We start from the raw sequence: 115,343 nt of genomic DNA, 5'->3' as shown, positions 1-115,343 counted from the left end.
AGGCGAGGACTTGAGCATGGGATCCACCTCCGCCCACGACAACAGTGAGGGTTTCGGCCGCCGAGACCTGATCAAGCGGTCCGCCGCACTCGGCCTGATCGCCGTGCCGACGATGAGTTTCCTGTCCGCCTGCGCCAGCAGCAGCGGTGACGACCAGTCCAAGCAGAAGGGTGAGGTGACGAAGGACAACCCGTTCGGCGTTGCCAAGGGCGGCACTCTTGACGTCGTCATCTTCAAGGGCGGCTTCGGCGACCAGTACGCGATCGAGTGGGAGAAGAAGTACAAGACGGCCTGGGGCGGCAAGATCTCCCACCTGGGCACCCAGGAGATCACCGGCAAGCTCCAGCCCCGCTTCGTCGGCGGCAACCCCCCGGACGTCATCGACAACTCCGGCGCCCAGCAGATCAAGCTCGACACCCTCTACAAGGACGGCCAGCTCGCCAGCCTCGAGGAGCTGCTCGACGCCCCGTCCTTCGACGACCCGTCGAAGAAGGTCCGGGACATCCTCATCCCCGGCACCGCCGAAAAGGGCAACTTCGACGAGAAGATGTACTCGCTGAACTACATCTACACCGTCTGGGGTGTGTGGTACTCGGGCAAGCTCTTCAAGGACAAGGGCTGGGAGGTGCCGAAGACCTGGGACGCCTTCCTCACCATCATGAAGGAGGCCAAGAAGGACGGTGTCGGTGGCCTCGCCCACCAGGGCAAGCACCCGTACTACATCAACGTCATGATCATGGACCTGATCGCCAAGACCGGCGGTCTGGACGCGATGAAGGCGATCGACAACCTCGACCCGAAGGCCTTCGTGGGCAGCGACTCGGCGCAGGCTTCCATCGAGGCGATCTACGAGATCGTCGACAAGGGCCTGCTGCTCCCGGGCACCAACTCGCTCGACCACATCGAGTCGCAGACCGCCTGGAACAAGGGCAAGGCCGTCTTCATCCCCTCGGGCTCCTGGCTGGAGAACGAGCAGCTGAAGCAGACGCCCGCGGACTTCGACATGAAGTTCCTGCCGATGCCGCTGGTGCCCGACAGCAAGCTGCCCTTCGAGGCGATCCGGGCCGGCGCCGGTGAGCCGTTCATCGTCCCCGAGAAGGCGAAGAACAAGGCGGGCGGTCTCGAATTCCTCCGCCGGATGCTGTCCAAGGAGTGGTCGACGATCTTCGCCCAGCAGGCGAACTCGCTGACCATCGTCAAGGACGGCGTGGACACCTCGGTCCAGCTGCGGCCCGGTACCAAGTCCGCCGTCGACGCGGTCGCGGCGGCCGGTGAGAACACCTTCGACTACTACTACGTCAACTGGTACAGCGAGATGGACGAGACCATCCGCAACGCGTCCGCCGAGCTGATGGCCAAGCGCATCCAGCCGAAGGAATGGCTCAAGCGGGCCCAGGCGGCGGTCGACAAGGCCGCCAAGGACCCGGCCAGCAAGAACAACAAGCGTCCGTAGGCCCGTTCTCGCACTGACCAGGGGCAGAGTTTCATGCACAAGGGCAAGAACCGGTTCGTGGCCGGCTTCCTGATCGGTCCGCTCGGCCTGTATCTGATCTTCATGATCTGGCCGTACGTCCAGACGTTCGGATACTCCTTCACCAACTGGCGTGGCCAGTCCTCGCAGATGGAGTTCGTCGGTCTCGACAACTACGCGGAGCTGTTCTCCGACAGCGTCTTCCTCCAGGCACTGTGGAACAACTTCCTGATCCTGGTGAGCCTGCCCCTGGCCACCATCCTGCTCGCCCTCTTCTTCGCCTTCATGGTGAACGTGGGCGGGCGGGGTGGTGCGGCCGGTATCCGGGGCGTACGGGGCTCCGGCCTCTACAAGGTCGTCTTCTTCCTCCCGCACGTCCTGTCGGTGGTCATCCTGGCCATCCTGTGGCGGGCGGTCTACCGCGGCGATGTCGCCGGCCTCATCAACGGCACGCTGATCAAGCTCGGCATCTCCGACGCCGAGCACCCCGTCGAGTGGCTCAATTCCCCGAACCTGGTCCTGTGGTGCGTCGCCTTCGTGCTCCTGTGGTGGGGCGTGGGCTTCTACCTCGTCCTGTTCTCGGCCGCCATGCAGTCGATCCCGAAGGAGATCTACGAGGCGGCGCTGCTCGACGGCGCCGGCCGCTCGCAGACCTTCTTCAAGGTGACGCTGCCCCTGCTGTGGGACACGGTGCAGACCGCCTGGGTCTATCTCGCGATCCTGGCCATGGACTGCTTCGCGCTCATCTCGGTGATGACACCGGGCAGCAGCTACGGCGGCGGGCCCGACCACAGCAGTGAGGTGATGGCCACCTACCTCATGCGCAACTTCCTGGCGTTCGGCAAGAGCGGCTACGCCTGCGCCATGGGCGTGGTGATCCTTCTCCTCACGCTGATCCTGTCCGTCGTCACGCTGCGGATCAGCCGCCGCGAGCGTATCGAGTACTGAGCGGGGAAGCACGAGATGTCCACAACACCCACCATCGACGGCGTGACCAAGGACGCCGTGCCGGTCCAGCGCGGCTCAGGCAAGGAGGTCCGCGGCGCACGCAGCCGTGACAGTGAGGGCAGGGTCCTCAATGTCTTCTCGCACGGCTTCCTCATCCTGTGGGCCGTGATGATCATCCTGCCGCTGATCTGGATTCTGCTCGGCTCCTTCAAGACCGACGCGGAGATCGGCGCCAGCTCCTGGTCCTGGCCCTCCAACTGGAACTTCGACGCCTTCTCGCGGGCCTGGACCAAGGGCCACATCGGCTCGTACTTCCTCAACACCGTCATCGTGCTGGTCTTCTCCGTGCCGCTGACGATGCTCCTGGGCGCTATGGGTGCCTATGTGCTGGCCCGCTACCAGTTCTGGGGCAACCGCCTCATCTACTACTTCTTCATCGCCGGCGCGATGTTCCCGGTGTACCTCGGACTCATCCCGCTGTACTTCCTCATCAAACAGCTCGGCATGCTCAACACGTACCAGGGACTGATCCTGGTCTACGTCGCCTACTCCATGCCGTTCACGGTCTTCTTCATGCACGCGTTCTTCCGGACGCTGCCGACCGCGATCCACGAGGCGGCGGTGATCGACGGCGCCTCGCACACCCGGATCTTCTTCCAGGTGATGCTGCCGATGGCCAAGCCCGGTCTGATCAGCGTCGGCATCTTCAACCTGCTCGGCCAGTGGAACCAGTACATCCTGCCGCTGGTGCTCATGCAGCAGCAGAGCGGCTTCGACCCCGACCGCTCGATGCTGACGCAGGGCCTGGTACTGCTCAGCCAGCAGCAGGGCTATGCGGGTGACCTGCCCGTGATCTTCGCGGGCATGACCATCGCGATCCTTCCCGTGGTCGTCGTCTATCTCACCTTCCAGCGACAGGTCCAATCGGGTCTCACCGCGGGAACGCTCAAGTAACGATCACAGGCGCCCCAGACGCCGCACAGCCCCCGCCGGGCCCCGTTCGACGCATGTCGGGCGGGGTCCGGCCGTTGTGGTCGGGATGCTCAAGGTCTTGACGTGACAGGCCCCCAAGAGTTGAGCTAAGAGTTCACAAGTTGGAGAAACGTCGGGGTTCCGTTGTGGTGACCCCGACCGGGGGCGGTCGTCGTGCCGCCCACCGGGGGCAGGAGTGGATGAGTCGATGGAGACTCCGGGGTCGCAGACATCTCTGCACCGGGCCAACCTCGAGCGGGTCGTGCGCGCCGTGCGCCTGGCCGGCTCGCTCACGCAGGCCGAGATCGCGAGAAGCACCGGCCTCTCCGCGGCGACGGTCTCCAACATCGTTCGTGAGCTGAAGGATGGCGGCACGGTCGAGGTGACGCCGACCTCGGCGGGCGGCCGGCGGGCCCGCAGCGTCTCGCTCAGCGGTGACGCGGGCATCGTGATAGGGGTCGACTTCGGCCACACCCATCTTCGCGTCGCGATCGGCAACCTCGCCCACCAGGTGCTTGCCGAGGAATCCGAGCCGCTGGACGTGGACGCCTCGTCCGCCGAGGGCTTCGACCGGGCTGAAGCGCTCGTCAACCGGCTGATCGAGGCCACCGGGATCGGCCTGGACAAGGTGATCGGTGTGGGGCTCGGCGTACCGGGCCCCATCGACGTGGAGTCGGGCACGCTCGGGTCCACCGCGATCCTGCCGGGGTGGACCGGCATCAATCCGAGCGAGGAGCTGTCGGGCCGCCTGGGAGTGCCCGTGTACGTCGACAACGACGCCAACCTCGGCGCACTCGGCGAGCTGGTGTGGGGCAGCGGGCGGGGGGTCAAGGATCTCGCCTACATCAAGGTCGCCAGCGGCGTCGGCGCCGGTCTTGTCATCGACGGGCAGATCTACCGGGGACCGGGCGGCACGGCCGGCGAGATCGGCCATATCACCCTCGACGAGTCGGGTCCGGTCTGCCGCTGCGGCAACCGTGGCTGCCTGGAGACCTTCGCGGCCGCCCGGTACGTACTGCCGCTGCTGGAGTCCAGTCACGGGACCGAGCTGACCATGGAGCGCGTGGTGCAGCTGGCCCGCGAGGGCGACTTCGGCTGCCGCCGTGTGGTGGCCGACGTGGGCCGCCACATCGGCTCCGGCGTGGCGAACCTGTGCAACCTGCTCAACCCCAGCCGAGTGGTACTCGGGGGTGATCTGGCGGAAGCTGGAGAGTTGGTACTGGGGCCGATCCGGGAGTCGGTCTCCCGTTACGCCATCCCCAGCGCGGCGCGGCAGCTCTCGGTGGCTCCCGGGGCGCTCGGCGGACGGGCCGAGGTGCTGGGCGCCCTCGCCCTGGTGCTCAGTGAAATGGGCGATTCGACCCTTCTGGACAGCTCCCCTCCGGCCAGCGCGCCCGCCTTCACTTAGATAACGAATGGCACCGTTGTCATCTCGTTAAGGATTTACTGCTTGACGCTGACGACGGGGCCGAGTTGACTTCGAGCCACCTCGGCCGCAGCGACGCGGCCTCGTCAGGGAGGTTTCTCATCGTGAACGCACATCTGCGTCGTGCCGCTGTTGCTGTCGCCGCCTCTGCGATGGCCGTATCGCTGGCCGCCTGTGGCAGCGCCAAGGAGTCGGGCGACAAGACCGACGAGACTGCCGCGAAGAAGGGCGACGACATCACGATCGGCCTGCTTCTCCCGGAGAACCAGACCGCTCGTTACGAGAAGTTCGACAAGCCGCTCATCGAGGAGAAGATCAGCGAGCTCACGAACGGCAAGGCGAAGCTCGTCTACGCCAACGCCAAGCAGGACGCCACGCTGCAGACGCAGCAGGTCGACACCATGATCACCAACAAGGTCGACGCCCTGATCGTGGACGCCGTGGACTCCAAGGCGATCGCCGGCGCCGTCAAGAAGGCGAAGGAGGCCGACATCCCGGTCGTGGCCTTCGACCGCCTCGCGGAGGGCCCGATCGACGCCTACACCTCCTTCGACAACGAAGAGGTCGGCCACGTTCAGGGCAAGGCCTTGGTCGAGGCCCTGGGCGACAAGGCCAAGGACGGCCAGATCGTGATGATGAACGGCGCGATCACCGACCCGAACGCCGCTCTGTTCAAGAAGGGCGCGAAGGCCGAGCTCGACGGCAAGGTGACGGTCGGCAAGGAGTACGACACCAAGGAGTGGAAGCCGGAGAACGCCAACGCCAACATGGAGGCGGCGATCTCGGCCCTCGGCAAGGACAAGATCGTCGGCGTCTACTCCGCCAACGACGGCATGGCGGGCGGCATCATCACCGCCCTGAAGGCGGCCGGCTTCGACAAGCTCCCGCCGGTCACCGGCCAGGACGCCGAGCTCGCGGGTGTGCAGCGCATCGTCGCCGGTGAGCAGTTCATGAGTGTTTACAAGCCGTACGCGCCGGAGGCCGCCGCCGCCGCCGAGATGGCCGTGGCGCTCGCCAAGGGCGAGTCGCTCGACTCCATCGCCAAGCAGAAGGTCTCGAGCCCGACCACCAAGGACGTCCCCTCGGTTCTCGTCCCGGTCGTCTCGCTGACCAAGGACAACATCAACGACACTGTCGTCAAGGACGGCGTCTACACGGTTGCCGAGATCTGCACCCCGAAGTTCAAGGCCGCCTGTGACCAGCTCGGCCTGAAGTAGGGCCGCTCGCCGAGGCATCCGGGTCCCCCGGGTGCCGAGGCTCTGTCAGGGACCTCAGGGTTCCGCAGAAACCTTCCGGTGCTCCGTCCCTCCCTCTGTCCCCGCTGAGGGGCGGGGCACCGGAAGGCAACACTTGTTAGCTGCTCAGCCTCCGCGCCTTCCCCCGGCGCGGCATCCCCGCCGGTCAGGCGGCGAAGGAGATGGTTCACGTGTCCGCTACGCCCGTGTTGGCGTTGCGCGGGGTCTCCAAGCGGTTCGGTGCCGTCCAGGCGCTCACCGACGTAGAGCTTGAGGTCCACGCCGGTGAGGTGGTCGCCCTGGTCGGCGACAACGGCGCCGGAAAGTCCACGCTGGTCAAGACGATCGCCGGCGTGCATCCCATCGATGAGGGCGTCATCGAGTGGGAGGGCAGGTCCGTAACGATCAGCAGGCCGCACGACGCCCAGAACCTGGGCATCGCGACCGTCTACCAGGACCTCGCGCTGTGCGACAACATCGACGTCGTAGGCAATCTCTACCTGGGCCGGGAGCTCCGCAGCCGCGGGGTCCTGAACGAGGTCGAGATGGAGCGCCGCGCCCTTGAACTGCTCAAGACTCTGTCGATCCGGATCCCCAGCGTCCGTATTCCGATCGCCTCGCTCTCCGGCGGTCAGCGTCAGACCGTGGCCATCGCGCGTTCGATGCTCGGCGAGCCCCAGCTCGTCATCCTGGACGAGCCCACCGCCGCCCTCGGCGTCGAGCAGACCGCACAGGTGCTCGACCTCGTGGAGCGGCTCCGTGAGCGTGGCCACGCCGTCATCCTCATCAGCCACAACATGGCCGATGTGAAGGCCGTGGCGGACAAGGTGGCGGTGCTGCGGCTCGGCCGGAACAACGGCGTCTTCGACGTCAAGTCCACCTCGCAGGAAGAGATCATCTCCGCCATCACCGGTGCCACGGACAACGCCGTGACCCGTCGTGCGGCGCGCACCTCGGAGGTTCAGAAGTGAGCACCGAAAAGACCTCCGCCCCCGTCGACGCACCGGTCGTCAACCCCGAGGCCGCTCATGACGCGGTCACCGCGGTGGACCCCCGGCTCCTGGTGCGCGAGCAGGGCCTGGCCGGTTACCTTTCCGAGTTCAAGCGGAAGCTGCACGCCGGTGACCTCGGCTCGATCCCGGTCGTCATCGGCCTCATCATCATCGCCGCCATCTTCCAGAGCCTGAATTCGCAGTTCCTCTCCGCGCAGAATCTCAGCAATATCGCGGTCACGATGGTCGCCACCGGCATGATGGCCGTCGGCATCATCTTCGTGCTGCTGCTCGGCGAGATCGACCTGTCGGTCGGTTCGGTCAGTGGTGTCTCCGGCGCGATCGTGGCGGTCCTGAGCGTCACCCACGGGATGAACGAGTGGCTGGCGGTGCTGGTCGCCCTGGTGAGCGGCGCGGCCATCGGAGCCGTACACGGCTTCTTCTTCGCCAAGATCGGCGCTCCTGCGTTCGCCGTCACCCTGGCCGGTCTGCTGTTCTGGCTGGGCTTCATGCTCCAGCTCCTCGGTGAGAACGGCACCATCAACCTGGACAGCGAGGGCGTGGTCGGCCAGCTGACCACGTACTACTTCACGGACGTGGCGGCCGCCTACGGCCTCGCCGCGGTCGCCGTGGCCGGCTTCTTCCTCTCCTCCTACTTCGACAACCGCCGCCGTGCGGCCGCCGGCATCCCGTCCCGGCCGCTGTCCGACATCGTGCTGCGCACGGTCGTGCTCGGTGTGATCGCCTTCGCCGCGGCGGCCATGTTCAACCAGTACAAGGGTCTGCCGCTCGCCCTGGTGCTGTTCCTGGCGGTTCTGGTGATCACGGACTTCGTGCTCCGCCGCACTGCCTACGGCCGCAAGATCTTCGCGCTCGGCGGCAGTGTCGAGGCATCGCGCCGTGCCGGTATCAACGTCGCGGCGATCCGTATCTCCGTCTTCGCCCTGGCAGGGTTCTTCGCGGCGGCCGGCGGCCTGTTCTGGGCCTCCAAGATCGCGGCGGCCAACCAGAGCGCCGGCGCCGGTGACCTCCTCATGAACGTCATCGCCGCGGCCGTCATCGGCGGCACCAGCCTCTTCGGTGGCCGGGGCCGCACCTGGAACGCCCTGCTCGGCGTCATGGTGATCGTCTCGATCCAGTACGGCCTGGCGCTGGAGGGCATCGCGACCCCGATCCAGTACATGATCACCGGTGGTGTTCTGCTGGCGACGGTCGTGATCGACTCGGTCACCCGCAAGACGCAGAAGACCGCAGGTCGCGCCTGACACGACCGCTCAGTGCCCGGCACCGCATGTGCGGTGCCGGGCACTGCCGCGTTCCGTGCCACAGGCGTGACACAGAACGTGCCGCCCGATGACCAAGATCGTGACCGGAACATTAGACTCGGGCAATCGGCAAGCTCGATCAACTCGAATGCAGCTCGAAGCAAGGAGGCACGGGTGGCACTGCTTTCCCGTATGGAGGGACCGCGCGACCTGGACCGGCTCGGCCCGGAGCAGTTGGAGCAGCTGGCCGCAGAAATCCGCGCCTTCCTGGTGGACGCCGTCTCCAAGACCGGCGGCCACCTCGGCCCCAACCTCGGCGTGGTCGAGCTCACCATCGCCCTGCATCGTGTCTTCGACTCCCCGAAGGACAAGGTCCTGTGGGACACCGGCCACCAGAGCTATGTGCACAAGCTGCTCACAGGCCGTCAGGACTTCTCCAGGCTCAAGATGAAGGGCGGCCTCTCCGGCTACCCCTCGCAGGCCGAGTCCGAGCACGACATCATCGAGAACTCCCACGCCTCCACCGTGCTGGGCTGGGCCGACGGCCTCGCCAAGGCCAACGAGGTGCTGAAGAAGGACGACCATGTCGTCGCCGTCATCGGTGACGGTGCCCTCACCGGCGGTATGGCCTGGGAGGCGCTGAACAACATCGCGGCCGCCAAGGACCGCCCGCTGGTCATCGTCGTCAACGACAACGAGCGCTCCTACGCCCCGACGATCGGCGGCCTCGCCAACCACCTGGCCACCCTGCGCACCACCGACGGCTACGAGCGGTTCCTGGCCCGCGGCAAGGACATCCTGGAGCGCACCCCGGTCGTCGGGAGGCCGCTCTACGAGACCCTGCACGGCGCCAAGAAGGGTCTCAAGGACTTCATCGCCCCGCAGGGCATGTTCGAGGACCTCGGCCTGAAGTACGTCGGCCCCATCGACGGTCACGACATCGCCGCCCTCGAGTCCGCCCTCGCCCGCGCCAAGCGCTTCGGCGGGCCCGTGATCGTGCACTGCCTCACCGAGAAGGGCCGCGGCTACCAGCCCGCCCTCCAGGACGAGGCGGACCGCTTCCACGCCGTCGGCAAGATCCACCCGGACACCGGTCTGCCGATCGCGAGCTCCGGCCTCGACTGGACCTCGGTCTTCGGCGAGGAGATGGTCAAGCTCGGCCGGGAGCGCGAGGACATCGTCGCCATCACGGCCGCGATGCTCCAGCCGGTCGGCCTCGACAAGTTCGCCAAGGCCTTCCCCGACCGGGTGTACGACGTCGGCATCGCCGAGCAGCACGGCGCGGTCTCGGCCGCGGGCCTGGCGACCGGCGGTCTGCACCCCGTCTTCGCCGTGTACGCCACCTTCCTCAACCGCGCCTTCGACCAGGTCCTCATGGACGTGGCGCTGCACAAGTGCGGTGTCACGTTCGTCCTCGACCGGGCCGGTGTCACCGGTACCGACGGCGCCTCGCACAACGGCATGTGGGACATGTCGATCCTTCAGGTCGTCCCGGGCCTGCGCATCGCCGCCCCGCGCGACGCCGACCAGGTGCGCGCCCAGCTGCGCGAGGCCGTGGAGATCGACGACGCGCCGACCGTGGTGCGCTTCTCCAAGGGTGCGGTCGGCCCGGCCGTCAAGGCCGTGGGCAAGGCCGGCGGCATGGACGTCCTGCGCCGTCCGGACACGGACCGGCCGGACGTGCTGCTCGTCTCCGTCGGTGCCCTGGCCCCCATGTGCCTGGAGATCGCCGATCTGCTGGATGCCCAGGGCATCTCGGCGACCGTGGTCGACCCGCGCTGGGTCAAGCCGGTCGACGAGGCGCTCGCGCCGCTCGCCGAGCAGCACCGTGTGATCGTCACCGTCGAGGACAACAGCCGGGTCGGCGGTGTCGGCTCGGCGATCGCCCAGGCACTGCGCGACGCGGGCATCGACCTGCCGCTGCGCGACTTCGGCATTCCACCGCGCTTCCTGGACCACGCCTCGCGCAAGGAGGTCATGGCGGAGATCGGGCTGACCGCCCCGGACATCGCGCGCCAGGTCACCGGCCTGGTGGCCAGGATCGACGGGCGTCTCGAGAGCGAGGCCGTGGAGCCCGCCCGGGACTGACCTGCCCCATCCGGCGTACACATTGGGCCGGTCGGAGCACCCCTCGGGGTTTCCGACCGGCCCTTTCGTGTGAAACGCATCGGGAGGGCGCGCGAGGTCCGGCACCCCTCTCGATCATGGGTCTACGGCCATGGCTACGGAGGTACGCCGGTGAGCACAGACCAAAAGCCCCCCCAGAGCACCGGGGTGTTCCGCACCAAGACTGTGGAGCAGTCCATCCGCGACACGGAGGAGCCCGAGCACGCGCTGAGGAAGTCCCTGTCCGCATGGGATCTGACGGTCTTCGGCGTCGGCGTCATCATCGGTACCGGCATCTTCGTGCTCACCGGCATCGCGGCGCGGAACAACGCCGGACCCGCCACCGCCCTCTCCTTCGTGGCCGCGGGCATCGTCTGTGCCCTCGCGGCGCTCTGCTACGCCGAGTTCGCGTCCACGGTGCCGGTGGCCGGCTCGGCGTACACCTTCTCCTACGCCTCGATCGGGGAACTGCCCGCCTGGATCATCGGCTGGGACCTGGTCCTCGAATTCGCTCTCGGCACCGCCGTGGTGGCGGTCGGCTGGTCCGGGTACGTGCGCCACCTCATGAGCACCAACCTGGGCTGGGACATGCCCGTCGCGCTGTCCGGGCCCGACGAGGGAGGACACTTCGACCTGCTGGCATTCCTGCTCGTCCTGGTGCTGACGGCCATCCTGGTCGTCGGAACGAAGCTCTCGGCCCGGATCACCGCGATCGTGGTCGCCATCAAGGTCACCGTCGTGCTGATGGTCATCATCGCGGGCCTGTTCTTCATCAAGGCCGACAACTACTCCCCGTTCATTCCCCCGGCCGTGCCGCAGCCCGTCGGCAGTGGCCTCCACGCGCCGCTGGTCCAGGTGCTCTTCGGATTCGAGCCCACCAACTTCGGCGTCATGGGCATCTTCACCGCGGCCTCTCTCGTCTTCTTCGCCTTCATCGGCTTCGACGTCGTGGCCACCGCCGCCGAAGAGACCCGGAACCCTCAGCGGGACATGCCGCGCGGCATCCTCGGCTCGCTGCTCATCTGCACGGTGCTCTACGTGGCCGTGACGCTGGTGGTCACCGGTATGCAGTACTACAAGGAGATGTCGGCGACCGCCCCGCTCGCCGAAGCCTTCAAGTCCGTGGACCAGCCCTTCTTCGCGGGTGCCATCAGCCTCGGCGCGGCCGTCGGCCTCATCACCGTCTCCATGATCCTTCTGCTCGGCCAGACCCGGGTGTTCTTCGCGATGAGCCGTGACGGACTGCTGCCGCGCTTCTTCTCCATCACCCACCCGAAGTTCCGCACCCCCTACCGGGCGACCGTTGTGCTCGGCGTGGTGATCGCCATCATCGCGGGCTTCACCAGCCTCGAGAAGCTCGCGGAACTGGTGAACATCGGAACGCTCTTCGCCTTCGTCGTCGTGGCGCTCGGCGTCATCGTCCTCCGCCGCACCCGCCCCGACCTGCACCGCGCCTTCCGTACCCCCTGGGTGCCGGTGGTCCCGATCCTGTCGATCGCGGCGTCGCTCTGGCTCATGCTCAACCTGCCGACCGAGACCTGGCTCCGGTTCGGTGTCTGGATGCTGATCGGCGTCGTCGTGTACTTCCTCTACGGGCGCTCCCACAGCCGACTGGGCAAGGTGGGCAAGGACGCCATTTTCTAAGCTTGGCGTTTAACCTCGCAGGTCACCCGACCTGCTGATCTGCGGTTCTTTCCGGGACAGCGGAGGCGGCCGTTCTCCACGCTTCGAGATGTCGAGTCACGAAGTATGAGAGAACGGCCGCTGTGTATGAGTCTGTCTGTCGATGCGTCCGCAGGCGAGGCGTTGGACGTGTTGTCCCGCTTTCGGGTCGAGTTCTACGAGAGTCTCTACGCCCGCGCGGATGCGCTCTTCGAGCTCACGGAGGCGGTGTTGTGTGCGGACGGGCCGGTGAAGACCTTGGTCGAGCTGTCGTTGGCGGCCGAGCACCGGCGCGGGCACGGCGCGCTGTACGCCGCCCTGGACCGGGGCTGGGTTGAACAGGCGCGGTTGCGCCGCGCTCTGGCCGGCCTGCCGCTGCCGAGGGCGGCCGACGGGCGGATCGTGCTCGCTGTGGATGTGTCGCACTGGCTGCGGCCCGATGCACCGACCAGCGACGAGCGGTTGTTCTGCCACGTCTACGGACGCGGTGACCGCAGCTCGGACCAGTTCGTGCCCGGCTGGCCGTATTCCTTCGTCGCCGCCCTGGAGTCCGGCCGCACCTCCTGGGTCGCGTTGCTGGACGCGGTCCGCTTGGGCCCGGCCGACGATGCGACCATCGTCACCGCCACCCAACTCCGCGCTATCGTCCGGCGGTTGACGAGGGCCGGCCACTGGAGGCCGGGCGATCCGGACATCCTGATCGTCATGGACTCCGGCTACGATGTCGCCTACCTGACCCACGCTCTCGCCGACCTGCCCGTCGTGCTGGTCGGACGCCTGCGCTCGGACCGCGTCATGCTCCGCGACGCTGGTCCCGCCCGCTCCGGGCCGAAGGGTGGGCGGCCCCGCAGGCACGGCGGCGTCCTCACGTTCAAGAAGCCCGAGACCTGGCACGAGCCCGAAGTCACGACGGCCACGGACACCACCCGCTACGGCAAGGCCGAGGCGACAGCCTGGGACCGGATGCACCCCAGGCTCACCCACCGCGGCCCCTGGCTGGAGCACACGAACGAGGAACTACCCATCCTGCACGGCACGTTGACGCGGTTGAAGGTCGAGCACCTTCCGCGTCCGCTGTCATCACGCGCTCTCCGTGGCCGCGAGCGCGACTGCCTGGACTTCCAATCTACGGGCGAAACAGTGCTCGGGCTCGTTCGTTCGCGTTCATTCACCCGGCACCGACCGGGTCCCAGAAGCTACTGACCCGCAGCTGGAGCTCTGCCCGCCGACCACGCCCCGGCTCGTTCACGCAGCCGAGGGTGAGCCAGAGGGATGCGGGGTGGGCTGGAGGAGTTTCCGCCGGAGGCGTCGGCAAGCTTTCTGGAGCGAGGAGTTCTCGGCGCTGCCGGCATCGCAGAGAGATCGCCCGAAGCGGCCCAGGGCGACGGAACCGACCCTGCAACTCTCCGTTGACCACCTCCCGCCAGGCAATACGGGGCTGGGCGGAGTGAAGATGGAGGGGAACCGATCCACCCCTCTACCTGGAGGGTGAGGCGGCATGACATCCCCCTCCGAAACCCCAGCAGGCACCGGCACCATGCCCCCGCACGGCACCGCACCACAGGACCCTTGCTCGGCGGAAGCCTGGCTACCTTGGCGAACATGGGCTGGCAATTCCTTCTCACCGCCTGAACACCGAGAGTGGATGCGGTGATGGCCGGCGCTCGGACGCGTGCCCGGGTGGTGATCGTGATGAATCCACGCTCGGGCGGCGGCAAGACGGCTCGTTACGGCCTGGTACAGCGGGCCGAGGGCATGGGAGCCCAGGTCTGGACGACCAGCACGGAGAAGGACGCGGCGTCGCTCGCGAGGAACGCCGTGGTGGAGGGGGCGCAGGTGCTGGGGGTCGCGGGCGGTGACGGCACCGTGTCGGCGGTTGCCGCGGTGGCCGCCGATGCGGGCCGGTCGCTGGTCGTGGTCCCGGCGGGCACCCGCAACCACTTCGCCCGGGACCTGGGCCTTGATCTGAGCGATCCGGGGCGGGCACTGGACGCCCTGGTCGACGGTGAGCCCGCGCAGGTGGACCTGGGGGTGCTCGGCTCGCGTGTCTTCGTCAACAACGTCTCTTTCGGTGTGTACGCCGATGCCCTGCTGGAGCCCGGGTACCGGGAGGACAAGCCTCGCGCGTTTGCCGCAGTGGCACCCGACTATGCCAAGGGCAAGCAGTGGGTCGAGGCCCGCGTGGACACACCATGGGGGACCGTCGAGTTCCCGCAGGTTGTGCTGATTTCCAATAACCCTTACCACCTGGCCACACCGCGTTGGCTGGGGCGTCGCTTCTCCCTCAGCACGGGACAGCTGGGCGTCATCGTTCTCAAGCGCCGGGCGCAGGCTCCCCCGGATCTCCTGCGGCATCTGCGCGGCGAACTGCGACAGCACAAGCGCGGTGCCGGGTCTGCGGGGGATGGGGCCGTCATCTGGTCTGCTCCCGGCATCACGCTGCACGGTGAGGTGCGGCATCTTGACGCGGGCGTCGACGGCGAAGCGGTGCGGCTTCCTCTGCCCGTCGTGTGCGGTATCCGGCCGGGTGCCCTGCGTTTGCTGCTGCCGAAGGACCGGCCGGGGATGCCGCCGGAGCGCGCGATGCGCCACTGAGGGGACGTCCCTGAGTGCCAGACTCCCGTATCCCTTGCTCACCGGAGTCGGCCGAGCGTGACGTCCGCGCTGCACTCCGCTCGCCCCATCCGCCTGCGCGGAGCATCTGCTGGACATCCCGCTTCATGAAAGCGTGGGGCTGACGGGACCCTGACCGTGTGGTGCAGGCGCTGACCGAGGTGCCTGCCCGCTGCATGGAGTGCCGCTTCGCCGCTCGTCCGTGGCTGGCCGGTCCGGTCCCGGTGATCAGTGCTGGGGGTGCGGGCGGTGGAACAGGGGCCGCCGCTGTGTGGCAGTGCCACCCGGAGCGAGGCGACCGACTTCGACGCGCATTCTGATGGCCTGGAACACCTCGACCACCCCGAGGACCACGGCCATGACGCCCACCGCCAGGGTGAGTGCGGCGATCGAGGTGAACGGCGAGACGATCAGCACGATGCCCGCCAGAGTGCTGATGATCCCGTAGAACAGCTGCCAGCCGCGTGCCGGCGTGTCCTTGGCGGAGGCCGCTGCAGCCGTCACCATGATGCCGCGCAGCAGCCAGCTGAAGCCGATCCACAGAGCGAGCAGAAAGATCGACTGCAGGGTGCCCCGGAAGCAGATCAGCCCCAGCAGGACGGAGAGCCCACCCGTGAGGAAGTGCAGCACCCGAAGATGCCGGGCGACGTGCGTGCCGAAGGCGGCGGCCAGCTGGAAGACGCCGGTAGCCAGCAGGTAGATGCCGAAGAGTACGCCGATGACCCGCAGCGTCTCCTCCGGCCAGGCGAAGACCACGACGCCCAGGGCGATCGTGGCCAGGCCCGTGGTGAGCAGGATCTGCCAGCCCATGTTCGCCAAGGCGCCCAGGCCTTCGGTCAAGGGGGCGTCTTGTGGCTCGGTGCCGCGCGGAGGGCCGGTGCCCGAGGAATCGGAGGGATAAGTCATGCCGCTGCCTCCTCCTGGAAAAGCACGGTCGGCAAGTACACCTCCATCGTCACCCACCCGGCCCTGTTTCACCTGGGGGCGGCCTTGGCAAGCCCGGTCAGGAACGGCCGCGGTGGCGCAGTAGACCATGCAGCCGCGCGAGCAGCGACGGACCGTCCTTGCGCGGGTAACGCCGGCCGTCCTGTGCCTGCAGATCATCCGCGACGTCGTACCGCTTCACGTACGCACCGAGAAACGTCTGCATCGTGGCCACCACCGGAATGGCGATCAGCGTGCCGGCCACACCGAGCAGTGCGGTGCCCGCGATCACGGAGCCGAAGGCCACCGCCGGATGGATGTCCACGGTTTTGGACGTGAGTTTCGGCTGGATCAGGTTCTCGAACTGCTGGTAGACCACGACGAAGATCAGCACCCACACCGCGTACCAGGGGTCGACGGCGAACGCGGCCAGGATGGGCACGGCCCCGGCCAGATAGGTGCCGATGACCGGGATGAACTGCGACAGCACTCCCTGAGGACCACGGCGAGACACACCGGAAGAGCGGCCAGATCCCGATGTCCTCGGCGAACAGTCCCAAAGCCTCTTCGACGGTGAACAACTCCTCGCCGGGATCAGGCTGTGCGCCGCTTCGATCCCGCAGTGGCTCGATCTCCAGGGCGAGGTCTCCGATATTGAACTGGCACCGGGACTGCTGCGACACGAGCTGCCGGGCTCCGCGACGATCTCCTCGTAGCGGATCTGGCTGACCGACCCAACCTTGCTGGGCATGGCGATCACCACCCCTGCATGCCGGGGGCGGCCGATGCCGACGGTGACACCGGCATGCGAAGTGGCGCCAGTCTGGACCCGCGGATTCACGGTAAACAAGCCCTACCACACGGTAGTTGACGAAGGATCAGGAGATTCCTTCTGAGCCGTTGGCGCAGGCGTCACGGTCCGCCGGTCGCCGGGGATTCCTTTGCGGCGGCCGGAATGTCCGCGTCGTCGCGGACCGCCTGCCACAGCCGGCCGGCCTGCGGCTCGGCAGCCACGACACGGTTCGGGTCCGCCTTGTCGTACCTGACCGGCAGCATGATGGTCTCCATCGAAGCGGGGGCGACGCCCTGCATGCTGCGCGCGAACTCCGCGAGCTTGGTGAGCGAGTCCAGGCCGGAGTCGGTGGTCAAGGACTTGGTGAGCGAGTCCGCGATCGTGAACGACTTGGCGGGACTGCCCAGCAGGTCCTGCGATTTCACCTCGTTGAGCAGCGCCAGCATGAACTGCTGCTGCAGACCGATCCGGCCGAGGTCGCTGCCGTCGCCGATCCCGTGCCGCGTCCGGACGAAGGCCAGCGACTGGGCGCCGTTGAGCTTGTGGGCCCCGGCCGTGAGGTCGAGACCGGATTCCTTGTCCTGGATCGGCTGGTCCACCTCGACGGTCACGCCGCCGATCGCGTCGACCAGGTCCTTGAAGCCGGAGAAGTCGATCTCCATGTAGTGATCGATCCGGACCCCGGACATCTTCTCCACGGTCTTGATCACACAAGCCGGACCGGCGCTGGTGTAGACGGAGTTGAACATCACCCGCTCGGCGGAGGGGAGTGTGGAGCCGTTCTTCCCGGTGCACTCGGGCCGAGTCACCAGAGTGTCGCGCGGAATGCTGACGGCCACGGCCTTCTGGCGGCCCTCGGGTACGTGGACGACCAGGGCGGTGTCGGAACGCGCGGTGCCGCCCGCGTTGCCGCCGGCAAGGTCCTTGTTGTTCCCCGAGCGCGCGTCGGAGCCGAGCACGAGGATGTCCTTGGCTCCGGTGGCGAGCTTCTCGGGACGCTCGCCGTTGACGGCGTCGTCGATGTCGAACGACTCGATGTTGTCGTCGAGGCTGCTGCAGAGCCAGTAGCCGGTCCCAGCCGAGGCAAGGACGAGTACGAGCAGCGTTCCGAGAATGATCCGCAGAACGGGCCGCTTCGCGGAGCCGGTCCGCTCTCTGCGGCCGCCTTCGTCAGCCATGGTCCAACCTTCGTGCTGAGCCCGGTCGGGCAGGTGTCATCGCGTCGCCGTGAACCGCCATGGGTGTGGGGGCTGCTGCCACGCGGACGAACGGACGGGCCCGGTGGCACGGCCTTGTCCGGGCGTGCCTGTACCGAGCAGGGGAGCGACCGAGTGATCGTACGGGAACGTACTGTGACTCTCCAGCGATCAAGAGGTGAATGCAAAGCTACTTGATCCAACCTGCGAACGTCAGGAGAGGCGGTCCGTGAACACGGCGCGAGGCAGGCGAGATCGCAGCGGCCCTCTGGAACGAAGGCGAGCACGTCGTCGAGGTCCTCGAAGGGGACCGGGCCGGCCGAGAGTCCGAGCGGTCGTCCTCTGCGTGACGGGCGCCTTGCCGTACAGCTGCAGGACAGTTGCTTCAGCCGGTGCCGCGGACCGCGGCCGGCGGATCCGGTCGGCCCGCCGGGACGAAGGGGCGCGAAAGAGCACGGGCCGTACGGGAACTCCTCCCGTACGGCCCGTGCTTCGTGCTGTCGGCGTTACGCCGGGACGCTCGCGACGCCCTGAGCCAGGAACGGCTTGCCGTTCACGCGCTCCGAGACACCCTCACGGTCCAGGTACGGCGTGATGCCGCCCAGGTGGAAGGGCCAGCCGGCGCCCGTGATCAGGCAGAGGTCGATGTCCTGGGCCTCGGCCACGACACCCTCCTGGAGCATCAGACCGATCTCCTGCGCGACCGCGTCCAGGACGCGGGCGCGGACCTGCTCCTCCGTCAGGACGACATCGCCCTGCTTGAGGAGGGCGGCGACCTCCGGGTCCAGCTCGGGCTTGCCCGAGTCGTAGACGTAGAAGCCGCGCTTGCCGGCCTTGACGACCGCGGCCAGGTTCTCGGAGACCGTGAAGCGCTCCGGGAAGGAGCGGTTGAGGGTCTCGGAGACATGCAGACCGATGGCCGGGCCGACGAGCTCGAGCAGCACCAGCGGCGACATCGGCAGACCGAGCGGCTCGATGGCCTTCTCGGCGGTGGCCACCGGGGTGCCCTCGTCGATGACGTTCTGGATCTCGCCCATGAAGCGGGTCAGGATGCGGTTCACGACGAACGCCGGGGCGTCCTTGGTGAGGACCGCGGTCTTCTTCAGCTTCTTCGCGACACCGAAGGCGGTGGCGAGGGAGGCGTCGTCCGTCTTCTCACCGCGGACGATCTCCAGCAGCGGCAGGATCGCGACGGGGTTGAAGAAGTGGAAGCCGACCACGCGCTCCGGGTGCTGGAGCTTGGAGGCCATCTCGGTCACCGACAGCGAAGAGGTGTTGGTGGCGAGGATCGCGTGCGCCGGGGCGACGGCCTCGACCTCCGCGAACACCTTCTGCTTGACGGACATCTCCTCGAACACGGCCTCGATGATGAAGTCCGCGTCCGCGAAGCCCTCGGCCTTGTCGAGCACACCGGAGACCAGGGCCTTGAGGCGGTTGGCCTTGTCCTGGTTGATCCGGCCCTTGCCCAGCAGCTTCTCGATCTCGGCGTGGACGTAGCCCACACCCTTGTCGACGCGCTCCTGGTCGATGTCGGTCAGCACGACCGGCACCTCGAGGCGGCGCAGGAAGAGCAGGGCCAGCTGAGAGGCCATCAGACCGGCGCCGACGACGCCGACCTTGGTGACCGGGCGGGCCAGCGACTTGTCCGGGGCACCCGCGGGGCGCTTGCCGCGCTTCTGCACCAGGTTGAAGGCGTAGATGCCGGAGCGCAGTTCGCCGCCCATGATCAGGTCGGCGAGCGCCACGTCCTCGGCGTCGAAGCCCTTCTGCAGGTCTCCGTCCTTGGACGCCTCGATGATGTCGAGGGCGCGGTACGCGGCCGGGGCTGCGCCGTGCACCTTGGAGTCGGCGATGAACCGGCCGCGGGCCACGGCCTGGTCCCAGGCCTCACCACGGTCGATCTCGGCGCGCTCGACAGCGGTCTCGCCCTTGAGGACGGACGCCGTCCAGATCAGCGACTGCTCAAGGAAGTCCGCACCCTCGAAGATCGCGTCGGCGATCCCGAGGTCGAAGACCTGCCGGCCCTTGAGCTGCTTGTTCTGGTTGAGCGAGTTCTCGATGATCACCGAGACCGCGCGGTCCGCGCCGATCAGGTTCGGCAGGATCGTGCAGCCGCCCCAGCCCGGGACGAGACCCAGGAAGACCTCGGGCAGCGAGAAGGCCGGCAGGGCCTTCGAGACGGTCCGGTAGGTGCAGTGCAGACCGACCTCGACACCGCCGCCCATGGCCGCGCCGTTGTAGTACGCGAAGGTCGGGACGGCGAGGGACGCGAGGCGCTTGAAGACCTCGTGGCCGCCCTTGCCGATGGCCAGCGCGTCGGAGTGCTGCTTGAGCAGCTCCACGCCCTTGAGGTCGGCGCCGACCGCGAAGATGAACGGCTTTCCGGTGACACCGGCGCCGACGATCGCACCCTCGGCGGCCTCCTTCTCGACCTGGTCGATGGCGGCGTTCAGGTTCGCCAGCGACTGGGGGCCGAAGGTGGTCGGCTTGGTGTGGTCGAAGCCGTTGTCCAGGGTGATGAGGGCGAACGTGCCCGCGCCGCCGGGAAGGTCGAGGTGGCGCACGTGCGCCTGCGTGACGACCTCGTCCGGGAACAGCTCGGCCGCGCCCTTCAGGAGCTCAGCGGTGGTGCTCACTTGTTGCCTCCGTCGAAGTGCGGGTTCTCCCAGATCACGGTGGCGCCCATGCCGAAGCCGACGCACATCGTGGTGAGGCCGTAGCGGACCTCCGGCTGCTCCTCGAACTGGCGGGCCAGCTGCGTCATCAGACGCACACCCGAGGAGGCCAGCGGGTGGCCGTAGGCGATGGCGCCGCCGTACTGGTTGACGCGCGGGTCGTCGTCGGCGATGCCGTAGTGGTCGAGGAAGGCCAGCACCTGCACGGCGAAGGCCTCGTTGATCTCGAAGAGGTTGATGTCCTCGATCGTGAGGCCCGCCTGGGCGAGAGCCTTCTCGGTCGAGGGGATCGGGCCGTAGCCCATGACCTCGGGCTCGACGCCGGCGAAGGCGTACGAGACCAGGCGCATCTTGACCGGGAGGTTGTTCTCCCGGGCGAAGTCCTCGGAGGCGATGATCGACGCGGTGGCACCGTCGTTGAGACCGGCGGCGTTGCCCGCGGTGACGCGGCCGTGCACACGGAACGGCGTCTTCAGACCCGCGAGGGACTCCAGCGTGGTGCCCGGGCGCATCGGCTCGTCGGCGGTGACCAGGCCCCAGCCGGTCTCCCCGGCCTCGGGGTTGGTACGGCGGACGGAGACCGGCACCAGGTCCTGCTGGATCTTGCCGTCGGCGTACGCCTTGGCGGCCTTCTCCTGCGAGCGCACGGCGTACTCGTCGGTGCGCTGCTTGGTGATCTGCGGGTAACGGTCGTGCAGGTTCTCGGCGGTCATACCCATGAAGAGGGCGGACTCGTCGACGAGCTTCTCCGACACGAAGCGCGGGTTCGGGTCGACACCCTCACCCATGGGGTGACGGCCCATGTGCTCGACACCACCGGCGATCACGGCGTCGTACGCACCGAAGGCGATCGAACCGGCGACCGAGGTGACGGCGGTCAGGGCACCGGCGCACATGCGGTCGATGGAGTAGCCGGGAACGGACTGCGGCAGACCGGCGAGGATGCCCGCGGTGCGGCCGAGGGTCAGACCCTGGTCACCGATCTGGGTGGTCGCGGCGATGGCGACCTCGTCGATCTTGGCGGGGTCGAGACCCGGGTTGCGGCGCAGCAGCTCCCGGATCGCCTTCACGACGAGGTCGTCGGCGCGGGTCTCGTGGTAGATGCCCTTCGGGCCCGCCTTGCCGAACGGGGTGCGGACGCCGTCGACGAAGACGACGTCCCTGACGGTACGAGGCACGATGGCTCTCCTCCAGGGTGCGGGGTGGCACTGCTGCGTTGCACGCGGCTAAGCGCGCGCTTGCTGCCCTCATGCTACTTGTGGGTAACCAGGTTGCCCACCCCTCGTGGCGGGAGCGGCGAACGTCACACGGACGGGTGCGGGGAGACGGCCCGCCGCAGCGGGCCCGCCCCCCGGCCAGGCCGTGTCCGGCACATGGCGCCGTCCGCCCGCAGGGCGGGGTGCGCGGCGTCCGGTGCGTGCAGTCGCAGGGCGGTGGGGGTACCGCCCTGCCGGAGGCCGGGGGAGGTCATCCTCGTACTGGACGCACTTGGATGACTCCGACAACGCAATGGGTACCCCCAGGCGAAGCTCCGGGGGAGTGCGTGCCGGGCGTCGCGCGCCAGGCGGGACGTGTCACACACGGCTCAGGCCGGCTGCGCCGTCAGCGCGGTCGCCAGCAGAGGTGCCACCAGCCCGATCTGCCAGGGGCGGGCTCCGAGACCGGACAGCGTGTCCGACACCGCAGCGACCGAGGACTCCGCCGGCGGCTCCCAGCACACCCGGCGGACCGTGTCCGGAGTGATCAGGTTCTCCTGCGGCAGGTTCAGCTCCTCCGCGAGCGCCGAGACGGCTGCCCGCGCCGCCGACAGCCGTGCCGCGGCCGCCGGATCCTTGTCGGCCCAGGCGCGCGGCGGCGGCGGGCCGTTCAGCGGCTGGCCGGGCTGCGGCAGCTCCGACTCGGGCAGTTCCCTCGCCCGGTCGACCGCCGACTGCCACTGCTCCAGAGCGCGCCGGCCCATCCGGTGCCCGAATCCGGGCAGTGCGGTCAGTGCATGCACGTTCACAGGCACGGCGAGCGCGGCCTCCACGATCGCGGCGTCGCCGAGCACCTTGCCGGGTGACACGTCACGCCGCTGTGCGATCTTGTCGCGCGCTGTCCACAGCTCCCGTACGACGGCCATCTGACGGCGTCGGCGCACCTTGTGCATCCCGGACGTGCGGCGCCACGGGTCCTTGCGCGGGGGAGCGGGCGGGGCCGAGACGATCGCGTCGAACTCCTGGTGGGCCCATTCGAGCTTGCCCTGCCGGTCCAGCTCCTTCTCCAGCGCGTCCCGCAGATCGACCAGCAGTTCCACGTCGAGCGCGGCGTAGCGCAGCCAGGGCTCCGGCAGCGGGCGGGTGGACCAGTCGACCGCCGAGTGGCCCTTCTCCAGGGCGTAGCCGAGCACGCCCTCGACCATCGCGCCGAGTCCGACCCGGGGGAACCCCGCGAGCCGGCCCGCCAGCTCGGTGTCGAACAGGCTGGTGGGAAGCATGCCTATTTCACGCAGGCACGGCAGGTCCTGGGTGGCCGCGTGCAGGATCCACTCCGTACCGGCCAGCGCCTCGCCGAGCCCGGACAGGTCGGGACAGCCGACCGGGTCGATCAGCGCCGTACCCGCGCCCTCGCGGCGCAGCTGTACGAGGTAGGCCCGCTGGCCGTACCGGTAACCGGAGGCGCGCTCGGCGTCGACGGCGACGGGGCCGGTGCCCGCCGCGAAGGCGGCGATCACCTCGGCGAGGGCAAGGTCGTCCGCGACCACCGGCGGAATGCCTTCACGGGGCTCCAGCAAAGGGATCGGCGCCGGTTCGACGTCGTCCAGGGGAGCGCCCCCGGTGGTTCGCAGTGCTGTCTCTGCTGCGGTCTCTTGGGCGTCGGTCACGTGTCAAGGGTATCTGTGAACGGAACGCGCCCGTCGACGGAACGTTCCGTCGACGGGCGCGGAAGATCGGTACGGCGGTCAGTGGATGATGCCGGTGCGCAGTGCCACGGCGACCATTCCGGCGCGGTCGCCCGTGCCGAGTTTGCGTGCGATGCGGGCGAGGTGGCTCTTGACGGTCAGTGCGGACAGGCCCATCGAGACTCCGATCGCCTTGTTGGACTGGCCTTCGGCGACCAGGCGCAGCACCTCGACCTCCCGTCCGGACAGCTCGCGGTAGCCGCCCGGGTGGCTCGGGGCACCCGGGGGGCGGCGGTGCATACGCCCGGCCGCGGCGCCGAGGGGGGAGGCGCCGGGACGGGTGGGGTGTCCGATGTTGGTGCGAGTGCCGGTGACCACATAGCCCTTGACCCCGCCCGCGAGCGCGTTGCGCACGGCGCCGATGTCGTCGGCGGCGGAGAGCGCGAGGCCGTTGGGCCAGCCCGCGGCGCGGGTCTCGGACAGCAGGGTCAGCCCGGAACCGTCGGGCAGGTGGACGTCGGCAACGCAGATGTCACGCGGGTTGCCGACGCGGGGACGAGCCTCCGCGATGGACGACGCCTCGATCACGTCGCGGACCCCGAGTGCCCACAGGTGGCGGGTGACGGTGGAACGGACGCGCGGGTCGGCCACGACGACCATGGCCGTCGGCTTGTTCGGGCGGTAGGCGACCAGGCTTGCGGGCTGCTCGAGTAGAACGGACACCAGGCCTCCTGGAAAGGTGCGGGACGGAGCCGGCTCGGGGATGAAGCCGGGGCGAACCGTGCAGTTAGGTCATTGACCTCTTCGGCAGCAAACCTGCCCGCCTTTAGAGAATGATCACGATTTGGTGAGTAATAATCGGGGCAATTCGGACAGGCGATCGATCATCCTACGAGCGAACCGTTCATGTGCACGGCGTCCGGTCAGTGTCCCGGGGATCGAGCGGTGGCTCGTGCCGGATCAGCTCATGCCTGCTGCGGCCCGCGCCGCTGCGGAAGGGTCACCACACCCGTCGCCGTGTCCGCCGGACCGGCCGGCGACGGGGGCAGCCCGGCGACCTGACACAGCAGGTCGCACCAGGCGGCGAGGTGTGCGGCGGCGTCCGGGACACCCCCCTGGCCCTCCCGCGGAGTCCACGACGCGCGGATCTCGATCTGCGTCGCCGGACGGCGGTCCGAGAGTCCACCGAAGTAGTGAGAACCCGCACGGGTGACAGTTCCGCTCGGCTCCCCGTACGTCAGCCCGCGCGCCTCCAGCGCCCCCGTCAGCCACGACCAGCAGACCTCCGGAAGCAGCGGATCCGCCGCCATCTCCGGCTCCAGGTCGGCGCGCACCAGCGTCACCAGACGGAAGGTCCCCTGCCATGCCTCGTGCCCGGCCGGTTCGTGCAAGAGCACCAGGCGGCCGTCGGCCAGGTCCTCGTCGCCGTCGACGACCGCCGCCTCCAGGGCGTACGCGTGCGGGGCCAGCCGCTGAGGGGGCCGCGTCGGGTCCGCCTCGATCTCCGGCCGCAGCCGGGCCGCCCGCAGCGCGTCGACCGCCTGCAGGAACGCGCGTGGGACGGCGTTCCGCTCCGCGTTGTCCGAGGTGTCAGCACCGTTGGAATGATCGGAAGAATGTCCCTGAGCCGCAGCCATGCGGGGAAGAGTAGGCGGAACGGGAGCTTCGCGCAGGGAGGGACACCCGGGCCGGGGCAGCCACTTCTCGCGTACGTGCGAAGATTCTGGGCGTGAGCGCCAACGACCTTCCCCTGACCCGAGGCTCCGCCCGATCCGGGGACACCCCATCCCCGGGCCGGCAGACGAAGACCCACGACTCAGCGTTCCTCAAGGCATGCAGGCGTGAGCCCGTGCCGCACACGCCGGTCTGGTTCATGCGGCAGGCGGGGCGCTCACTGCCCGAGTACCTGAAGGTGCGTGAGGGCACCGCGATGCTCGAGTCGTGCATGCGGCCGGAGCTCGTCACCGAGATCACGCTGCAGCCGGTACGGCGCCACAAGGTCGACGCGGCGATCTACTTCAGCGACATCGTGGTGCCGCTGAAGGCCATCGGCGTCGACCTCGACATCAAGCCGGGCGTCGGCCCGGTCGTCGCGGAGCCCATCCGCACGCGGGCCGACCTGGCACGGCTGCGCGATCTGACGCCGGAGGACGTGCACTACGTCACCGAGGCGATCGGGATGCTCACCGAGGAGCTCGGGTCCACCCCGCTGATCGGGTTCGCGGGTGCGCCGTTCACTCTCGCGAGCTACCTCGTGGAGGGCGGGCCCTCGCGCAACCACGAGCACACCAAGGCGCTGATGTACGGCGACCCGCAGCTGTGGTCCGACCTGCTGGACCGGCTCGCGGAGATCACCTCGGCGTTCCTCAAGGTCCAGATCGAGGCGGGCGCTTCCGCCGTCCAGCTCTTCGACTCCTGGGTCGGCGCGCTCGCCCCCGCGGACTACCGCCGCTCGGTGATGCCCGCCTCGGCGAAGGTCTTCGACACGGTCGCCGCGTACGGCGTCCCGCGCATCCACTTCGGCGTCGGCACCGGCGAACTGCTCGGCCTGATGGGCGAGGCGGGGGCGGACGTGGTCGGCGTCGACTGGCGCGTCCCGCTGGACGAGGCGGCCCGCCGGGTGGGCCCGGGCAAGGCACTTCAGGGCAACCTCGACCCGGCGGTGCTGTTCTCCTCGGCGGAGGCGATCGAGACGAAGACCCGTGAGGTACTGGACGCGGCGAAGGACCTCGAGGGGCATGTGTTCAACCTGGGGCACGGGGTGCTGCCGACGACGGATCCGGACGCGTTGACGCGGCTGGTGGAGTACGTCCACGAGTCGACGACGCGGTAGGTCCCGGCGGGGGGCCTGTTCCCCACCCCGCCCCTTCCCGAACTGGGGCTCCGCCCCAGACCCCGCGCCTCAAACGCCGGCGAGGCTGATTGCCGCCGGCAAATCCAGCCTGTCCGGCGTTTGAGGACACTCCCCCTACGCCCTGCGGGCGTGGGAGGTACCCCCACCTCAGGCTGTGCGGGGGTCTGGGGGCTTGCCCCCAGTTACGGGACGGGGGTACCTCCCACGGCCGCCAGGCCGTAGGGGGAGGGTAGGGGAACAGGCCAGCCGCAGGCGCTACGTACCCGCCTTCCGGACCGCCGTCGTCGCCTTTCGTGCGGCGACCAGGACCGGGTCCCACACCGGGGAGAACGGCGGCGCGTAGCCGAGGTCCAGCGCCGTCATCTGCTCCACCGTCATGCCTGCCGTCAGTGCCACCGCCGCGATGTCCACCCGCTTTCCCGAGCCCTCGCGGCCCACGATCTGGACGCCCAGCAGACGGCCCGTGCGGCGTTCCGCGAGCATCTTGACCGTCATCAGGGCCGCGCCGGGGTAGTAGCCCGCGGTGCTCGTCGACTCGATCGTCGCCGTCACGTACTGGAGACCCACCTCGCGGGCGTCCTTCTCACGCAGGCCAGTGCGGGCGATCTCCAGTTCGCACACCTTGCTGACCGCCGTGCCCACCACACCAGGGAACGTCGCATAGCCGCCGCCCGCGTTCGAGCCGATGATCTGGCCGTGCTTGTTGGCGTGCGTGCCCAGGGGGACATGGCGTTCGCGGCCGGAGACCAGGTCGAGCACCTCCACACAGTCGCCGCCCGCCCAGACGTTCTCGTGGCCCCGCACGCGCATCGCGAGATCGGTGAGCAGGCCGTCGTACGCGCCCAGGGGGAGGCCCGCGGCACGGGCGAGCGTGGTCTCCGGCTCCACGCCGATGCCGAGGATCACCACGTCCGCCGGATACTCGGCCTCCTCCGTGACCACGGCGCAGGCACGGCCGGAGGCGTCCGTGCGGACGGCGGTGACGGCGGAGCCGGTCACGGTCCTGATGCCGAGGCCGTCCATCGCCTTGTGGACCAGACGGCCCATGTCGGGGTCGAGGGTCGCCATCGGCTGCTCGCCGCGGTTGACCACCGTCACCTCGTAGCCGCGGTTCAGCAGCGCCTCGGCCATCTCCACGCCGATGTAGCCCGCTCCCACCACGACCGCGCGCCGGCCCTCCGTACCGGCCAGCGTGTCCAGCAGTGCCTGGCCGTCGTCGAGGGTCTGCACACCGTGCACACCCGGCGCGTCGATCCCCGGCAGCCGGGGCCGCACCGGCCGCGCGCCGGTCGCGATCACCAGCTTGTCGTAACCCGTCCAGCCCTCCGTGCCCGTCTCCATGTCGCGCGAGCGCACCCTGCCGCCCGCGACGTCGATCTCCGTCACCTCCGTGCGCATCCGCAGATCGATGTCACGCGCGCGGTGCTCGGCCGGGGTGCGGGCGACGAGGTCGTCGCGCTCGGGCACCTGACCGCCCACCCAGTACGGAATCCCGCACGCCGAGTACGAGCTGAAGTGCCCGCGCTCGAAGGCGACGATCTCCAGCTCTTCCGCTCCCTTGAGCCTGCGTGCCTGCGATGCGGCGGACATGCCCGCCGCATCGCCCCCGATGACCACCAGTCGCTCCGTTGTCATGGGGAACACGCTACGGGGGAGCGGGTGTTCAGTCCTCGTCCGAACCACGTGCGGGCGCGGGCCCGGGGACCGGGCGCTTCGGGAGCCGGGGGCGCACCAGCCACCGCCACAGCGCGTACAGCACCGCCGCGACCGCGGCGAACGGAGCCACCGCACCTATCACCACGGTGGCCCACCGCAGCGTCGCCACCAGCGCGCCCCAGCCGCCCGAGAGCGCGTCGAGGAAGCCGGGTTCGTCCTCGTCCTTCTTGGCGTCCTTCTTCTCGGTCTCGGAGAGCGACAGGGTGATCGTCGCCAGCGTCGTACGGTCCTTCAGCGAGGCCTGCTGCGCCAGCAGCGACTCCAGGGCCGTCTGACGGCTGCTCAGCTCGCCCTCCAGCGTCACCACGTCCGACAGCTTGGTGGCCCGCTGCATCAGCGCCCGCACCCGCGCCACACTCGCCCGCTGTGTCGCGACCCGGCTGTCCACGTCCACGACCTGGTCCGTGACGTCCTTGGCGTCGGCCGTGCGGGACAGCAGCTTGCCCGCCCCGGCCAGCTCGGCCAGCACCGAGTCGTAGTGCTCCTGCGGCACGCGCAGCACGACGCGTGAGGACACATGGGTCTCGTCGATCCGCTCCGTGGTCTCGTTCTCGACCCGGCCGCCGACCCCATCGGCCGTCCTGCGCGCCGCGGCGAGCGCCTTCGCGGCGTCCTTCACCTCCACGGCGAGCTCGGCGGTCCGGATGATGTGGGCCGGCGCGGCCGACGGCTGCTTCGGCGAACCCTCCCGGCCCGCGCCGCCTTCCGCGGGCTTCTCCGCGGCCTGATCGCCCGCGAAACCGGGGGCGGCAGCCCCCGCCTTCTCCTTGGCCTGTGACTGTGCCGCGTCCCCGCCGGAATCGGCCCCGCCGCACCCGGCGAGGGTGAGTGAGGTGAGCAGTAGCAGTGCCGCGAACGCACGCGGTGCGCGCATGGTCGGCCCCCCTGGGCTATGGGTGATGAGTGTTGTTCCTTCGACGTTCGCGATCACGTCGCAGGTTGTCCGGTTCCGGTTCCGAACAGGTCACGTTCGGGACTCGGAACGGCGTTTGAGAGAGTTGGCCCATGCAGCGTTCTCCTCACCGCATGGACACAGCAGCGCCTCATGTCGTCGTGGTCGGCGGCGGCATCGCCGGTCTCGCCGCCGCGCACCGGCTGCTCGCCGCCGGCGCACGGGTGACCCTTCTCGAGGCCACCGGCCACCTCGGCGGCAAGCTGCAGGCAGGCGAGATCGAGGGCGCCCCGGTGGACCTGGGTGCCGAGTCGATGCTCGCGCGCCGTCCCGAGGGGGTCGAGCTGGCCCGTGCCGTCGGCCTCGGCGCCCGCCTGCAGCCGCCCGCCGTCGCAGCCGCCACGGTCTGGACGCGCGACGCACTGCACCCGATGCCCAAGGGCCATGTGATGGGTGTCCCCGGCACCCCCGAGGCACTCGCGGGACTGTTGTCGCCCGAGGGCATCGCCCGTATCGCGAAGGAACGCGACCTCGCCCCGGCCGAGCTCGGCGACGATGTGGCGATCGGCGCGTATGTCGCCGATCGCCTCGGCCGTGAGGTCGTCGACAGGCTCGTGGAGCCGCTGCTCGGGGGCGTGTACGCGGGCGACGCGTACCGCATCTCGATGCGCGCCGCCGTCCCCCAGCTGTTCGAGGCGGCCAGGACCCACGCCTCACTGCTCGACGGCGTACGCGACATCCAGGCCCGCGCGGCGGCCGGGGCGCAGGCCGACGGCCCCGTCTTCATGGGCATCGACGGCGGTATGGGCCGGCTGCCGGGCGCCGTCGCCGACGCCGTACGCGCTCAGGGCGGCGAGATCCGCACAGAGACACCCGTACTCGGCCTGACCCGTGGTGCCGACGGCCACGGCTGGCAGATCCGCACCGACCGCTCGCCGCTCACCGCCGACGCCGTCGTCCTCGCCACCCCCGCCTGGTCCGCGTCCGCGCTGCTCGCTGCCGAGTCCCCGGTGGCGGCCTTCGAGCTCGGCCAGGTCGAGTACGCCTCCATGGCGCTGGTCACCATGGCCTTCCGCCGCGCGGACCTGGCCGCGACGCCGCCCGGCAGCGGCTTCCTGGTCCCGCCCGTCGACGGCCGCGGCATCAAGGCCTCGACCTTCTCCAGCAACAAGTGGGGCTGGGTCGGCGAAGGCGCGGGCGATCTGTTCCTGCTGCGCACATCCCTCGGCCGCTACGGCGAAGAACGAATGCTCGAGCGCGAGGACGACGAGCTCGTGGACGTGTCGCTGAGCGATCTCGGCAAGGCGATCGGCCTGACCGCCCGGCCCGTGGCCACCGAGGTCACCCGCTGGACCGGCGGCCTGCCGCAGTACCCTGTCGGGCATCTGACCCGGGTCGCCCGCATCCGCGACGAGGTCGCCCGACTGCCCGGCCTGCGGGTGTGCGGCGCGGTGTACGACGGAGTCGGCATCCCCGCCTGCATCGCCAGTGGGCAGCGCGCGGCGGACGAGATTCTCGCCACGCCCACCCTGGCGCAGGGCACTGATCGCGGCGCGGGAGAATAGCTGTATGAGTGCGCCCGAAAAGATCCCGAACGCAGGCAAGAAGGCCAAGGACCTCAACGAGGTCATCCGGTACACGCTGTGGTCCGTCTTCAAGCTGCGCGATGTGCTCCCCGAGGACCGCTCCGGCTACGCGGACGAGGTCCAGGAGCTGTTCGACCAGCTCGCCGCCAAGGACGTCACCGTGCGCGGCACGTACGACGTGTCCGGGCTGCGTGCCGACGCCGACGTGATGATCTGGTGGCACGCCGAGACCGCGGACGAGCTCCAGGACGCGTACAACCGCTTCCGGCGCACCCGTCTGGGCCGCGCGCTCGAGCCGGTCTGGTCGAACATGGCGCTGCACCGCCCCGCGGAGTTCAACAAGTCGCACGTCCCGGCCTTCCTGGCCGACGAGACGCCGCGCAACTACGTCAGCGTCTACCCCTTCGTGCGCTCCTACGACTGGTACCTGCTGCCGGACGAGGACCGCCGCCGGATGCTCGCCGACCACGGCAAGATGGCCCGCGGCTACCCGGACGTGCGCGCCAACACGGTCGCCTCGTTCTCGCTCGGCGACTACGAGTGGCTGCTCGCCTTCGAGGCCGACGAGCTCTACCGGATCGTCGACCTGATGCGTCATCTGCGCGCCTCCGAGGCCCGGATGCACGTCCGCGAAGAGGTCCCGTTCTACACGGGCCGCCGCAAGAGCGTGGCGGACCTCGTGGCCGGCCTGGCCTGAGCCTCGACAGGACCTTGTGGCCGGGACCTCGGTCCCGGCCACAGCTCGGCCGGTCCCGTGGACCCCACGGGACCGTGGGGTCGGGTTGGATCAGCCCCGTGGAACCCACGGGACCGTGCGGTCGGGTTGGATCAGCCCCGTGGAACCCACCACTGGCAAGGGCCACCAACGGCCCCTGCCCTGGTCAGCGACGGGCTGGGCCGCGCAAGGCCCCTGCCTTGGTCAGCGACGGGCTGGGCCGCGCAAGGCCCCTGCCCTGGTGAGCCACCGGCTGGGCGAGGGCCGGCCCATGACCCGGAAGATCAGACGGCGTGCGGCAGCTTCTTCGGCTGTGCGGTCCGCCGGTCCAGCGACACCGGGTCCGGCTCCGGGTGCGGCGCGCATGCAGCGCGCCGCACCGGCGTCCTGCCCGTCAACAGATAGTCCTCCAGGTACGCGTTGACGCACTTGTTGCTGCCGCCGCCGATGCCGTGCGTACCCGCGTCCTCCTCCGTGATCAGTGCGGAGCCGGCGAGCCGCCGGTGAAGCTCCAGCGCGCCCGCGTAGGGCGTCGCCGCGTCCCGCTCCGCCGCAAGGATCAGTGTCGGCGGGAGCACGCCGTACCCGGTGCGCACGTCCAGCGGCTGCTGCCGCGGCATCACAGGCCAGAAGGCGCACGGCAGGTTCATCCAGGCGTTGTCCCACGTCTCGAACGGGGCGCGCCGCGCCAGCAGGCTGTTGTCGCGGTCCCAGGTCTTCCAGTCCGTCGGCCACGGGGCGTCGTTGCACTCGACGGCCGTGTACACGGCGGTGCCGTTCTCCTCGGACCGCGCGGACTCGGGCTTCGGCGCGGCCTGGCCGATCAGAGGTTTCGCGTTGCCCCGCAGATACTCCGAGAGCGCGCCCGCCCGCTTCGGCCAGGCGTCGTCGGAGTACGCGGTCGCGAGGAAGGCGGCGTGCAGCTGCCCGGGCCCGACCTTGCCGCCCGCCGGTTTGCGCGCGAGTTGGGCACGCACCTTCTCGTAGTGGTGCGCCACCGCTTCGGGCGTGGCGCCCAGCTTGTAGGTCTTGTCGTGCTTGGCGACCCAGGCGCGGAAGTCGGCCCAGCGGCCCTCGAAGGCGAGTGACTGGTCGAGGTTGCTGCGGTACCAGATCCGCTGCGGATCGGGGTTCACCGCGGAGTCGAAGACCATACGGCGCACATGGGTCGGGAACAGCGTCGCGTACAGCGTACCGAAGTAGGTGCCGTAGGAGGCGCCCATGAACGTCAGCCGTCTCTCGCCGAGCGCCGCTCGCAGCACTTCGAGGTCACGGGCGTTGTTGAGCGACGTGTAGTGGCGCAGCGCCGCACCTGCCCGTCGCGCACAGCCCCGCGCGTATGCCTTGGCCTGGGCGACGCGCTCCTTCTTGTACGAGGCGGAGGGGTGCGTCGGGGCCAGGGTCGGCGCCTTGACGAAGTCCGACGGGTCCTGGCACGACAGCGGGGCGGAACGGTCCACACCGCGCGGTGCGTAGCCCACGAAGTCGTACGCCCGCGCGATGCGCTTCCACTCCGACAGCTCGGCGGCCATCGGGAAGAACATGCTCGAGGCGCCCGGGCCGCCGGGGTTGTAGACAAGGGCGCCCTGCCGCTCCGTACCCTTGCCGCTCGCCTTGACCCGGCTGACGGTGAGCTTGATCTGACGGCCCGACGGGTTGGCATAGTCGAGCGGGACCTTCACGGTGCCGCACTCGACCGGCGCCGCAAGCTCCTCCACCTCGGGGCAGTTGCCGAAGGTGATCCCGGCCGCCGCCGCGCGCCCGGCGGCCAGTGCGGTGCCGTAGGACTCGAGGCCGTACGACTCGGGGCCGAGGGTGGCGCCGCCGGCCGGTGCGACGGTGAGAGCGCTGAGGACCAGACAGCCGAGGCCCGTTACGACGCCGTATTTCGCAACTGCTCGCATCGCGTTCCCTTCGTACGCACGACGGCGGCCCGCAGGCCACAGGACAGAGGGATCCTTCGCAGGGCAGTTGCGGGTTGTAAAGCACCGAAGTGGGGTGTCGGAGTCAAAGACCCCGATGCGCTGACGCCGATCCGCCGTCCGCCAGCGCCGCACGCAACTCCGGGTCCTCCAGGGCGCCCACGCCGAGGACCGCGACCGAGGCGAGCAGCGCGTGCTCGCCGCCCGCACCCGTTCGGTACTGAGTCACGAGCGAGCCGAGCAGGCGCCGGCCGTCCGGCGAGGCCCAGCGGGTGTAGGGGTGCACCTCGAACCGCGCGATCGCCAGGCACCCGACGATCAGCAGCAGGGGGAGCGTGAACCAGGCGAGCACCCGGCCTGTGTCGGCGCCGTCCAGGGGAGCCATCAGTACGGCCGCGGTCGCCAGCGCCGCGGTCGCCAGGCCGGCCGCCCGGACGCCGCGCACCGCGGACACCATCTGCCTTCTGGCGGAGTCGGGGACGGCGAGGCCGTCCCCGACGAGCCGGTCGGCCAGCACCCGTACCGCGTCGGCAGTGGACGCGGTGCTGCGCACCGCCGCTATCGGGGCCTGGCCCGCCGGGCCTATCGCGCCGATGACCGAGCGCTCCAGATCGTCCTCGCCCACCGGGTCGACGACCGTCGCCCAGCCGGTGTGCGCGAGCAGCAGCCTGCGTCTGCGGTGCATCGAGATCAGCGTGAGGTCGGTGACACGGTGCGGGCCGCCGGCCAGGAAGGCGGCCTCGTACAGGCTCAACTCCCGGTCGCTGCCCGTGCCCTCGGGCAGAGGCGCGGCTTCGGATGCGGCGACGCACAGACGTATGCAGTTGAGGCCCGTCACGGCCCAGGCAACCAGCAGGAACAGGACCCAGAACATGGCCGAGTTGTACGCGAGGAGGACGCGACCACGCCATGTGTTGTTCCCCACGCGAACGCAGAGTTATCGCTTCGTGACGGGCCTGCGGGGTGGTCAGGAGCTGCTGCTGCTGCAGCTGGAGGAGCTCGAGGAACCGCAGCTGGACGAGGAACTGCCACAGCTGGAACCGCTGCTGCCCGACCCGCAGCCGGAACCGCCGCTGCCCGACCCGCAGCCGGAGCTTCCGCAGCCGGAGGCCGAGCTCGAACCGGCGCACCACACAGGGGCGATGTACGGGGAGTCCGGGGTGGAGTGGTGGTACGACGCCTGGTTACGGCCGCGTTGGGGCATCGCCGCCGCATTCAGCTGACCCCTCAGATCCCGGTCGGGCAGACCGCGTACCCCGTGGAGTGCGACCAGTGCGGCCGGACCGTGGACCTGCCCGTGACCCGAGCGGTAGGCGTGCAGGGCGCTGCGCCCGGCCGGAGTGACGCGGCGTCCCGCCCGGTTGGCCATCAGGAAGCCGACCACGCAACCCGCCAGCAGCACCGGGAAGAGCAGAGTGGCGACCGGCGGGCCGTCGGACGCGAAGAGCTCGGCGAAGGTCAGCACGAAGGAGAACGGCACCGCGAGCATGCATATGACCCCTTGGGCCATGCCCCACGCCGCCGCGCCGGTGTTCCGGCCGGGCGGCAGCATCAGCCCCCGCGCCGCGAGGCCGTCACCGATTTCCTGCACGGCGGGGCTGCGCATGACCTCGCGCCGCAGCGTGTGCAGCGCGCCGTGCGGAGCGGCGGCGAGCACGTCGAAGACAGCGCGCTCCACGGGGTCGTGGGCGACGGGCCGCAGCACGCCGGCGATTCCGGGGCCGCCGATGACGATCCTTCCGTCCGTGTGCAGCGCGGCAAGGGCGGCATCCACGACCCTGCCGGGGCCGCCCGCGATGAAGGCGGCCTCGTACGCGTCGTGGATGCGGGCGCCGCCCGCGCCGCCCTGCTGGGCAGCGGACACCTTGACGATCAGCAGAGTGGAGGAGAGACCGATGGCGAGACAGACGAGGACGACCAGGACGGTCATGTCACTCACCTCCTGACGAGTGCGGCTCGGGCGGCGCGGACCAGGCGGGTGGCCCTGCGCGGCGGACGGACGGTGGCACGCTCCCGCCACCAGTGGGTCAGTGAGCGGCGGGCCTCGGCGTCTTCGGGGTGCCCGGAGACGAGCAGATGCTCGGCGAAGTCGAGCGCGTCGCGCCGGTAGCCGGCCTGCATGGGCCGCGCCTTGGCGTAGGCGAGGAACGCGGGCCGGTACCCGGTGCCCAGGATCTCCGGCAGCTCGGGTGCCACCTTGGCGACGACATCGGCACGCTTGGCGGCCAGGGCCCGGCTCTGCACGCGCAGCCGCCGGAGGTCGAACCCCTCGGGCGCGGGCGTCCCGGCGACAAGGGCGGACAGCAGGGCGGCCTGCGCGAGTGCGACCCGCTCCCGGGGAGCGTCGGCGCGCGCCGGCACCTCGTCGGGCCGGGTGGGCGCGGCAGGTGCCGATGCCTGCGGCGCGGCAACCGGCACCGCCGGGGTGGCAGCCGCGTCGGCGGCCCCGGCCCCTGCCACGAAGGGGTGTTGAGCGGTGGCCGGCTCGGTGGCGGCGCGGGATGCAGCCTCCGGCTGCCCGGCGGACCCCATTGCGGCCGCGGGTACCTCCGCCCCGGCCGGCCGGCGCGCGGCCCGACGAGCTGATGATGCCTCCCGCGTGGCGAAGGTCCTGGTGGCCGGCGCCGCGGTCGTCGCCCGCCCTGCGGGCATCCCGGCCGAAGCCTCCGCGCCCGCGGGCCGGGTGGCGACGGCGTCGTCCCGCTCTGTCGCCGTGTGCGCGACCGCCGCCGCGGAGGCGATCACGGCCTCCGGCGCGGCGGCCACGGCGGCGTCCCCGGCCGCCCGGGCAGAGGGGGCGGCAGCGTGCCGCACCGTCGTGAGCGGTCCGTGCGACGCATGGACCAGGTCGCGCGAGCGGTGCGCGCCCGCCGGCGGGGCAGCCGTCACCGACGACACCACCGTGCGGATGGTCGTCAGTTCCGCCTCGAGCTCCGCCTCGGACGGGAAGTCGTCGTCCCGCTCCAGCAGGACGCCCGGCGGGGCGACCCGGCTGCGCAGCTCCGCCAGGATGTCGAGGACCGGCTTGGTGACCGGGTGGGCGTGGGTGTCGTGCCACACGCCCTCGCGCTCGATGCCCCCCGCGACATGGACATAGGCGATCGCCTCGACCGGGAGCTCGTCGAGTGCCCGCGACGGGTCCTCGCCGCGGTTGACGTGGTTGGTGTGCAGATTGGCCACATCGATCAGCAGCCGTACGCCGGTCCGTTCGACCAGTTCGGCGAGGAACTGCCCCTCGGTGAGCTGCTCGTCCGGCCAGCAGATCAGCGCCGCGATGTTCTCCAGAGCCAGTGGCACCGGCAGCGAGTCCTGGGCGATGCGCACGTTCTCGCACAGCACCTTCAGGGCGTCCCAGGTGCGCGGCACGGGCAGCAGATGGCCCGCCTCCAGCACCGGCGAGGCCGTCAGCGCGCCGCCGGCCCGTACGAACGCGATGTGTTCGGTGACCAGCGGCGCGTCCAGCGCCTCCGCCCGCCCGGCCAGCTCGGCGAGCCGCTGCTCGGACGGCCGGTCCGCGCCGCCGAGACCCAGGGAGACGCCGTGCGGCACGATCCGGGTGCCGCGCGAGCGCAACCGGGTCAGCGAGGCGGGCAGGTGGCCGGCGCAGACGTTCTCCGCGACGACCTCGACCCAGTCGAGGCCCGGCAGCCGTTCCACCGCGTCCGCGATCTCCGGCCGCCAGCCGATTCCGATGCCGAGTTCCATGGGGTCCCCCTCCTCCGTACCCGACGTATGACGTGCGGTGCAGAGGTCATGGCCCCGCCGAACGGCGGTGAATCCAGAGGAGGGGACGTTCAGAGCTTCATTTGAGGTTCCAGGGGCCGGTCCGCCGCGCGGACCGGGTCTCAGCCGGCGGGTTCCGGAGCCTCCGGACGGTTCGTGTTGACGGTGCCCGGAGCCACGGGAGAGGGGCTGGACGTGAGCTGCTGGTTCCCCGAGGGCTCCGCGGGCTTCGGGGCCGGCGGCAGGCTGCCGTTCGGCGGCGGCGGACCCGTGGGGCTGGCCGTCGCACCGGTGGCCGCCTCGTTGGCTATGGCGTCGAAGTCCACCATCCCGGTGTTCTCCAGCATGGTGATGTGGTCCAGCACCGTCACGTTCGCGTCGCTCGCCAGCTGCCGTATCAGGGTGTTCCGGGTGGTGTGCCGGACCTGGGCGATCGCCGAGAAGACCTTGCCGTGCGCGTTGCGCAGCAGGTTGGCGAACTTGTACTCGTACTCCCGGCCGCTCGCCGCCGACAGCTCCCGCAGCCAGCCCTGCTGCTGCTCGGTGGGCTGGTTCGGCAGCTCCACACCGAGCTTCGCCGCCACGTCGCGCGCCCGCTTGTCGAGGTCGGCGTGACCGACGATCAGGTGGTCACCCGCGTCCCTGATCGCCTTGGTGGGCGCGCGCTCCATGGCCTGCTGTCCGGCGGGCAGCTCCCAGAGCCCGGCGAGCCGCACCTTCACCAGGAGGTCACGGTCCGTGGCCGACAGCGGCCCCCACTGGGTTGCCACACTTGACGCGTTGAGATTGTCCTGCCCGGTGCCGGAACGGTCGGCATAGGACCACACGGGGAAGGCGAGTGCCCCGACCGTGGCGACCAGGGCCGCGATGATGAGTGCTGTTCCGTTGATGCGCCGCAACAATGTTCCTCCCAGTGCCGATGTGATACCCGGCAGACCGACCGCCGACTGAAATCGCCGCTCAAACTACTTGGCGGTACGGAGAAGTACGTAACGCAGGGCCCTGTTGTTCAGGTGCGCAGCGACGGATGGTCGGCGACCACCGTGCAGGAGCCCGGAGCGATCTCGGTCGGGGCCAGACCTTGCATTGTGCTTCTCACCTGCTTTGACCCCCGGTCCGTCTGCTCCTGACTGCTGTGGACCCCACGGGTGGTGACGCCGTTGCCTCGGAGGGGTACGGACTCTGAACCCGAGATCCGCGAGCTCCTTGAGGCGCTGCCTCTCTTGTGTCACAGGCGAGCGGTCGCCCGCGCCACGGTCAAAAGAGCGTCCTGGTCTGGTGGAGCAGCGGGGGCACGCCCGTGGTGGGCACGGCAGAGACCCGACACGGTTGCGACTTTTCGAGCAGGCGGGCCATGTCGACCCGGGAGGGCTGGGCGATCCCGAAGGCCACGCTTCCCCGGGCACGGTCAGAGTGTTGTTCGTGGCTTTCCGTGGTGCGTGTCTGGCCGGGTGAGCATCGTCCTGACGGTCCCAGAGCATCCAGACTCTCGTCAGGGTCCGGGCGGCAAGACCACGCAGGCGCTGCGCGTGCTCCCGCACAACGTTACTGCGGCGGTTCAACCGCATCGGTTGGTAGCCCGTGATGTCGAAATCGAGCATTGCGTCATCTTGTCAGAGCCGCCTCAAGTCAGCTCGACGCAGGCCCACCGAGAGTCGACCAACCACTTCTCAAACACCCCTCCCGGGACAGAACATCCTTTAAGATCGAGCTCGAGTCGGCCCAGGAGCAGGATGCTGCCACCGCCGAAACGGTGCACTGAATCCATGAGGCAAGATCACTCCTCTGGGGTTGGTGCCAGCCGAACAAGCAGCGAGCCGTATCGCGGCTGTCCGCCCGAGGCACTAGGAAACCGTGCAGCTGCGCCACATCCATGCACCGCACTCGGCCGTACCCGAACTAAGAGGTCAGGCGTGCGGGACAGCGACGGCCGTGGCCACCAGCCCGTGCTGGATGGTCCAGCGGCCCTCGAAGCGGTCGAGGCGGCGGTCGCCCACGCGCGGGCCCGGTACAAGGAGCTTGGCGCGGAAGGTGCCGTTTGACGGGCCGCCGGGGTCCACGAAGATCTCGATTTCAGCTTCGTCGAAGTCGAGCCACTTGACTGTGAGGGGGGGACCATACCTTGTAGACGGATTCCTTGGCGCTGAACAGGAGCCGGTCCCAGTGGATCCCGGGCGCGTCTGCGGCGAGCCGGCGCAGCCGGTTGCGTTCTGCGGACAGGGACACCAGGGGCAGCACCCCGTCGGGCAGCGGCCCGTCGGGCTCGGCGTCGATACCGAGGGAGGCCATGTCAACGGTATGGGCCAGTGCGGCAGCGCAGTAGCCCTCGCAGTGGGTCATGCTGCCGACCAACCCGGCCTGCCAGCTCGGGGCACCATGCTCGCCAGGCAGTACCGGCTGCGGCGGCAGACCGAGCGCCGTCATGGCGCGGCGCGCGCAGGAACGTACGGCTGCGAACTCTCGGCGCCGCGTGTCGACCGACCGCGCCACGAGTGCCGCTTCCTCGGGGTACACCTGCGCGTCCGTGGTGCTGTGGTCGTAGGCCTCCACGACGACCACGGCCTCCGGAAGCAACTCTTCGATCACTGGGCACCGTCCTTTCCCGACATGGATGTGGCGCAGCTGCACGGTTTCCTACTTGCGCGCACCGATCACGCCTCTTGGTTCGGGAACGGCCGAGTGCGGGTGTGTGGCCAGGTAGGGGACACGCGGCTGCCACGGGGCACCGGCGTCCGGGTAGAGCGGCCCAAGCCCGGCCGCTTGGGCAGCGCGCATGGTCACCCGATGGGTGTGCACGTGTTCTGGGTGACCGGGCAGCCCGCGGTAGGCGTCATGGGTGGGCGCGTGTACCGCAGTCGGCCCCGGGCTGCTGCCTCGCAGGAGCCGGCCTCACCCTCCACCCCCGCATGACCCGACAACACGAGTTCAAGGTTCAGTAATGGAGCGAGCATGTCGCGCTGTGGGGCCGCGGACCCCGGTCGGCAAGCCGTGGCGTTCGGTGTTCGCTTCGGTGTTGCGCTCGGCTGCGGCGGCGATGTCGAGAGGATCCTTCGAGGGCACCACGGTCATACGATTCTGATGGCCGCTGTCGGGCACCGCTCGGCGGCCTCCTTCACCGCCGCCCGCTGCTCGGCGCGGGGGGTGGCGTCGGACCGCGCGGTCTGCAGGCCGGTGACCAGGTGGCCGACGTGCCCATCGGGGTACCGCAGCGGGGTCATTGGGCACTCCTTGCGCGCTTGTGTGAAGGGGACGGGCGGGTCGAAAGGACAATCTGAGGGGCGTGCCGTAGAGAAGGGCTGCGCTGAGTGATTCTCGGCTGCTTGCAAATGCACCATGAAAGACGGGGCCTCTTCATCAGAGGAAAATGGGGAAGGTTATACGAGCTGTAGTTCTCCCACAACTGCCCCTAGGGTTCTCCTTAGATTTACCCCGGCTGCCGGTGCTCGTCCCGTCGCCCATTGGGGATTCCCCTAGATCTGATCCGCTGCAGCCGCGGTATGCGGCCGCGGGCCCGAAACTAGGGTCACACTGCAACTTGTCGCCGCCCGGTCGAGCCGATCGCCCGTACCGAGGCCAGCACGGTGCGGTGCCTTTTCGTTCTCTGTGTGGGTGGTGGAGCGCAATATGGTCGAGTCCGAGCTCAACGGAACAGGGAATCGGGCCGGTTCGGCTTTGGCGGATTCGGCCGATGACATAGCCGTCATCGGCTTGGCATGCCGGCTGCCAGGGGCCGCCGACCCGGCAGCCTTTTGGCGGCTGCTCAGCGAGGGCACGGACGCGATCACCGACGTCCCCCCGGACCGGTGGGACGGGGCCGCGGTGGCCGACGCCGACCCGTCCGCGCCGGGCAGGACCGACATCCGCCGGGGCGGGTTCCTAGAACGCATCGGCCACTTCGACGCCGGGTTCTTCGGGATCTCCCCCAAGGAGGCCGCCGCCATGGACCCGCAGCAGCGGCTCGTACTGGAGCTGGCCTGGGAAGCGCTGGAGGACGCGCACGTGCGCGCCGGGACGCTGCGCTCCACCCGGACGGGGGTGTTCGTCGGCGCCATCTGGGACGACTACGCGACCCTGCACCACCGCTCCGGGCTCACCGCCATCTCCCCGCACACCGTCACCGGACTGCACCGCAGCATCATCGCCAACCGGGTCTCGTACTTCCTCGGCCTGAACGGCCCCAGCCTGACCGTGGACTCCGGCCAGTCCTCCTCCCTGGTCTCGGTCCACCTGGCCTGCGACAGCCTCCGCAAGGGCGAGTCGACGATCGCCCTCGCGGGCGGCGTGAACCTCAACATCGTCCCCGAGAGCACCCTGGGCGCCGCCAAGTTCGGCGGCCTCTCCCCGGACGGCCGCTGCTTCACCTTCGACGCCCGCGCGAACGGCTACGTCCGCGGCGAGGGCGGCGGCATCGTCGTCCTCAAGCCGCTGGCCCGGGCCGTCGCGGACGAAAACCCGGTCTACTGCGTGATCCGCGGCAGCGCGGTCAACAACGACGGCGGCGGCGACGGGCTGACCGTACCCCTGCAGTCCGGGCAGGAGCAGGTGCTCCGGCTCGCCTACGAACGGGCCGGAGTCGACCCCGCCCACGTCGGCTACGTGGAACTGCACGGCACCGGCACCAAGGTCGGCGACCCCATCGAGGCAGCCGCGCTCGGCGCGGTGCTCGGCACGGGGCGCGAGCCCGGCCGGCCGCTGCGGGTCGGCTCGGCCAAGACCAACGTCGGCCACCTGGAGGGCGCCGCCGGCATCACCGGCCTGCTCAAGGCCGCCCTGTCGCTCCGCCACCGCGAACTTCCCGCCAGCCTCAACTTCGACACCCCCCACCCGGCGATCCCGCTGACCCGGCTGAACCTCCAGGTGCAGACCGAGCACGCCGCGTGGGAGACCCAGGACCACCGCCCGCTGCTTGCCGGAGTCAGCTCGTTCGGCATGGGCGGCACCAACTGCCACATCGTGCTGGCGGAGCACCGTGCCACGGCGGACGGGCCCGAAGCCGGCGGGTCCGCGACGGGTGCGGATACGGATTCGGGCACGGGTACGCGTACGGACGTGGTGACGGTCACGGCACCGGCGCTGTGGCCGCTGTCCGCCAAGACCGCCTCCGGTCTGCGTGCCCAGGCCGCCGCCCTGCTCTCGCACACCGAGGCGCACCCCGGCCTCGCCCTGCCTGACGTCGGCTGGTCGCTCGCCACCGGCCGCACCGCCTTCGAGCACCGGGCCGTCGTCGTCGGCCACCGCGAGGACTTCCTGCGTGCCCTGCGCGAGCTGTCCACCGGCGGAATCGACGCCGCACTGACCACCGCCCGCACCGGCCCGCGCGGCAAGCTCGCCTTCCTCTTCTCGGGCCAGGGCAGCCAGCGAGCCGGCATGGGCCGCGAACTGACCGAGGCGTTCCCGGCGTTCGCCGCCGCGCTGGACGAGGTGTGCGCACAGCTCGACCCACTCCTGCCGCGGCCGCTGCGCGAGGTTATGTTCGCCCCCGAGAACTCCGTGGAAGCGGCCGAACTCGACCGGACCCTCTACACGCAGACCTCGCTGTTCGCCCTCGAGGTCGCCCTGTTCCGGCTGCTGGAGAGCTGGGGCCTCACCCCTGACCTGCTGATGGGCCACTCCATCGGCGAACTCGCCGCCGCGCACGTGGCCGGCGTCCTCTCGCTTGCCGACGCCTGCGCCCTGGTCGCCGCGCGCGGCCGCCTGATGCAGGAACTCCCCACCGGCGGGGCCATGATCGCGATCCAGGCCGCCGAGGACGAGGTCCGCGCCCGCATCGGCGACCGCACGGACCGTGTGAGCATCGCCGCGCTCAACGGCCCGGACTCCGTCGTCGTCTCCGGCGACGAGGACCTCGTCACCGAGATCGCCGAGGCCTTCGCGGCCCTGGGGCGCAAGACCAACCGGCTGCGGGTCAGCCACGCCTTCCACTCCCCGCACATGGAACCCATGCTGGCGGAGTTCCGTCGGGTGGCCGAAGGCCTTACTTTCCACGCCCCGCGCATCCCGATCGTGTCCAACGTGACGGGCGAGTTGTCCGAGGGGCCCGGGGAGTACGAAGGCGTAACCGCCGAGTACTGGGTCCGCCACGTCCGTGACGCGGTCCGGTTCGCCGACGGCGTCGCCCGCCTCGACGAGCAGGGCGCCCGCACGTACCTGGAGCTCGGCCCCGGCGGTGTGCTGACCTCCATGGCCCGTGCCGGCGCCGGCGCCGATGGCGAGGCCCTGTTCGTGCCCGCCCTGCGCGCCCGCCGCCCCGAGGCGCAGGCTCTGCTGGCGGCGGTCGCCTCGCTGCACGTCCACGGCGTGGAGCCGGACTGGACCGCCCTGTTCGACGGGCGAGGCGTACGTCGTAAGGTCGCGCTCCCCACCTACGCGTTCGAACGGCAGCGGTACTGGCTGGACGGCGCTGCCCCGGCCCCGGTCGCCACCCCCTGGGCGCCTGCCGTCCCGCAGCCGGAAGGGACCGCCGGGACTACCGAGACCGATGGGATTGATAGGACCGCCGGGACCGGGAGCGCGCCCGCGGCCGCCCTGGCACAGCGGCTGGCCGGCCTACCCGAGGCCGAACGCGACGAAGCCGTACTCGACCTGGTCCGCGCACACATCGCTGCCGTCCTGGGACACGCCGAAGCCCGCCAGGTCGAGACCGAGTGGACGTTCAAGGACCTCGGCTTCGACTCGCTCAGCTCGGTGGAACTGCGCAATCAGCTCGGCGAGGCCACCGGGTTGCGCCTGCCCAGCGGACTGCTGTTCGACCACCCGACCCCTGCCGCGCTCGCCCGCCACCTCGGCGCGGAATCCCTGGGCGAGGGCACGGCGGTCGTCTCGCCTGGGATGCCCGGGACGGTGGCCGACCCCGACGAGCCCATCGCCATCGTGGCCATGAGCTGCCGCCTCCCTGGCGGGGTGCGCTCACCGGAGGACTTGTGGCGGCTGGTCGCCTCCGGCGGCGACGCCATCTCCGGATTCCCGACGGATCGCGGCTGGGACGTCGAAGCGCTCTACGACCCGGAGCCCGGCACCGCCGGCAAGTCCTCGACCCGGCAGGGCGGCTTCCTCCACAAAGCAGCCGAGTTCGACGCCGGCTTCTTCGGCATCAGCCCCCGCGAGGCCGCCGCCATCGACCCGCAGCAGCGGCTGGTCCTGGAGACCGCCTGGGAGGCCTTCGAGCGCGCCGGCATCGACCCGGCCACGCTGCGCGGCTGCCGGGCGGGTGTGTTCATCGGCGCGACGGCACAGGACTACGGCCCCCGGCTGCATGAGCCGGTCGACGGCATCGAGGGCTACCTGCTGACCGGCACGACGACCAGCGTCGCATCGGGCCGCGTGGCCTACTCGTTCGGCCTCGAAGGCCCGGCCGTCACGGTCGACACCGCATGCTCGTCGTCCCTGGTCGCCCTGCACCTGGCCGTCCAGTCGCTGAGGAGCGGCGAGTGCACGATGGCCCTGGCCGGCGGCGTGACCGTGATGTCCACGCCCGGCATGTTCGTGGAGTTCAGCCGCCAGCGCGGTCTGTCGGCGGACGGCCGCTGCAAGGCGTTCGCAGCCGGCGCGGATGGCACAGGCTGGGCCGAAGGAGTCGGCATGCTGCTGGTGGAGCGGCTCAGCGACGCCGAGCGCAACGGACACCGGGTGCTGGCGATCGTGCGGGGCAGCGCGGTCAACCAGGACGGCGCCTCCAACGGCCTCACGGCGCCGAACGGCCCCTCGCAGCAGCGGGTCATCCGGCAGGCACTGGCCTCCGCCGGACTCACGCCCGCCGACGTCGATGCGGTGGAGGCGCACGGCACGGGAACGCGGCTCGGCGACCCGATCGAGGCAGAAGCCCTCATGGCTGCCTACGGCCAGGGGCGGGACAGCGACCGGCCGCTGTGGCTGGGCTCGCTGAAGTCCAACGTCGGTCACACGCAGGCCGCGGCGGGTGTGGCTGGCGTGATCAAGATGGTGATGGCGATGCAGCACGGCGTGCTGCCGCAGACCCTCCACGTGGACGAGCCGACGCCGCACGTGGACTGGTCGGCGAGCGGCTTACGGCTGCTGACCGAGGCAGTGGAGTGGCCTGACAGCGACCTGCCGCGCCGCGCGGCGGTGTCCTCGTTCGGCATCAGCGGCACCAACGCGCACGTCATCGTCGAACAGGTCCCGACGAACGAAGCACCCGCCCGTGAGGCGGCTGCTGTGGGACCGGTTCCGTGGGTGCTGTCGGGGAAGAGTGAGGCGGCGCTGCGGGACCAGGCGGGTCGGCTGCTGTCCTTCGTGGACGCGGAGGGTGCCGATGCTGGGCCGGCTGATGTGGGGTTCTCGCTGGCCACGTCGCGTGCGGTGCTGGAGCGCCGTGCGGTCGTCGTGGGTGAGGACGTTGCTGAGTTGCGGCGGGGGCTGGAGGCGATTGCTTCTGGTGCTGCTCCGGTGGGCGGTGCTACTGGGGGCAAGGTTGGTTTCTTGTTCTCGGGTCAGGGGTCGCAGCGGTTGGGGATGGGGCGTGAGCTGTACGCGTCCTACCCGGTGTTCGCCGATGCGTATGACGAGGTGTGTGCGCGTCTGGATGCGCCGGTCGACGTCGACTCGGAAGAACTGCACCGGACGGGCGCCGCCCAGCCCGCTCTCTTCGCTGTTGAGGTGGCGCTGTTCCGGCTGTTGGGGTCGTGGGGGGTGCGGCCGGATTACGTGGCGGGTCACTCGGTGGGCGAGATTGCGGCCGCGCATGTGGCGGGTGTGCTGTCGCTCGATGACGCGGCGAAGCTGGTGTCGGTGCGTGCTGCGCTGATGCAGGCGCTGCCTGCGGGCGGTGCGATGGTTGCTGTGCAGGCGACCGAGGACGAGGTCCTGCCGCATCTCACCGATCAGGTCGGTATCGCGGCGATCAACGGGCCTCAGTCCGTGGTGGTCTCCGGTGCGGAGGACGCGGTCACCGCGATCGGCGAGCTCTTCAAGCAACAGGGCCGTAAGACGTCCCGGTTGAAGGTCAGCCATGCCTTCCACTCGCCGTTGATGGACCCGATGCTGGACGATTTCGCCGAGGTCGTAGGCGGCTTGTCCTTCAGTGAGCCGCGGATTCCGGTGGTGTCCAACCTCACGGGCCGTCTCGCCGAGGCGTACACGCCGGAGTACTGGGTCCGCCATGTCCGTGAGGCGGTCCGTTTTGCGGATGGTGTGCAGACCCTGCACGACCTGGGCGTGACCACCTTCGTCGAGATCGGCCCCGGCGGCGTCCTCAGCGCCCTCACCCAGGGCTGCCTCGACGACGACGTCGTCACCGTCCCTGCACTCCGCGCCGACCGCCCCGAGCCGTACGCGATCGTCACCGCCATCGGTCAGCTCCATACCCACGGCATCTCCCCGGACTGGCAGGCGCTCTTCCCGGGCGCCCGGCGCGTCGACCTGCCCACGTACGCCTTCCAGCGCGAGCGCCACTGGCTCGATGCGCCTCAGGTGGCAGCCGCCGGCGCCCCGGAGGCGATGGACGCCGAGTTCTGGCACTCCGTCGAGAGCGAGGACCGCGCATCACTCGGTGCGCTCCTGGGGATGGAGCCCGCCGAACTGGACGTGGTCGCACCCAAGCTGTCCGCCTGGCGCCGGCAGCGGCGCGAGCAGTCCACCGCCGACGGCTGGCGTTACCGGATCACCTGGCAGCCGCTCGGCGACATCGGGGGCGCCGCTCCGTCGGAGACCTGGTTCTACGTGGTCCCCGAGGAGACCGCATGGACCGCGGCGATCCACGCCGGACTCACGGAACTCGGCGTCGAGCTCGTCCCGTTCGTCGTGGGCGAAGACACCGACCGCGATGCGCTGGCCCGGACCCTGGCCAACGCCGGGCACGGGCAGGTCGACGGCATCGTGTTCGCCGCGGCAGGGGCTGGGGCTGGGGCAGGAACGGACGCCCTCCAGCGGCTCGTCCTGCTCGTCCAGGCCCTCGGCGACACCGGGATAGAGGCCCCGCTGTGGTGCCTGACCACCGGCGCGGTGTCGACCGGCCCCTCCGACCCGCTCACCGACCCCGCCTCGGCCCAGATCTGGGGCCTGGGCCGGATCGTCGCCCTGGAACAGCCGCAGCGCTGGGGCGGGCTCGTCGACCTGCCCACCGAACTCGACTCCCGCTCGCTGGAGCGACTGGCCGGCCTGCTGGCCCAGGCCGACGAGGACCAGCTCGCCGTACGAGCCTCCGGCGTGTCCGGCCGCCGTCTCGTACGCGCGCCGCAGAGCGCGGCACCGGCGGACGCGCCCTGGTCGCCGCGCGGCACGGTGCTCGTGACCGGCGGTACGGGTGCGCTCGGCGGGCATGTGGCCCGCTGGCTCGCCACCGCCGGAGCCGAACACCTGCTGCTCACCAGCCGCCGGGGCCCCGACGCTCCGGGCGCCGCCGAACTCAGGGCGGAGCTGGAGGAGCTGGGCGCTCGGGTCACCGTCGCCGCGTGCGATGCGGCCGACCGGACCGCGCTCGCCGAGCTGTTCGAGCAACACACGGTGAACGCCGTGGTGCACACCGCAGGCGTGCTCGACGACGGCCTGGTCGAATCGCTCACGCCCGAGCGCCTGAACCACGTGCTGCGGCCCAAGGTGGACGCCGCGCTCCACTTGCACGAGCTAACCCGGGACCGCCAGGACCTCGACGCCTTCGTCCTCTTCTCGTCGATGACCGGTGTCTGGGGCAACGGCGGCCAGGGCGCCTACGGTGCCGCGAACGCCTTCCTCGACGCCCTCGCCGAGCAGCGCCGTGCCCAGGGCCTGCCCGCGCTGGCCGTCGCGTGGGGGTCGTGGGCGGACGGAGGCATGGCCGACGGCGCCGCCGGCGACCACCTGCGGCGGCGCGGCGTCCGGGCGATCGCGGCCCTTCCCGCGATCTCCGTGCTGCACGGTGCGCTGACCCACGGCGAGACGTCCGTGACCGTCGCGGATGTGGACTGGGACCGCTTTGTCCCGGCCTTCGCCGGCACGCGCCCCTGCCCGCTGCTGCACGGTGTGCCCGAGGCCCGTAAGGCCCTCGAAGCACGCGCCCAGGCGGCGCAGAGCGCCGAAGTGCCCGCGTCCGCGCTGGTCCAGCGCCTCCTGGGCGCCACGCGGGGGGAGCAGGACCGCATCCTGCTGGACCTGGTCCGTGAGCAGGCCGCCACGGTGCTCGGCCACACGGGCAAGGGCGCCTTCGAGGCCGACCGGACGTTCCGCGAGACCGGCTTCGACTCGCTCACCGCCGTCGAACTGCGCCACAGGCTCAATACGGCCACCGGCCTCAAGCTGCCCACGACCCTGGTCTTCGACCACCCGACCCCCACCGCGCTCGCCCGCCACCTGCGCGAAGAACTCCTCGGCCGGCACGGGCTGGAAGCGGAGGCCGCGCAGGCGACGGCCGCCGCCGCGACCGACGAGCCCCTCGCGATCGTCAGCATGAGCTGCCGCTTCCCGGGCGGCGTGCAGTCGCCGGAGGACCTGTGGGAGCTGCTGCGCTCCGGCCGGGACGCGGTGTCCGGCTTCCCCACCGACCGCGGCTGGGACATCGACTCGCTCTACGACCCCGACCCCGACCGGTCCGGCAGGACGTACGCGCGTGAGGGCGGCTTCATCCAGGGTGCCGACCGCTTCGACGCCGGCCTCTTCGGGATCTCGCCGCGCGAGGCGCTGGCCATGGATCCCCAGCAGCGCCTGCTGCTGGAGACCTCGTGGGAGGCCTTCGAGCGCGCTGGCATCGCCCCCGTATCCGTCCGCGCCAGCCGCACCGGTGTCTTCATCGGCACCAATGGCCAGGACTACGCCAACGGGCTGCGCAACGCTCCCGAGGAGATCGAGGGATACGCGCTGACGGGCAAGGCGGCGTCGGTCGTCTCCGGCCGCATCTCCTACACGTTCGGTCTTGAGGGTCCTGCGGTCACGGTCGACACGGCCTGCTCGTCCTCGCTCGTGGCCCTCCACCTAGCCGCACAGGCACTGCGGAGCGGCGAGTGCTCGATGGCCCTGGTCGGCGGCGTCACCGTCATGACCACGCCGGACCTGTTCGTGGAGTTCAGCCGTCAGCGCGGGCTGTCGCCGGACGGCCGCTGCAAGGCGTTCGCGGCCGGTGCCGACGGCACCGGCTGGGGTGAAGGCGTCGGCCTGCTGCTGGTGGAGCGGTTGTCCGACGCCCAGCGCCACGGGCATCAGGTGCTGGCAGTGGTGCGCGGCAGCGCGGTGAACCAGGACGGTGCGTCCAACGGTCTGACCGCCCCCAACGGTCCGTCGCAGCAGCGGGTCATCCGGCAGGCACTGGCCTCCGCCGGACTCACGCCCGCCGATGTGGACGCGGTCGAGGCCCACGGCACGGGCACCAAGCTGGGCGACCCGATCGAGGCGCAGGCGCTGCTGGCGACGTACGGCCAGGAGCACTCCGACGACCGGCCGGTGTGGCTGGGATCGGTCAAGTCCAACATCGGTCACACGCAGGCTGCGGCGGGTGTGGCCGGTGTGATCAAGATGGTGCTGGCCATGCAGCACGGTGTGCTGCCGCAGACGCTGCACGTGGACGAGCCGACCGGGCACGTCGACTGGTCGGCGGGCGCCGTACGGCTGCTGACCGAGCCGGTGGAATGGCCCGGGACCGCCGGGCCCCGCCGGGCCGCGGTGTCGTCCTTCGGCATCGGCGGCACCAACGCGCACACGATTATCGAGGAGGCGCCCGCCGCGGCCGAAGCCGAGCCGGCCGCGGTACACCGACCGGTGCCCGTGCCGTGGGTGCTGTCGGCGAAGAGCGAGGTGGCGCTGCGGGCGCAGGCCGAGCGTCTGCTGGCCTTCGCGGCCGGCGACGTCTCTCCGGTCGACGCCGGATTCTCGTCCGCCACGACGCGATCGGCGCTGGAGCACCGGGCTGCGGTGATCGGCACCGACGCAGCCGAACTGCGGGCGGGGCTGGAGGCCCTTGCCACAGGCGAACCGGCGGCGAACGTGACGCTGGGGCGCGCCCGATCCGGGGGCAAGGTCGGGTTCTTGTTCTCGGGTCAGGGTTCGCAGCGGTTGGGGATGGGGCGTGAGCTGTATGCGGCGTTCCCGGTGTTCGCCGATGCGTATGACGAGGTGTGTGCGCGTCTGGATGCGCCGGTCGACGTCGATTCGGAGGAGTTGAACCAGACCGGGTGCACTCAGCCTGCGTTGTTTGCGGTTGAGGTGGCGCTGTTCCGGCTGTTGGGGTCGTGGGGGGTGCGGCCGGATTACGTGGCGGGTCACTCGGTGGGCGAGATTGCGGCCGCGCATGTGGCGGGTGTGCTGTCGCTCGATGATGCGGCGAAGCTGGTGTCGGCGCGTGCTGCGCTGATGCAGGCGCTGCCGGCGGGCGGTGCGATGGTGGCGGTCCAGGCGACCGAGGACGAGGTCCTGCCGCACCTGACCGACGGTGTCGGTATCGCGGCGATCAATGGTCCGCACTCCGTCGTGGTCTCCGGTGCCGAGGATGCCGTGCTGGAGATCGCCGAGGTCTTCACGCAGCAGGGCCGCAAGACGTCCCGGCTGAAGGTCAGCCACGCCTTCCACTCGCCGTTGATGGACCCCATGCTGGAGGACTTCGCCGAGGTCGTCCGCGGTCTGACCTTCAGCGAGCCGCTGATTCCGGTGGTCTCCAACTTCACCGGCCGTCTTGCCGAGCCGTACACCCCCGAGTACTGGGTCCGGCACGTCCGTGAGGCGGTCCGTTTTGCGGATGGTGTGCAGACCCTGCACGACCTGGGCGTGAGCACCTTCGTGGAGATCGGCCCCGGCGGCGTGTTGAGCGCCCTCACTCAGGGCTGCCTGGACGACGACGTGGTCACCGTCCCCGTACTACGCGCCGACCGCCCCGAACCGCAGGCGATCACCACGGCGTACGCTCAGCTGCACGTCTGCGGCGTGGAAGTGGACTGGCACGCCTTCCTCCCCGGCGCCCGGCGCATCGACCTGCCCACGTACGCCTTCCAGCGCGAGCGCTACTGGCTCGACGCCCCCGCCTCCGCCGGTGACATGCGCGCGGTGGGCCAGGGCGAGGCCGGTCACCCGCTGCTCGGCGCCGCCGTGCCGCTGGCCGACGGCGACGGGCACCTGCTCACCGGGCGGCTCTCGGCGCACACGCATCCGTGGCTGGTGGATCACACCGTGAACGGGGTCGTCCTCCTGCCGGGAACCGCGTTCGTCGAGCTGGCGATCACCGCTGCCGACGCCGTGGGCTGCGACCTGCTGGAAGAACTGACGCTGGAGACACCGCTGTTCGTGCCCGGGCGCGGCGGCGTCGCACTGCAGGTGCGCGTCGGCGCCGACGACGGCTCCGGCCGCAGGCCGCTGACCGTGCACTCGCGGATCGACGACGGGGACACGCACGCCCACGAGGACGAGTCCGAGCGGACGTGGGTCCGGCACGCCTCCGGCTCGCTCGCCGTCGCCACGGACCCGGTGGACGGCTCGCTCGCCGCATGGCCGCCCGCGGCCGCGGAGCCGGTCGACGTCGACGGCTTCTACGACCGTCTCGCGGGAATGGCATTCGAGTACGGCCCGGTCTTCCAGGGGCTGCGTGCCGCGTGGCGGAGCGGGGACGACTTCTTCGCCGAGGTGGAACTGCCCGGCGCGGAGCGGACGGCCGCGGGTGCGTACGGTCTGCACCCCGCGCTGTTCGACGCGGCCCTGCACACCGTCTGGCTGGGTGCGGTCGAGCCCGAGGCCGGGACGGGGAACGGGCTGCTGCCGTTCGCCTGGAGCGGCGTGCGCCTGGCGGCCGCCGGAGCCTCCGTCCTGCGGGTGAAGGTCTCGCGCGCAGGCACCGGCACCTCCACGGTGTCGTTGGTTCTGGCCGACGGCACCGGCGAGCCGGTCGCGCGGATCGACTCCCTGACGCTGCGCCCGGTCCCCGCCGACCAGTTGCGCGCCGGTTCCGGCAGCGACGACTCGGTCTTCGGCCTGGAGTGGACACCGGTCAGCCTGCCGACCGCGCCGGACGGCATGAGGATCGAGACGTACGAGGACCTCGCCGCTCTGCAGGCCGCAGCCCCGCTGCCGGACGCCGGAGCCGAGGCCGTGGTCGTGCCGTGCCCGACCGGGGCCGGCACGGACCTCGCCACCCGGGTCCGCGAGGTCACCAATGCCGTGCTGGAACTGGTGCAGTGGTGGCTCGCCGAGGAACGCCCGTCGCGTCTGGTGCTGGTGATGCGTACGGGAGACCTGGTCCAGTCGGCGGTCCGCGGGCTGGTGCGCTCGGCGCAGAGCGAGAACCCCGACCGCATCGTGCTGGTCGAGACCGATGCCGATGCCGATGGCGACAGCGGTGACGATGCCGGTCTCGCCGGGCTGCTGCCCGGCCTGATCGCCTCCGGTGAGCCGCAGGGCGAGGTGCGCGCGGGCGAGGTCCGGGTGCCGAGGCTGGTCCGCATCGCCGCGCCGCACGCGGAGACGGAGCTCTCTGACCTCGGTTCCGGCACCGTCCTGCTGACCGGCGCGTCGGGCGGGCTGGGCGGACTGTTCGCTCGCCATCTGGTCGCCGAGCACGGTGTCCGCAGCCTGCTGCTCGTCAGCCGCCGCGGCGGGGACGCACCTGGTGCGGCCGAGCTCACCGCCGACCTGACCGCGCAGGGCGCCGATGTCACCTGGGCCGCCTGCGACGTGGCCGACCGCGATGCCGTGCGTGAACTCCTGACCGGGCGGAGCCTGTCCGCGATCATCCACACCGCCGGTGTCGTGGACGACGGCATCATCGGTTCGCTGACTCCCGAGCGGCTGGACGGCGTGTTCCGCCCCAAGGTCGACGCGGCGTTGAACCTGCACGACCTGTCCGGTGACCTGTCCGCGTTCGTGGTCTTCTCCTCCGTGGCGGGCACTCTCGGCACGCCAGGCCAGGGGAACTACGCCGCCGCCAACACCTTCCTCGACGCCCTCGCCGAGCACCGCCGTGCCCAGGGCCTGCCCGCCACCTCGCTGGCCTGGGGCCTGTGGGCGCAGGACAGCGAGAGCGCGATGACCGGCAGCCTCGATCACACCGATCTCACCCGCATCAAGCGCATGGGCCTCGCCGCGATCCCGTCGGCGGACGGGCTGCGGATGTTCGACGCGGCCCTGGCCACCGGGCGGGCGGCAGTCGTCCCGATCCGGCTCAACACCTCCGCCTTCCGCGACGGACAGGGACAGCAGGCCGTTCCGCCGGTGCTGCGCGGACTGGTCCGGGTCGCGCCGGTGCGGCGCGCGGCAGCGGCGGCGAAGGCGGCATCGTCTTCCCTGGGCCGGCGGCTGGCCGGGCTGCCGGAGGCCGAGCGAGAGCAGGCGGTGCTGGACCTGGTCCGTACCGAGGTCGCCGCCGTGCTCGGCCACGCCGGCGCACAGTCGGTCGGCGCGGACGACTCGTTCAAGGACATCGGGTTCGATTCGCTGACCGCCGTCGAACTGCGCAACCGGCTCAACTCGGCCGTTGGCATGCGCCTGCCCGCCACACTGATCTTCGACTACCCGAACCCGCTCACCCTCGCCCGCTTCCTGACCGCCGAAGCCGCGGGCTCCGGCGAGGCGGCGGCCGTGCCGGCGACCGTCTCCACGGCCACCGGCGCGGCGGACGAGCCGATCGCGATCGTGGGCATGGCCTGCCGCTACCCCGGCGGGGTGCAGTCGCCCGAAGACCTGTGGCAGCTGGTGTTCTCCGGCCGCGACGCGGTGTCGGGCTTCCCCGAGGACCGCGGGTGGGACGTCGAGAGGCTCTACGACCCGAACCCCGACCAGTGGGGGACCAGCTACACCCGTGAGGGCGGTTTCCTGCACGACGCGGCGGACTTCGACGCGGAGTTCTTCGGGATCTCGCCGCGTGAGGCGCTGGCGATGGACCCGCAGCAGCGGCTGCTGCTGGAGACGTCGTGGGAGGCGTTCGAGCGGGCTGGCATCGATCCGGCCTCGGTGCGAGGCAGCAGGACCGGTGTCTTTGCCGGCGTGATGTACCACGACTACGGCGGGCGCGTGCACACCTCGCCGGCAGGTCTTGAGGGCTACCTCGTCAATGGCAGTGCGGGCAGCGTCGCTTCGGGGCGCGTCTCGTACACCTTCGGTCTTGAGGGTCCTGCGGTCACGGTCGACACGGCGTGCTCGTCCTCGCTCGTGGCACTGCACCTGGCGACCCAGTCGCTGCGGAGCGGCGAGTGCTCGATGGCCCTGGTCGGCGGCGTCACGGTGATGGCGACTCCCTCGACGTTCGTGGAGTTCAGCCGTCAGCGGGGCTTGTCGGCGGACGGCCGGTGCAAGGCGTTCGCCGCTGGTGCGGACGGTACGGGGTGGGCCGAGGGCGCGGGCATGCTGCTCGTGGAGCGGCTGTCCGATGCCCGCCGGAATGGGCATCAGGTGCTGGCGGTCGTGCGCGGCACTGCGGTGAACCAGGACGGTGCGTCCAACGGCCTGACGGCTCCGAACGGTCCGTCGCAGCAGCGGGTGATCCGGCAGGCGCTGGCGAACGCCGGCCTGTCCTCGGACCAGGTCGAGGCGGTCGAAGCACACGGTACGGGCACGACGCTGGGTGACCCGATCGAGGCGCAGGCGCTGCTGGCGACGTACGGGCAGGAGCGCGCCGAGGACCGGCCGCTGTGGCTGGGCTCGCTGAAGTCCAACATCGGCCACTCGCAGGCCGCTGCCGGTGTCGGTGGTGTGATCAAGATGGTGATGGCGATGCGGCACGGTGTGCTGCCGCGGACGCTGCACATCGATGAGCCGACACCCCATGTGGACTGGTCGGAGGGCGCGGTGCGGCTGCTGACCGAGGCGGTGGAATGGCCCACGGGCGACGCGCCGCGCCGGGCCGCAGTGTCCTCGTTCGGCGTGAGCGGTACGAATGCGCACGTGATCGTCGAGCAGGCGCCTGTCGCGGCGGAGCCTGCTCCGGTCGCGGTCGCGGTCGCGGTCCCGGACTCGGGGTCAGTTGTGCCGTGGGTGCTGTCGGGGAAGAGTGAGGCGGCGCTGCGGGACCAGGCGGGTCGGCTGTTGTCCTTCGTGGATGCGGAGGGTGCGGAGGTTCGGCCGCTTGATGTGGGGTTCTCGCTGGCCACGTCGCGTGCGGTGCTGGAGCGCCGTGCGGTGGTTGTGGGCGGGGATCTTGCTGAGTTCCGGCGGGGGCTCGAGGCGGTCGCTTCTGGTGCTGCTCCGGTGGGCGGTGCCATTGGGGGCAAGGTTGGTTTCTTGTTCTCGGGTCAGGGGTCGCAGCGGTTGGGGATGGGGCGTGAGCTGTACGCGGCGTACCCCGTCTTTGCCGCGGCTTACGACGAGGTGTGTGCGCGTCTGGATGCGCCGGTCGACGTCGACTCGGAAGAACTGCACCGGACGGGCTCCACGCAGCCTGCGTTGTTCGCTGTTGAGGTGGCGCTGTTCCGGCTGTTGGGGTCGTGGGGGGTGCGGCCGGATTACGTGGCGGGTCACTCGGTGGGCGAGATTGCGGCCGCGCATGTGGCGGGTGTGCTGTCGCTCGATGACGCGGCGAAGCTGGTGTCGGTGCGTGCTGCGCTGATGCAGGCGCTGCCTGCGGGCGGTGCGATGGTTGCTGTGCAGGCGACCGAGGACGAGGTCCTGCCGCATCTCACCGATCAGGTCGGTATCGCGGCGATCAACGGGCCTCAGTCCGTGGTGATTTCCGGTGCGGAGGACGCGGTCACCGCGATCGGCGAGCTCTTCAAGCAACAGGGCCGTAAGACGTCCCGGTTGAAGGTCAGCCATGCCTTCCACTCGCCGTTGATGGACCCGATGCTGGACGATTTCGCCGAGGTCGTAGGCGGCTTGTCCTTCAGTGAGCCGCGGATTCCGGTGGTGTCCAACCTCACGGGCCGTCTCGCCGAGGCGTACACGCCGGAGTACTGGGTCCGCCATGTCCGTGAGGCGGTCCGTTTTGCGGATGGTGTGCAGACCCTGCACGACCTGGGCGTGACCACCTTCGTCGAGATCGGCCCCGGCGGCGTCCTCAGCGCCCTCACCCAGGGCTGCCTCGACGACGACGTCGTCACCGTCCCTGCACTCCGCGCCGACCGCCCCGAGCCGTACGCGATCGTCACCGCCATCGGTCAGCTCCATACCCACGGCATCTCCCCGGACTGGCAGGCGCTCTTCCCGGGCGCCCGGCGCGTCGACCTGCCCACGTACGCCTTCCAGCGCGAGCGCCACTGGCTCGACGTACCCCAGACACCCGGTGACGTCCGGGCTGCCGGTCTGGGGGCGGCGGACCACCCGCTGCTCGGTGCCGCGATCGCGACCGCCGACAGCGACGGGGTCCTGCTCACCGGGCTACTCTCCCTCGAAACCCACCCGTGGCTCTCCGACCACGCCGTGAACGGGACCGTTCTGCTGCCCGGCACCGCGTTCGTCGAGCTGGCGGTCCGGGCGGGTGACGAGGCCGGCTGCGGATGGATCGAAGACCTCACCCTGGAACTTCCCCTGGTCGTGCCCGAGCGCGGCGGCGTCACCCTTCAGGTGGCGGTCGGCCCGGAGGACGAGTCCGGCCGGCGGCAGCTGAGCGTGCACTCGCGCGTCGAAGACGGTTCCTGGCTGCGGCACGCGACGGGCGTGCTGTCCTCGGCAGAGGCGCCGCCCGCTGCGGATATCGGCGCATGGCCGCCCGCCCGCGCGGAGGCCGTTGATCTGACGCCGTTCTACGAGGACATGGCTGCGGCCGGCCTGGACTACGGTCCGGTCTTCCGGGGCCTGCGGTCGGTGTGGCGCAGCGGGGACGACGTCTTCGCCGAGGTCGAACTGCCGGAGGACTCGGGCGCCGACGCGGCTGCGTTCGCCCTGCACCCGGCGCTGCTGGACGCTGCTCTGCACGCCCTGGCCGCGGGCGGGCTGGTGTCACTGGACGACGGCCCGGTCCTGCCGTTCGCGTGGTCCGGTGTCGCTCTTCAGGCGGCCGGTGCATCCATGGTGCGGGTGAAGCTGTCGCGGACGGGCACCGGTTCGGTGACGCTGGCCGTGGCCGACGGCGCCGGTGATCCGGTGGCCTCGGTCGAGTCGCTGTCGCTGCGTGCCGTATCTGCGGAGCAACTGCGCGGTGCCGGTGACGGCGACCCGCTGTTCGGGCTGGAGTGGACGCCGTTCACGCTGCCCCCCGCCTCCGAGGCGCTGGTGATCGAGGCCGTCGCGGACTTCGTCGCACTGCGGGAGTCGGAAGGGACCCCGGACGTCGTTGTCGTTCCGTGCCCGACAGGTTCCACCACGGACACGGACACGGCCACCCAAGTCCGTGAAGTCACCAATGCCGTGCTGGCGTTGGTGCAGTGGTGGCTGGCGGAGGATCGTCCGGTGCGTCTGGCGTTGGTGACGCGTCCCGGCGATCTGGCTCATGCTGCGGTGTGGGGGCTCGTGCGGTCCGCGCAGTCGGAGAACCCGGACCGGATCGTGCTGGTGGAGGCCGAAGACACCGATGAAGCCGTCCGCGTGCTGCCCGCCGCGATCGCTTCCGGTGAACCGCAGTTCGCGGTGCGAGGCCATGACGTGCTCGTACCGCGCCTGGCAAAGGCCACCGGGGCCGCCGCCGGCACGCCGGACTTCGGCGTTGGCCCGGTCCTGCTGACCGGTGCGTCCGGGTCGCTGGGCGGGCTCGTCGCCCGGCACCTGGTCGCCGTTCACGGCGTGCGCAGCCTGCTGCTGCTCAGCCGGCGCGGTGCAAAGGCCCCCGGCGCGGCCGAGCTGGAGGCCGAGCTGGCCGCGTGGGGCGCCGAGGTCACCTGGGCGGCCTGCGACGCGGCCGACCGGGACGCCCTTGCCGCGGCGCTGGCCAGGACGCAGGTGACGGCCGTCGTGCACACCGCCGGCGTCCTCGACGACGGCGTGATCGCCGCGCTGAACCCGGAGCGCATGGACGCGGTGCTGCGGCCGAAGGTCGACGCCGTGCTGAACCTCCACGAGCTGACGAGCGACCTGTCGGCGTTCGTGGTCTTCTCGTCGGTGTCCGGAATCCTGGGCAGCGCCGGGCAGGGCAACTACGCCGCAGCGAACACCTTCCTCGACGCCTTCGCCGAAGCCCGCCGCGCCCAGGGCCTCCCCGCGACCTCCCTGGCGTGGGGCCTGTGGGAGCAGGGCAGCGGCATGGCCGACCGGCTCGACCAGGCGGACCTCACCCGGCTCAAGCGGGTGGGTCTGGCCCCGATAGCCGTTGACGAGGGACTGCGGCTGTTCGACGCGGCGCTGGCCTTGGACCGGTCCACTGTCGCTCCGCTGCGGCTGGACCTCGGCGGCACGCAGGGCACGGTGCCTCCGGTGCTGCGAGGGCTGCGCGGCCCCGTACGGGGCACCGCGCGGCGCACGGCGCAGACCGCGCCGAAGGGATCGCTGGGCCGGCGGCTGGCCGGGCTGCCGGAGGCCGAGCGCGAGCAGGCGGTGCTGGACCTGGTCCGTACCGAGGTCGCCGCTGTGCTCGGGTACGCCTCGGTCCGGGCCGTCCAGCCGGAACACGCCTTCCAGGACGCCGGTTTCGACTCGCTCACCTCGGTGGAACTGCGCAACCGCCTGAACACAGCGACCGGGCTGCGGCTCCCCGCGACCATGGTCTTCGACCACCCGACGCCCGCCGCGCTCTCCCGCTTCCTGCTGGCCGAGACGCTGGGCGTGCAGGAGCAGTCCGAGGCCGCGGTCGCCGCGGTCGCCGGCACGGACGAGCCGATCGCGATCGTGGGCATGGCCTGCCGGTTCCCCGGTGATGTGCGGTCGCCCGAAGACCTGTGGCGCCTCGTCGCGTCCGGCGGCGACGCGATCTCCGGATTCCCCGAGGACCGCGGCTGGGACGTCGAGAACCTCTACGACCCCGACCCCGACCGCTCCGGCAAGTCCTACGTGCGCCACGGCGGCTTCCTCCACGAGGCGGCCGAGTTCGATCCTGCCTTCTTCGGGATCTCGCCGCGTGAGGCGCTGGCAATGGACCCGCAGCAGCGGCTGCTGCTGGAGACGTCGTGGGAGGCGTTCGAGCGGGCTGGCATCGATCCGGCCTCGGTGCGAGGCAGCAGGACCGGTGTCTTCGCCGGCGTGATGTACCACGACTACGGCGGGCGGGTGAAGACGGCCCGGGAGGGCATGGACGCCTACCTGGGCAGCGGCAGTGCGGGCAGCGTCGCTTCGGGGCGCGTCTCGTACACCTTCGGTCTTGAGGGTCCTGCGGTCACGGTCGACACGGCGTGCTCGTCCTCGCTCGTGGCACTGCACCTGGCGACCCAGTCGCTGCGGAGCGGCGAGTGCTCGATGGCCCTGGTCGGCGGCGTCACGGTGATGGCGACTCCCTCGACGTTCGTGGAGTTCAGCCGTCAGCGGGGCTTGTCGGCGGACGGCCGGTGCAAGGCGTTCGCCGCTGGTGCGGACGGTACGGGGTGGGCCGAGGGCGCGGGCATGCTGCTCGTGGAGCGGCTGTCCGATGCCCGCCGGAATGGGCATCAGGTGCTGGCGGTCGTGCGCGGCACTGCGGTGAACCAGGACGGTGCGTCCAACGGCCTGACGGCTCCGAACGGTCCGTCGCAGCAGCGGGTGATCCGGCAGGCGCTGGCGAACGCCGGCCTGTCCTCGGACCAGGTCGAGGCGGTCGAAGCACACGGTACGGGCACGACGCTGGGTGACCCGATCGAGGCGCAGGCGCTGCTGGCGACGTACGGGCAGGAGCGCGCCGAGGACCGGCCGCTGTGGCTGGGCTCGCTGAAGTCCAACATCGGCCACTCGCAGGCCGCTGCCGGTGTCGGTGGTGTGATCAAGATGGTGATGGCGATGCGGCACGGTGTGCTGCCGCAGACGCTGCACATCGATGAGCCGACACCCCATGTGGACTGGTCGGAGGGCGCGGTGCGGCTGCTGACCGAGGCGGTGGAATGGCCCACGGGCGACGCGCCGCGCCGGGCCGCAGTGTCCTCGTTCGGCGTGAGCGGTACGAATGCGCACGTGATCGTCGAGCACGCTTCCGCTTCGGTGGATCTGCCCCCCGCGCCCGACTCCGGCGCGGCCGTGCCGTGGGTGCTGTCGGGCAGGACCGAGGCGGTGCTGCAGGCACAGGCAGAACGCCTGCTGTCCCTCTCCTCGGACACGGATCTGCTGCCGGTTGACATCGGCTTCTCGCTCGCCTCCACACGCTCGTCGATGGAGGCCCGGGCTGCCGTGGTGGGGGAGAGCCGGGACGAACTCCTGGAAGGACTCCGTGCGCTGGCCGCAGGGTCCCCGTCCGGACGGGTCGTCGTGGGTGAACCGGGCGCCGGGGGCAAGGTTGGTTTCTTGTTCTCGGGTCAGGGGTCGCAGCGGTTGGGGATGGGGCGTGAGCTGTACGCGGCGTACCCCGTCTTTGCCGCGGCTTACGACGAGGTGTGTGCGCGTCTGGATGCGCCGGTCGACGTCGACTCGGAAGAACTGCACCGGACGGGCGCCGCCCAGCCCGCCCTCTTCGCTGTTGAGGTGGCGCTGTTCCGGCTGTTGGGGTCGTGGGGGGTGCGGCCGGATTACGTGGCGGGTCACTCGGTCGGCGAGATTGCGGCCGCGCATGTGGCGGGTGTGCTGTCGCTCGATGACGCGGCGAAGCTGGTGTCGGTGCGTGCTGCGCTGATGCAGGCGCTGCCTGCGGGCGGTGCGATGGTTGCTGTGCAGGCGACCGAGGACGAGGTCCTGCCGCATCTCACCGATCAGGTCGGTATCGCGGCGATCAACGGGCCTCAGTCCGTGGTGATTTCCGGTGCGGAGGACGCGGTCACCGCGATCGGCGAGCTCTTCAAGCAACAGGGCCGTAAGACGTCCCGGTTGAAGGTCAGCCATGCCTTCCACTCGCCGTTGATGGACCCGATGCTGGACGATTTCGCCGAGGTCGTAGGCGGCTTGTCCTTCAGTGAGCCGCGGATTCCGGTGGTGTCCAACCTCACGGGCCGTCTCGCCGAGGCGTACACGCCGGAGTACTGGGTCCGCCATGTCCGTGAGGCGGTCCGTTTTGCGGATGGTGTGCAGACCCTGCACGACCTGGGCGTGACCACCTTCGTCGAGATCGGCCCCGGCGGCGTCCTCAGCGCCCTCACCCAGGGCTGCCTCGACGACGACGTCGTCACCGTCCCTGCACTCCGCGCCGACCGCCCCGAACCGCAGGCCGTCGTCACCGCGCTCGCCGAACTGCATGTGCACGGCGTCTCCCCGGACTGGCAGGCGCTCTTCCCGGGCGCCCGCCGCGTCGACCTGCCCACCTACGCCTTCCAGTACGAGCGCTTCTGGCTGGAAGCGCCCGAGGAGTTCACCGGCAGTGCCGCTGCCACCGGACTCGGGCTGGGTGCGGCCGAGCACCCGTTGGCGGGTGCGGCGGTCGCGCTGCCGGGCACCGGCGGATTCCTGGTCACCGGGCGGCTCTCGCTCAAAACCCACCCCTGGCTCGGCGACCACACAGTCATGGGCAGCGTGCTGCTGCCGGGCACCGCGCTCGTGGAGCTGGCGGTGCGTGCGGGCGACGAGGCCGGTTGCGCGCAGATCGAGGACCTGACGCTGGAAGCGCCGCTGATCGTCCCGGAGCGCGGCGGTGTGGCCGTGCAGGTGTGGGTCGGCGCCGAGGAAGAGGAGCCGGGCCGGCGTGCGCTGAGCGTGCACTCGCGGCTGGACGACGCTCCGGACGACGCGCCGTGGGTACGGCACGCGATCGGCTTCCTGACGGACGTGCTGCCGGAGCCGCCGCACGGTGCGGACGTCGGGGCGTGGCCGCCGGCGGGCGCGGAGGCCGTCGATGTGACGGCGTTCTACGACGGCCTGGCCGAACTCGGCCTGGGATACGGCCCGGTCTTCCGGGGCCTGCGGTCGGTGTGGCGCAGCGGGGACGACGTCCTCGCCGAGGTCGCCCTGCCCGAGGGCACGGAGGCAGGCGCGTTCGCCCTGCATCCGGCGCTGCTGGACGCGGCGCTTCATGCGATCGGCGCGGGGGGGCTCGTCCCCGTCGATGACGGGCCGCTGCTGCCCTTCGCCTGGTCCGAGGTGAGTGTGCGGGCCGCCGGGGCGACGGCGCTGCGGGTCAAGGTCTCGCGGACGGGCACCGACGCCGTGTCGCTGACCGTGGCCGATGCCGCCGGTGGCCTGGTGGCCACGGCCGGCTCGCTGTCGCTGCGCCCGGTGTCGCAGGAGCAGCTGCTGAAGGCGGGCGGCTCCGGCGGGCGTGCCGAGAACTCGCTGTTCGGCCTCGCATGGCAGCCGGTGGCCCTCACCGAGGCCGCCGTCGGTACCGAGGTCCGGAGTTACGCGGACCTGGCCGCTCTGGTCGCCGGACCGGACCTGCCCGATGTCGCGGTCGTGCCGTGCCCGGTGGGATCCGGTGAGGACATCGCCGAGCGGGTGCACGCCGTAGCGAGCGAGGTTCTGGCGTTGGTGCAGTGGTGGCTGGCGGAGGATCGTCCGGTGCGTCTGGCGTTGGTGACGCGTCCCGGCGATCTGGCTCATGCTGCGGTGTGGGGGCTCGTGCGGTCCGCGCAGTCGGAGAACCCGGACCGGATCGTGCTGGTGGAGGCCGAAGACACCGATGAAGCCGTCCGCGTGCTGCCCGCCGCGATCGCTTCCGGTGAACCGCAGTTCGCGGTGCGCGGCCATGACGTGCTCGTACCGCGCCTGGCAAAGGCCACCGGGGCCGCCGCCGGCACGCCGGACTTCGGCGTTGGCCCGGTCCTGCTGACCGGTGCGTCCGGGTCGCTGGGCGGGCTCGTCGCCCGGCACCTGGTCGCCGTTCACGGCGTGCGCAGCCTGCTGCTGCTCAGCCGGCGCGGTGCAAAGGCCCCCGGCGCGGCCGAGCTGGAGGCCGAGCTGGCCGCGTGGGGCGCCGAGGTCACCTGGGCGGCCTGCGACGCGGCCGACCGGGACGCCCTTGCCGCGGCGCTGGCCAGGACGCAGGTGACGGCCGTCGTGCACACCGCCGGCGTCCTCGACGACGGCGTGATCGCCTCGATCACACCGGAAGGGATGAGGGAGGTCTTCCGGCCCAAGGTGGACGCCGTGCTGAATCTGCACGACTGCACCCGGGAAATGGACCTGGCCGCCTTCGTCGTCTTCTCGTCCATCGCCGGAATGGTCGGCAGTGCCGGTCAGGCGAGCTACGCGGCGGCGAATTCCTTCCTCGACGCCTTCTCGTCGTACCGCCGCCGTGCGGGTCTGCCCGCCACGTCGCTGGCCTGGGGTGTGTGGGAGCAGTCCGGCGCGATGACGGTCGGCCTCGCCGAGGCCGACCGGGCGCGGATGGCGCGCAGTGGCGTGCTGCCGCTGCCGCCGGAGGAGGGGCTGCGACTCTTCGACGCGGCACTGGCCTCGGACGAGGAGGTGCTCGCCCCGGCCCGCCTCGGCACCGGTGCGCTGCGCGCCGGTGAAGCGCCGGCGGTGCTGCGCGACCTTGTGCCGGCTGCGGCCCGCAGGACGGCACAGGCAGCTGCCGTGCCCTCCGTGTCCTCGCTGGCCGACCGCCTGGAGGGGCTGCCGGAAGCCGAGCGGGACAAGGCTGTCCTGGACCTGGTCCGGGCCGAGGTGGCCGCGGTCCTGGGCCACGCGTCGGACCGTACGGTCCGACCGGAACACGCCTTCCAGGACCTGGGATTCGACTCGCTGACGGCCGTCGAATTGCGCAACCGGCTGAACAAGGCCACCGGGTTGCGGCTCCCCGCGACGCTGGTGTTCGACTACCCGACACCCGCTCTCCTCGCCCGTCATGTGCTCACGGAGACGGTGGGGGCGGCGGAACCAGCTCTAGTGGATTCCCTACTTGCTGACCTGGACAGGGTCGAACAAGAATTGGTCACGAAGTTGGCAGAGAGTGAAGCTCGCGACCGGATCCTGTCAAAGCTCCAGGCTGTGTTGGCGATTGCCGACGAATCCGGCAAGGCGCCGGCGCCAGAAGGCTCTGGAACGCGCAGCGATCTGGAATCGGCCACGGACGACGAAGTATTTGATCTGCTCGGCAAGGAATTCGGGATCTCCTGACCGTTCCCGTGCGTCCCGGTGACCTCCTTTGTCGAATTCCGGTAAGTCTTCGCAGGGGTGAGGGACGATTTCGGTGGCGAACGAGGACAAGCTCCGCTATTTCCTGAAGCGAGTCACCGCAGATCTCCAGGAGACCCGGCGGCGCCTTCGTGACTACGAGGACGCCGCCGGGGAGCCGGTGGCCATCATCGGGATGAGCTGCCGCTACCCGGGAGGCGTCAACTCGCCCGAGGATCTGTGGGAGCTGGTCGCCGGGGGCCGGGACACCGTCTCGGAGTTCCCCGCCGACCGCGGCTGGGACCTGGACGCGCTCTACGACCCGGACCCGGAGAACCGCGGGACCAGTTACGCCCGCCAGGGCGCGTTCCTGCGCGACGTGGCGCAGTTCGACGCCGGCCTCTTCGGGATCTCGCCCCGTGAGGCGCTCGCCATGGACCCCCAGCAGCGGCTGCTGCTGGAGACGTCCTGGGAGCTCTTCGAGCGGGCCGGCATCGACGCCGCCTCTCTGGCGGGAAGCAGGACCGGCGTGTTCGCCGGAGTGATGAACCACGAGTTCCTCGCCACCCTGCAGAACTCCCCGGAAGACCTGGAGGGCTATCTGGGCACGGGCACTTCGGGCAGCGTCGCCTCCGGCCGGGTTGCCTACACCTTCGGCCTCGAAGGGCCGGCCGTCACGGTCGACACGGCGTGCTCGTCGTCCCTGGTCGCCCTGCACCTGGCCATCCAGGCGCTGCGCAACGGCGAGTGCTCACTAGCCGTTGCGGGCGGTGTCACCGCGATGGCCGGCCCCGCCACCTTCGTCGGCTTCAGCCGCCAGCGCGGACTGGCACCCGACGGCCGCTGCAAGGCGTTCGCCGCCGGTGCCGACGGCACCGGCTGGGGCGAGGGCGCCGGCCTGCTGCTGGTGGAACGTCTCTCGGACGCCCGCCGCAACGGGCACGAGGTGCTCGCGGTCGTGCGGGGTTCCGCCGTCAACCAGGATGGCGCCTCCAACGGCCTGACCGCCCCCAACGGCCCCTCGCAGCAGCGGGTGATCCGCCAGGCCCTGGCCGCTGCGCAGCTGACTACCGCGCAGGTCGACGCGGTGGAGGCGCACGGCACGGGCACGCGGCTCGGCGACCCGATCGAGGCACAGGCACTGCTCGCCACGTACGGGCAGGGCCGTTCCGACGACAAGCCGCTGTGGCTGGGCTCCATCAAGTCCAACATCGGCCACACCCAGGCCGCGGCCGGTGTGGCGGGCATCATCAAAATGGTCATGGCCATGCGCCATGACGAACTGCCGCGCACGCTGCACGTCGACGCGCCGTCCCCGCACGTCGACTGGTCGGCGGGCGCCGTACGGCTGCTGACCGAGCCCACGCCCTGGCCGGCTTCGGACCAGCCGCGGCGGGCCGGCATCTCCTCCTTCGGGATCAGCGGCACCAACGCGCACACGATCATCGAGGAGGCCCCCTCGGCCGAAGCGTTCACGCAGGACGCAGAGGCCCCGGAGGCCCCAGAAGAAGGCGCGGAGAACACCGAAGCCGCCGCCGTCGAGGCCGCACTTCCGGCCGAGGGCGGGCCGGTGCCGTGGGTGATCTCCGGCAAGAGCGAAGCGGCGCTGCGCGCCCAGGCCGAACGCCTGCTGTCCCGTACGGACACCGATGTCTCACCGCTGGACGTGGCGTTCTCGCTTGCCACCACGCGCACGGCCCTGGAGCACCGCGCGGTGGTGCAGGGCAAGACGTCGGCGGAGCTCGCCGAGGGGCTGCGGGCAGTGTCCTCCGGCTCCCCGGCCCCGGGCGTGGTGCGCGGCCACTTCGGCGCCGGCGGGCGCGTCGGGTTCCTCTTCTCCGGTCAGGGTTCGCAGCGGTTGGGGATGGGGCGTGAGCTGTATGCGGCGTTCCCGGTGTTCGCCGATGCGTATGACGAGGTGTGTGCGCGTCTGGATGCGCCGGTCGACGTCGATTCGGAGGAGTTGAACCAGACCGGGTGCACTCAGCCTGCGTTGTTTGCGGTTGAGGTGGCGCTGTTCCGGCTGTTGGGGTCGTGGGGGGTGCGGCCGGATTACGTGGCGGGTCACTCGGTGGGCGAGATTGCGGCCGCGCATGTGGCGGGTGTGCTGTCGCTCGATGATGCGGCGAAGCTGGTGTCGGCGCGTGCTGCGCTGATGCAGGCGCTGCCGGCGGGCGGTGCGATGGTGGCGGTCCAGGCGACCGAGGACGAGGTCCTGCCGCATCTCACCGATCAGGTCGGTATCGCGGCGATCAACGGGCCTCAGTCCGTGGTGGTCTCCGGTGCGGAGAACGCGGTCACCGCGATTGCCGAGGTCTTCACGCAGCAGGGTCGTAAGACGTCCCGGTTGAAGGTCAGCCATGCCTTCCACTCGCCGTTGATGGACCCGATGCTGGAGGACTTCGCGCAGGTCGTCCGCGGGCTGACCTTCGAGAAGCCGCAGCTCTCCGTCGTCTCCAACGTCACGGGCCGGCTCATCGACGCGTACACCGCCGACTACTGGGTCCGCCACGTCCGCGAGGCCGTGCGCTTCGCCGACGGTGTGCAGACCCTCGGCGACCTGGGCGTGACCACCTTCGTGGAGATCGGCCCCGGCGGCGTCCTCAGCGCGCTCACTCAGGGCTGCCTGGACGGCGACGTCGTCAGCGTGCCCGCCCTGCGCGCCGACCGCCCCGAGCGGGCCGCACTCGTCGCCGCGGTTTCCGAACTGCACGCGCACGGCGTCTCCCCGGACTGGCACGCCTTCTTCCCCGGCGCCCGGCGTGTGGAACTGCCCACCTACGCCTTCCAGTACGAGCGCTACTGGCTCGACGCCTCACCGGCTGCGCCCGGCGACGTCCGCGCCGCCGGCTTGGACTGCGCCGACCACCCGCTGCTGGGCGCCGCCGTCTCTCTCGCCGGTGGTGACGAGCGGCTGCTGACCGGCCGGCTGTCCCTGCGCACGCACCCCTGGCTCGCCGACCACACGGTCATGGGCAGCGTGCTGCTGCCGGGCACCGCGTTCGTCGAACTGGCCGTGCGCGCCGCCGACGAAGCCGGCTGCGAACTGCTGGAGGACCTCACCCTCGAAGCGCCCCTGGTGGTGCCCGAGCGGGGCGGCGTCGCGGTGCAGGTGTGGGTCGGCGCGGCTGACGGGTCCGGTCGCAGGCCGCTGACCGTGCACTCGCGCCCCGAGGACGACACCGACCTGCCGTGGGTGCGGCACGCGACTGGCTTCGTCACCGATGAGGCGAGCGCCCCGGCAGCCGGTCAGGCGCTCACGGCGTGGCCGCCGGCGGGCACCGAGCCGGTCGACCTCGACGGCTTCTACGACCGGCTGGCCGGCCTCGGCCTGGACTACGGCCCGGCGTTCCGCGGACTGCGGAGCGCCTGGCGCGCGGGCGACGAGGTCTTCGCCGAGGTCACTCTCCCGGACGGCACGGACACCGGCTCCTTCCTCCTGCACCCGGCGCTGCTGGACGCGGCGCTGCACGCGATCGGCGCGGGCGGTGCGGACGGTTCCCTGGTGGCCGAAGCGGACGGGCCGCTCCTGCCGTTCGCCTGGTCCGGGGTGTCCGTGCGCGCCACGGGCGCGTCCACCGTACGGGTGCGGCTGTCGCCGGCCGGTACGGACACGGTGTCCCTGCTCGTGGCCGACGACGCCGGCGAGCCCGTGGCGTCGGTGGAGTCGCTGACGCTGCGCGCGGTGTCCGCCGAGCAGCTTCGCAAGCGCTCCGGCGACGCGATGTTCGCGATCGAGTGGGTGCCGCTGCCCCTGCCGTCCGACGACGCGGACGGGACGACGGTCGCGTACGTCCCGGACACTGCCGCACTGGCCGGCGTCGACGGGCCGTCGCAGCCGGACGTGGTCGTGGTCCCATGCCCAAACGGCCCGGAAGGGCCCCCCGAGGCCGAGCGGGTCCGCGCGGTCACCGCCGAGGTGCTCCAGCTGCTCCAGCGGTGGTTCGCCGAGGACCGGACGCCGTGCCTCGTGCTGGTGGCGCGCTGCGACGACCTCGCCCACGCCGCTGCGGGCGGACTGGTGCGCTCGGCCCAGGCGGAGAATCCCGGCCGGATCGTGCTGATCGAAACCGACCGCCCGGCCGACGCGGCCGAGCTGGTGCCCGGCATCGTGCGCTCCGGCGAACCCCACGTCGTCGTCCGTGAAGGGGAGATCCGCGCACCGCGTCTGGCCCGTGCCACCTCCCCGGCGACGGAGGACGCCGCCTCAAGCCCCGCCGAGGACGCTGCCTCCGACCTTACCGAGGGCAGTGCCTCCGGCCTGGGTACCGTGCTGCTCACCGGCGCCTCGGGCGCGCTGGGCGGAACCCTCGCCCGGCACCTCGTGACCGACCACGGCGTGCGTCGGCTGCTGTTGGTCAGCCGGCGCGGTGCGGACGCCCCGGGCGCCGCGGCCTTGGAGGCCGAACTCACCGCGCTCGGCTCCGAGGCGACGTGGGCCGCCTGCGACATCGCCGACCGCGACGCACTCGCCCGGCTGCTCGCCGGGACTCCGGTCGATTCCGTCGTGCACACCGCCGGCGTGCTCGACGATGGCGTGATCGCCGCCCTGACCCCGGAGCGCATGGACGCCGTCCTGAAGCCCAAGGTCGACGCCGTGCTCAACCTGCACGAGCTCGCCGGTGAGGGCACGACGTTCGTGCTGTTCTCCTCCGCCGCGGGCGTCTTCGGCAACTCCGGCCAAGGCAACTACGCCGCGGCCAACGCCTTCCTCGACGCCTTCGCCCGGCACCGCCGCGCCCAGGGCCGGCCCACGATCTCACTGGCGTGGGGCCTGTGGGGGCAGGAAGGCGCCATGGCCGACGCCCTCGACGAGGTGGGCAGGTCGCGGATGGCACGCTCGGGCGTACTGCCGCTCGCCACCGAGGACGGCCTGCGGCTGTTTGACGCGGCGCTCACCTCGGACGAGCCCGTGCTGGTACCGGTCCGCCTCGACACCCCTGCCCTGCGGAACCAGGCGGCCGGAACCGTACCAGCACTGCTGCGCGGGCTCGTACGCGTCACCACGCGTGGCACCGCCCAGCGCGCCACCACCGGATCACTGGCCGCCCGGCTCACCGGGCTGACCCGGGACGAGCGCGACGAGGCCGTCCTGGACCTGATCCGGTCCGAGGTCGCCGCCGTGCTCGGGCACTCCTCGCCCCGAGCCGTCCAGCCCGCGCACGCCTTCCAGGATCTGGGCTTCGACTCCCTGACGGCCGTGGAACTGCGCAACCGGCTGTCCACCGCCACCGGTCTGCGCCTGCCCGCCACCCTCGTCTTCGACCACCCCACGCCCGCCGCCCTGGCCCGGCACATTGGCACCGAACTGCTCGGCGACGTCGCGGCGGCCACGTCCACGGCGCGGCAGTCCGCCGTCGCAGCCGACGAGCCGATCGCCATCGTCGGCATGAGCTGCCGCCTCCCGGGCGGGGTGCGCTCGCCGGAGGACCTGTGGCGGCTGGTGGCCTCCGGCCGGGACGGCACCTCCCGGTTCCCGGACAACCGCGGCTGGGACGTCGACTCGCTCTACGACCCCGACCCCGAGTGCCTCGGCAAGACCTACGCGCGCGACGGCGGCTTCCTGCACGAGGCAGCCGACTTCGACGCCGGCTTCTTCGGCATCAGCCCCCGCGAGGCCCTGGCGATGGACCCGCAGCAGCGGCTGCTGCTGGAGGCGTCCTGGGAGGCCTTCGAACGCGCCGGGATCGACCCGGCGACGGTCCGGGGCAGCAGGACCGGGGTCTTCACCGGCCTGATGTACCACGACTACGGCCAGGGCCCGCGCGAACTGCCCGAGGGCGTCGAGGGCCTGCTCACCACCGGAGGCTCCGGCAGCGTCGCCTCCGGCCGGGTGGCCTACACATTCGGCCTCGAAGGCCCGGCCGTCACGATCGACACGGCGTGCTCGTCGTCGCTGGTCGCCCTCCACCTGGCCATCCAGTCGCTGCGGAGCGGCGAGTGCACCATGGCCCTGGCCGGCGGCGTCACCGTCATGGCGAGCCCGACGGTCTTCGTGGAGTTCAGCCGGCAGCGCGGGCTGTCGCCCGACGGCCGCTGCAAGGCGTTCGGCGCGGATGCGGACGGTACCGGCTGGGCGGAGGGCGTGGGCGTGGTGCTCGTGGAGCGCCTCTCCGACGCCGTGCGCAACGGTCACGAGGTCCTGGCGGTGGTGCGCGGCAGCGCCGTGAACCAGGACGGCGCGTCCAACGGCCTGACCGCCCCGAACGGCCCGGCGCAGCAGCGCGTGATCCGGCAGGCGCTGGCCTCCGCCGGACTCGTCCCGGGCGATGTCGACGTCGTGGAGGCGCACGGCACGGGTACGACGCTGGGTGACCCGATCGAGGCGCAGGCGCTCATCGCCACGTACGGGCAGGAGCGCGCGGAGGACCGGCCGCTGTGGCTGGGCTCGCTGAAGTCCAACATCGGCCACACGCAGGCCGCCGCGGGTGTGGCCGGCGTGATCAAGATGGTGATGGCGATGCGGCACGGTGTGCTGCCGCGGACGCTGCACGCGGGCGAGCCGACGCCGCACGTGGACTGGTCGGCGGGTGAGGTGCGGCTGCTGACCGAGGCCGTGGAGTGGCCCGGGTCGGACCGCCCGCGCCGCGCCGCGATCTCGTCCTTCGGCGTCAGCGGCACCAACGCCCACACCATCATCGAACAGGCACCCGCTTCGGCGGAGCTGCCGCCCACGCCCGACTCCGGCGCAGTCGTGCCGTGGGTGCTCTCCGGCAGGACCGAAGCAGCACTGCGGGCGCAAGCCACCCGCCTCGCGTCCTTCCTGGAGGACAGCGACGGCGACACCGCGGTCCCGGCGGCCGATGCGGCTTACTCGCTGGCCACGACCAGGGCGGCCTTCGAACAGCGCGCCGTGGTGGTCGCGGACACCCTTGAGGAGCTCCGTCAGGGGCTGGCCGCCGTCGCGGACGGCTCCACGCCGCCCGGCGTGGTGACGGGCACCGCACGCGCCGGCGGCAAGACCGTCTTCGTCTTCCCCGGGCAGGGGGCGCAGTGGGTGGGCATGGCCGCCGACCTGCTGGAGACCTCGCCGGTCTTCCGTGACCGGATCGACGCCTGCGAGCGCGCCCTCGCGCCGCACGTGGACTGGTCGCTGACCGCTGTGCTGCGCGGGGCGTCCGATGTGGAGCAGGATCGGGTCGACGTCCTGCAGCCTGTGCTGTGGGCGATGACGGTCGCGCTGGCCGAGGTATGGCGTTCCTTCGGGGTGACCCCCGACGCGGTCGTCGGACACTCCCAGGGCGAGGTCTCCGCGGCGGTGATCGCCGGAGCGATCTCCCTGGAGGACGCGGCGCGCATCGTGGCGCAGCGCAGCCTCGCGGTGCGCGAACTCCAGGGTCGCGGCGGCATGGCCTCGGTGACGCTCCCGGACGAGGAAGCACAGGAACTGATCGGCCGGTGGGCCGGCCGCCTCGGCATCGGCGCCGTTAACGGGCCCGGAACCGTCGTGGTCTCCGGAGACACCGACGCCTTGGACGAACTGCTCGCGCACTGCGAGAAGGAGGGCATCCAGGCCCGCAAGGTCGCCGTCGACTACGCCGCGCACTCGCCGCAGATCAAGCAGGTCGAAACGCAGGCCGGCGAGGGATTCGCCGGCATCAGCCCCCTCCCCGGCGCCGTGCCCTTCTACTCCACGGTGACGGGCGGGCGGTTGGACGCGGGCGAGCTCGGCTCCGGCTACTGGTACCGCAACATGCGGCAGACCGTGCGGTTCTACGACGCGATCCGGTTCGCCCTGGCCGACGGGCACGACGTGTTCGTCGAAGTCAGCCCGCACCCTGTGCAGCTGGCGGGCATCCAGGACGCCATCGAGGCCGCCGAGGCCGAGGCCGTGGTCATCCCGACGCTGCGCCGTGGCGACGGCGGCCGGCACCGGCTGCTGCTGTCGCTGGCACAGGCCCACGTGCACGGCGTCGCCATCGACTGGAACGCCGTCCTGCCCGGTGCCCGCCGCGTCGACCTCCCGACCTACGCGTTCCAGCACGAGCGCTACTGGCTGGAAGCGGGCGCGCCGGGCGGCGACGTACGGGCGGCCGGACTGGACTCCGCCGACCACCCGTTCCTGGGCGCGGCGGTGGAACTGCCCGACGCCGGCGGTCACCTGCTGACCGGTCTGCTGTCGCTGAAGGCCCAGCCCTGGCTGGCCGACCACGCGGTGCTGGGCACGGTGCTGCTGCCCGGCACGGCCTTCGTCGAGCTGGCCGCCCACGCCGCGGCCGAGACCGGCTGCGACGTGGTCGAGGAGCTCACCCTGCAGGCACCGCTGCTGCTGCCCGAGCACGGCGGCGTTCAGATCCAGGTCCTCGTGGGCGCCCAGGACGACTCCGGCCGCCGCCCGCTGAGCGTGCACTCGCGCGCCGGGGAAGGCCCCTGGATCCGCAACGCCACCGGCGCCCTCGCCACCGGCGGGGCCCCTTCCGGCACCGACCTGAGCAGCTGGCCACCGGCCGACGCGCAGCCGGTGGACCTGGACGGCTTCTACGACCGGCTGGCGGACCTCGGCCTGAGCTACGGCCCGCTCTTCCAGGGGCTGCGCGCCGCCTGGCGCGGCAACGACGCGGTCTACGCCGAACTGGCCGTCCCCGACGAAGCACACGCCGACGCGGACGCGTTCGGTGTGCACCCGGCCCTGCTCGACTCCGCCCTGCATGCTCTGGGGGCGGGCGGGCTCGTACCGGCAGCCGACGGGCCCCTGCTGCCCTTCGCGTGGTCCCGCGTCACGGTCCACGGAACCGGAGCGGCCGCCCTGCGGGTACGGCTCTCGCAGGCCGGCGGCGACGCGGTACGGCTGGAGGTCGCCGACGGCACGGGTCGGCCCGTCGTCTCGGTGGAATCGCTGACGCTGCGCCCGGTGTCGGCCGACCAGCTCCGTACGCGCTCCCGGGACTCCCTGTTCACCGTTGAGTGGGCGCCGCTCGCTGCGCTGTCTGAGGCGAACGGCCCGGCCTTACGCGTCTACGACGACATCGCCTCCCTCCTCTGCGCCCCGGAGACGGAGACCGGGGCGGAGGCGGACGTCGACGCCGTCGTCGTGCCCTGCCCGGCCGGGTCGGGCACCGACGCCGAGCGGGTCCGGGAAGTCCTGGCCGAGGTGCTCGGGCTGGTGCAGGCGTGGCTGGGCGAGGACCGGGCCGCCCGCCTGGTGCTGGTGACCCGGGGCGCGGTCGCCGCCGGCGACGACCCGGCACAGGCCGATCCTGCACAGGCCGCCGTGTGGGGCCTGGTGCGGTCGGCGCAGTCCGAGAACCCGGACCGCATCGTCCTCCTCGACACCGACAAGAACACCGACTGGCAGCACACCGTGGCGACGGCCGTACCCCGGCTCGTCGCCTCCGAGGAGCCGCAGGCGGCGCTGCGCGGCGACACGCTCCTGCTGCCCCGGCTCGCCAGGGCCGCCGCCGACGCCCCGCAGGGCGCCCCGGACTTCGGAACCGGAACGGTGCTCCTGACCGGCGCGTCCGGCGCCCTGGGCGGACTCGTTGCCCGGCACCTGGTCGCCGAGCACGGCGTGCGCAGCCTGCTGCTGATGAGCCGGCGCGGCGCGGATGCCGAGGGCGCGGCGGAGCTCCAGGCGGAGCTCACCGCCTCGGGCGCCGAAGTGCACTGGGCCGCCTGCGACGTGGCCGACCGCGACGCCCTCGCTGGGGCACTCGCCGGGACGCCGGTGACGGCCGTGGTCCACACGGCCGGTGTCCTCGACGACGGCGTGATCGGTTCGCTCACCCCGGAGCGCCTGGACGCGGTGCTGCGCCCCAAGGTCGACGCCGTGCTGAACCTGCACGAGCTGACGGGCGAGGTGTCGGCGTTCGTCGTCTTCTCCTCGCTCGCGGGCACGCTCGGCACCCCCGGCCAGGCGAACTACGCAGCCGCCAACGCCTTCCTGGACGCCTTCGCCGGGCGCCGCCATGCGCAGGGGCTCCCCGCGGTGTCGCTGCCGTGGGGCCTGTGGCAGCGGACCGGCACCATGACCGAGGACCTCGGCGGAGCGGACCGGACCCGGCTCGCCCGCGGCGGCGTCGTGCCGCTGTCCGATCAGGACGGCCTGGAACTCCTCGACGCCGCGCTCGCGCTGGAGGAGCCCCTCGTGGTGGCGGCACGGCTGGACATCGCCGCCCTGCGGAACGCGGCCGCCCCGGTGCCGCCGCTGCTCAGGACGCTGGTCGGCGGCCGGCCGCGGCGTACGGACCGGGCAGTCGCCGTACCGCTGGCGCAGCGGGTCGCGGACCTGCCGGAGAGCGAGCGCGAAGAGGTGGTGCTGGACCTGGTCCGGTCCGAGGTCGCCGCCGTCCTCGGGCACAGCTCGGCCAAGTCCGTCCAGCCCGACCAGGCCTTCGGCGACCTGGGCTTCGACTCGCTGACCGCAGTGGAGCTCCGCAACCGGATGAACAAGGCCACCGGGCTGCGACTGCCCGCAACGCTGGTCTTCGACTACCCGACGCCGACGGTGCTCGCTCAGCGGGTGCTGAAGGACCTCCCCGGCGGCACGGGCGGGACGGTGTCGGTGTTCGACGGGATCGACCGCCTCGCCGCCGCCCTCGAAGGCGCCGGAGCGGACAGCGTCGACAACATCACCCGAACCAAGATCAACATGCGTCTCCAGGCGCTGCTCGCCCGCTGGAACGGGAACGAGCCGGCCGATCCGGGAGGCGCCGGCGGAGCCGAGGACGAGGACGACCTCAGCTCGGCGAGCGACGAGGAGCTGTACGAGCTCCTCGACGACGAACTCGGCATCTCCTGAACTGCGCAGGCCGAAAAGGGGCGGGCAACACCGATGATGAACGAAGACAAGCTCCGGGACTACCTCAAGCGGGCCACCACCGACCTGCGCCAGGCCCGGCGGCGCGTGCGCGAACTGGAGGCCCGGGACCAGGAGCCGATCGCCATCGTGGGCATGAGCTGCCGGTTCCCCGGCGGCATCGGCTCCCCCGAGGCGCTGTGGCGGCTGCTGGCCGAGGGCGGCGACGCGATCTCGCAGTTTCCCGAGGACCGCGGCTGGGACGTCGACTCGCTCTACGACCCCGACCCCGAGCAGCCGGGCAAGGTCTACACCCGGCAAGGCGGATTCCTCCACGACGCGGCGGACTTCGACGCGGACTTCTTCGGGATCAGCCCGCGCGAGGCCCTGGCGATGGACCCTCAGCAGCGGCTGCTGCTGGAGACCGCATGGGAAGTCTTCGAGCACGCGGGCATCGACCTCGCCCCCCTCAAGGGCAGTCGCACCGGCGTCTTTGCCGGCCTGATGTACCACGACTACGGCTTCACGCCCGGCGTCCTCCCCGACGGCGTCGAAGGGCTGCTCAGCACCGGCAACTCCGGCAGCGTCGCCTCCGGGCGCATCGCCTACACCTTCGGCTTCGAGGGCCCCGCGGTCACCATCGACACCGCCTGCTCGTCCTCGCTCGTCGCCCTGCACCTCGCCGTGCAGGCACTGCGCAACGGCGAGTGCTCCATGGCGCTCGCCGGCGGTGTGACGGTCATGGCGGGCCCGAGCGCGTTCGTCGAGTTCAGCCGCCAGCGCGGCCTCGCCCCCGACGGCCGCTGCAAGTCCTTCGCGGCGGCCGCGGACGGCGCGTCATGGTCCGAAGGCGCTGGCCTGCTGCTGGTCGAGAGCCTGCGGGACGCCCGCCGGCTCGGCCACCAGGTGCTCGCTGTCGTCCGGGGCAGCGCGGTGAACCAGGACGGCGCGTCCAACGGCCTGACCGCGCCGAACGGTCCTTCGCAGCAGCGCGTGATCCTCGAGGCGCTGGCCAGCGGTGGGCTGTCCGCCGAGGAGATCGACGCCGTCGAAGCACATGGCACGGGCACGAACCTCGGCGACCCGATCGAGGCGCAGGCGCTGCTGGCGACCTACGGACAGGACCGCGAACGGCCGCTCCTGCTCGGCTCGCTGAAGTCGAACATCGGCCACACGCAGGCTGCGGCGGGTGTCGCCGGCGTGATCAAGATGGTGCTGGCGATGCAGCACGGAGTGCTGCCGCAGACGCTGCACGTCGACCGGCCGACCCCGCAGGTCGACTGGTCGGCCGGCTCGGTCGAGCTGCTGACCGAGGCGGTCGTGTGGCCGGAGTCGGACCACCCGCGCCGGGCCGGGATCTCCTCGTTCGGGATCAGCGGCACCAACGCGCACGTCATCCTTGAGCAGGCGACCGAACCGGCGGCGGAGGAACCGGCCGACGACACGGCCGGGGGTGAAGGTGCGGCGGTCGACGAGCCGCTTCGGCCGCGGACCTCGGTGGTCCCGTGGGTGCTCTCCGGAAAGACCGGGGAGGCGCTGCGGGAGCAGGCGCAGCGGCTGCTGTCGTCCGTGGACCTCGCGGCCGCGTCGCCGGCCGACGTGGGGTTCTCGCTGGCGGCCACCCGGTCGGCGCTGGAGCACCGGGCTGCGGTGGTCGGTGCCGACGCCGACGAGTTGCGCGCAGGGCTGACCGCACTCGCAGCAGGCAAGCCCGCGGCACACGTGGTGACGGGGCGCGCCGATGCCGCCCGGGGCAAGGTCGGGTTCTTGTTCTCGGGGCAGGGTTCGCAGCGGCTGGGGATGGGGCGCGAGCTGTACGAGGCGTACCCCGCGTTTGCTGCGGCTTATGACGAGGTGTGTGCGCGGCTGGATGCGCCGGTCGATGTCGATGCTGAAACGCTTCACCAGACCGGGTGCACCCAGCCCGCGTTGTTCGCGGTCGAGGTGGCGCTGTTCCGGCTCCTGGAATCCTGGGGCATCCGGCCCGACTACGTGGCCGGTCACTCCGTGGGCGAGATTGCAGCCGCGCATGTGGCGGGCGTGCTGTCGCTCGATGACGCGGCGAAGTTGGTGTTGGCGCGTGCTGCGTTGATGCAGGCGCTGCCTGCGGACGGTGCGATGGTGGCGGTCCAGGCGACCGAGGACGAGGTGCTGCCGCACCTCACCGAGCAGGTGGGTATCGCGGCGATCAACGGGCCTCAGTCCGTGGTGATTTCCGGTGCCGAGGATGCCGTGCTGGAGATCGCCGAGGTCTTCACGCAGCAGGGTCGTAAGACGTCGCGGCTGAAGGTCAGTCACGCCTTCCACTCGCCGCTGATGGACCCGATGCTGGAGGACTTCGCCGACGTCGTACGCGCTCTGTCCTTCAGCGAGCCGCAGATTCCGGTGGTCTCCAACCTCACGGGCGGCGTGTCCGAGGCATACACCCCCGAGTATTGGGTCCGCCACGTTCGCGAGGCCGTCCGCTTTGCCGACGGTGTGCAGACCCTGCACGACCTGGGCGTGAGCACCTTCGTCGAGATCGGCCCCGGCGGCGTCCTCAGCGCGCTCGCCCAGGGCTGCCTCGACGGCGACGTCGTCACCGTCCCTGCCCTGCGCACCGACCGCCCCGAACCGCAGGCGATCACTCTCGCTGTCGGCCGGCTGCACACCCACGGCGTCTCCCCGGACTGGCAGGCGCTGTTCCCCGCAGCTGGCCGCGTCGGCCTGCCCACCTATGCCTTCCAGCGCGAGCGCTACTGGCTCGAAGGCACGGCCGCGCTCGACGTCTCCTCGGCGGGCCTGGACTCCTCCGGTCACCCCCTGCTCGGCGCGGTGGTGGAGACTGCCGGGGGACAGGACGTGCTGTTCACCGGCCGTCTGTCCCTGGCCGACACGCCCTGGATCGCGGAACACACGGTCGGCGGGGTGCCGGTGCTCCCGGTCGCTGCGTTCGTGGAGCTCGCACTGGGCGCGGGCCGGCAGGCCGGGTTCCCGCATCTGGAACAGCTGGACGTGGACGCCCCGCTGGTCCTGGCAGAACAGGGCGCCGTCCGCATCCAGGTGCAGGTCGGCGCGGGCGACGACACCGACCGGCGGTCGGTGCGGGTCTTCAGCCGGGCCGCCGCCGGCGGCGCCGACGAGCCGTGGGTCTGCCACGTCACCGGAGAACTCACCCGCAGTGCTCCGGCGGCGGAGTTCGACATGGTGATCTGGCCGCCGGCGGGCGCCGAGCCGGTGGACGTCGAGGACCATCCGAGCCTGCGCGCCGCCTGGCGCGCCGGGGACGAGCTGTACGCCGAGGCCGCGCTGCCTCTCGCGGAGCGGGACCGGGCGGACCGCTACGGCCTTCACCCCGTACTGCTGGACGCCGTCCTGGACACCCTGGCGCTCGACCGTGCCGGCGATCCCGGCCAGGTGCTCATGCCCTACGCCTGGAGCGGCACGTCCGTGCACGCCCCGGGAGCAGGGACCGTGCGCCTACGGGTCCGGCCCGCTGCCGACGGCGACGCGGTGGCGATCGAACTGGCCGACGCCGACGGTGCTCCCGTCGCCTCGGTGGCGTCCCTGCGGACGCAGACGGTGTCTCCACAGCAGGTGCTGGCATCGCGCGTGGCGCACCAGGACTGGATGTTCGAGGTCGACTGGGTCGAGCACACCGCCCCGGCTGCTTCCGCTCCCGAGGCCGAGTGGGCGGTCCTTGGCGGCGACGGCCGCTACGCCGACATCGACGCGCTCCGTAAGGCGGTCGACGACGGTGCGGCCCCGCCCGCCCACGTGCTCCTGCCCTGCGCCCCGAGCGAGGGCGGTGCCGCCTCGGCGACACGCGAGTTACTGGCCGGTGTGCTGTCGGCCGTCCAGAAGTGGGTCGCCGACGAGCAGTTCTCCGATGCGCGGCTCGTGGTGATGACGCGCGGAGCCGTCGACCTGGACGGAGCGGCGCCGGACCTCGCACACGTCGCGGTGGTCGGCCTGGTGAAGTCGGCCCAGTCCGAGCACCCGGACCGGCTCCTGCTCATCGACGCGGACGACTCCGTCGCGGACGGGGGTGTTGACCCCGCGCTGGTGGCGGCGCTCGCCGCCCTCGACGAGCCGCAGGCCGCAGTGCGCGGCGGCAAGCTGTTCGTACCGCGCCTCGCCCGGATCGCCCCGTCCGAGGAGCCCACCGATCACGCGTGGGACCCCGAAGGGACCGTGCTGCTCACCGGCGCGACCGGTGGCCTCGGACTGTCGTTCGCGCGGCACCTCGTCGCCGAACGCGGCGCACGGAGGCTGCTCCTGGTCAGCCGCCGCGGCCCCGCCGCCGAAGGCATCGGCGAAGTCGTCGCCGCCCTGTCCGAGCTTGGCGCGCACGTCGACGTGGCCGCCTGCGACATCGCGGACCGGGACGCCCTCGCGGAGCTCCTGGCCTCGGTCCCGGCCGAGCAACCGCTCGTGGCCGTGGTGCACGCGGCGGCCGCTCTGGACGACGGCGTGATCACCGCACTGACCCCGGAGCGCCTGGACACCGTGCTGCGGCCGAAGGCCGACGGGGCGCTGCACCTGCACGAGCTGACCAAGGACCTGGACCTCTCCGCGTTCGTGCTCTTCTCCTCCCTCGCCGGAGTCCTGGGCAGCGCCGGCGCGGCGAGCTACGCGGCGGCCAACGCCTTCCTGGACGGGCTGGCGCGGCAGCGCCGGGCCGCGGGCCTGCCCGGTACCTCGCTGGCGTGGGGCCTGTGGACGGACAACGGCGGCATGGGCGACCGGATCACCGACGCCGATCGCAACCGGATGGGCCAGGCCGGGGTCGTGCCGTTCACCTCCGCGGAGGGGCTGGCACTGTTCGACGCCGCCCTCACCGTTGACCGGCCGGTGATCGTGCCGGTCCGGCTGGACGTCGCGGGGCTGCGCTCCATGGCCCGCGCCGGCATGCTGCCCGCGGTCTTCCGCGGCCTCGTCGGCGACACCGGCGGCACGGCCGAGGAGGCCGCGGCCGCCAGCACCCCCGCCCTGGCCCGGCGCCTCGCCGGGATGCCAGAGGCAGACCGGGAGAAGGTGCTGCTGGACCTGGTCCGCAAGCAGGCGGCCGCGGCCCTGGGCCACGCCACTGCGGACCGGATCGAGCCCACCACGGCCTTCCGGGATATCGGCTTCGACTCCCTGACCAGCGTGGAGCTCCGCAACCGGCTCAAGGCCGCGACCGGGCTCCGGCTCAAGCCCACCCTCGTCTTCGACCACCCCAACCCGGTCGCAATCGCCCGGCTCCTGCACAAGGACCTGGTCCTCGACCTCGGCGCCGAAACCTCGCCGGTGCTCGACGAACTGGACCGGCTGGAAGCCCAGCTCGCCGCGCTCGACCCGCAGGACGCGGTACGGGACAAGGTCACCGCCCGGCTCAAGGCGCTGCTCTGGAAGTGGACCGACACCCAGCAGGACACCGCGGCGAACACCGCCGACGCCGGCCCCGGCACCGACCGCGACTTCGACCTCGACCGGATCGACGCCGCCACCGACGACGAGATGTTCGACCTCATCGACCAAGAGCTCGGGTCTGCCTGAATCTTCTCACGCACTGCTATCGAGGACGTAAAACATGTCGAACGACGACAAGCTCAGGGATTACCTCAAGCGCGTGATGGTGGACCTGCGCCACACCCGCAGGCAGCTGGGTGAGCTGGAGGCGAAGGACACCGAGCCCATCGTCATCGTCGGGATGGCCTGCCGCTACCCGGGCGGCGTCGGCTCGCCCGAGGACCTGTGGCACCTGGTCTCCTCGGGCGGCGACGCCGTGACCGAGTTCCCCGCCGACCGCGGCTGGGACCTGGACGCGATCTACGACCCCGACCCCGAGCGGACGGGCCGGACGTACGTGCGCGAGGGCGGCTTCCTCCACGACGCCGCCGACTTCGACCCCGCGTTCTTCGGGATCTCCCCCCGCGAGGCCCTGGTCATGGACCCTCAGCAGCGGCTGCTCCTGCAGACCTCCTGGGAGGCCTTCGAACGCGCGGGCATCGACCCCGCCACCGCGCGGGGCACCCGGGCCGGAGTGTTCGTCGGCACCAACGGCCAGGACCACGCCTACCTCCAGCGGCAGGGCGACAGCGACATCGAGGCCCACCTCGTCACCGCGAACACCGCGGCCGTGGTCTCCGGCCGCATCTCGTACGCCCTCGGCCTCGAAGGCCCGGCCGTCACCGTCGACACGGCTTGCTCGTCCTCGCTGGTGGCGCTCCACCTGGCCACCCAGGCGCTGCGCCGCGGCGAGTGCTCGCTCGCCCTCGCCGGCGGCGTGACCGTGATGGCCACGCCGAACACGTTCATCGCGTTCAGCGCGCAGCGCGGCCTGTCGCCCGACGGCCGCTGCCGCGCGTTCTCCTCGACCGCCGACGGCACGGGCATGGCCGAAGGCGTCGGCGTGCTCCTGCTGGAGCGGCTGTCCGACGCCCGCCGGCTCGGCCACGACGTGCTCGCCGTCATCCGCGGCAGCGCCGTGAACCAGGACGGCGCGTCCAACGGCCTGACCGCCCCGAACGGCCCGTCGCAGGTGCGCGTGATCCAGCAGGCGCTGGAGAACGCGCGGCTGACCGCCTCCCAGGTCGATGCGGTGGAGGCGCACGGCACGGCCACCACCCTCGGCGACCCGATCGAGACCGACGCGCTGCTCGCCACGTACGGACAGGAGCACTCGGGTGACCAGCCGCTGTGGCTGGGGTCCATCAAGTCCAACATCGGTCACACGCAGGCGGCTTCCGGTGTCGCCGGTGTGATCAAGATGGTGATGGCCATCCGCAACGGCGTGCTGCCGCAGACGCTGCACGTCGACGAGCCGACCACCCAGGTCGACTGGACGGCCGGCGGCGTCAGGCTGCTGACCGAGGCCGTCCAGTGGCCCGAGTCGGACCACCCCCGCCGTGCCGCCGTCTCCTCCTTCGGCGTCAGCGGCACCAACGCCCACACGATCATCGAGCAGGCCCCTGCCCTCGACGAGGAGACCATCGAGGCCCCCGCGGGCGCGCTGCCGTGGGTGCTCTCGGCCAAGAGCGACGTGGCGCTGCGGGCCCAGGCCGAGCGCCTGCTCGCCTTCCTGGAGAGCGGCCCCGGCCGGTCGCCGGCCGACATCGGCTTCTCCCTCGCCACGACGCGAGCCGCCTGGGACCGGCGGGCGGCCGTCGTCGGCGAGAGCCTGGAGGAACTCACCGAAGGCGTACGGGCACTGGCGTCGGGCACCCCGTCCGCGGCCGTGGTCCAGAGTACGGGCCGCCTCGGGGACAAGACCGGGTTCCTGTTCTCCGGCCAGGGCTCGCAGCGGGCCGGCATGGGACGCGAACTCTACGACGCCTTCCCGGCCTTCGCCGCGGCCCACGACGAGGTCCGTGCCCACCTCGATGTCACGCTCGACGCCGACGCGGAGCAGCTCAACCAGACCGGGTGCACCCAGCCTGCCCTCTTCGCGGTCGAGGTGGCGCTGTTCCGCCTCCTGGAGTCCTGGGGCATCCGGCCCGACTACGTGGCCGGTCACTCGGTCGGCGAGATCGCGGCCGCGCACGTGGCGGGCGTGCTGTCGCTTGAGGATGCGGCGAAGCTGGTGTCCGCCCGCGCTGCACTGATGCAGGCGCTGCCCGCCGGCGGTGCGATGGTTGCCGTGCAGGCGACCGAGGACGAGGTGCTGCCGCACCTGACCGAGCAGGTCGGCATTGCGGCGATCAACGGCCCGCGGTCCGTGGTGATTTCTGGTGCGGAGGATGCGGTCACCGCGATTGCCGAGATCTTTGCCGGTCAGGGTTGTAAGACCTCCCGGTTGAAGGTCAGCCACGCGTTCCACTCGCCGCTGATGGACCCGATGCTGGAGGACTTCGCCGAGGTCGTCCGCGGCCTGACCTTCAGCGAGCCGCGGATTCCGGTGGTGTCCAACCTCACGGGCCGTCTCGCCGAGGCGTACACGCCGGAGTACTGGGTCCGCCACGTCCGTGAGGCGGTGCGCTTCGCCGACGGTGTGCAGGCCCTGCACGACCTGGGCGTGAGCACCTTTGTCGAGATCGGCCCCGGCGGCGTCCTCAGCGCCCTGGCGCAGGCCTGCGCGGACGACGTCGTCACCGTGCCCGTCCTGCGTGCCGACCGCCCGGAGCAGCAGGCCGTCACCGCCGCGCTTGCCGAACTGCACGTGCACGGCGTCTCCCCGGACTGGCAGGCGCTCCTCCCTGGTGCACGGAAGACCGACTTGCCCACCTACGCCTTCCAGCAGCAGCGCTACTGGCTGGATGCCCCGGAGGCCGAGGCGGCCCTCGTGGACGCGGTCGACGCCGAGTTCTGGGCGAGCGTCGAGCGCGAGGACGCCCAGTCGCTCGCCGCCACGCTGGGGCTGAGCGCCGAAGAACTGGACGTCGTGGTCCCGAAGCTGTCCGCCTGGCGGCGGCAGCGGCGCGAGCAGTCCGTCGTGGACGGCTGGCGCTACCAGCTGACCTGGCAGCCGCTGAACGGCCTGCCCGCAGGCGACCTCTCCGGCAGCACCTGGCTGTTCGCCGCGTCCGAGGGCGACGAGTGGGCCGGGACGGTCCGCGCGGCCCTCGCCGGACGCGGCGCGCGCCTGATCCCGCTGACGGTCGGCGCGGACGCCGACCGCGAGTCCCTGGCCGGCGAGCTGACCCGGGCCGCAGCCGAAGCCGAATCACTTGCCGGCATCCTGTCGCTGCTCGCGATCGACGAGACCGCCTCGCCCGAGCACCCCGCGCTCTCCCACGGCCTCGCGCAGACCGTGGCACTGGCCCAGGCGCTCGGCGATGCGGGCATCGACGCGCCGCTGTGGTGCGCCACCCGGGGCGCGGCGGCCACCGGCCGCTCGGACGACGCACCGCTCAGCGCGGTGCAGAACCAGGTGTGGGGCTTCGGCCGCGCCCTCGCCCTGGAGCACGCCCGGCGCTGGGGCGGCCTGATCGACCTGCCCACGGCGGTCGACGAGCGCGTCGCCAGCCGTATCGCCGCCGTACTCAACCAGGGCACCAGCACCGCGGAGGACCAGGTCGCTGTCCGTGCCTTCGGCGTGTTCACCGCCCGGCTCACCCACGCCCGCAGCGGCGCCGGCCGGCCCTGGTCGGCGCGCGGCACGGTCCTGATCACCGGTGGTACGGGTGCGCTGGGCGGGCACGTCGCCCGCTGGCTCGCCGGTGCCGGCGCCGAGCACCTCGTGCTCACCAGCCGCCGCGGCGCCGACGCCCCCGGCGCGGCCGGACTCAAGGCCGAACTGGAGGAGCTGGGAGCACGCGTCAGCCTCGCCGCGTGCGACGTCGCCGACCGCGATGCCGTGGCGGCGCTGCTCGCCGAGCACACCTTCACCTCCGTGTTCCACGCCGCGGGCGTGGAACAGTTCGCCCCCTTCGACGAGCTGACCCCGGCCGACTTCGCCCGCACGATCGCGGCGAAGGCCGGCGGTGCCGCACACCTGGACGAACTGCTGGGCGACCGGGAGCTGGACGCCTTCGTCCTCTTCTCCTCGATCGCCGGCGTGTGGGGCAGCGGACTGCAGACCGCCTACGCGGCCGCCAACGCCTTCCTCGACGGGCTCGCCGCCCGGCGGAGGGCCGAGGGCCTGACCGCCACCGCGATCGCCTGGGGCCCCTGGGCCGACGGCGGCATGGTCACCGACGCCGACGAGGAGCACCTGCGCCGCCGCGGCGTCATCTCCCTGCCCGCCGCGCTCGCCGTGACCGCGGTCCAGCGCGCCCTGGACTGCGACGACACCGTGGCCGTTGTGGCCGACATCGACTGGGAACGGTTCATCGGACCGTTCACCCTCGGCCGCCCCAGCGCACTGCTGTCCGAGCTGCCCGAGATGCGCCGCGCCGAGTCCGCCGACGCCGCCGCGGGCACCGCGCCCCTGGCGGCCCAGCTCGCCGGACTGCCGGAGGCCAAGCGCACCGAGACCCTGATCGACCTGGTCCGCGCACACGTCGCGGCCGTCCTGGGCCACGCCTCGGCGGCAGACGTCGAGCCCGACCGGGCGTTCAAGGACCTCGGCTTCGACTCCCTGACCGCCGTCGAACTCCGCAACAAGGTCAACACGGCGACCGGCCTCGCGCTGCCGCCCACAGTGGTCTTCGACTACCCCAACGCCACGGCGCTCGCCCGTTTCCTGCAGAGCGAGCTGATCGGATCGCAGGCCGCCGCGCTGCAGGAGCAGCACACGGCCGTCGCGGCCGACGATCCGATCGCCATCGTGGCGATGAGCTGCCACCTCCCGGGCGGCGTCCACTCGCCCGAGGCCCTGTGGGACCTGGTGGCGTCCGGCGGTGACGCCATCTCGGCATTCCCGTCCAACCGTGGCTGGGACGTCGACTCGCTCTACGACCCCGACCCCGAGTACCTCGGCAAGACCTACGCGCGCGACGGCGGTTTCCTCTACGACGCCACCGACTTCGACGCCTCCTTCTTCGGCATCAGCCCCCGCGAGGCCCTGGCGATGGACCCGCAGCAGCGGCTGCTGCTGGAGACCTCCTGGGAGGTCTTCGAACGCGCCGGGATCACCCCCGGACAGCTGCGCGGCAGCCGGACCGGCGTCTTCGTCGGCATGGCCTACCAGGGCTATGGAGCCGACGTGCGGCGGACGCCGGAAGGCGTCGAAGGACACCGGTTGGTCGGCGGCGCGTCCAGCGTCGTCTCCGGCCGGGTGGCCTACACGTTCGGCCTCGAAGGCCCGGCCGTCACGATCGACACGGCGTGCTCGTCGTCGCTGGTCGCCCTCCACCTGGCCATCCAGTCGCTGCGGAGCGGCGAGTGCACCATGGCCCTGGCCGGCGGCGTCACCGTCATGGCGAGCCCGACGGTCTTCGTGGAGTTCAGCCGGCAGCGCGGGCTGTCGCCCGACGGCCGCTGCAAGGCGTTCGGCGCGGATGCGGACGGTACCGGCTGGGCGGAGGGCGTGGGCGTGGTGCTCGTGGAGCGCCTCTCCGACGCCGTGCGCAACGGTCACGAGGTCCTGGCGGTGGTGCGCGGCAGCGCCGTGAACCAGGACGGCGCGTCCAACGGCCTGACCGCCCCGAACGGCCCGGCGCAGCAGCGCGTGATCCGGCAGGCGCTGGCCTCCGCCGGACTCGTCCCGGGCGATGTCGACGTCGTGGAGGCGCACGGCACGGGTACGACGCTGGGTGACCCGATCGAGGCGCAGGCGCTCATCGCCACGTACGGGCAGGAGCGCGCGGAGGACCGGCCGCTGTGGCTGGGCTCGCTGAAGTCCAACATCGGCCACACGCAGGCCGCCGCGGGTGTGGCCGGCGTGATCAAGATGGTGATGGCGATGCGGCACGGTGTGCTGCCGCGGACGCTGCACGCGGGCGAGCCGACGCCGCACGTGGACTGGTCGGCGGGTGAGGTGCGGCTGCTGACCGAGGCCGTGGAGTGGCCCGGGTCGGACCGCCCGCGCCGCGCCGCGATCTCGTCCTTCGGCGTCAGCGGCACCAACGCCCACACCATCATCGAACAGGCACCCGCTTCGGCGGAGCTGCCGCCCACGCCCGACTCCGGCGCAGTCGTGCCGTGGGTGCTGTCGGGTAAGGGCGAGGCGGCGCTGCGCGCGCAGGCTGCCCGGCTGGCCGGCCACCTCGATGCGACGGACGGTAGGACGGCTTCCGACGTCGGCCTCACCCTGGCCTCCCGCGAGACGTTCGAGGACCGCGCGGTGCTCTTGGCGCAGGGCCCGGACGAGTTCCGGCAGGCCCTCGCCGCGCTCGCGGCCGGTGAGTCGGCGGCGAACGTGACGCTGGGGCGCGCCCGCACCGAGAGCAAGACCGGTTTCCTGTTCTCCGGTCAGGGTTCGCAGCGCATCGGCATGGGGCGCGAGCTGTACGAGGCGTATCCCGTCTTCGCCGAAGCGTATGACGAGGTGTGCGCGCGTCTGGACGCGCCGGTCGACGTCGACTCCGAGGAGCTGAACCAGACGGGGTCTACTCAGCCCGCCCTCTTTGCGATCGAGGTGGCGCTGTTCCGGCTCCTCGAATCCTGGGGCATCCGGCCCGACTACGTGGCCGGTCACTCGGTCGGCGAGATCGCGGCCGCGCACGTGGCGGGCGTGCTGTCGCTTGAGGATGCGGCGAAGCTGGTGTCCGCCCGCGCTGCACTGATGCAGGCGCTGCCCGCCGGCGGTGCGATGGTTGCCGTGCAGGCGACCGAGGACGAGGTGCTGCCGCACCTGACCGAGCAGGTCGGCATTGCGGCGATCAACGGCCCGCGGTCCGTGGTGATTTCTGGTGCGGAGGATGCGGTCACCGCGATTGCCGAGATCTTTGCCGGTCAGGGTCGTAAGACCTCACGGTTGAAGGTCAGCCACGCGTTCCACTCGCCGCTGATGGACCCGATGCTGGAGGACTTCGCCGAGGTCGTCCGCGGCCTGACCTTCAGCGAGCCGCGGATTCCGGTGGTGTCCAACCTCACGGGCCGTCTCGCCGAGGCGTACACGCCGGAGTACTGGGTCCGCCACGTCCGTGAGGCGGTGCGCTTCGCCGACGGTGTGCAGGCCCTGCACGACCTGGGCGTGAGCACCTTCGTCGAGATCGGCCCCGGCGGCGTCCTCAGCGCCCTGGCGCAGGCCTGCGCGGACGACGTCGTCACCGTGCCCGTCCTGCGTGCCGACCGCCCGGAGCAGCAGGCCGTCACCGCCGCGCTCGCCGAACTGCACGTGCACGGCGTCTCCCCGGACTGGCAGGCGCTCTTCCCCGGCGCTCACCGCGTCGTCCTGCCCACCTACGCCTTCCAGCGCGAGCGGTTCTGGCTGGAAGGGGACGAGGACCTGGCCGCCGCCACCGGCGCTCCGGCCGACGCGGCGGACTCCGGATTCTGGGACACCGTGGAGCGGGAGGACGTGGAGTCCCTCGCCGCAACCCTGGGCGTCGGCGCCGACGCATCGCTCAGCGCGATCCTGCCCCGGCTGTCCGCGTGGCGCCGTCAGCGCCGCGAGCAGTCCGTGGTCGACGGCTGGCGCTACCGCGTCACATGGAAGCCGCTCGGCGCGCTCCCGGAGGCCGGCGCGACCGGGACCTGGCTGCTCGTGACGGCCGGGGAGAGCGAGTGGGCCGCCTCGGTCCGCACCGCGCTCGGCGAGCGCGGCCTGGAACTGGTGACGCTCGTCGCCGGGCCCGGCACCGACCGCGGGACGTTGGCCCGCGAGCTTGCCGGCGTTGGTTCGGTGGCCGGCGTGCTGTCGCTGCTCGCCGAGGACGAGAGCGCCTCGGTCGGCCACCCCGGCCTGTCGCACGGCCTCGCCTCCACCCTCTGCCTGGTGCAGGCACTCGGCGACGCGGGCATCGACGCGCCGCTGTGGTGCGCCACTCGCGGCGCGGTGGCCACCGGCCGCTCCGACCGCGTGGACCGGCCGCTGCAGGCGCAGGTGTGGGGCTTCGGCCGGGCGGCGGCGCTGGAGTACCCGCAGCGCTGGGGCGGTCTGCTCGACCTCCCCCAGTTGCTCGACGCCCGTACTGCGGACCGCGTGGCCGCCGTCCTCGGACAGGCGGCCGAGGACCAGGTGGCGGTCCGCGCCTCGGGCGTCTTCGGACGACGGCTCGTCCGGGCCAACCGCGCCACCGCCCCCGCCCAGGCGTGGTCGCCGCGCGGCACGGTCCTGATCACCGGAGGTACGGGTGCGCTGGGCGGGCACGTCGCCCGCTGGCTCGCCGGTTCCGGTGCCGAGCACCTGTTGCTCACCAGCCGCCGCGGCCCCGCAGCGCCCGGCGCCGCCGAACTCGTCGCGGAGCTGGAGGAACTCGGCGCGACCGCGACCGTCGTGGCCTGTGACGCGGCCGACCGGGACGCCCTGCGGGCGCTGCTGGCCGAACACCCCGTCAACGCCGTCGTCCACGCCGCAGGCGTCGGCGACCACGTCATGATCGAGGACTCCGACCCGGCCGGGTTCGCCGGCACGGTGACGGCGAAGGCGGCGGGTGCGACGCACCTGGACGACCTGCTGGCCGGTCAGGAGCTCGACGCGTTCGTCATGTTCTCCTCGGGCGCCGGCATCTGGGGCGGCGCCAGCCAGGGCGCCTACTCGGCGGCCAACGCCTACCTGGACGCCCTCGCCGAGCACCGGCGGGCGCGCGGGCGCACCGCGCTCGCCGTCTCCTGGGGCGGCTGGGCCGAGGGCGGCATGGCCGGCGTCGGCGACGGCGAGGAGATGCTGCGCCGCCGCGGACTGCCGCCCATGCAGCCCGCCCTCGCGATCTCCGCGCTGCAGCAGGCGCTGGCAGACGGCGAGACCACCCTGACCGTGGTGGACTTCGCCTGGGAGCGGTTCATCGGCCCGTTCACCGTCACCCGCCCCAGCGCCCTGCTGTCCGACGTGCCCGAGGCGCGCCGCGCCCTGGAGGCCCCGGCCCCTCGCGGCGCCGAGGCCGGCAACTCGCTCGCCGCGAAACTGGCCGGGCTGCCGGCGGGCGAGCAGAACCGCACGCTGGTGGACCTCGTCCGTACCCACGCGGCCGCGGTGCTCGGCCATGACGGCGCTACGGCCGTGGAGCCCGGCCGGGCGTTCAACGACCTCGGCCTCGACTCGCTCACCGCCGTCGAACTGCGCAACAAGCTCACGGCCGACACCGGCCTGAAGCTGCCCACCACGTTGGTCTTCGACTACCCGAACGCCACGGCCCTGGCCCGGTTCCTGCGCGCCGAACTGCTCGGTTCACAGACCGCCGCGCTGCAGGAGCGGAGCACTGCCGCGGACGACAACGAGCCGATCGCTATCGTGGCGATGAGCTGCCGCCTCCCCGGCGGCGTCGGCTCGCCCGAGGACCTGTGGCAGCTCGTGATGTCCGGCGGCGACGCCATCGCGGGCTTTCCCGAGGACCGCGGCTGGGACATCGAAGGCCTCTACGACCCTGACCCGGGCACCCCGGGCAAGACGTACGCACGCGACGGCGGCTTCCTCTACGACGCGGGCGACTTCGACGCCGCACTGTTCGGGATCTCGCCGCGCGAGGCGCTCGCGATGGACCCGCAGCAGCGCCTGCTGCTGGAGGCCTCGTGGGAGGCCTTCGAGCGGGCGGGCATCGACCCGGCCTCGCTGAAGGGCAGCCGCACCGGCGTGTTCGTCGGCATGTCCTTCCAGGGCTACGGCGCCGGCCTCCCGCAGGTCCCCGAGGGCGTCGAGGGCCACCTCCTCACCGGCAGCGCCGCGAGCGTCGTCTCCGGGCGCGTGGCCTACTCGTTCGGTCTGGAGGGCCCGGCGGTCACCGTCGACACGGCCTGCTCGTCGTCGCTTGTCGCGCTGCACCTGGCCATCCAGTCGCTGCGCAACGGCGAGAGCACGATGGCCGTCGCGGGCGGTGTCAACGTCATGGCCGTACCGGCCGCGTTCGTGGAGTTCAGCCGACAGCGCGGGCTGTCCGCCGACGGTCGCTGCAAGGCGTTCGGCGCCGGCGCGGACGGCACCGGCTGGGCGGAGGGCGTGGGCGTGGTGCTCGTCGAGCGCCTCAGCGACGCCGTGCGCAACGGCCACGACGTCCTCGCGGTCGTGCGGGGCAGCGCGGTCAACCAGGACGGCGCGTCCAACGGCCTGACCGCGCCCAACGGCCCGGCGCAGCAGCGCGTGATCCGGCAGGCCCTCGCCTCCGCCGGCCTCACCGAGGCCGATGTCGACGTGGTGGAGGCGCACGGCACGGGCACCGCGCTCGGTGACCCCATCGAAGCGCAGGCCCTGCTGGCGACGTACGGCCAGGACCGCTCCGAGGGCGAGCCGCTGTGGCTGGGCTCGCTGAAGTCCAACATCGGTCACGCCCAGGCGGCGTCCGGCGTCGCCGGCGTGATCAAGATGGTGATGGCGATGCGGCACGGCGTGCTGCCGCGGACGCTGCACGCGGACGAGCCGACGCCGCACGTGGACTGGTCGGTGGGCACGGTGCGGCTGCTGACCGACGCCGTCGAGTGGCCGGAGTCGGACCGCCCGCGCCGCGCGGGCATCTCCTCCTTCGGCGTCAGCGGCACCAACGCGCACACGATCATCGAGCAGGCCCCGGCGGCGGAGCCGGCCGCCGTCGCCCCGGTCGAGGTCGCCTCGGCGACCGTGCCATGGGTGCTGTCCGGCAAGTCTGAGGCCGCGTTGCGGGCCCAGGCCGAGCGCCTGCTGTCCCTCACGGCGGAAGGCGCCGAGCCGTCCCTCACCGACGTCGGCTTCTCGCTGGCCACCACCCGGGCCGCCCTGGAGTACCGCGCCGCCGTGGGCGGTGCCGACCGCGGCCGGATCGCCGAGGGCCTGCGGGCTCTGGCGTCGGGGGCGCCCGCTCCAGGCGTCGTCCTCGGCCGCGCCGACGCCGGCCAGGTCGGGTTCCTCTTCTCCGGGCAGGGCTCGCAGCGGCCCGGCATGGGGCGGGAACTGTACGAGGCGTTCCCGGTCTTCGCGGAGGCGTACGACCAGGTGTGCGCGCACCTCGACCGGCACCTCGACCGGCCGCTGCGGGACGTGGCCTTCGGCGCGGACGGTCACGGGGACGGCGACGAGCTGAACCGCACCGCCTTCACCCAGCCCGCGCTGTTCGCGCACGAGGTCGCGGTCCACCGCCTGCTGGAGTCGTGGGGCGTACGGCCGGACTATCTGGCCGGGCACTCCGTCGGCGAGATCGCGGCCGCCCATGTGGCCGGGGTCCTGTCGCTGGAGGACGCGGCCACGCTGGTGACGGCCCGCGCCCGGCTGATGCAGGCGCTGCCCGCCGGCGGGGCGATGGTCGCCCTCCAGGCCATCGAGGACGAGGTGCTGCCGCACCTCACCGACCTGGTGAGCATCGCCGCGGTCAACGGGCCGCGGTCCGTAGTGATCTCCGGCGACGAGGACGCCGTGGCGGCCATTGCGGAGGACTTCGCCCGGCAGGGCCGCAAGACCTCCCGGCTCACGGTGAGCCACGCGTTCCATTCGCCGCTGATGGACCCCGTGCTGGACGACTTCGCCCGCGTCGTCGGCGGGCTGCGCTTCGAGCAGCCGAAGGTCCCGGTCGTCTCCAACGTGACCGGTGAGCTCATCGCCGTGTACACGGCGGACTACTGGGTCCGGCACGTCCGCGAGGCCGTGCGCTTCGCCGACGGCGTCCGCACCCTGGGCGACCTGGGCGTCACCACGTTCGTGGAGGTCGGCCCCGGCGGAGTGCTGAGCGGCATGGTCCAGGGCTGCCTGGACGGCGCGGTCACCGTTCCCGCCGTACGGTCCGGCAGCCCCGAGCCCGAGGCGCTCACCGGCGCCGTCGCGCAGCTCCACGTGCACGGCGTACCCGTCGACTGGCGCGCGTTCTTCGCCGGCCGCGGTGCCCGGCGCGCGGACCTGCCGACGTACGCCTTCCAGCACCAGCGGTACTGGCTGGAGACCACCGCGCCCACCGCCACCGCCGCGGGGACCGACGCCGTGGAGGCGGGGTTCTGGGAGACGGTGGAGCGCGAGGACGCCCAGTCCCTCGCCGCCACCCTCGATCTGCCCGCCGAGCAGCTGGACGCGGTGCTGCCCCGGCTGTCCGCGTGGCGGCAGCAGCAGCGCCGGGAGTCCGCGGTGGAAGGCTGGTCCTACCGCGCGGGCTGGAAGCCGCTGAGCGGTCTCCGGACCCACGAACTGCCGGGCGACTGGCTGTTCCTGGTCACCGAGGAGACCGAGTGGACCGCCGCCGTCGCCGACGGGCTCACGGCCCGCGGCGCCCGGCTGATCGCCGTCGTGGCCGACCCGGCCACCGACCGCGGCACGCTGCTGCGGCAGCTCGGCGACGCCGTCCGGGAAACCCCGGTCGAAGGTGTGATCTCCCTGCTCGGCACCGACGAGCGGCCCCACCCCGAGCACCCGGCTCTCTCCGTCGGCACCGCGCTGTCCCTCGCCCTGGTCCAGGCGCTGGGCGACGCCGGCATCGACGCCCCACTGTGGGCTCTGACCAGGTCGGCGATGTCCACCGGCCGTTCGGACGCGGTGCCGAGCGCCGCCCAGAACGCCGTCTGGGGCCTCGGCCGGGTCGCCGCGCTGGAGCACGCGCAGCGCTGGGGCGGTCTGGTCGACCTCCCGGAGACCATCGACGACCGGATCGCCGGCCGCCTCGCCGCGGTGCTCGGCCAGTCGACCGAGGACCAGGTCGCGATCCGCGCCCGCGGAGTGTTCGGCCGCAGGCTGACCCACACCGCCGCCCGCCGCAACGGCCGGGCCGGACACCGGTGGTCGCCGCGCGGCACCGTGCTCATCACCGGTGGTACGGGTGCGCTGGGCGGGCACGTCGCCCGCTGGCTCGCCGGTGCCGGCGCCGAGCACCTGGTGCTCACCAGCCGCCGCGGCCTCGACGCCCCCGGCGCGGGCGCCCTCAAGACCGAACTGGAGGCCGCGGGCGCCCGCGTCACCGTCGCCGCCTGCGACGTCGCCGACCGCGAGGCACTAGCCGCACTGCTCGCCCAGCACCCGGTGAACGCCGTCGTCCACACGGCGGGCGTGGACCACCTGGAGCCGCTGGACGGCATGACGCCGGGCTCCTTCGCCGACGTGCTGTCCGCGAAGGCCGCCGGCGCCCTGCACCTCGATGCACTGCTCGCCTGCCAGGAGCTGGACGCCTTCGTCCTGTTCTCCTCCGTCGCCGGCGTGTGGGGCAGCGGCTACCAGGCCGCCTACGCAGCAGCCAACGCCCTGCTCGACGGGCTCGCCGAACGACGGCGCGCACAGGGCCTGACCGCGACCGCCGTGGCCTGGGGCCCGTGGGCCGGCGGCGGCATGGCCGAGAGCGACGGCGCGGACGAACGACTGCGCCGCCGCGGCCTGATCCCGATACCCGCCGCGCTCGCCGTGGCCGGCCTCCGGCAGGCGCTGGACTCCGGCGAGACGACCGCCACCGTGGCCGACATCGACTGGGAGCGGTTCCTCCCGCCGTTCACCGTGGGCCGCCCGAGCGCCCTGCTCGGCGACCTCCCGGAGACCGAGCGGATCCTGACCGCCGGCAGCCGCACCGACGAGACCGGCACGGCTGCCGCCTCGCCGCTGGCCGCCCGCCTCGCCGGGATGCCCGGGACCGAGCAGCACACACTGCTGGTCGAGCTCGTGCGCACGCACGCCGCGGCCGTCCTCGGGCACAGCGGCGTCGGCGAGGTCGAGGCCGACCGGGCCTTCAAGGACCTGGGCCTCGACTCCCTGACCGCCGTCGAACTGCGCAACAAGCTCAACGCCGAGACCGGCCTCGCACTGCCCCCCACACTGGTCTTCGACTACCCCAACGCCCACGCCCTCGCCCGGCAGTTGCACACCGAGATCACCGGCCGCACCGCCGCCGCCGCACCGGAGACGGCCATCGCACCGGCCGAGGACGACGACCCCATCGCGATCGTCGGCATGGCATGCCGCTACCCGGGTGGTGTGCGCTCGCCCGAGGACCTGTGGCAGCTGGTGGTCTCCGGTGGTGACGCGGTCGGGGAGTTCCCGGCGGACCGCGGCTGGGACGTGGAGGGCATCTACGACCCGGACCCGGACGCGCCGGGGAAGACGTACACGCGCCGCGGTGGATTCCTCTACGAGGCGGGGGAGTTCGACCCCGGGTTCTTCGGGATCAGCCCGCGTGAGGCCGTCGCGATGGACCCGCAGCAGCGGCTGCTGCTGGAGACCACCTGGGAGACGTTCGAGCGGGCCGGCATCGACGCGGAGTCGGTGCGGGGGAGCCGCACCGGAGTCTTCGTCGGCTCCGGCTACCAGGACTACGCCGCCCAGGCGTTCAACGCGATCGACGACTCCGAGGGCTTCTTCGGCACGGGCAACTCCGCGAGCATCATGTCCGGCCGCATCGCCTACACCCTCGGCCTGGAAGGACCGGCCGTCACCGTCGACACGGCGTGCTCGTCGTCGCTCGTGGCCCTGCACTGGGCGGTCCAGGCCCTGCGCAACGGCGAGTGCTCCATGGCCCTGGCCGGCGGCGTCATGGTGATGTCCACCCCGCGGGCCTTCGTGGAGTTCAGCCGCCAGCGGGGCCTGGCCGCCGACGGCCGCTGCAAGGCGTTCGGCGCCGGGGCCGACGGCACCGGCTGGGCTGAAGGCGTCGGCATGCTCCTGGTGGAGCGGCTCTCCGACGCCCGCCGCAACGGGCACCAGGTGCTGGCCGTCGTCCGTGGAAGCGCCATCAACCAGGACGGCGCCTCCAACGGCCTGACCGCGCCCAATGGCCCCGCGCAGCAGCGGGTCATCCGCCAGGCCCTGGCATCGGCCGGCCTGTCCCCCGCCCAGGTCGACGTGGTGGAGGCGCACGGCACGGGCACGCGGCTCGGCGACCCCATTGAGGCGCAGGCGCTGTTGGCGACGTACGGCCGGGAGCGGCCGGAGGGACGGCCGCTGTGGCTGGGCTCGCTGAAGTCCAACATCGGCCACGCCCAGGCCGCCGCCGGCGTCGGCGGCATCATCAAGATGGTCATGGCGATGCGCCACGGCGTCATCCCGCAGACCCTGCACGTCGAGGAGCCCACACCGCACGTGGACTGGTCGGCCGGTGAGGTCCGGCTGCTGACCGAGGCCATGGAGTGGCCGGAGACGGACCATCCGCGCCGTGCCGCAGTGTCGTCCTTCGGCGTCAGCGGCACCAACGCCCACACCATCATCGAACAGGCCCCGGCCCACGACGAGGAGGCCACCACCCCGCTGGCCCCGGCCCTGCTGCCGTGGGTGCTCTCCGCCAAGAGCAGCGCAGCACTGCGCGATCAGGCGCGACGGCTGCTGTCCTTCGTGGAGGAAGGTATGTCACCTGCCGATGTCGGCTTCTCGCTGGCCACCACCCGCAGCACACTGCGCCACAGGGCAGCGGTCATCGGCGAGAGCTGTGACGACTTCCGCCGCGGACTGGGCTACCTGGCCGCCGGAATGCCGTCGCCCGGTATCGTCCAGGGTCGGCCGGGAGGCAAGGCCGGGTTCCTGTTCTCGGGGCAGGGTTCGCAGCGCCTGGGCATGGGGCGCGAGCTGTACGAGGCGTTCCCGGTCTTCGCCGAGGCCTACGACGAGGTGTGCGCGCGTCTGGATGCGCCGGTCGACGTCGATGCTGAAACGCTTCACCAGACCGGGTGCACCCAGCCCGCGCTGTTCGCCGTCGAGGTGGCGCTGTTCCGGCTCTTCGAATCCTGGGGCGTGCGGCCGGACTACGTGACCGGTCACTCCGTAGGCGAGATCGCGGCCGCGCATGTGGCGGGTGTGCTGTCGCTCGACGACGCGGCGAAGCTGGTCTCCGCTCGTGCTGCGCTGATGCAGGCGCTGCCTGCGGACGGTGCGATGGTGGCGGTCCAGGCGACCGAGGACGAGGTGCTGCCGCACCTCACCGAGCAGGTGGGTATCGCGGCGATCAATGGACCTCAGTCCGTGGTGATTTCCGGTGCCGAGGATGCCGTGCTGGAGATCGCCGAGGTCTTCACGCAGCAGGGTCGTAAGACGTCCCGGTTGAAGGTCAGCCACGCCTTCCACTCGCCGCTCATGGACCCGATGCTGGAGGACTTCACCGAGGTCGTCCGCGGCCTGACCTTCAGCGAGCCGCAGATTCCGGTGGTCTCCAACCTCACCGGCCGCCTGGCCGAGCCGTACACCCCCGAGTACTGGGTCCGCCACGTCCGTGAAGCGGTCCGCTTCGCCGACGGTGTGCAGACCCTGCACGACCTGGGCGTGAGCACCTTCGTCGAGATCGGCCCCGGCGGCGTCCTCAGCGGAATGGCGCAGGGCTGCCTGGACGAGGCTGTCACTGTGCCCGTCCTACGCGCCGACCGCCCCGAGCGGCAGGCCCTCGTCACGGCACTGGCACACCTGCACACGCACGGCGTCCCCGTGGACTGGAGCGCCTTCTTCTCCGGTGCCCGCAAGGTCGACCTGCCGACGTACGCCTTCCAGCACGAGCGGTACTGGGTGGACGTGCCGCAAACCACTGCCGCCGCCGCGGTGGCGGACCCGGTCGATGCGGAGTTCTGGGAGACCGTGGAGCGCGAGGACCTGCAGGCCCTCGCCGGCACCCTCGACATCCGCGCCGAGGACGCGTTCAGCGACGTCCTGCCGAGGCTGTCGTCGTGGCGGCGGCAGCGCAAGGAGCAGTCCACCGTGGACGGCTGGCGCTACGGCATCACCTGGAAAGGGATCCCCGTCCCCGAGGGCCCGGCCCGGAACGGTGTATGGCTGGTTCCGGTCAGCGCTGCGCAACTCGGCGACGACTGGGTCACCGCGTGCCTGCGCGGGCTGACCGACCGCGGTCTGGCTCCGCTGCCGGTCCCGGTCGAGCCGGCCACCGGCCGCAAGGACCTGGCCGCGCAGCTCGCCGAGGCGGCCGGTGACCACACCGTGGCGGGCGTCCTGTCACTGCTCGCCATCGACGGCAAGCCCGCCCCGGCGGCCGCCGCACTGACCACCGGCGTTGCGCTGTCCGTCCTGCTCGTCCAGGCACTGGGCGACGCGGGCGTCGATGCCCCGCTGTGGTGCGCGACCCGGAACGCGATGGGCGTGAGTCCCGCCGACGAGGTGGCGGACCCCTTCCAGTCCCAGGTCTGGGGCCTGGGACGCGTAGCGGCGCTGGAGCACGCGCAGCGCTGGGGCGGTCTGGTCGACCTGCCCGGGACGATCGACGACCGCATCGCCGGTCGTCTCGCTGCGGTGCTCGGCCAGTCGGCCGAGGACCAGGTCGCGATCCGCGACCGCGGTGTGTTCGGGCGGCGCTTGTCCCGTCTGCCTGCAGGCCGGAACGGCCGTTCGTGGTCGCCGCGCGGCACGGTGCTGATCACGGGTGGTACGGGTGCGCTGGGCGGCCATGTCGCCCGCTGGCTGGCGGGTGCGGGCGCCGAACATCTGGTGCTGACCAGCCGGCGCGGCATCGATGCTCCCGGCGCCGGTGAGCTGACGTCTGCGCTGGAGGCGCTGGGCGCTCGTGTGACGGTCGCGGCCTGTGACGTGGCAGACCGCGAGGCGCTGGCCGCGCTGCTCGCCGAACACCCCGTGAACGCCGTCATCCACACGGCCGGCACCGCCGAGGCCGGCATGCTCGCCGAGACGAGTCTCGACGACTTCGCGGCTACGGTCGCCGCGAAGGCCCTCGGAGCCGTACACCTCCACGAATTGCTCGGCGATCAGGAGCTGGACGCCTTCGTCGTCTTCTCCTCCATCTCCGGTGTGTGGGGAGGCGGCGGGCAGGCCGCGTACTCGGCCGCGAACGCCTTCCTCGACGGCCTGGCGCAGCACCGGCGGGCCCGGGGCCTCGCCGCGACCGCGATCGCCTGGGGCCCGTGGGGCGAGGGCGGCATGGTCGCCGACGCCGGGGACGAGGAGCGGCTGCGGCAGCGCGGCCTGACGGTGCTGAGGCCGAACCGGGCGATCTCCGCGCTGCACGGTGCGCTGAGCGACGGGGACGGTGTGGTCACCGTGGTGGACGTGGACTGGGAGCGGTTCGCCGTCCCGTTCACCGTCAGCAGGCCGAGCGTGCTGCTGAGCGACCTGCCCGAGGTCAGGGACGCCCTGGCCGAGGAGCCCGCCGAGCAGGCCGCGGAACCGTCGGCGCTGAAGGCGAAGCTGTCCGGGCTGTCCGAGGGCGAACAGCAACGCCTGCTCGTGGACACGGTGTGCGCGCTTTCGGCGGCCGTCCTCGGCCACAGCGGCTCCGCGGCGGTGGAACCGGACCTGGCGTTCCGGGACCTCGGCTTCGACTCCCTCACAGCGGTCGAGCTGCGCAACCTGCTCACCGCCGACACCGGCCTGACCCTGCCCGCGACGCTGGTCTTCGACCACCCGACGCCCGATGCGATCGCCCGGTACCTGCGGAGCGAACTCGCCGACGAGGCCGGCCCGGCCGAGGTGTCGGTCTTCAGCGAGCTGGACCGGCTGGAGTCGGTGATCTCGAGGGCCGCCTCGGCGGAGGAGACGGTCCGGTCAGGCGTGCGGAGGCGGCTGCAGGAGCTGCTGTCCCTGGTGAACTCCGCCGGAGAGCAAGGCGCGGAATCCGCTGACGCGCAGCGGCAGCTGCAGGACGCGACGATCGACGACATCTTCGATCTGATCGATCAAGATCTAGAAATTTCCTAGTTCTTGGCGCTCTACCTTTAACGACAGCTGAGGACGGATGGGGCGGATGAGCAGCAACGAAGACAGGCTTCTCGAGTATCTCAAGCGTGTCACCGGGGACCTTCGCCAGGTCCGGGAGCGCCTTCGCGAGGTCGAGGAGAAGGACCAGGAACCCATCGCGATCGTCGGCATGGCATGCCGCTACCCGGGTGGTGTGCGCTCGCCCGAGGACCTGTGGCAGCTGGTGGTCTCCGGTGGTGACGCGGTCGGGGAGTTCCCGGCGGACCGCGGCTGGGACGTGGAGGGCATCTACGACCCGGACCCGGACGCGCCGGGGAAGACGTACACGCGCCGCGGTGGATTCCTCTACGAGGCGGGGGAGTTCGACCCCGGGTTCTTCGGGATCAGCCCGCGTGAGGCCGTCGCGATGGACCCGCAGCAGCGGCTGCTGCTGGAGACCACCTGGGAGACGTTCGAGCGGGCCGGCATCGACGCGGAGTCGGTGCGGGGGAGCCGCACCGGAGTCTTCGTCGGCTCCGGCTACCAGGACTACGCCGCCCAGGCGTTCAACGCGATCGACGACTCCGAGGGCTTCTTCGGCACGGGCAACTCCGCGAGCATCATGTCCGGCCGCATCGCCTACACCCTCGGCCTGGAAGGACCGGCCGTCACCGTCGACACGGCGTGCTCGTCGTCGCTCGTGGCCCTGCACTGGGCGGTCCAGGCCCTGCGCAACGGCGAGTGCTCCATGGCCCTGGCCGGCGGCGTCATGGTGATGTCCACCCCGCGGGCCTTCGTGGAGTTCAGCCGCCAGCGGGGCCTGGCCGCCGACGGCCGCTGCAAGGCGTTCGGCGCCGGGGCCGACGGCACCGGCTGGGCTGAAGGCGTCGGCATGCTCCTGGTGGAGCGGCTCTCCGACGCCCGCCGCAACGGGCACCAGGTGCTGGCCGTCGTCCGTGGAAGCGCCATCAACCAGGACGGCGCCTCCAACGGCCTGACCGCGCCCAATGGCCCCGCGCAGCAGCGGGTCATCCGCCAGGCCCTGGCATCGGCCGGCCTGTCCCCCGCCCAGGTCGACGTGGTGGAGGCGCACGGCACGGGCACGCGGCTCGGCGACCCCATTGAGGCGCAGGCGCTGTTGGCGACGTACGGCCGGGAGCGGCCGGAGGGACGGCCGCTGTGGCTGGGCTCGCTGAAGTCCAACATCGGCCACGCCCAGGCCGCCGCCGGCGTCGGCGGCATCATCAAGATGGTCATGGCGATGCGCCACGGCGTCATCCCGCAGACCCTGCACGTCGAGGAGCCCACACCGCACGTGGACTGGTCGGCCGGTGAGGTCCGGCTGCTGACCGAGGCCATGGAGTGGCCGGAGACGGACCATCCGCGCCGTGCCGCAGTGTCGTCCTTCGGCGTCAGCGGCACCAACGCCCACACCATCATCGAACAGGCCCCGGCCCACGACGAGGAGACCGCAGCCGAGGAGTCTGCAGGGGCTCCTCCCGCCGCCGACCCGCCGGCCTGGGTGCTCTCCGCCAAGAGTGACGCGGCGCTGCAGGCCCAGGCGGCCCGGCTGCTGCCCTTCGCACAGGGCGAGGCCCGGCCCGAGGACGTCGGGCTGTCCCTGGCCACGACCCGGGCGGCGCTGCGCCACAGGGCCGCGGTCGTGGGGGAGAGCCACGAGGAACTGCTTCTCGGGCTCAAGGACCTGGCCGCAGGGACCCCCTCGTCCCGTGTGCTGCTGGGACGCCCGGCCGGCGGCAAGACCGGCTTCCTCTTCTCAGGCCAGGGCTCGCAGCGCATCGGCATGGGCCGTGAGCTGTACGCGGCGTTCCCCGTCTTCGCCGAGGCCTACGACGAGGTGTGCGCGCGTCTGGATGCGCCGGTCGACGTCGATGCTGAAACGCTTCACCAGACCGGGTGCACCCAGCCCGCGCTGTTCGCCGTCGAGGTGGCGCTGTTCCGGCTCCTCGAATCCTGGGGCGTGCGACCGGACTTCGTCGTGGGCCACTCCGTGGGCGAGATCGCGGCCGCGCACGTGGCCGGCGCACTGTCGCTCGACGACGCGGCGAAGCTGGTGTCCGCCCGCGCCCGGCTGATGCAGGCGCTGCCGGCCGGCGGCGTGATGGTCGCCGTGCAGGCCACCGAAGAGGAGGTCTTGCCGCACCTCACCGACGGGGTGGCCATCGCCGCGGTCAACGGCCCCTCGTCGGTGGTGATCTCCGGTGACGAGACGGCAGCCCTGGCGATTGCCGCGGCCATCGCCGAGCAGGGCCGCAAGACGTCCCGGCTGAAGGTCAGCCACGCGTTCCACTCCCCGCTCATGGACCCCATGCTGGAGGAGTTCGCGCAGGTCGTGCGCGGTCTGACCTTCGAGGAGTCGCAGCTCCCCGTCGTCTCCAACGTCACGGGTGAGCTCGTCGAGGCGTACACGGCCGAGTACTGGGTCCGGCACGTCCGCGAGGCAGTCCGCTTCGCCGACGGCGTGCAGACCCTGCACGACCTGGGCGTGACGACCTTCGTCGAGATCGGCCCCGGCGGCGTCCTGAGCGGGATGGCGCAGGGCTGCGTGGACGGTGCCGTCACGGTGCCGCTGCTGCGTGCGGACCGTCCCGAGCGGCAGGCGCTCGTCACGGCACTCGCGCAGCTGCACACCCACGGTGTCGCGGTGGACTGGAGCGTCCTCTTCTCGGGTGCGCGGAAGGTCGACCTGCCGACGTACGCGTTCCAGCACGAGCGGTACTGGGTGGAGACGCAGCATGCTGCCCCCGCGGCGGTGGATCCGGTGGACGCGGAGTTCTGGGAGACCGTGGAGCGCGAGGACCTGCAGGCCCTCGCCGAGACCCTGGACATCGCTGCCGAGGACGCGTTCAGCGACGTGCTGCCCAGGCTGTCGTCGTGGCGGCGGCAGCGCAAGGAGCAGTCCGCCGTCGACGACTGGCGCTACCGCGAGTCGTGGACCCTCCTGGGCGGGATCGCTCCGGCCGGCATCGGCGGCACCTGGCTGCTGGCCGTGCCGGAGGAGGAGAACGAGCAGATTGCCGCGGTCCGCACCGCGCTGACTGCCCGTGACGTCGACCTGAAGACCCTGGTCGTCGGTGCGGAGAGTGACCGCGCCGGGCTGGCCGGGGAACTGGCCGGGCTCGGGCCGGTCGACGGCGTGCTGTCCCTGCTCGTCAGCGACGACCCCGTGCTGCCTACCCTGCTGCTCGTCCAGGCCCTGGGCGACGCGGGCGTCGACGCCCCGCTGTGGTGCCTCACCTCGGGCGCGGTGGCCGTGAGCGGCTCCGACTCCTTACGCAACGCACGGCACACCCAGGTCTGGGGCCTGGGCCGGACCGTCGCCCTGGAACTGCCCCGGCGCTGGGGCGGCCTGATCGACCTGCCGGAGACCGTCGACGACCAGGCCGCCGCACGTCTCGCCGGGGTGCTGGGAAGGGCGCAGACGGGCCGGTGGGAGGAGGACCAGCTCGCCGTCCGCGCCTCCGGCGTCTTCGCCCGGCGGCTCGCCCACGCACCGGCCCGCCCGGCCACCGGCCGCTGGCAGCCCGGGGGCACCGTCCTGATCACCGGCGGCACGGGTGCGCTGGGCGGCCACGTCGCCCGCTGGCTGGCACGCAACGGCGCCGAGCACCTCGTCCTCACCAGCCGCCGGGGCGCGGACGCCCCGGGCGCCGCCGCACTGCGGGCCGAACTGGAGACCTTCGGCGCCCGCGTGACCGTCGCCGCGTGCGACGTGGCCGACCGCGACGCCGTGGCGGCCCTGCTCGCCGAGCACACCTTCGCCGCCGTCGTGCACACCGCCGGAGTCGCTGACGCCGGCATGGTGGACGACAGCACCCCGGCCGCCTTCGCCGCCGCGCTCGCCGCGAAGGCCGGCGGCGCGGCACACCTGGACGAGCTGCTGGGCGATCAGGAGCTCGACGCCTTTGTCCTCTTCTCCTCCATCTCCGGCGTCTGGGGCAGCGGCGGCCAGGCCGCCTATGCGGCGGGCAACGCCTTCCTGGACGGGCTCGCGCGGCAGCGCCGCGACCGCGGCCTCACCGCGACCGCCGTCTCCTGGGGCCCGTGGGCCGACGGAGGCATGGTCGAGGACGGGGACGACGAGGAGCGGCTGCGCAGCCGCGGGCTCCGCGCGATGACCCCCGCATCGGCGATCACCGCCCTGCAGCGTGCACTCGACCGCGACGAGACCCTGCTGACCGTGGCCGACGTGGACTGGTCGCGCTTCATCGTGCCGTTCACCCTCGGCCGCCCCAGCCCGCTGCTCGGCGACCTCCCCGAGGTGCGCGCGACACTCGCGGAGGACGCCCCCGAGGCGGGCCGCGGTTCCAGGGCGCTCGCCGAGAGTCTGGCCGGGTTGTCGCACGACGACCGGGAACGCGCCCTCGTGGACCTCGTGCGCACGCACGCCGCCGCCGTCCTCGGCCACCGCGGAGCGGGCGCGATCGAGGCCGACCGGTCCTTCCGGGACCTCGGCTTCGACTCCCTGACCGCGGTGGAACTCCGCAACCGGATCAACGAGGTGACCGGTCTGGCCCTGCCGATGACCCTGGTCTTCGACCACCCCACGGCCGCGGACCTCGCCGCTCACCTGCTTGCTGAAGTCACCGATGGGGAGGACCCGGAGGCCACGGCCTCGGCGGCCGCCGCAGTGCTGGACGAGCCGATCGCCATCGTCGGGATGGCCTGCCGCTACCCCGGCGGCGTGCGCTCGCCCGAGGACCTGTGGGAGCTGGTCGCCTCCGGCCGCGACGCGATCTCCCGGTTCCCCGGCAACCGCGGCTGGGACGTCGAGGCGCTCTACCACCCGGACCCCGACCACCCCGGCACCACGTACACCACCCACGGCGGTTTCCTGCACGACGCGGACGAGTTCGACCCCGCCGTCTTCGGGATCAGCCCGCGCGAGGCCATCGCCATGGACCCGCAGCAGCGCCTGCTGCTGGAGACCACGTGGGAGGCCTTCGAACGCGCTGGGATCGCCCCCCACACGGTGCGCTCCACCGGCACCGGCGTGTTCATCGGCTCCGGCTACCAGGACTACGCCGCCCGCCCGCTCAAGGTGCCCGACGGCGTCGAGGGCTACCTCTCCAGCGGCAACTCGGCCAGCGTGATCGCCGGCCGCCTCTCCTACGCCTTCGGCCTGCAGGGGCCGTCGGTCACCGTGGACACCGCGTGCTCGTCCTCGCTGACTGCCCTCCACCTGGCCGTGCAGGCGCTGCGCAACGGCGAGTGCTCGATGGCGCTGGCCGGCGGCGTGATGGTGATGGCCGGCCCGTCCGCGTTCACGATGTCGAGCAGGCAGCGCGCGCTGTCCGCCGACGGCCGCTGCAAGGCGTTCTCCTCGTCCGCTGACGGCACCGGCTTCGCCGAGGGCGTGGGCCTGGTCCTGGTCGAGCGCCTGTCCGACGCGCGCCGTAACGGGCACGAGGTCCTGGCCGTCGTGCGGGGCAGCGCGGTCAACCAGGACGGCGCCTCCAACGGCCTGACCGCTCCCAGCGGCAAGGCCCAGCAGCAGGTGATCCGGCAGGCACTGGCCAACGCCCGGCTCGCCCCGGGCCAGGTGGACGCCGTGGAGGCCCACGGCACCGGCACCAGGCTCGGTGACCCCATCGAGGCACAGGCACTGCTGGCCACGTACGGCAAGGAGCGCTCGCAGGACCGGCCGCTGTGGCTCGGCTCGCTGAAGTCCAACATCGGCCACTCCCAGGCGGCCGCGGGCGTCGGCGGCGTCATCAAGATGGTGATGGCCATCCGCAACGGCGTCCTGCCGCAGACGCTGCACGTCGACGAGCCGACCCCGGACGTCGACTGGTCCAGCGGGAACGTACGCCTGCTGACCGAGCAGACCGCCTGGCCCGGCCAGGGCAGCCCCCGCCGCGCAGCCGTCTCCTCGTTCGGGATGAGCGGCACCAACGTGCACACCATCATCGAGCAGGCCCCGGAGACCGGGCCCGCCGCCGAGGACGAGCAGGCCCCCGAAACCCCGGACGGTACCCCCGCCGCCCAGGCCGTGGACGTGTTCCCGTGGGCGCTGTCCGCCAAGTCCGTGCGCTCCCTGCGCGAGCAGGCGCGTCGGCTGCTGAACCACCTCGACCGCACCGAAGGGCTCTCCCTGCCCGACGTCGGCCGCGCCCTCGTCACCACGCGGACGCAGCTGGAGCAGCGGGCCGTGATTGTCGGCCGCGACCGGCACGAGCTGCGGGCCGGGCTCGCGGCGCTCGCCGACGGCGAACCCGCGGACACCGTGGTCCAGGGCACCACAACAGCCTCCGGCAAGGTCGTCCTCGTCTTCCCCGGCCATGGCTCGCAGTGGACGGAGATGGCCAGGGAACTGTTGGACATCTCCCCGGTCTTCGCCGAGCAGGCGAAGGCCTGCGCCGAGGCGTTCGCCCCCTACATCGACTGGCCGCTGCTCGACGTCCTGCGCGCCGAGCCGGGCGCGCCGGGCATGGCCGAGGTGGAGGTCGCCCAGCCTGCGCTGTTCACGGTGATGGTGTCGCTGGCCGCCCTGTGGCACTCCTACGGTGTGACGCCTGCCGCCGTCGTCGGCCACTCGCAGGGCGAGATCGCCGCCGCGTACGTCGCGGGGGCGCTGACGCTGGACGACGCGGCCCGGATCGTAGCCCTGCGCAGCCGCGCGCTGACCAAGCTGATGGGCAAGGGCGCGATGCTGGCGGTCGCGATGCCCGCTGACCGGGCCCGCGCGAGGCTGGAGAAGTACGGGGACCGGTTGTCGGTCGCCGCCGTCAACGGGCCCGCCGCCCTGACCGTCTCCGGAGCGCCCGGTGCTGTCGACGAGCTGCTGGCGGAGCTCGAAGGTGAAGGCGTACGCGTGCGCAAGGTCCGCGGCGCCACCGGCGCCGGGCATTCCGCCCAGGTCGAGAGCCTGCGCATGGAGCTGCTGGAGTTGCTGGCCCCGGTCGCGCCGCGCGCGGCGGAGATCCCCTTCTACTCCACGGTGACCGGTACGGTGCTGGACACCACTGCCCTGGACGCCGAGTACTGGTACCGCAACGCCCGCCGCACGGTGGAGTTCGAGCAGACCGTGCGGACGCTGCTGGAGGACGGGCACGGGGTGTTCGTCGAGTGCAGCCCGCACCCGCTGCTGACCGGCGCCGTGCAGGAGATCGCAGAGGAGGCCGGTGCCGACGCCGTAACCGGTGCCTCGTTGCGCAGGGACAAGGGCGGCATGGACCGCTTCCTGCGCTCCGTGTCCGAACTGCACGTGAACGGCGTGCACGTGGACTGGACGGTCCCTTTCGCCGGGCATCCCGAACGGCGCGTGGACCTGCCGACGTACGCGTTCCAGCGGCAGAGCTACTGGCTGGAGGGCCTCGCCCCGGTGCCCGTGGGCGCCGATCCGGTCGAGGCCCGGTTCTGGGAGATGGTGGAGAACACGGACCTGCCCGGGCTCGCCGGTGAGCTCGGGGCGGACGACGCCCTCATCGGCCCGGCGCTGCCGGTGCTGTCCGCCTGGCGCCGGCGAAGCCGCGAGAAGTCCATGGTGGACAGCTGGCGCTACCGCGTCTCCTTCCGGCAGCTGACCGACCACCCCGCACCGGACCTGGGCGGCCTGTGGCTCGCCGTCCTCCCCGCCGGCCTGGCGGACGAGGAGTGGGCGCCGTGCGTCGTCGGGGTGCTCGGCGCCCACGGCGCCAAGGTGCGGGTCGTCGAACTCCCCGTCGACTGTGACCGCGCGGACGCAGCGAACCGACTTGCCGAGGAACTCGGCGCCGAACAGCCCGCCGGAGTCCTCTCGATGCTGGGCCTCGCACCCGGCCGCCACCCGGCCCACCCGACGCTGTCCGCGAGCCTCGCCGCGACCGTGACCCTGATGCAGGCGCTGGGCGACCTGGACGTCCAGGCACCGCTGTGGTGCGCGACCCGAGGCGCCGTGTCCACCGGAGCCACCGACCCGCTGCGCGACGCCGACCAGGCACAGCTGTGGGGCCTGGGCATCGTGGCCGCGCTGGAACAGCCCCGGCGTTGGGGCGGTCTGGTCGACCTGCCCGAGGCGCTGGACGAGCACGCACTGCGCCGCCTGGCCGGAGTGCTGGCCCAGCACGACGAGGACCAGCTCGCCGTACGCACCGACGGCGTCTTCGGTCGGCGCCTGGTCCGTGCGCGGGCCGCCGATGCGGAGCCCGCCATGCCGTGGCAGCCTCGCGGCACCGTCCTGGTCACCGGCGGAACCGGCGGCGTGGGACGGCACCTCGCCCGCTGGCTGGCCGGCGCGGGCGCGCAGCACCTGGTGCTGACCAGCAGAAGCGGGCCCAACGCCCCCGGCGCGCAGGAACTGCACGCGGAGCTGACCGCACTGGGCACCGAAGTCACCATTGCCGCCTGCGACATCGCCGACCGCGACGCGGTCGCGCGGCTGCTCGCCGGTATCGAGACCAGGCACCCGCTCACCGCGGTGCTGCACGCCGCCGGCACGGCACGGTCGTCCATGCTGGCCGACGCCGGCCTCGACGAGTTCGCCGAAGCCGCAGCCTCCAAGGTCACCGGTGCCGTCCACCTGGACGAGCTGCTCGACGGCCGTGAGCTGGACGCGTTCGTCTTCTTCGCCTCCGGCGCCGGCGTCTGGGGCAGCGGCGGGCAGGCCTCCTACGCCTGTGCCAACGCCTTCCTCGACGCCCTGGCACTGCGGCGGCGGGCCCGCGGCCTGACCGCGACCTCGGTCGCCTGGGGCGGCTGGGCCGGCGGCGGCATGGTCGACGAGGCGGTCCAGGAGCGCGGCGAGAAGCGGGGCCTGGGCTTCATGGCCCCCGAGCTGGCCATCTCCGCACTGCACCAGGCCGTCGAGCACGACGAGGCGGCCCTGACCGTCGCCCCGATCGACTGGGAGCGGTTCCTGCCCGCCTTCACCGTGGGACGGCCCAGCCCGTTGCTGGCCGATCTGCCGGACGTACAGCGGCTCCTGGAGGCCGAGCAGGCCGCCGACGAGGAGACCGGCGCCGAAGCGGGATTGGCTACCGAACTCGCCGGACTCGCCCCGGCAGAGCAGGAGGAGCGCCTGCTCGAGCACATCCGCTCCCAGAGCGCCGTGGTGCTCGGCCACGTGTCGGCCGAGGACGTGCCGCCCACCGCGCAGTTCCTGGAGCTGGGCTTCGACTCGCTCACCGCGATCGACTTGCGCCGGCGCCTGTCGGCGGCGACCGGTCTCAAGTTGCCCGCCGGACTGGCCTTCGACCACCCCACGCCCGCCAGGCTCGCCAAGCACCTGCTGACGCAGCTCTCAGGCGCGGGCCGCGGAGCCGCGGAGGAACGGCCGGCCGACATGCTGGTCCAGCTCTACCAGCATGCGAGCGAGAACGGGACGGCCGCCGAGGCCATGGGGATGCTGATGGAGGCGGCCCGCTTCCGGCCCTCCTTCGAGCGGCCCGAGGAACTGGCCGAACGGCCCGCTCCGGTGCGGTTCTCGCAGGGCGACCGGCACCTCGCGCTGATGTGTTTCTCGCCGTACGTCGTACCGGCCGGGGCGCACCAGTACGCGCGGTTCGCCGCACCCTTCCGCGACCGGCTGGACATGTGGGCGCTGACCCACCCGGGCTACGAGAAGGGCGAGCCGGTCCCGTCCGATGTGGAGGCCGTGCTGCGCCTGCACGCGCAGACGGTACGGGAACGCGCGGGCGGCAAGCCCGTCGTCCTGCTCGGCTACTCCTCTGGCGGCTGGATCGCCCACGGCGTGGCGGCGCGCCTGGAGGCCATGGGCGAGAAGCCTGCGGCCGTGGTGATGGTCGACAGCTTCAGCCGCGAGATCCCCTTCGACCACCAGGTGCTCAACGCCATGGCCCAAGCGCAGTCGCAGCGCCTGGACTTCATGAGGTCCGGCGGCGAACAGCTCACCGCGATGGGCCGCTACATGCACCTGTTCGACGACTGGGCCGCGCCGGAGATCGCCGCGCCGACCCTGCTCGTACGGGCGAGCGAGCCCATGCTGGTCGGCGCCGCGGACGGCGATGGACGCGCGGCACCGCCCGAGCACGTGGACACGATCGTCGAAGTGGCCGGAAACCACTACTCGATGATGGAGGACCACGCCGGCACCACTGCGGCGGCGGTGGGGTCCTGGCTGGCGGACATTGTCACGGATCCGTCCGGCCCCGCCGCCCCTCTCGACGAAACGACCGCTTGACCGGCCCGCGACCACCGCGAGCACTCCGGACCAGACAGAGCAGAGGTGGGAGAGAGACATGACGAAGCCGCTCTACGAGGTCGGCGAGACGCCGCCGCTCGGTGAGGTCCCGCGGCAGATGTACGCCTCGGTGATCCGTCAGAACCGTTTGGGTCCGCCGAAGCAGGCGTTCCGGACCGAGGTCGTCGACACCCCCGCCATGGGCCGGGGCCAGGTGCTGGTCTACGTGATGGCCGCCGGCATCAACTACAACAACGTGTGGTCCTCGCTGGGCAAGCCCGTCGACGTCATCGGCATGCGGCAGCGCCAGGGCCAGACCGAGGACTTCCACATCGGCGGCTCGGAGGCCTCCGGCGTGGTGTGGGCCGTCGGCGAAGGCGTCCGCAACGTCAAGGTGGGCGACCACGTGCTGCTCACCAGCGGCCAGTGGGACGAGACCGCCGAGGACATCCGGATGGGCACGGACCCGCTGGTCTCCGAGAGCATCAAGGCCTGGGGCTACGAGACCAACTATGGTTCCTTCGCCCAGTTCTGCCGCGTCGACGAGTACCAGTGCCACCCCAAGCCCGCCCACCTGTCGTGGGAGGAGTCGGCGGCCTTCCTGCTCACCGGACCCACTGCCTACCGGCAGCTGTTCGGCTGGCAGGGCAACACCGTCCGCCCCGGCGACCCCGTCTTCATCTGGGGCGGCGCGGGCGGCCTCGGCTCGATGGCCATCCAGCTCGTCAAACTGGCCGGCGGCATCCCGATCGCCGTGGTCTCCGACGAGGACCGCGCCGCGTACTGCCGCCGCCTCGGCGCGGCGGGCACCGTCAACCGCCGCGACTTCGACCACTGGGGCCGGCTGCCCGACACCGGGGACGCCGAGGCGTCGGCGCGGTTCCTGCGCGGTGCCCGCGGGGTGGGCAAGAAGATCTGGGAGATCCTCGGCGAGCGCAAGTCCCCGCGGATCGTGCTGGAGCACAGCGGCCAGGACACCCTGCCGACCTCGATGTACCTGTGCGACAACGCCGGCATGGTGGTGATCTGCGGCGGCACCTCCGGCTACAACGGCGACGTCGACCTGCGCCACCTGTGGATGCGCTCCAAGCGCCTCCAGGGCTCGCACTACGCCGACACGCGCCAGTGCCGCGAGGTCATCAACCTCGTCGGCGCGGGCATGCTCGACCCCTGCCTGTCCGCCTGCGAAGGCTTCGAGGACATCGGGCGCATGCACCAGATGATGCACGACAACGTGCGCCCCTCCGGGAACATGGCCGTCCTCGTGAACGCGTCCCGGCGCGGCGAGACGACGCTCGAACTCCCCGCCGCCTGAACCGCCCCCGCCGTACGAACCTCACCGTACGAGCCCGCACCGCACGAACCGTCCCTCCTCCCACCAGCAAGCGCAAGGAGAGTCATGTCCCAGCCCACCGCCGGCGTGCCCGCCGTCCCCAAGGCCCGCAGCTGCCCGTTCCTGCCGCCGGACGGCATCGCTGGCATCCGGGAGGCCTCCCCGGTGACCCGGGCCACCTTCACCAGCGGCCACGAGGCCTGGCTGGTGACCGGCTACGAGCAGGTGCGCGCCCTGCTGCGTGACCCGTCGTTCAGCGTCAAGGTGCCTCACGCGCTGCACACCCAGGACGGCGTCGTCACCCAGAAGCCCGGCCGCGGCAGCCTGCTGTGGCAGGACGCCCCGGAGCACACCGACGACCGCAAGCTGCTCGCCAAAGAGTTCACCGTCCGGCGTATGCAGGCGCTCCGGCCGAACATCCAGCGCATCGTCGACGAACACCTCGACGCCATCGATGCCCAGGGCGGCCCGGTCGACCTGGTGAAAACCTTCGCCAACCAGGTGCCGTCCATGGTGATCTCCGACCTGTTCGGCGTCCCGGCCGAACGGCGGGCGGAGTTCCAGGAGATCGCCGAGGCGATGATGCGGGTCGACCAGGACGCCGCCGCCACGGAGGCCGCCGGCCTGCGCCTCGGCGGACTGCTCTACCAGCTCGTCCAGGAGCGCCGGGCCAACCCCGGCGACGACCTGATCTCGGCGCTGATCACCACCGAGGACCCCGACGGCGTCATCGACGACATGTTCCTCATGAACGCGGCCGGTACCCTGCTGATCGCAGCCCACGACACCACCGCCTGCATGATCGGCCTCGGTACGGCGCTGTTGCTCGACCGCCCCCACCAGCTGGCCCTGCTCCGCAAGGACCCGTCACTGATCGGCAACGCCGTCGAGGAGCTGCTGCGCTACCTCACCATCGGCCAGTTCGGCGCCGAGCGCGTCGCCACCCAGGACGTGGAGATCGGCGGCGTGCGCATCGCCAAGGGCGAGCAGGTCGTCGCGCACGTCCTGGCCGCTGACTTCGACCCCTCCTTCGTGGAGGAGCCGGAGCGCTTCGACATCACCCGCCGCCCCGCCCCGCACGTGGCCTTCGGCTTCGGCGCCCACCAGTGCATAGGCCAGCAGCTCGCCCGGATCGAGTTGCAGATCGTCTTCGAGACCCTGTTCCGGCGCTTCCCGACCCTGCGCCTGGCCAAGCCCGTCGAGGAGCTCCGCTTCCGCACCGACATGGTCTTCTACGGCGCGCACGAGCTGCCCGTCACCTGGTGACCTCCGCGCCACGGCCCACCCCACAGGTGAGCAGCGCCCGCGAACCGCGGGCGCTGCTCACCGCGCTCCAGCGCGCCGCGTCGCGCCGGAGACGGCCGGGGCAGCCCTGAACTCTAGGGGTTGCCCTACCGCAGGGCGCAGAGCCTCCGGACATGGCCGAGCGGGCGCTGACCGGACTGCGCACAGCCCTGCCGACGGACCGGATTCTGCACACCCTGCTGACGGACCGAATTCCTTTTCCCGCGACCATTCCGCAGCCATTTCCACGGCCGTTCCCGTATCCATTCCCGTATCGACGGACGACGGCACTGCCGATCGTTTGAAAGGCATGACATGACCGAGACCGAAATCCGCCCCACCGGATCGCCGGCCCCGTCCTTCCCCGTGGACCGGACCTGCCCGTACCAGCCGCCGCAGGCCTACGCGGATTGGCGGGGCGAGAGCCCGCTGAGCCGGGTCACGCTCGTCGACGGCCGGGAGGCGTGGCTGGTGACCGGGCACGCCGAGGGACGGGCGCTGCTCGCCGACCCCCGGCTGTCCTCCGACTGGGGCCACCCGGCCTTCCCCGTCGTCGTCCAGCGCACCGAGGACCGCGGCGGGCTCGCGTTCCCCCTGATCGGCGTCGACGACCCGCTGCACGCCCGGCAGCGGCGCATGCTGATCCCCAGCTTCGGCGTCAAGCGCATGAACGCCATCCGCCCGATGATCCAGGACCTCGTGGACCGGCTCCTGGACGACATGCTGGCCAAGGGGCCGGTCGCGGACCTGGTGTCGGCCTTCGCCCTGCCTGTGCCCTCGATGGCGATCTGCGAGCTGCTCGGCGTCCCGTACGGCGACCACGACTTCTTCGAGGAGCGCTCCCGCGACTTCGTGGGCGCCGCGACGTCGGAGGAGGCCGACGCGGCCTTCGCCGCGCTGTACGGCTACCTGCACGAGCTGGTGGCTAAGAAGCAGGCCGACCCCGGTGACGGCCTGCTGGACGAGCTGATCGCGCGCCAGCTGGAGGAGGGCGCGCTGGACCACGACGAGGTGGTCATGATCGCGCTGGTCCTGCTGGTGGCCGGCCACGAGACCAGCGTCAACGCGATCGCCCTCGGCGCCCTCACGCTCCTGCAGCACCCCGAGCAGCTCGACGCGCTGCGGCGCGATCCCGGGGCGATCACCGGAGCGGTCGAGGAGCTGCTGCGCTTCACCTCCGTCTCGGACTTCATGGTCCGGATGGTCGAGGAGGGCATCGAGGTCGGCGGCGAGACCCTCAAGGCCGGGGACGCGGTGGTCGTCTCCATTTCGCTGATGAACCGTGACGCCAAGGCGTACGAGGACCCCGACACCTTCGACATCCGGCGGAACGCCAAGCACCACGTCGGCTTCGGCCACGGCATCCACCAGTGCCTCGGGCAGAACCTCGCCCGCGCCGAGATCGAGATCGCCCTCGGCACGCTCTTCGCCCGCATTCCGGACCTGCGGCTGGCCGTCCCCCTCGACGAGGTGCCCATCAAGGCGGGTCACGACGCCCAGGGCCCGATCGAGCTCCCCGTCACCGTCACCTGGTGAGGACCCGGACGGAGAGAACGGAAGCGACGGCAGGAACGGAGAAGGAGCGCGCCATGCGCATCATCATCGACCGCGATCGGTGCATCGGCGCCGGCCAGTGCGTACTCACCGCGCCCGGCGCCTTCACCCAGGACGACGACGGGCTGGTCACCCTGCTCCCCGGGCACGAGGACGGGACAGGCGACCCGAACGTACGCTACGTCCCGGGGGCCTGTCCGGTCCAGGCAGTCACGGTATCCGACGACTGAACCGCGTCTGCCGAGAATTGATCCAGCCCGTCCCATGACTCACGACAAGCCGCTCGGTCGGGGAACGCACGCTGACGTGCACCAAGGGCTGAAGACGTTGCCCACCACGGACAGTTGGCTGAGTCCATTGCCCGTCCGGCTGCTGTCGAGTCAGCAGGGTGTTCGCCGGTGCGGAAGACCGGTCGAAGCCGACCCTCCGCGTCCCTGCGGGTGCTCACCTCTCGGTGAGCACCCGCGGCCGCGGACGTGGCCCGAGTCGTCCGTGCCGGTCTCTGACGGTCGTGCCGCGGCCGGGGCAGCAGGGCGGGAAGGAGTGGGGCATACGGTGCGCTTTGTGCGGCGGTGGTACTCCTCGTTCACTGAGCGGAGGTTGGCCGTCAGACCGCGGCCCTGCGGTGCTGATGGATTCCAGGCGGAACTGCACACCCCACGGCGGCAGCGCGCGGTGGCGCACGGGCACGACGACCCGCGGGGGGCCCAGGCCGTGGCCTCCAGCGGGTAGTCGACCCTGGCAGCGTTCTCGAAGCAGAACCCGAAGTCGGCCGGGCGGTGCGGGGGGCTGGGACTGGGCGAGAGGACGACGTTGAAGGCACTTTCGCGTTTCCGCTCAGGATCCGGACGCCGCCGCAGGTGAAACGCGGAGGCTAGGACGCTGCCTTGACGTCCTCCGCGATGATTCGCTCGATGTTCCGCTCGGCCAGCGCCGTGATCGTCACAAAGGGGTTGACTCCGATGGACCCCGGTATGAGCGCGCCGTCCGTGACGTAGAGGTTGCGGTAGCCCGCGACCCGGCCGTACACGTCGGTGGCCTTGCCCAGGACGCAGCCGCCGAGCGGGTGGTAGCTGAAGTCGTCGGAGAAGTTCTTCAGATGCGGCCCGAACAAGTCGTAGCGGTACGTCGTCGTGTTGGCCTCGTTGATCCGGTCGAAGAGCGACTTCGCGGCGTCGACCGCGGGCGTGTTCTGGTCCCGGGTCCAGCGCAGCACGGCCCGGTCGGTGGCCTTGTCGTAGACGAAGGTGCCGCGCTCGGGGTTCTTGGTGATCGCCAGATAGAGGCTGATCCAGGTCTCCAGACCGGCCGGCATCGGCGCGATCTCCGCGAAGACCGGGGCGGCGGGGTTGTCCCAGTCGTCGATGCCCAGGGCGGGGATCGACGACTGGTGGGCTCCTGTGGGGCTCCAGACATGGTTGGCCCGGCCGGTCATGATGTTGCCGTTGGGGCCCCAGCCCGCGCCGACTTCGGCGTTTAGGTCGGGCAGCGCGCCGGTGTCCCGGGCGCGCACGAGCAGCTCGGTGGAGCCGAGGCTGCCGGCGCCGAGGAACAGATGGCGGCAGGCGATCTCCTTGTGGACGACGGCCGTGCCGTCGGCGTCGATCTGGTCCACGGACAGCACATAGCTGCCGTCCGGCTGTTGATGGATCGCCTTGACCTGATGCAGGGTCTCGATGGTGACCTTGCCGGTGCCGAGCGCCGCGGCCAAGTAGGTCTTGTCCAGGCTCTGTTTGCCGTGGTTGTTGCCGTAGATGACCTCGCCCGCCAGCGCGGACTTGGGCACCTCACCGGCCGCCTCGCGCCGCATGTGGCCGAAGTCGTAGACGTTGGGCACGAAGGTGGTGCTCAGGCCCGCCTTGCCCGCTTGTTCGCGCGAGACCCGCGCGAACTTGTACCACTCCGTTTCCTCGAACCAGCCCTTGTCGATGTGGTTCACCTTGAGCATGGAGTTGGCACGCGGGAAGTACCGGTCGTACATCTCGGCGGCGTCCACCCGCGGGAGGACCTCCTGGAAGTACGAGCGCTTCGGCACGACGGCCATACCGCCGTTGACCAGCGAACCGCCGCCCACGCCCCGCCCCACATACACCGACATCTGGTCGAAGTGCACCCTGTCCAGCACTCCCGCGTACGGGTCGATGTCCCGGTTGATCACATCCAGCCACAGGAACGAGCCCAGCGGGGCCTCGGTGCGCGACTTGAACCAGCTGGAACGCCGGTCGGGCTTGAGCATTCCGCAGAAGACGTTGCCGTCGTCGGCGGGCTTGTTCCACAGCTGGCCCATTTCGAGCATGAGCGTCGGAATTCCGGCCTCGCCGAGCCGCAGTGCGGATACCGCGGCGCCGTATCCCGTACCGATCACCACGGCCGGTACGAACGAGCCGCTGCCGCCCTGTGGATTCCTCTTATCGGCGGCCGCTACACGTGGGGCGGCGGAAATCGTGGTCATTCCGGCGACGGCGGCGCCGCTGAGGGCGGCCAGTCCTAGCAGGCGGCGCCGTGACAGTTGCTGGTTCTCGAACACGCTGGTAGTACCCGACCTTCGCCGACAGGATCCTCCCCCGCGGGGCTGTTCCGCGGGGCCGTTCCGGCAGGGATCGCGGGCCTTATCGACCAGCCCGAGCCGCCGGGTTCCACCATCCTGTTCAATAAAGACTGGGGGAAATGCCAGAGACACAGAGGCCGTTGACCGGCTGAAATGCGATGCCCCATCCGGAGCGGCGGTCCCCGGCTCGCCCGTGCCGGTCTCTGACGGTCGTACCCCGGCCGGGGCAGTGGGGCGGGAAGGGGTGGGGCATATGGTGCGCCCTGCGCAGCCGTGGTACTCCTCGTTCACTGAGCCGAAGTTGGCCATCAGGCGGCGGCACTTCGGTGCTGAGGGATTCCAGGTGAAACTGCACACCCCGCAGCAGCAGTGCGCGGTGGCGCAGGGCCACGACGA

The 115,343-nt window shown here is 71.6% G+C and carries 38 protein-coding genes and 3 pseudogenes; 23 read left to right on the top strand and 18 right to left on the bottom strand.

Annotation, left to right across the window (positions count from 1 at the left end; translation table 11 throughout):
• Window positions 1–16: 16 nt before the first annotated feature.
• The 11 genes and pseudogenes from ngcE (at window position 17) to OHS70_RS07875 (ending at window position 14,672) form a co-directional block, all read left to right on the top strand.
• Window positions 17–1,453, top strand: coding sequence for an N-acetylglucosamine/diacetylchitobiose ABC transporter substrate-binding protein (gene ngcE, locus OHS70_RS07925; protein ID WP_328395093.1), 1,437 nt, complete (start codon window positions 17–19; stop codon window positions 1,451–1,453).
• A gap of 33 nt (window positions 1,454–1,486) precedes the next feature.
• The gene (locus OHS70_RS07920) at window positions 1,487–2,419 is read left to right on the top strand and encodes a carbohydrate ABC transporter permease (RefSeq protein WP_328395091.1); all 933 of its coding nucleotides are present in this window, start codon (window positions 1,487–1,489) and stop codon (window positions 2,417–2,419) included.
• Between the two features lie 15 nt (window positions 2,420–2,434).
• Window positions 2,435–3,373 carry a carbohydrate ABC transporter permease gene (locus OHS70_RS07915; RefSeq protein WP_328395089.1) on the top strand — a complete coding sequence of 313 codons (939 nt, stop codon included), beginning with the start codon at window positions 2,435–2,437 and terminating at the stop codon, window positions 3,371–3,373.
• A 226-nt stretch (window positions 3,374–3,599) separates the two neighbouring features.
• Entirely contained in the window at window positions 3,600–4,799 is a 1,200-nt protein-coding gene (locus OHS70_RS07910) for an ROK family transcriptional regulator (protein ID WP_328395087.1), read from the top strand.
• A gap of 122 nt (window positions 4,800–4,921) precedes the next feature.
• Window positions 4,922–6,034 (top strand): substrate-binding domain-containing protein, encoded by a 1,113-nt coding sequence (locus OHS70_RS07905; RefSeq protein ID WP_328395085.1) that lies wholly within the window; start codon window positions 4,922–4,924, stop codon window positions 6,032–6,034.
• A 200-nt stretch (window positions 6,035–6,234) separates the two neighbouring features.
• On the top strand, window positions 6,235–7,023 hold the full coding sequence (locus OHS70_RS07900) for an ATP-binding cassette domain-containing protein (protein ID WP_328395083.1): 789 nt from the start codon (window positions 6,235–6,237) through the stop codon (window positions 7,021–7,023).
• On the top strand, window positions 7,020–8,309 hold the full coding sequence (locus tag OHS70_RS07895) for a sugar ABC transporter permease (protein WP_328395081.1): 1,290 nt from the start codon (window positions 7,020–7,022) through the stop codon (window positions 8,307–8,309). The genes OHS70_RS07900 and OHS70_RS07895 overlap by 4 nt, the downstream gene beginning before the upstream one ends.
• 174 nt (window positions 8,310–8,483) lie before the next feature.
• On the top strand, window positions 8,484–10,397 hold the full coding sequence (dxs, locus tag OHS70_RS07890) for a 1-deoxy-D-xylulose-5-phosphate synthase (protein ID WP_328395079.1): 1,914 nt from the start codon (window positions 8,484–8,486) through the stop codon (window positions 10,395–10,397).
• A 150-nt stretch (window positions 10,398–10,547) separates the two neighbouring features.
• Window positions 10,548–12,059, top strand: a complete 1,512-nt coding sequence (locus tag OHS70_RS07885) for an amino acid permease (protein WP_328395077.1) — start codon at window positions 10,548–10,550, stop codon at window positions 12,057–12,059.
• A 126-nt stretch (window positions 12,060–12,185) separates the two neighbouring features.
• Window positions 12,186–13,145, top strand: a pseudogene (locus OHS70_RS07880) (transposase); the annotation flags it as partial.
• A gap of 585 nt (window positions 13,146–13,730) precedes the next feature.
• Entirely contained in the window at window positions 13,731–14,672 is a 942-nt protein-coding gene (locus tag OHS70_RS07875; protein ID WP_328395075.1) for a diacylglycerol/lipid kinase family protein, read from the top strand.
• A 246-nt stretch (window positions 14,673–14,918) separates the two neighbouring features.
• On the opposite strand, the gene OHS70_RS07870 is transcribed toward OHS70_RS07875, so the two are convergent.
• From OHS70_RS07870 to OHS70_RS07835, 8 genes and pseudogenes are all read right to left on the bottom strand, one after another.
• Window positions 14,919–15,596, bottom strand: coding sequence for an HdeD family acid-resistance protein (locus tag OHS70_RS07870; protein ID WP_328395073.1), 678 nt, complete (start codon window positions 15,594–15,596; stop codon window positions 14,919–14,921).
• Window positions 15,597–15,693: 97 nt separating this feature from the next.
• Window positions 15,694–16,107: pseudogene (locus OHS70_RS07865) on the bottom strand (AI-2E family transporter); the annotation flags it as partial.
• A gap of 419 nt (window positions 16,108–16,526) precedes the next feature.
• A complete protein-coding gene (locus tag OHS70_RS07860; protein WP_328395071.1) occupies window positions 16,527–17,585 on the bottom strand; it encodes an LCP family protein in 1,059 nt (352 codons plus the stop codon).
• A 524-nt stretch (window positions 17,586–18,109) separates the two neighbouring features.
• On the bottom strand, window positions 18,110–20,239 hold the full coding sequence (locus OHS70_RS07855; protein ID WP_328395069.1) for a 3-hydroxyacyl-CoA dehydrogenase NAD-binding domain-containing protein: 2,130 nt from the start codon (window positions 20,237–20,239) through the stop codon (window positions 18,110–18,112).
• Window positions 20,236–21,456 carry a thiolase family protein gene (locus OHS70_RS07850; protein ID WP_328395067.1) on the bottom strand — a complete coding sequence of 407 codons (1,221 nt, stop codon included), beginning with the start codon at window positions 21,454–21,456 and terminating at the stop codon, window positions 20,236–20,238. The genes OHS70_RS07855 and OHS70_RS07850 overlap by 4 nt, the downstream gene beginning before the upstream one ends.
• Before the next feature lie 407 nt (window positions 21,457–21,863).
• Window positions 21,864–23,141 (bottom strand): ribonuclease D, encoded by a 1,278-nt coding sequence (locus OHS70_RS07845; protein WP_328395065.1) that lies wholly within the window; start codon window positions 23,139–23,141, stop codon window positions 21,864–21,866.
• 78 nt (window positions 23,142–23,219) lie between these two features.
• On the bottom strand, window positions 23,220–23,882 hold the full coding sequence (locus OHS70_RS07840; protein ID WP_328395063.1) for a helix-turn-helix transcriptional regulator: 663 nt from the start codon (window positions 23,880–23,882) through the stop codon (window positions 23,220–23,222).
• A 242-nt stretch (window positions 23,883–24,124) separates the two neighbouring features.
• A complete protein-coding gene (locus OHS70_RS07835) occupies window positions 24,125–24,796 on the bottom strand; it encodes a DUF3000 domain-containing protein (protein ID WP_328395061.1) in 672 nt (223 codons plus the stop codon).
• A gap of 113 nt (window positions 24,797–24,909) precedes the next feature.
• Here OHS70_RS07835 and hemE point away from each other — a divergent pair, with 113 nt between their 5' ends.
• Complete coding sequence (gene hemE, locus OHS70_RS07830) at window positions 24,910–25,992, top strand: uroporphyrinogen decarboxylase (RefSeq protein WP_328405482.1); 1,083 nt, start codon at window positions 24,910–24,912, stop codon at window positions 25,990–25,992.
• 276 nt (window positions 25,993–26,268) lie between these two features.
• On the opposite strand, the gene OHS70_RS07825 is transcribed toward hemE, so the two are convergent.
• Window positions 26,269–27,648: an FAD-dependent oxidoreductase gene (locus OHS70_RS07825; protein ID WP_328395059.1), complete on the bottom strand. Its 1,380-nt coding sequence runs from the start codon at window positions 27,646–27,648 to the stop codon at window positions 26,269–26,271.
• Window positions 27,649–27,676: 28 nt separating this feature from the next.
• Entirely contained in the window at window positions 27,677–28,603 is a 927-nt protein-coding gene (locus OHS70_RS07820; RefSeq protein WP_328395057.1) for a DUF4349 domain-containing protein, read from the bottom strand.
• Window positions 28,604–28,734: 131 nt separating this feature from the next.
• On the opposite strand from OHS70_RS07820, the gene hemG reads away from it, so the two are divergent.
• Both hemG and hemQ read left to right on the top strand, forming a co-directional pair.
• Window positions 28,735–30,186, top strand: a complete 1,452-nt coding sequence (gene hemG, locus OHS70_RS07815; RefSeq protein ID WP_328395055.1) for a protoporphyrinogen oxidase — start codon at window positions 28,735–28,737, stop codon at window positions 30,184–30,186.
• Window positions 30,187–30,190: 4 nt separating this feature from the next.
• Window positions 30,191–30,904: a hydrogen peroxide-dependent heme synthase gene (hemQ, locus tag OHS70_RS07810; protein ID WP_328395053.1), complete on the top strand. Its 714-nt coding sequence runs from the start codon at window positions 30,191–30,193 to the stop codon at window positions 30,902–30,904.
• A gap of 302 nt (window positions 30,905–31,206) precedes the next feature.
• Here hemQ and OHS70_RS07805 read toward each other — a convergent pair whose 3' ends face one another.
• From OHS70_RS07805 to OHS70_RS07775, 7 genes and pseudogenes are all read right to left on the bottom strand, one after another.
• Window positions 31,207–32,826 (bottom strand): alpha/beta hydrolase, encoded by a 1,620-nt coding sequence (locus OHS70_RS07805; RefSeq protein ID WP_328395052.1) that lies wholly within the window; start codon window positions 32,824–32,826, stop codon window positions 31,207–31,209.
• A 103-nt stretch (window positions 32,827–32,929) separates the two neighbouring features.
• The gene (locus tag OHS70_RS07800) at window positions 32,930–33,718 is read right to left on the bottom strand and encodes a TIGR04222 domain-containing membrane protein (RefSeq protein ID WP_328405480.1); all 789 of its coding nucleotides are present in this window, start codon (window positions 33,716–33,718) and stop codon (window positions 32,930–32,932) included.
• Between the two features lie 93 nt (window positions 33,719–33,811).
• Entirely contained in the window at window positions 33,812–34,774 is a 963-nt protein-coding gene (locus OHS70_RS07795; RefSeq protein ID WP_328395050.1) for a TIGR04222 domain-containing membrane protein, read from the bottom strand.
• 5 nt (window positions 34,775–34,779) lie between these two features.
• The gene (locus tag OHS70_RS07790) at window positions 34,780–36,549 is read right to left on the bottom strand and encodes a DUF692 domain-containing protein (RefSeq protein ID WP_328395048.1); all 1,770 of its coding nucleotides are present in this window, start codon (window positions 36,547–36,549) and stop codon (window positions 34,780–34,782) included.
• A 140-nt stretch (window positions 36,550–36,689) separates the two neighbouring features.
• On the bottom strand, window positions 36,690–37,466 hold the full coding sequence (locus OHS70_RS07785; protein WP_328395046.1) for a DUF4142 domain-containing protein: 777 nt from the start codon (window positions 37,464–37,466) through the stop codon (window positions 36,690–36,692).
• A gap of 1,008 nt (window positions 37,467–38,474) precedes the next feature.
• Window positions 38,475–39,153, bottom strand: a pseudogene (locus tag OHS70_RS07780) (4'-phosphopantetheinyl transferase family protein).
• Between the two features lie 479 nt (window positions 39,154–39,632).
• Entirely contained in the window at window positions 39,633–39,785 is a 153-nt protein-coding gene (locus OHS70_RS07775; RefSeq protein ID WP_328395044.1) for a ferredoxin, read from the bottom strand.
• Window positions 39,786–40,191: 406 nt separating this feature from the next.
• On the opposite strand from OHS70_RS07775, the gene OHS70_RS07770 reads away from it, so the two are divergent.
• From OHS70_RS07770 to OHS70_RS07730, 9 genes are all read left to right on the top strand, one after another.
• Window positions 40,192–63,426 carry a type I polyketide synthase gene (locus tag OHS70_RS07770; protein ID WP_328395042.1) on the top strand — a complete coding sequence of 7,745 codons (23,235 nt, stop codon included), beginning with the start codon at window positions 40,192–40,194 and terminating at the stop codon, window positions 63,424–63,426.
• A 73-nt stretch (window positions 63,427–63,499) separates the two neighbouring features.
• Entirely contained in the window at window positions 63,500–74,161 is a 10,662-nt protein-coding gene (locus OHS70_RS07765) for a type I polyketide synthase (protein ID WP_328395040.1), read from the top strand.
• 33 nt (window positions 74,162–74,194) lie between these two features.
• Entirely contained in the window at window positions 74,195–79,678 is a 5,484-nt protein-coding gene (locus tag OHS70_RS07760) for an SDR family NAD(P)-dependent oxidoreductase (RefSeq protein WP_443062578.1), read from the top strand.
• A gap of 34 nt (window positions 79,679–79,712) precedes the next feature.
• Window positions 79,713–98,108: a type I polyketide synthase gene (locus OHS70_RS07755; protein ID WP_328395038.1), complete on the top strand. Its 18,396-nt coding sequence runs from the start codon at window positions 79,713–79,715 to the stop codon at window positions 98,106–98,108.
• A gap of 37 nt (window positions 98,109–98,145) precedes the next feature.
• A complete protein-coding gene (locus OHS70_RS07750) occupies window positions 98,146–108,228 on the top strand; it encodes a type I polyketide synthase (protein ID WP_443062577.1) in 10,083 nt (3,360 codons plus the stop codon).
• Between the two features lie 58 nt (window positions 108,229–108,286).
• A complete protein-coding gene (gene ccrA / locus OHS70_RS07745) occupies window positions 108,287–109,543 on the top strand; it encodes a crotonyl-CoA carboxylase/reductase (protein ID WP_328395034.1) in 1,257 nt (418 codons plus the stop codon).
• Window positions 109,544–109,627: 84 nt separating this feature from the next.
• A complete protein-coding gene (locus tag OHS70_RS07740) occupies window positions 109,628–110,827 on the top strand; it encodes a cytochrome P450 (protein ID WP_328395032.1) in 1,200 nt (399 codons plus the stop codon).
• Between the two features lie 333 nt (window positions 110,828–111,160).
• Window positions 111,161–112,381, top strand: a complete 1,221-nt coding sequence (locus OHS70_RS07735) for a cytochrome P450 (RefSeq protein WP_328395030.1) — start codon at window positions 111,161–111,163, stop codon at window positions 112,379–112,381.
• A 53-nt stretch (window positions 112,382–112,434) separates the two neighbouring features.
• Window positions 112,435–112,629 (top strand): ferredoxin, encoded by a 195-nt coding sequence (locus tag OHS70_RS07730; RefSeq protein ID WP_328395028.1) that lies wholly within the window; start codon window positions 112,435–112,437, stop codon window positions 112,627–112,629.
• A 644-nt stretch (window positions 112,630–113,273) separates the two neighbouring features.
• Here OHS70_RS07730 and OHS70_RS07725 read toward each other — a convergent pair.
• The gene (locus OHS70_RS07725; RefSeq protein WP_328395026.1) at window positions 113,274–114,926 is read right to left on the bottom strand and encodes a GMC oxidoreductase; all 1,653 of its coding nucleotides are present in this window, start codon (window positions 114,924–114,926) and stop codon (window positions 113,274–113,276) included.
• Window positions 114,927–115,343: the final 417 nt, after the last annotated feature.

Origin of the sequence: Streptomyces sp. NBC_00390 (assembly GCF_036057275.1) — a bacterium.
In the GTDB taxonomy this organism is placed as follows: Bacteria; Actinomycetota; Actinomycetes; order Streptomycetales; family Streptomycetaceae; genus Streptomyces.
Note: the sequence above shows the minus strand (reverse complement) of the source record. Positions and strands in the feature narration are given on the sequence as shown.

What these genes read in the sequence shown, in the direction of transcription:
- ngcE (WP_328395093.1), top strand. Translation starts at nt 17, where the DNA reads ATGGGATCCACCTCCGCCCACGACAACAGTGAGGGTTTCGGCCGCCGA.
- OHS70_RS07920 (WP_328395091.1), top strand. Translation starts at nt 1,487, where the DNA reads ATGCACAAGGGCAAGAACCGGTTCGTGGCCGGCTTCCTGATCGGTCCG.
- OHS70_RS07915 (WP_328395089.1), top strand. Translation starts at nt 2,435, where the DNA reads ATGTCCACAACACCCACCATCGACGGCGTGACCAAGGACGCCGTGCCG.
- OHS70_RS07910 (WP_328395087.1), top strand. Translation starts at nt 3,600, where the DNA reads ATGGAGACTCCGGGGTCGCAGACATCTCTGCACCGGGCCAACCTCGAG.
- OHS70_RS07900 (WP_328395083.1), top strand. Translation starts at nt 6,235, where the DNA reads ATGGTTCACGTGTCCGCTACGCCCGTGTTGGCGTTGCGCGGGGTCTCC.
- OHS70_RS07875 (WP_328395075.1), top strand. Translation starts at nt 13,731, where the DNA reads ATGGCCGGCGCTCGGACGCGTGCCCGGGTGGTGATCGTGATGAATCCA.
- OHS70_RS07870 (WP_328395073.1), bottom strand. Translation starts at nt 15,596, where the DNA reads ATGACTTATCCCTCCGATTCCTCGGGCACCGGCCCTCCGCGCGGCACC.
- OHS70_RS07860 (WP_328395071.1), bottom strand. Translation starts at nt 17,585, where the DNA reads ATGGCTGACGAAGGCGGCCGCAGAGAGCGGACCGGCTCCGCGAAGCGG.
- OHS70_RS07835 (WP_328395061.1), bottom strand. Translation starts at nt 24,796, where the DNA reads ATGGCTGCGGCTCAGGGACATTCTTCCGATCATTCCAACGGTGCTGAC.
- OHS70_RS07825 (WP_328395059.1), bottom strand. Translation starts at nt 27,648, where the DNA reads ATGACAACGGAGCGACTGGTGGTCATCGGGGGCGATGCGGCGGGCATG.
- OHS70_RS07820 (WP_328395057.1), bottom strand. Translation starts at nt 28,603, where the DNA reads ATGCGCGCACCGCGTGCGTTCGCGGCACTGCTACTGCTCACCTCACTC.
- hemG (WP_328395055.1), top strand. Translation starts at nt 28,735, where the DNA reads ATGCAGCGTTCTCCTCACCGCATGGACACAGCAGCGCCTCATGTCGTC.
- hemQ (WP_328395053.1), top strand. Translation starts at nt 30,191, where the DNA reads ATGAGTGCGCCCGAAAAGATCCCGAACGCAGGCAAGAAGGCCAAGGAC.
- OHS70_RS07805 (WP_328395052.1), bottom strand. Translation starts at nt 32,826, where the DNA reads ATGCGAGCAGTTGCGAAATACGGCGTCGTAACGGGCCTCGGCTGTCTG.
- OHS70_RS07800 (WP_328405480.1), bottom strand. Translation starts at nt 33,718, where the DNA reads ATGTTCTGGGTCCTGTTCCTGCTGGTTGCCTGGGCCGTGACGGGCCTC.
- OHS70_RS07795 (WP_328395050.1), bottom strand. Translation starts at nt 34,774, where the DNA reads ATGACCGTCCTGGTCGTCCTCGTCTGTCTCGCCATCGGTCTCTCCTCC.
- OHS70_RS07790 (WP_328395048.1), bottom strand. Translation starts at nt 36,549, where the DNA reads ATGGAACTCGGCATCGGAATCGGCTGGCGGCCGGAGATCGCGGACGCG.
- OHS70_RS07775 (WP_328395044.1), bottom strand. Translation starts at nt 39,785, where the DNA reads ATGACCCCGCTGCGGTACCCCGATGGGCACGTCGGCCACCTGGTCACC.
- OHS70_RS07770 (WP_328395042.1), top strand. Translation starts at nt 40,192, where the DNA reads ATGGTCGAGTCCGAGCTCAACGGAACAGGGAATCGGGCCGGTTCGGCT.
- OHS70_RS07760 (WP_443062578.1), top strand. Translation starts at nt 74,195, where the DNA reads ATGATGAACGAAGACAAGCTCCGGGACTACCTCAAGCGGGCCACCACC.
- OHS70_RS07755 (WP_328395038.1), top strand. Translation starts at nt 79,713, where the DNA reads ATGTCGAACGACGACAAGCTCAGGGATTACCTCAAGCGCGTGATGGTG.
- OHS70_RS07750 (WP_443062577.1), top strand. Translation starts at nt 98,146, where the DNA reads ATGGGGCGGATGAGCAGCAACGAAGACAGGCTTCTCGAGTATCTCAAG.
- ccrA (WP_328395034.1), top strand. Translation starts at nt 108,287, where the DNA reads ATGACGAAGCCGCTCTACGAGGTCGGCGAGACGCCGCCGCTCGGTGAG.
- OHS70_RS07740 (WP_328395032.1), top strand. Translation starts at nt 109,628, where the DNA reads ATGTCCCAGCCCACCGCCGGCGTGCCCGCCGTCCCCAAGGCCCGCAGC.
- OHS70_RS07735 (WP_328395030.1), top strand. Translation starts at nt 111,161, where the DNA reads ATGACCGAGACCGAAATCCGCCCCACCGGATCGCCGGCCCCGTCCTTC.
- OHS70_RS07730 (WP_328395028.1), top strand. Translation starts at nt 112,435, where the DNA reads ATGCGCATCATCATCGACCGCGATCGGTGCATCGGCGCCGGCCAGTGC.